Source organism: Collinsella tanakaei, from assembly GCF_016900375.1.
Lineage (GTDB): Bacteria > Actinomycetota > Coriobacteriia > Coriobacteriales > Coriobacteriaceae > Collinsella.
In genome coordinates this window covers 1-115,343 of record NZ_JACJKB010000006.1, presented here as the reverse complement: position 1 = coordinate 115,343, position 115,343 = coordinate 1, and the positions used below count along the sequence as shown (strand labels likewise).

98 protein-coding genes and 7 tRNA genes (1 of these 105 running past the window's edge) are annotated in these 115,343 nt (G+C 63.8%); 33 read left to right on the top strand and 72 right to left on the bottom strand.

All coding sequences use genetic code 11. The features are described from left to right. Positions 1-299, bottom strand: partial view of a Sau3AI family type II restriction endonuclease gene (locus tag H6A16_RS05565; protein WP_204616925.1) — the 5' portion only. The gene continues 2,368 nt to the left of window position 1, outside the view; 299 of the gene's 2,667 nt are visible here — the first part of the coding sequence; the start codon lies at positions 297-299; its stop codon lies beyond the left edge, outside the window. Between the two features lie 140 nt (positions 300-439). On the opposite strand from H6A16_RS05565, the gene H6A16_RS05560 reads away from it, so the two are divergent. From H6A16_RS05560 to H6A16_RS05550, 3 genes are all read left to right on the top strand, one after another. Further along, positions 440-850, top strand: coding sequence for a peptide deformylase (locus H6A16_RS05560; RefSeq protein WP_204616923.1), 411 nt, complete (start codon positions 440-442; stop codon positions 848-850). Between the two features lie 87 nt (positions 851-937). Beyond that, a complete protein-coding gene (locus H6A16_RS05555; protein ID WP_204616921.1) occupies positions 938-1,825 on the top strand; it encodes a DUF5131 family protein in 888 nt (295 codons plus the stop codon). A gap of 247 nt (positions 1,826-2,072) precedes the next feature. Then, complete coding sequence (locus H6A16_RS05550) at positions 2,073-2,630, top strand: ferritin family protein (RefSeq protein ID WP_239458225.1); 558 nt, start codon at positions 2,073-2,075, stop codon at positions 2,628-2,630. A 457-nt stretch (positions 2,631-3,087) separates the two neighbouring features. On the opposite strand, the gene H6A16_RS05545 is transcribed toward H6A16_RS05550, so the two are convergent. Continuing rightward, positions 3,088-3,333 (bottom strand): hypothetical protein, encoded by a 246-nt coding sequence (locus tag H6A16_RS05545; protein WP_204616919.1) that lies wholly within the window; start codon positions 3,331-3,333, stop codon positions 3,088-3,090. A 303-nt stretch (positions 3,334-3,636) separates the two neighbouring features. Here H6A16_RS05545 and H6A16_RS05540 point away from each other — a divergent pair, with 303 nt between their 5' ends. Both H6A16_RS05540 and H6A16_RS05535 read left to right on the top strand, forming a co-directional pair. Continuing rightward, positions 3,637-4,509, top strand: a complete 873-nt coding sequence (locus H6A16_RS05540) for a transporter substrate-binding domain-containing protein (RefSeq protein ID WP_204616917.1) — start codon at positions 3,637-3,639, stop codon at positions 4,507-4,509. A gap of 11 nt (positions 4,510-4,520) precedes the next feature. Beyond that, positions 4,521-7,622, top strand: coding sequence for a mechanosensitive ion channel domain-containing protein (locus H6A16_RS05535; protein ID WP_204616915.1), 3,102 nt, complete (start codon positions 4,521-4,523; stop codon positions 7,620-7,622). A 119-nt stretch (positions 7,623-7,741) separates the two neighbouring features. On the opposite strand, the gene H6A16_RS05530 is transcribed toward H6A16_RS05535, so the two are convergent. Further along, complete coding sequence (locus tag H6A16_RS05530) at positions 7,742-8,668, bottom strand: LysR family transcriptional regulator (RefSeq protein WP_204616913.1); 927 nt, start codon at positions 8,666-8,668, stop codon at positions 7,742-7,744. 245 nt (positions 8,669-8,913) lie between these two features. Then, positions 8,914-9,330 carry a hypothetical protein gene (locus H6A16_RS05525; RefSeq protein WP_204616910.1) on the bottom strand — a complete coding sequence of 139 codons (417 nt, stop codon included), beginning with the start codon at positions 9,328-9,330 and terminating at the stop codon, positions 8,914-8,916. A gap of 245 nt (positions 9,331-9,575) precedes the next feature. Between H6A16_RS05525 and H6A16_RS05520 the strand changes: the two genes are divergently transcribed. Further along, the gene (locus tag H6A16_RS05520) at positions 9,576-10,913 is read left to right on the top strand and encodes a putative ABC transporter permease (protein ID WP_204616908.1); all 1,338 of its coding nucleotides are present in this window, start codon (positions 9,576-9,578) and stop codon (positions 10,911-10,913) included. Between the two features lie 240 nt (positions 10,914-11,153). On the opposite strand, the gene H6A16_RS05515 is transcribed toward H6A16_RS05520, so the two are convergent. Beyond that, positions 11,154-12,005 carry a hypothetical protein gene (locus H6A16_RS05515; RefSeq protein WP_204616906.1) on the bottom strand — a complete coding sequence of 284 codons (852 nt, stop codon included), beginning with the start codon at positions 12,003-12,005 and terminating at the stop codon, positions 11,154-11,156. 195 nt (positions 12,006-12,200) lie between these two features. Then, a complete protein-coding gene (locus H6A16_RS05510) occupies positions 12,201-13,769 on the bottom strand; it encodes an aminotransferase class I/II-fold pyridoxal phosphate-dependent enzyme (protein ID WP_428830077.1) in 1,569 nt (522 codons plus the stop codon). A 283-nt stretch (positions 13,770-14,052) separates the two neighbouring features. Here H6A16_RS05510 and H6A16_RS05505 point away from each other — a divergent pair, with 283 nt between their 5' ends. Then, positions 14,053-14,583, top strand: a complete 531-nt coding sequence (locus H6A16_RS05505) for a cysteine hydrolase family protein (RefSeq protein WP_204616902.1) — start codon at positions 14,053-14,055, stop codon at positions 14,581-14,583. A gap of 284 nt (positions 14,584-14,867) precedes the next feature. Here H6A16_RS05505 and feoB read toward each other — a convergent pair whose 3' ends face one another. The 4 genes from feoB to H6A16_RS05485 form a co-directional block, all read right to left on the bottom strand. Then, entirely contained in the window at positions 14,868-17,225 is a 2,358-nt protein-coding gene (gene feoB / locus H6A16_RS05500) for a ferrous iron transport protein B (protein WP_204616899.1), read from the bottom strand. Between the two features lie 530 nt (positions 17,226-17,755). Further along, the gene (locus H6A16_RS05495) at positions 17,756-18,523 is read right to left on the bottom strand and encodes an amidohydrolase family protein (RefSeq protein WP_204616897.1); all 768 of its coding nucleotides are present in this window, start codon (positions 18,521-18,523) and stop codon (positions 17,756-17,758) included. A gap of 13 nt (positions 18,524-18,536) precedes the next feature. Then, entirely contained in the window at positions 18,537-19,841 is a 1,305-nt protein-coding gene (locus H6A16_RS05490; protein ID WP_204616895.1) for an SLC13 family permease, read from the bottom strand. A 186-nt stretch (positions 19,842-20,027) separates the two neighbouring features. After that, positions 20,028-22,310, bottom strand: a complete 2,283-nt coding sequence (locus tag H6A16_RS05485; RefSeq protein ID WP_204616893.1) for a hydratase — start codon at positions 22,308-22,310, stop codon at positions 20,028-20,030. Positions 22,311-22,519: 209 nt separating this feature from the next. Here H6A16_RS05485 and H6A16_RS05480 point away from each other — a divergent pair, with 209 nt between their 5' ends. Both H6A16_RS05480 and H6A16_RS05475 read left to right on the top strand, forming a co-directional pair. After that, positions 22,520-23,452 carry a LysR family transcriptional regulator gene (locus H6A16_RS05480; RefSeq protein WP_204616891.1) on the top strand — a complete coding sequence of 311 codons (933 nt, stop codon included), beginning with the start codon at positions 22,520-22,522 and terminating at the stop codon, positions 23,450-23,452. Positions 23,453-23,896: 444 nt separating this feature from the next. Then, positions 23,897-24,970, top strand: a complete 1,074-nt coding sequence (locus tag H6A16_RS05475; RefSeq protein WP_204616889.1) for a type IV toxin-antitoxin system AbiEi family antitoxin domain-containing protein — start codon at positions 23,897-23,899, stop codon at positions 24,968-24,970. 143 nt (positions 24,971-25,113) lie between these two features. On the opposite strand, the gene H6A16_RS05470 is transcribed toward H6A16_RS05475, so the two are convergent. The 3 genes from H6A16_RS05470 to H6A16_RS05460 are packed head-to-tail and all read right to left on the bottom strand — an operon-like array spanning position 25,114 to position 27,599. Then, positions 25,114-25,593 (bottom strand): YbaK/EbsC family protein, encoded by a 480-nt coding sequence (locus tag H6A16_RS05470; protein WP_204616887.1) that lies wholly within the window; start codon positions 25,591-25,593, stop codon positions 25,114-25,116. A 32-nt stretch (positions 25,594-25,625) separates the two neighbouring features. Then, the gene (locus H6A16_RS05465) at positions 25,626-26,633 is read right to left on the bottom strand and encodes a YdcF family protein (protein ID WP_204616885.1); all 1,008 of its coding nucleotides are present in this window, start codon (positions 26,631-26,633) and stop codon (positions 25,626-25,628) included. Positions 26,634-26,687: 54 nt separating this feature from the next. Further along, complete coding sequence (locus H6A16_RS05460) at positions 26,688-27,599, bottom strand: alpha/beta hydrolase (protein ID WP_204616883.1); 912 nt, start codon at positions 27,597-27,599, stop codon at positions 26,688-26,690. Positions 27,600-28,024: 425 nt separating this feature from the next. Between H6A16_RS05460 and H6A16_RS05455 the strand changes: the two genes are divergently transcribed. Continuing rightward, positions 28,025-28,585: a PTS sugar transporter subunit IIA gene (locus tag H6A16_RS05455; protein ID WP_204616881.1), complete on the top strand. Its 561-nt coding sequence runs from the start codon at positions 28,025-28,027 to the stop codon at positions 28,583-28,585. A 270-nt stretch (positions 28,586-28,855) separates the two neighbouring features. Then, entirely contained in the window at positions 28,856-29,986 is a 1,131-nt protein-coding gene (locus tag H6A16_RS05450; RefSeq protein WP_204616879.1) for an aldo/keto reductase, read from the top strand. Between the two features lie 168 nt (positions 29,987-30,154). Here H6A16_RS05450 and H6A16_RS05445 read toward each other — a convergent pair whose 3' ends face one another. Continuing rightward, the gene (locus H6A16_RS05445; protein ID WP_204616847.1) at positions 30,155-31,153 is read right to left on the bottom strand and encodes a VanZ family protein; all 999 of its coding nucleotides are present in this window, start codon (positions 31,151-31,153) and stop codon (positions 30,155-30,157) included. Positions 31,154-31,361: 208 nt separating this feature from the next. On the opposite strand from H6A16_RS05445, the gene H6A16_RS05440 reads away from it, so the two are divergent. Further along, entirely contained in the window at positions 31,362-31,760 is a 399-nt protein-coding gene (locus H6A16_RS05440) for a pyridoxamine 5'-phosphate oxidase family protein (RefSeq protein ID WP_204616845.1), read from the top strand. Between the two features lie 112 nt (positions 31,761-31,872). On the opposite strand, the gene H6A16_RS05435 is transcribed toward H6A16_RS05440, so the two are convergent. Then, the gene (locus tag H6A16_RS05435) at positions 31,873-33,642 is read right to left on the bottom strand and encodes an ABC-ATPase domain-containing protein (protein ID WP_204616843.1); all 1,770 of its coding nucleotides are present in this window, start codon (positions 33,640-33,642) and stop codon (positions 31,873-31,875) included. A gap of 159 nt (positions 33,643-33,801) precedes the next feature. Between H6A16_RS05435 and asnS the strand changes: the two genes are divergently transcribed. From asnS to H6A16_RS05395, 8 genes are all read left to right on the top strand, one after another. After that, a complete protein-coding gene (gene asnS / locus H6A16_RS05430; RefSeq protein WP_204616841.1) occupies positions 33,802-35,205 on the top strand; it encodes an asparagine--tRNA ligase in 1,404 nt (467 codons plus the stop codon). Positions 35,206-35,593: 388 nt separating this feature from the next. Beyond that, a complete protein-coding gene (locus H6A16_RS05425) occupies positions 35,594-35,917 on the top strand; it encodes a type II toxin-antitoxin system RelE/ParE family toxin (RefSeq protein WP_204616838.1) in 324 nt (107 codons plus the stop codon). Continuing rightward, complete coding sequence (locus H6A16_RS05420; RefSeq protein WP_204616835.1) at positions 35,898-36,284, top strand: addiction module antidote protein; 387 nt, start codon at positions 35,898-35,900, stop codon at positions 36,282-36,284. Before H6A16_RS05425 ends, H6A16_RS05420 begins: the two co-directional genes overlap by 20 nt. A gap of 220 nt (positions 36,285-36,504) precedes the next feature. Further along, positions 36,505-37,509 (top strand): ABC transporter substrate-binding protein, encoded by a 1,005-nt coding sequence (locus tag H6A16_RS05415; RefSeq protein ID WP_204616957.1) that lies wholly within the window; start codon positions 36,505-36,507, stop codon positions 37,507-37,509. Positions 37,510-37,575: 66 nt separating this feature from the next. Further along, entirely contained in the window at positions 37,576-38,613 is a 1,038-nt protein-coding gene (locus tag H6A16_RS05410) for an ABC transporter substrate-binding protein (RefSeq protein WP_204616833.1), read from the top strand. 260 nt (positions 38,614-38,873) lie between these two features. Continuing rightward, a complete protein-coding gene (locus H6A16_RS05405) occupies positions 38,874-39,800 on the top strand; it encodes an ABC transporter permease (protein ID WP_204616830.1) in 927 nt (308 codons plus the stop codon). Positions 39,801-39,803: 3 nt separating this feature from the next. Then, positions 39,804-40,598 carry an ABC transporter ATP-binding protein gene (locus H6A16_RS05400; protein ID WP_204616828.1) on the top strand — a complete coding sequence of 265 codons (795 nt, stop codon included), beginning with the start codon at positions 39,804-39,806 and terminating at the stop codon, positions 40,596-40,598. Positions 40,599-41,043: 445 nt separating this feature from the next. After that, positions 41,044-41,826 carry a mechanosensitive ion channel family protein gene (locus H6A16_RS05395; protein ID WP_204616826.1) on the top strand — a complete coding sequence of 261 codons (783 nt, stop codon included), beginning with the start codon at positions 41,044-41,046 and terminating at the stop codon, positions 41,824-41,826. An 86-nt stretch (positions 41,827-41,912) separates the two neighbouring features. On the opposite strand, the gene H6A16_RS05390 is transcribed toward H6A16_RS05395, so the two are convergent. From H6A16_RS05390 to hcp, 3 genes are all read right to left on the bottom strand, one after another. Then, positions 41,913-43,520, bottom strand: a complete 1,608-nt coding sequence (locus H6A16_RS05390; protein WP_239458224.1) for a helicase HerA-like domain-containing protein — start codon at positions 43,518-43,520, stop codon at positions 41,913-41,915. 431 nt (positions 43,521-43,951) lie between these two features. Beyond that, positions 43,952-44,938 carry a hypothetical protein gene (locus H6A16_RS05385; protein ID WP_204616824.1) on the bottom strand — a complete coding sequence of 329 codons (987 nt, stop codon included), beginning with the start codon at positions 44,936-44,938 and terminating at the stop codon, positions 43,952-43,954. A gap of 111 nt (positions 44,939-45,049) precedes the next feature. After that, a complete protein-coding gene (hcp, locus tag H6A16_RS05380; protein ID WP_204616822.1) occupies positions 45,050-46,648 on the bottom strand; it encodes a hydroxylamine reductase in 1,599 nt (532 codons plus the stop codon). Positions 46,649-46,759: 111 nt separating this feature from the next. Here hcp and H6A16_RS05375 point away from each other — a divergent pair, with 111 nt between their 5' ends. After that, positions 46,760-47,416 carry a Crp/Fnr family transcriptional regulator gene (locus H6A16_RS05375; RefSeq protein ID WP_204616820.1) on the top strand — a complete coding sequence of 219 codons (657 nt, stop codon included), beginning with the start codon at positions 46,760-46,762 and terminating at the stop codon, positions 47,414-47,416. Between the two features lie 114 nt (positions 47,417-47,530). Here the strand turns inward: H6A16_RS05375 and H6A16_RS05370 are convergent, their stop codons facing one another. After that, positions 47,531-48,427: a zinc ribbon domain-containing protein gene (locus H6A16_RS05370; RefSeq protein ID WP_204616818.1), complete on the bottom strand. Its 897-nt coding sequence runs from the start codon at positions 48,425-48,427 to the stop codon at positions 47,531-47,533. 28 nt (positions 48,428-48,455) lie between these two features. Next, complete coding sequence (locus tag H6A16_RS05365; RefSeq protein ID WP_204616815.1) at positions 48,456-49,121, bottom strand: DUF4230 domain-containing protein; 666 nt, start codon at positions 49,119-49,121, stop codon at positions 48,456-48,458. A gap of 80 nt (positions 49,122-49,201) precedes the next feature. On the opposite strand from H6A16_RS05365, the gene H6A16_RS05360 reads away from it, so the two are divergent. Next, positions 49,202-49,417, top strand: coding sequence for a helix-turn-helix domain-containing protein (locus H6A16_RS05360; RefSeq protein WP_204616813.1), 216 nt, complete (start codon positions 49,202-49,204; stop codon positions 49,415-49,417). A 54-nt stretch (positions 49,418-49,471) separates the two neighbouring features. Here H6A16_RS05360 and H6A16_RS05355 read toward each other — a convergent pair whose 3' ends face one another. The 5 genes from H6A16_RS05355 to H6A16_RS05335 all read right to left on the bottom strand — a co-directional run bounded on the left by H6A16_RS05355 (position 49,472) and on the right by H6A16_RS05335 (position 54,535). After that, entirely contained in the window at positions 49,472-50,545 is a 1,074-nt protein-coding gene (locus tag H6A16_RS05355) for a DUF6591 domain-containing protein (protein WP_204616811.1), read from the bottom strand. Positions 50,546-50,597: 52 nt separating this feature from the next. Further along, positions 50,598-51,152: a hypothetical protein gene (locus H6A16_RS05350; RefSeq protein WP_204616809.1), complete on the bottom strand. Its 555-nt coding sequence runs from the start codon at positions 51,150-51,152 to the stop codon at positions 50,598-50,600. Positions 51,153-51,164: 12 nt separating this feature from the next. After that, complete coding sequence (locus H6A16_RS05345) at positions 51,165-52,175, bottom strand: hypothetical protein (RefSeq protein WP_204616807.1); 1,011 nt, start codon at positions 52,173-52,175, stop codon at positions 51,165-51,167. 152 nt (positions 52,176-52,327) lie between these two features. Continuing rightward, positions 52,328-53,956 (bottom strand): serine/threonine protein kinase, encoded by a 1,629-nt coding sequence (locus H6A16_RS05340; protein WP_204616805.1) that lies wholly within the window; start codon positions 53,954-53,956, stop codon positions 52,328-52,330. A gap of 144 nt (positions 53,957-54,100) precedes the next feature. Continuing rightward, complete coding sequence (locus H6A16_RS05335; RefSeq protein WP_239458223.1) at positions 54,101-54,535, bottom strand: helix-turn-helix domain-containing protein; 435 nt, start codon at positions 54,533-54,535, stop codon at positions 54,101-54,103. A 65-nt stretch (positions 54,536-54,600) separates the two neighbouring features. On the opposite strand from H6A16_RS05335, the gene H6A16_RS05330 reads away from it, so the two are divergent. The 3 genes from H6A16_RS05330 (at position 54,601) to H6A16_RS05320 (ending at position 55,555) form a co-directional block, all read left to right on the top strand. Further along, complete coding sequence (locus tag H6A16_RS05330; protein WP_204616803.1) at positions 54,601-54,861, top strand: hypothetical protein; 261 nt, start codon at positions 54,601-54,603, stop codon at positions 54,859-54,861. Continuing rightward, positions 54,854-55,129, top strand: coding sequence for a DUF4160 domain-containing protein (locus H6A16_RS05325; protein WP_204616801.1), 276 nt, complete (start codon positions 54,854-54,856; stop codon positions 55,127-55,129). Before H6A16_RS05330 ends, H6A16_RS05325 begins: the two co-directional genes overlap by 8 nt. Before the next feature lie 156 nt (positions 55,130-55,285). Next, complete coding sequence (locus H6A16_RS05320; RefSeq protein WP_204616799.1) at positions 55,286-55,555, top strand: type II toxin-antitoxin system Phd/YefM family antitoxin; 270 nt, start codon at positions 55,286-55,288, stop codon at positions 55,553-55,555. A 79-nt stretch (positions 55,556-55,634) separates the two neighbouring features. Here the strand turns inward: H6A16_RS05320 and leuB are convergent, their stop codons facing one another. The 4 genes from leuB to H6A16_RS05300 all read right to left on the bottom strand — a co-directional run bounded on the left by leuB (position 55,635) and on the right by H6A16_RS05300 (position 60,218). Next, positions 55,635-56,741: a 3-isopropylmalate dehydrogenase gene (gene leuB, locus H6A16_RS05315; RefSeq protein WP_204616797.1), complete on the bottom strand. Its 1,107-nt coding sequence runs from the start codon at positions 56,739-56,741 to the stop codon at positions 55,635-55,637. Between the two features lie 69 nt (positions 56,742-56,810). Beyond that, positions 56,811-57,311, bottom strand: a complete 501-nt coding sequence (locus tag H6A16_RS05310) for a 3-isopropylmalate dehydratase small subunit (RefSeq protein WP_204616794.1) — start codon at positions 57,309-57,311, stop codon at positions 56,811-56,813. A gap of 12 nt (positions 57,312-57,323) precedes the next feature. Then, positions 57,324-58,592, bottom strand: a complete 1,269-nt coding sequence (gene leuC / locus H6A16_RS05305; protein WP_239458222.1) for a 3-isopropylmalate dehydratase large subunit — start codon at positions 58,590-58,592, stop codon at positions 57,324-57,326. A 90-nt stretch (positions 58,593-58,682) separates the two neighbouring features. Continuing rightward, the gene (locus H6A16_RS05300; protein WP_204616792.1) at positions 58,683-60,218 is read right to left on the bottom strand and encodes a 2-isopropylmalate synthase; all 1,536 of its coding nucleotides are present in this window, start codon (positions 60,216-60,218) and stop codon (positions 58,683-58,685) included. Positions 60,219-60,718: 500 nt separating this feature from the next. Between H6A16_RS05300 and H6A16_RS05295 the strand changes: the two genes are divergently transcribed. Beyond that, positions 60,719-61,777, top strand: a complete 1,059-nt coding sequence (locus tag H6A16_RS05295; protein WP_204616790.1) for a threonine aldolase family protein — start codon at positions 60,719-60,721, stop codon at positions 61,775-61,777. Between the two features lie 58 nt (positions 61,778-61,835). Here H6A16_RS05295 and H6A16_RS05290 read toward each other — a convergent pair whose 3' ends face one another. From H6A16_RS05290 to H6A16_RS05175, 24 genes are all read right to left on the bottom strand, one after another. Beyond that, a complete protein-coding gene (locus tag H6A16_RS05290) occupies positions 61,836-63,038 on the bottom strand; it encodes a hypothetical protein (RefSeq protein ID WP_204616788.1) in 1,203 nt (400 codons plus the stop codon). Further along, positions 63,038-63,385 carry a PadR family transcriptional regulator gene (locus H6A16_RS05285; RefSeq protein ID WP_204616786.1) on the bottom strand — a complete coding sequence of 116 codons (348 nt, stop codon included), beginning with the start codon at positions 63,383-63,385 and terminating at the stop codon, positions 63,038-63,040. The genes H6A16_RS05290 and H6A16_RS05285 overlap by 1 nt, the downstream gene beginning before the upstream one ends. Positions 63,386-63,905: 520 nt before the next feature. Then, entirely contained in the window at positions 63,906-65,729 is a 1,824-nt protein-coding gene (locus H6A16_RS05280) for an InlB B-repeat-containing protein (RefSeq protein ID WP_204616784.1), read from the bottom strand. Positions 65,730-65,780: 51 nt separating this feature from the next. Further along, the gene (locus H6A16_RS05275) at positions 65,781-68,459 is read right to left on the bottom strand and encodes an SHIRT domain-containing protein (protein ID WP_204616782.1); all 2,679 of its coding nucleotides are present in this window, start codon (positions 68,457-68,459) and stop codon (positions 65,781-65,783) included. 382 nt (positions 68,460-68,841) lie between these two features. Beyond that, positions 68,842-69,549 carry a 50S ribosomal protein L1 gene (gene rplA, locus H6A16_RS05270; RefSeq protein ID WP_204616779.1) on the bottom strand — a complete coding sequence of 236 codons (708 nt, stop codon included), beginning with the start codon at positions 69,547-69,549 and terminating at the stop codon, positions 68,842-68,844. Positions 69,550-69,657: 108 nt separating this feature from the next. Next, positions 69,658-70,089, bottom strand: coding sequence for a 50S ribosomal protein L11 (rplK, locus tag H6A16_RS05265; protein ID WP_204616777.1), 432 nt, complete (start codon positions 70,087-70,089; stop codon positions 69,658-69,660). Positions 70,090-70,212: 123 nt separating this feature from the next. Continuing rightward, positions 70,213-70,749, bottom strand: a complete 537-nt coding sequence (gene nusG, locus H6A16_RS05260; RefSeq protein WP_204616775.1) for a transcription termination/antitermination protein NusG — start codon at positions 70,747-70,749, stop codon at positions 70,213-70,215. A 2-nt stretch (positions 70,750-70,751) separates the two neighbouring features. After that, a complete protein-coding gene (gene secE, locus H6A16_RS05255) occupies positions 70,752-71,108 on the bottom strand; it encodes a preprotein translocase subunit SecE (RefSeq protein ID WP_204616773.1) in 357 nt (118 codons plus the stop codon). Between the two features lie 75 nt (positions 71,109-71,183). Next, a tRNA-Trp gene (locus H6A16_RS05250) sits at positions 71,184-71,259 on the bottom strand. 12 nt (positions 71,260-71,271) lie between these two features. After that, positions 71,272-71,421 carry a 50S ribosomal protein L33 gene (gene rpmG, locus H6A16_RS05245; protein WP_079989048.1) on the bottom strand — a complete coding sequence of 50 codons (150 nt, stop codon included), beginning with the start codon at positions 71,419-71,421 and terminating at the stop codon, positions 71,272-71,274. Positions 71,422-71,627: 206 nt separating this feature from the next. Beyond that, positions 71,628-72,818, bottom strand: coding sequence for an elongation factor Tu (tuf, locus tag H6A16_RS05240; protein ID WP_204616770.1), 1,191 nt, complete (start codon positions 72,816-72,818; stop codon positions 71,628-71,630). Between the two features lie 91 nt (positions 72,819-72,909). Then, positions 72,910-72,983 (bottom strand) — tRNA-Met (locus H6A16_RS05235). 4 nt (positions 72,984-72,987) lie between these two features. Next, a tRNA-Thr gene (locus H6A16_RS05230) sits at positions 72,988-73,063 on the bottom strand. Positions 73,064-73,072: 9 nt separating this feature from the next. Further along, positions 73,073-73,154 (bottom strand) — tRNA-Tyr (locus tag H6A16_RS05225). Between the two features lie 418 nt (positions 73,155-73,572). Continuing rightward, a tRNA-Thr gene (locus H6A16_RS05220) sits at positions 73,573-73,647 on the bottom strand. A 75-nt stretch (positions 73,648-73,722) separates the two neighbouring features. After that, entirely contained in the window at positions 73,723-74,409 is a 687-nt protein-coding gene (locus H6A16_RS05215; protein WP_204616768.1) for an NYN domain-containing protein, read from the bottom strand. A 3-nt stretch (positions 74,410-74,412) separates the two neighbouring features. Beyond that, positions 74,413-75,354: a 23S rRNA (guanosine(2251)-2'-O)-methyltransferase RlmB gene (gene rlmB / locus H6A16_RS05210; protein WP_204616766.1), complete on the bottom strand. Its 942-nt coding sequence runs from the start codon at positions 75,352-75,354 to the stop codon at positions 74,413-74,415. 195 nt (positions 75,355-75,549) lie between these two features. Then, the gene (gene cysS / locus H6A16_RS05205; RefSeq protein WP_204616763.1) at positions 75,550-77,022 is read right to left on the bottom strand and encodes a cysteine--tRNA ligase; all 1,473 of its coding nucleotides are present in this window, start codon (positions 77,020-77,022) and stop codon (positions 75,550-75,552) included. Between the two features lie 247 nt (positions 77,023-77,269). Then, a complete protein-coding gene (ispF, locus tag H6A16_RS05200) occupies positions 77,270-77,761 on the bottom strand; it encodes a 2-C-methyl-D-erythritol 2,4-cyclodiphosphate synthase (RefSeq protein WP_204616761.1) in 492 nt (163 codons plus the stop codon). Between the two features lie 640 nt (positions 77,762-78,401). Further along, positions 78,402-79,115 (bottom strand): 2-C-methyl-D-erythritol 4-phosphate cytidylyltransferase, encoded by a 714-nt coding sequence (ispD, locus tag H6A16_RS05195; RefSeq protein WP_204616759.1) that lies wholly within the window; start codon positions 79,113-79,115, stop codon positions 78,402-78,404. Between the two features lies 1 nt (position 79,116). Next, entirely contained in the window at positions 79,117-80,151 is a 1,035-nt protein-coding gene (gene disA, locus H6A16_RS05190) for a DNA integrity scanning diadenylate cyclase DisA (protein WP_239458221.1), read from the bottom strand. 215 nt (positions 80,152-80,366) lie between these two features. Next, complete coding sequence (locus tag H6A16_RS05185) at positions 80,367-82,997, bottom strand: ATP-dependent Clp protease ATP-binding subunit (RefSeq protein ID WP_204616755.1); 2,631 nt, start codon at positions 82,995-82,997, stop codon at positions 80,367-80,369. A gap of 197 nt (positions 82,998-83,194) precedes the next feature. Continuing rightward, entirely contained in the window at positions 83,195-84,106 is a 912-nt protein-coding gene (locus tag H6A16_RS05180) for a ribokinase (protein WP_204616753.1), read from the bottom strand. A 35-nt stretch (positions 84,107-84,141) separates the two neighbouring features. Beyond that, positions 84,142-85,083, bottom strand: coding sequence for a nucleoside hydrolase (locus tag H6A16_RS05175; protein ID WP_204616751.1), 942 nt, complete (start codon positions 85,081-85,083; stop codon positions 84,142-84,144). Positions 85,084-85,291: 208 nt separating this feature from the next. Here H6A16_RS05175 and H6A16_RS05170 point away from each other — a divergent pair, with 208 nt between their 5' ends. The 3 genes from H6A16_RS05170 (at position 85,292) to H6A16_RS05160 (ending at position 91,099) form a co-directional block, all read left to right on the top strand. Beyond that, entirely contained in the window at positions 85,292-89,704 is a 4,413-nt protein-coding gene (locus H6A16_RS05170) for an acyl-CoA dehydratase activase (protein ID WP_204616749.1), read from the top strand. Between the two features lie 293 nt (positions 89,705-89,997). Next, positions 89,998-90,342, top strand: coding sequence for a PadR family transcriptional regulator (locus H6A16_RS05165; protein WP_204616747.1), 345 nt, complete (start codon positions 89,998-90,000; stop codon positions 90,340-90,342). Continuing rightward, positions 90,332-91,099 (top strand): hypothetical protein, encoded by a 768-nt coding sequence (locus H6A16_RS05160; protein WP_204616745.1) that lies wholly within the window; start codon positions 90,332-90,334, stop codon positions 91,097-91,099. Before H6A16_RS05165 ends, H6A16_RS05160 begins: the two co-directional genes overlap by 11 nt. Before the next feature lie 77 nt (positions 91,100-91,176). On the opposite strand, the gene H6A16_RS05155 is transcribed toward H6A16_RS05160, so the two are convergent. Continuing rightward, positions 91,177-91,680, bottom strand: a complete 504-nt coding sequence (locus H6A16_RS05155; protein ID WP_204616742.1) for a DUF2798 domain-containing protein — start codon at positions 91,678-91,680, stop codon at positions 91,177-91,179. Between the two features lie 177 nt (positions 91,681-91,857). Continuing rightward, positions 91,858-92,538, bottom strand: a complete 681-nt coding sequence (locus tag H6A16_RS05150; RefSeq protein ID WP_204616740.1) for a TIGR00266 family protein — start codon at positions 92,536-92,538, stop codon at positions 91,858-91,860. 239 nt (positions 92,539-92,777) lie between these two features. Here H6A16_RS05150 and H6A16_RS05145 point away from each other — a divergent pair, with 239 nt between their 5' ends. Beyond that, positions 92,778-93,098 carry a hypothetical protein gene (locus H6A16_RS05145; RefSeq protein WP_204616738.1) on the top strand — a complete coding sequence of 107 codons (321 nt, stop codon included), beginning with the start codon at positions 92,778-92,780 and terminating at the stop codon, positions 93,096-93,098. 512 nt (positions 93,099-93,610) lie between these two features. Here H6A16_RS05145 and H6A16_RS05140 read toward each other — a convergent pair. The 4 genes from H6A16_RS05140 to H6A16_RS05125 all read right to left on the bottom strand — a co-directional run bounded on the left by H6A16_RS05140 (position 93,611) and on the right by H6A16_RS05125 (position 98,218). Next, complete coding sequence (locus H6A16_RS05140; protein WP_204616735.1) at positions 93,611-94,978, bottom strand: citrate:proton symporter; 1,368 nt, start codon at positions 94,976-94,978, stop codon at positions 93,611-93,613. Between the two features lie 180 nt (positions 94,979-95,158). After that, on the bottom strand, positions 95,159-95,779 hold the full coding sequence (gene ttdB / locus H6A16_RS05135; protein WP_204616733.1) for a L(+)-tartrate dehydratase subunit beta: 621 nt from the start codon (positions 95,777-95,779) through the stop codon (positions 95,159-95,161). After that, positions 95,776-96,675, bottom strand: a complete 900-nt coding sequence (gene ttdA / locus H6A16_RS05130; RefSeq protein WP_204616731.1) for a L(+)-tartrate dehydratase subunit alpha — start codon at positions 96,673-96,675, stop codon at positions 95,776-95,778. Before ttdA ends, ttdB begins: the two co-directional genes overlap by 4 nt. 460 nt (positions 96,676-97,135) lie before the next feature. Continuing rightward, positions 97,136-98,218: a helix-turn-helix domain-containing protein gene (locus tag H6A16_RS05125; RefSeq protein WP_204616728.1), complete on the bottom strand. Its 1,083-nt coding sequence runs from the start codon at positions 98,216-98,218 to the stop codon at positions 97,136-97,138. A 505-nt stretch (positions 98,219-98,723) separates the two neighbouring features. Here H6A16_RS05125 and H6A16_RS05120 point away from each other — a divergent pair. Continuing rightward, positions 98,724-99,704: a DMT family transporter gene (locus H6A16_RS05120; RefSeq protein ID WP_239458220.1), complete on the top strand. Its 981-nt coding sequence runs from the start codon at positions 98,724-98,726 to the stop codon at positions 99,702-99,704. 1 nt (position 99,705) lies between these two features. On the opposite strand, the gene H6A16_RS05115 is transcribed toward H6A16_RS05120, so the two are convergent. Next, a complete protein-coding gene (locus H6A16_RS05115) occupies positions 99,706-100,938 on the bottom strand; it encodes an MFS transporter (RefSeq protein ID WP_204616727.1) in 1,233 nt (410 codons plus the stop codon). Between the two features lie 219 nt (positions 100,939-101,157). Between H6A16_RS05115 and H6A16_RS05110 the strand changes: the two genes are divergently transcribed. Further along, on the top strand, positions 101,158-102,660 hold the full coding sequence (locus H6A16_RS05110) for an S-layer homology domain-containing protein (protein WP_204616726.1): 1,503 nt from the start codon (positions 101,158-101,160) through the stop codon (positions 102,658-102,660). 79 nt (positions 102,661-102,739) lie between these two features. Here the strand turns inward: H6A16_RS05110 and lysS are convergent, their stop codons facing one another. The 12 genes from lysS to H6A16_RS05050 form a co-directional block, all read right to left on the bottom strand. Beyond that, positions 102,740-104,710: a lysine--tRNA ligase gene (gene lysS / locus H6A16_RS05105; protein WP_204616725.1), complete on the bottom strand. Its 1,971-nt coding sequence runs from the start codon at positions 104,708-104,710 to the stop codon at positions 102,740-102,742. 85 nt (positions 104,711-104,795) lie between these two features. Further along, a complete protein-coding gene (gene greA / locus H6A16_RS05100) occupies positions 104,796-105,269 on the bottom strand; it encodes a transcription elongation factor GreA (protein ID WP_204616724.1) in 474 nt (157 codons plus the stop codon). A gap of 133 nt (positions 105,270-105,402) precedes the next feature. Next, entirely contained in the window at positions 105,403-105,651 is a 249-nt protein-coding gene (gene tatA / locus H6A16_RS05095; protein WP_204616723.1) for a twin-arginine translocase TatA/TatE family subunit, read from the bottom strand. A gap of 494 nt (positions 105,652-106,145) precedes the next feature. Then, positions 106,146-106,222 (bottom strand) — tRNA-Pro (locus H6A16_RS05090). A 102-nt stretch (positions 106,223-106,324) separates the two neighbouring features. Then, the gene (gene ispE / locus H6A16_RS05085; protein WP_204616721.1) at positions 106,325-107,221 is read right to left on the bottom strand and encodes a 4-(cytidine 5'-diphospho)-2-C-methyl-D-erythritol kinase; all 897 of its coding nucleotides are present in this window, start codon (positions 107,219-107,221) and stop codon (positions 106,325-106,327) included. Positions 107,222-107,223: 2 nt separating this feature from the next. Continuing rightward, complete coding sequence (locus H6A16_RS05080; RefSeq protein WP_204616719.1) at positions 107,224-107,520, bottom strand: Veg family protein; 297 nt, start codon at positions 107,518-107,520, stop codon at positions 107,224-107,226. Between the two features lie 245 nt (positions 107,521-107,765). Then, entirely contained in the window at positions 107,766-108,212 is a 447-nt protein-coding gene (gene dtd / locus H6A16_RS05075; RefSeq protein WP_204616717.1) for a D-aminoacyl-tRNA deacylase, read from the bottom strand. After that, positions 108,209-108,853 carry an RdgB/HAM1 family non-canonical purine NTP pyrophosphatase gene (gene rdgB / locus H6A16_RS05070; RefSeq protein WP_204616715.1) on the bottom strand — a complete coding sequence of 215 codons (645 nt, stop codon included), beginning with the start codon at positions 108,851-108,853 and terminating at the stop codon, positions 108,209-108,211. Before rdgB ends, dtd begins: the two co-directional genes overlap by 4 nt. A 39-nt stretch (positions 108,854-108,892) precedes the next feature. Then, positions 108,893-109,633: a ribonuclease PH gene (rph, locus tag H6A16_RS05065; protein ID WP_204616713.1), complete on the bottom strand. Its 741-nt coding sequence runs from the start codon at positions 109,631-109,633 to the stop codon at positions 108,893-108,895. A 51-nt stretch (positions 109,634-109,684) separates the two neighbouring features. Next, positions 109,685-110,584 (bottom strand): glutamate racemase, encoded by a 900-nt coding sequence (gene murI / locus H6A16_RS05060; protein WP_204616711.1) that lies wholly within the window; start codon positions 110,582-110,584, stop codon positions 109,685-109,687. A 14-nt stretch (positions 110,585-110,598) separates the two neighbouring features. Beyond that, complete coding sequence (locus H6A16_RS05055) at positions 110,599-111,504, bottom strand: HAD family hydrolase (protein ID WP_204616708.1); 906 nt, start codon at positions 111,502-111,504, stop codon at positions 110,599-110,601. Between the two features lie 91 nt (positions 111,505-111,595). Then, positions 111,596-114,970, bottom strand: coding sequence for a hypothetical protein (locus H6A16_RS05050; protein ID WP_204616706.1), 3,375 nt, complete (start codon positions 114,968-114,970; stop codon positions 111,596-111,598). A 179-nt stretch (positions 114,971-115,149) separates the two neighbouring features. Here H6A16_RS05050 and H6A16_RS05045 point away from each other — a divergent pair. Next, positions 115,150-115,225 (top strand) — tRNA-Val (locus tag H6A16_RS05045). The last annotated feature ends 118 nt before the right edge of the window (positions 115,226-115,343 follow it).

Sequence of the window (115,343 nt, the reverse complement as noted above, 5' to 3'; positions counted from 1 at the left end):
TTGATCATGCTGATGACAAGGCGCTCTTTTGCAGAGTACTCGCCGTTTTTCTTGAGTTTAAGAGGCGTTGTCTTGAGCTCGGTGTCTACTTCTTTGAAATCAGGCTCGGCATCACTGTTGATGTGGTAATGAAAGTAATACTCCTCAACGGCGTTTCCGAATGACCCTTTTCGTTTATGAGGATCCTCCACGCTTGGAAGCTCACAAACCTGCCGCAGCGTCGACCCTTCAAGACGTTTTGCATAGTGAACGATGGATTCAAGCGACTTTGCATCGTAGTAGGTGCGTTCGACATGCATTTCCATCTCCATAGAACATATGATCGATCGCACGATTGTATCGATCGATCATATGTTCTATGTGGATCGAATCAGCTCCGTTTTCCGGCTGCCTGCCATACAATTTCCCGTAACGTTTCCGGAAGTCTGCAAGGAGCCCCATGATCCGTCCCATCGTCACCTCCCCCATCATGCTGCGCATGCCGAGCGTCGATGCGTCTCCTGAGGATGCCGCGATCGGTGAGGACCTGCTCGACACTCTTGCGGCGCATGCGCATGAGTGCGTCGGCATGGCGGCGAACATGATCGGACAGCGTAAGCGCATCATCGTGGTTCAGGACGGCACGCACGCGCGGCTCATGTACAACCCGGTCATCGTCGAGCGCGCCAACGAGTACCAGACCGAAGAGGGCTGCCTCTCCCTTCCGGGCACGCGTCCGACCACGCGCTGGCGCCGCATCCGCGTGAGCTACCTCGACGAGGACTTCGCCCCGCGCATCGAGACGTTCTCCGGCTACACCGCGCAGATTATCCAGCACGAGGTCGACCACTGCGACGGCGTGCTTATCTAGCTGCGAGCGCGTGTCCGCCGCCGGGATGTCCACGCAAACGGCTACCATAAACGCCAACCCGTCCCCCGCGCGCGAAAGGAGCCTGCCATGCACGACATATGGAACCCGTGGCACGGCTGCACGCGCGTGAGCGAGGGATGCGACAACTGCTACATGTACTACAACGACGAGCGGCGCGGCATCGACGGCTCGCGCGTCGTGCGCACCAAGAACTTCGACTACCCCGTCCAGCGCACGCGCGACGGATCGTATCGCGTGCGTCCGGGCGAGCTCATCCGTGTGTGCATGACGTCCGATTTCCTCGTACCCGAAGCCGACCCGTGGCGGAACGACGCGTGGGACCTCATTCGAGAGCGATCCGACGTGCGGTTTTTCATCCTCACCAAGCGGCCCGAGCGCTTTGCGGCGTGCCTTCCTGACGACTGGGGCGACGGCTGGGACAACGTCATGCTGAACGTGACCTGCGAAAACCAGCGCCGCGCCGACGAGCGCATCCCCATCCTGCTTGCCACGCCCGCCAAACACCGCGGCATCATGTGCGCGCCGTTCATCGGGTCGGTCTCGGTCGAGCACGCCGCCGCCGGCTGCCTTGGACCCCATGGCATCGAGCAGGTTATCTGCGGAGGCGAGAACTACGGCGGCGCACGGCCATGCGATTTCGACTGGGTGCGCTCACTGCAGCGCGAGTGCGTAGCCGCACGGGTAACGTTCGTGTTCATCGAAACCGGCAGCGTGTTCGTGAAGGACGGTCGAACCTATCACCTGCGCGGCAAGAAGCTGCAAAGCCAGCAAGCCTGGAAATCGGGCATGGGCTACCAGGGTGCGCCCATCGCGTGGCACCTCACCGACCGCCTCGGGCTCGAAATTCCCGAACAGGACCTCTACCAGCCGATCTACCACGAGCAATGCGAGCAGTGCGGCAGCCGGCTGATCTGCAACGGCTGCGGCTCGTGCAGCTCCTGTTGGATGCGGTAGCCGCAACTCCGCTTGCAGCTCCCAACAAACCGCTTGCTGAATCACGATTAGATCCGTTTCCAAACGGATTATGAGTTTCACTAGTTAAACTTAGTGTGAAGGTCCTTTGAATATTTAAGAATCAATCTCAATAGCGAATTGGACAAGCCCGCTTTGGTCATAATCCTAACTGTACGGCGTGCCCGCCCAGAGGGGATTTATAGGTCCGGGAGAGCACGCAATCGCCTGTGATCGAAAGGGAAAGATCATGAAGTTCGTTTGCCCCGTTTGCGGTTACGTTGAGGAGTTCGACGGCGATCAGCTGCCCGAGGGCTTCAAGTGCCCCCAGTGCGGCGTCTCCGGCGACCGCTTCACCAAGATGGACAGCGATATGACCTGGGCCGCCGAGCACGTCGTGGGCGTCGGCAAGCTTCCTGAGGTTCCCGAGGACATCGTCGCCGACCTGCGCGCCAACTTCGAGGGCGAGTGCTCCGAGGTCGGTATGTACCTGGCCATGGCTCGCGTTGCCCATCGTGAGGGCTATCCCGAGATCGGCCTGTACTGGGAGAAGGCCGCTTACGAGGAGGCGGAGCACGCTGCCAAGTTCGCTGAGCTCCTCGGCGAGGTCGTGACCGACTCCACCAAGAAGAACCTCGAGATGCGCGTTGAGGCCGAGAACGGCGCCACCGCTGGCAAGACCGATCTTGCCAAGCGCGCCAAGGCCGCTAACCTCGACGCCATCCACGACACCGTGCACGAGATGGCCCGCGACGAGGCCCGTCACGGCAAGGCGTTCGCCGGTCTGCTGAAGCGTTATTTCGGCTAAGCCGCGAAACCGCATCACGCGACTCGCATGAAGGCGCCGCTCCCCGTGCTCGGGGAGCGGCGCCTTTCCTGTTTTGCACTGCTTGGAAGAGGGTAGATTCTGCTGAAAAGCTCGCCGCGAGAAGCGCGCGTCTCAAATTCGCGACTTTTGAGAGGGTTGCATCGAGCTCCGGCAGATTTCGAAATCGGCCATGTATGCGCGATCCGGCTGACCAGCAACTTTATGACCTTGACTGCATAGAATTCGGGCTTTCCGGTTACTCGAACTACCCACCGTTCTTGTGAGATATCTCAAAAGTCGCGAATTTGAGACGCGCGCTTCTCGCGGGGCGCCTTGCTTCGATACCGCCTGCATAAAACCGCCTTCAGGCCCAACTGAACTCGCATTCGCGGCCCGCGAAGCTCGCTAATCCAGCCACCAAGGCCCGCAAACGCGAGTCACAGCCGCCCGTTACAACCTAGCAAGCCCTGTCGGCACGCCCAAACAGCCCGCCAAGCGGGTATGCAACGAACGCGAATACGAAAACAACGGCAGACACGGCATACATGAACCCCGCAGCGTCCCCGCCCTTAGCGGCAAGCGCCTCGATGAACTGGCTGACGATCACCAGCGCGTAGGCCGTGCCCACATAGCGGAGCACCTGTCCCTTGAGACCGGTGAATTCGCTCTCGCGCTCGCGGATCGATTCGTTGAATGACCTCATGTGGCACCCCTTTCGCCTCGCGCCCGCGCGTGACGCGCGCTCCTTACCTAAATCCAACATAGGAGCCCTGCGCAAAGCCGCCGTGAACGCAGCGTCACATTCCCGTAAAGAACCTCCGAACGGTCCGCTTTGTCGGTAAGCGAAATAGACGACACCCCGAATGCGAACATAAGGCGTTCACAGGTCGCAAATATCCCTAAACCATTAATTGAACGCGTTGGTGAAGCACTGCTTTTTTGCCTACAGGCCCGCATAATTAATGAGTTTGGAATATGGATTGCAGCTACACATTTTGGAGGGAAGATGCATGCAGTAACGAGGAGGCAGTTTGGGGCCATTGCGCTCTCGGCTGCCGCCTGTGCATTCGGCGGGCTAGCAGGCTGCACCCCCGCCGCAACCAAGACGACGCAGCAGGGCTCGGGCAGCGCCGCTGCGGCCCCGGCGCCGGCTCCCGAGGGGACAATCGTCGTCGGCGTCCGCTCGGACATCGTGGGCTTCGGCCTGCAGAACGAGAAGACCGGCAAGTACTACGGCCTCGAGATCGACATCGCCAAGGAGATGGCCTCGCGTATGGGCTACAAGGAGGTCGAATACACGACCGTTACGCCCGACAACCGCAAGGAGACCCTGCTCGCCGGCGAGGTCGATGCGCTCGTCGCCTGCTACTCCATCGCCGACTCGCGCTTGGAGAACCTCGACTTCTCCCCCGCCTACTACACCGACAACGTCATCGCCGTCGTACAGAAGTCCTCGCTCATCGACAGCATCAGCGACCTCAAGGGCTGCACCTTCGGCACCATGGCGGGCTCCAACGCCGCGCCGCTGCTGAGCATCAAGCTCTACAACGTCGGCTTCACGAACGGCGAGGTCGTCAAGACCAACGACGACAACAGCGAGGTCGACTTCGACACCTGGCACCTCTCGCAGTTCCCGTCCTACCAGGCACTCTCCGACGCGCTCGAGGAGGGCATCGTCGACGCCATCGTGCTCGACGGCGCCATCGCCCACACCTACATCAACGACGACCGCTCGATCATCCAGGGCTTCAACGTGGCCGAGCAGTCCTACGGCGTCGCCACGCAGAAGAACTCCGAGCTCTCCGGCATGGTGCACGACGCCATCCAGGGCATGCTCGATGACGGCACCATCGCCAAGCTCGTCGACAAGTGGGACTAGGGGACGCGAACATGTCGAAGAAACTTTCCAAGAAGATCGTCGCGCTGCTGGTCGTCGTGGCCGCGAGCATGGTCGCCATGGCGTTTTTGCTCTACAACATGCAAAGCCAGCTGACGCGCAACAGCTACGTCGAGGAGATGCATCTCGAGGCCGAGGAGCTCGAAACCCTGCTCGCCGAGGCCGATGAGGACACCGAGCAGAACACCATCCAGTTCGACGCGAACTACCAGTCCAAGGCGGCCCAGGTCGCGTTCATGGCGCAAAACGACGCCGGCTTCGAGATCTCCGACACCAAGATGTCCGAGTACCAGAAGCTGCTCGACGTCGATAACGTGCTCGTCGTGAACGCGGCGGGCGACATCCTGGCGAGCGCCGGCCCCACCAAGGCGACGTTCTCGTACGCGCGCTACAACCGCCTGCGCGAGACCCTCAAGACCGGCAAGCCCTCCAAGGCCGTCGAGATCGACGTCCCCGAGCGCAACTGGTACATGCGCTACTACTCCGCCCGCATCGACGACAACACCATGGTCGTCATCGAGCAGAGCCCCGAGAGCCTGCACGAGCTCATCGAGGCCACCGGCTCCACCGCGAGCGTCCTGCGCAATATCGCGCTCGGCCAGCACGGCTACGTGTTCGCCGCCTCTGCACGCGACTACATCGTCGAGTACCACCCCGACGAGGGCGTGATCGGCTCCGACATCATCGACCTGGGCTTCGATCCCTCCATGCTCGAAGACGGCGCCTACGCGACCGTCACGGTCAACGGCGAGGAGCTCTTCTGCGGCGTGCGTCTGATCGACGACATGTACTACATCTGCGCCGTGCCCGAGTCCGACATGAACGCCTCCGGCACCCTCACCGTCGGCGTCATCCTGTTCGCGTTCTTCGTGGTCATCGCCACGGTGGCGCTCTACGGCGTCTTCGTGCTGCGCGACGACGAGCGCCGCGGCCACGAGGAGACCGACTTCGGCCACCTCGGCCCGTTCCGCTTCAACCGCAAGATCGCCGGCCGCGCCGCCGTCCTCTCGGTGGTCGGCTTCCTCGGCGTGCTCATCGTCTCCTATTACATGCAGACGCTCTTCGCGCTGTCGTCCCAGTCGCTCACCAACAACGAGCGCGTGTCGCAGATCGCCACGACCCTCGAGCGCAGCCAGCAGCGCGCCGACGACCTGACGCAGCAGTTCAGCGACGAGTACCTTGCGAAGGCCAAGGTCGCAGCGTACATCCTCGACCAGAACCCCTCGCTTGCCAACCACGAGAAGCTCGCCGAGCTCTCCGACCTGCTGAACTGCGAGTACCTGTTCGTGTTCAACGGCACGGGCAAGCTGATCGCCACCGACTCGAACTTCACCAACTTCACGCTGTCGCAGAATCCCGAGGACCAGTCCTACGAGTTCAACAAGATGCTGCAGGGCGTCGAGTACATCGTGCAGGACCCCATGCCCGACGAGGTCTCGGGCGACATGCGCCAGTACATCGCCGCCGTCACGCATGACGAGAAGGGCGACATCAACGGCTTCGTCCAGCTGAGCGTGCGCCCAACCCGCCTGGAGCAGCTCCTTGCCACGGTGACGATCGACCACGTGCTCGACGGCGTCCAGACCGGCGCGGGCGGCTTCGCCTTCGCCGTCGACAAGACCGACAAGACCATCGCCTACTACCCCGACGAGTACATGGTGGGCAAGGTCGCCACCGAGGTCGGCATGACCGACGCCCAGCTGAAGGACGGCTTCAGCGATTACATCACCATCAACGGCGAGACCTTCTACGCCTCGGCCAGCGAGACGGACGGCTACTACGTCTTCGTCGCCGGCGACGAGGGCCACCTCATGGCCGAGCGCGGCCCGCTGACCATCGCCACCGGCTGCATCGCCGTCGTCTGCCTCGCCATCATCTTCTTCCTGCTCACGCTCGAGCCCGGCGTCGAGACCGTGGAGGAACACGTTGAGGAAGGCGCCGAGGAGGATGGCGACACCCGCATGGTCAACGTCACCGTCGGCGGCCGTACGATGCGCACCGAGTCCGCCGCCAGCCGCTGGCTCAACCGCTCCTTCCACTGGAACGAGATGTCGCCCGAGCAGAAGCTCGGCACCGTGCTGCGCTGGTTCGCGAGCCTCGCGGTGATCGTCATCTGCGTCGCCGTCATCTTTAAGGATCAGTTCTTCCAGAAGGGCTCGATCTTCTCCTACATCCTGGGCGGCACCTGGGAGCGCGGCCTCAACATCTTCGCCATCACGGCGAGCCTGATGTTCGCCTGCGTGGCCATCACCATCGCCGAGGCCGTCCAGCGCCTCCTGCGGCTGATCTCCCGCATGGTCGAGGCCCGCGGCGTCACGCTCTGCCGCCTGTTGGCGAGCTTCATCAAGTACGGCACCGTCATCGGCATGCTGTACTGGTGCCTGGCCCTTGTGGGTGTCGACTCCGCCACGCTGCTCGCCTCGGCCGGCCTGCTCACGCTCGCCATCTCGCTGGGCGCGAAGGACCTCGTTGCCGATATCATCGCCGGCATGTTCATCATCTTCGAGGGCGAGTTCCGCGTCGGCGACATCATCCAGGTGGGCGGCCAGCGCGGCACCGTCGTGGAGATCGGCGTGCGCACCACCAAGATCAACGACGGCTCCGGCAACATCCTCGTGATGCGCAACTCCGGCATCTCCAACGTGGTCAACATGACCAAGGAGCACAGCTACGCCGCCGTCGAGGTCGGCATCGAATACGGCGAGAGCCTGGAGCGCGTGGAGAACGTTCTTGCCAAGGAGCTCCCCAACATCAAGAAGCGCCTGCCGGCCATCATCGACGGCCCGTTCTACAAGGGCGTCACGATGCTTGCCGACAACTCGGTCAACATCAAGATCGTGGCCGAGTGCGCCGAGAAGGACCGCGTGCCGCTGACCAACGACCTGAATCGCGAGATGAAGCTGATGTTCGACAAGTACGACATCTCCATCCCCTACCCGCAGGTTGTCATCAACCAACCGACCGTGTTCAAGAAGGCCACTGCCGCCGAGAAGCGCGCCGCCGACGCCTTCAACGCCGAGCAGAAGGAAGCCGTCAAGCACATCGGCGACGAGAACGAGGACTTCGACGAGTTCAACGACACCAACCGCCACTAGGCGACGTTCCCGCGCCACAGCGCTTGCGCAACGCAACGAGCCCGGAAGACGAACGGTCTTCCGGGCTCGTTCTCATATACGGAGGGTCCGATGCGGTATGTCCGATGGCGTGAGCGCGCCTAGCCTTCGGGGCCAGTGAATACCCGCTTCATGAGCGGGAACTCATTGCGTATAAAGCGGTCGAGCCGCTCAACCGATTCGTTCTGGCGGCCCTTGAGGGTGACCATGCAGACGGGGATCGGCGGGGCGTCCGCGGGGTCCACGCGATGCATGGCGGCCAGCGGCTTGATATCCAGCGCCTTCAGATGGACGCCCAGAACAAGGCCGTTCTGCTTTTCCAGGAAGTTCGCCACCCCATCATCGGTTTGGACCTCGACGAGCTTCGACGCGAGCCCGCGCTTGACGCACGATTTGAGAATCGTCTCGTTGAACGAGTCGACCTCGTCGTTGTAGAGCACGGGATACGGATCCAGATCGGCAAACGTGAGCAGGCGCTTGCGGCGCAGCGGATGGCGCTTGCCCATGAACACACCGACCGATACGGTGCCAAGCACTAGGCACGTGCAGCGCGGGTCGGAGAAGTTGCCGATCGTGATCATCGCGTCGATATTGCCCGCGCGCAAATCGGCAAGCGCCTGCGGACCGAGCGCGAGCGATAGATGGGTCTTGATGCCGAGCATATGCGATACGAGCTGAGAAAACGCATTGCACACCAGCTCGTGCTTGGCAAAGGGGGGCGATACGAGCACGAGACGCAGATCGGTTCTGGCGCCGCCCTCATCCTTTTCCGCATGAAGTTCCGCCGCGCGGCCGAATGCGTCGAAGCTGGCGATGGCCTCGCGCGCCGGGCCGACCATGGCCTTGCCGAACGGCGTAAGCGATATCGTGCGCCCACCGCGGACGAACAGCGGGCTACCGAGCTCTTCTTCGAGGTCGATCAGCGCCTTGGACACCGCTTGCACCGAAACGCCCTCGGCTCGGGCCGCTTCGGAAAAGCTGCCGCAACATGCTGCGAGATAGAAGTATTGAAGCTGTCGTATGTTCACAGCATAGCCCCACAGTTTCGCTCGTCTTCTTCGCGATCAGCCGGCACTGCCCCTGAGGCGGTTCCCTCCCTCATGCGCACCGAGCATATCTCAGGATACGTCCACACCCTCACATGGGCTCGTCACGAGCGGTAACTGTCAACAGGTAGTTGATAATTGCCTACCGGCGCACCGTGAAAAAGCGGTCCGCCCACGATGCAGGCAGACCGCTTTCAGACCGCTTGGGCGGATATGGGGCACGTAGCCTAGTTGGTTCCGTCCTCGTTCAGAGCACGCGAGGCGAAGACGATCGCGGTGAACGCCACGGCGATCGAAACGAGGTGCTGCCACACGTTGTTGTACACATGGTTGAGCAACGAGGTGCCCAACAGGGAGAGATTCACGAACACCATGACGGCAACGAGGTAGGTGTAGGGCTTGAGCAGCTTGTGGTGCTTGGCGGCACGCATGCCGATAAAGCCGCAGATGAACTCGAACAGGCCGATGACACCGGCGATGACGGCGTACATCTGGGCGATCTGGGCACCGTCCTCCATCTGCAGGTCGACCTCGGGAGCACCGAAGAACATGATGGCAGCGACCGCAACCGTGGCAAGGCCGAAGATTACGAAGAACAGGCTGATGCCCTTGACGACCAGACTGTTCGGGGAAAGCTTGGACATACCGGTTCCTTCCATAGCGTGTGGTTATTGCCGGGGCGGAAATAGCGACGGGCAGGGCCTTCCAGCAAAACCGCGAGATTATAGGCAGCATTTTTCAGGCGCGTCAACGATTGCCGGCAATCGTCAACCATGCCTTGAGAATTAGGGCGCAACCTTGCGAGTACGCAGGCGATACAGGGCGCCATGCGGTATGCTTTTGCAGTTCAATCAACCGCGCTATGCATCGCATAACCGAAGGAACGCTCATGACACAAGACGCTATCAAGCAGCAGAGCCCCTCCAAGGAAGCGGGCTCGCATTTTGCCGCTCCCCCGAAGGAGCCACAGGGCAACGAAGTCCCGCTGATCCTTAAGATCTACGGCTTCCTCTGCATGGCGGACGGCATCATCACCATCCCCATGTTCGGCATCTTCGGCGCCATGGTCATGTGGGCGCTGCAGGCACGCCCCGACCTCATCACCCTGAGCTCCGATCCGACCCTGCCCATTGTGCTGCTGGCGATCTCGCTCGTCGTCGCCTTCGGCAACGCCATCGGCCTGATCGTGTTCGGCCGCTCGCTGCTGAAGAACCACCGTCGCAACGCTGCGCGCTGGTCGCACGTGCTTATTGCCACGACGATCCTGCAGATGCTGTTGCGCATGATGCTCGAGGGCATCGGCACGCACCTCATCCCCGACGCCATCCAGCTCGTCATCCTTCTCACGCTGTCGGTGACGGTCGACCCGTCGCTTCTGCGTGAACGCCATCTTGAGCGCGTGGCCAACGACCTGCGCGACCGCGAGGCAGCGCACGTGGGCATGCTCGGCCGCGATCTCGAGGGCAAGGGCTATATCGAGCTGAACTTCTTCAACCTGTTCTGGGTCTTCGTGGTCTGCTGCATCCTCGGCCTCATCATCGAGACCATCTACCACATGGTTATCGTCGAGCCCGGTGTGTATCAGGACCGCGCCGGCATGCTCTTCGGCCCCTTCTCGCCCATCTACGGCTTCGGTGCCGTGCTCATGACGGTGGCGCTCAACCGCTTCTACAAGGCGAACCCCGTAATCATCTTCGTGGTGTCCGCCATCATCGGCGGCCTGTTCGAGGCTGCGGTCAGCTGGTTCATGCAGATGGGCTTCGGCGCTGTGGCGTGGGATTACACCGGATACACCATCTTCGGAATCCCCGACCCGGTGGCGGTGCTGTTCGGCGGCCGCACGAGCACGCTGTTCATGTGCATGTGGGGCGCCCTCGGCTTCGTGTGGATCAAGCTCTGCCTGCCGTGGCTGCTCAAGCTCATCAACCTGATTCCCTGGAAGCTGCGCTACTCCCTCACCGCCCTGTGCACCGTGCTCATGCTCGTGAACGGCGTCATGACGCTCGAGGCCCTCGACTGCTGGTTCGAGCGTTTGTCCGGCGTGGCCGGCACCACGCCCGTGGAGGAGTTCTTTGCCAAGAACTTCGACAACGAGTACATGGAGCACCGCTTCCAGAGCATGACGATCACGCCTGAGGACTCCAGCCGTATCGACGGCGAGGCCGTGGCCGAACAGTCCGCGGGCGATGCGGTCGCGGCCGGGTCTTCCGCGTCTGCTGCGGTGTAGCCCGGATCTGATGCGGGCTTCTTGCCCGCCGCGCTTTGCGATTGCTGCCCGCCTCCGGTTCCGTCCGGGGGCGGGCTTCTTTTATGGGCGGGTGCATCCGCGTGCTTGGCCGGACGGCCCGCATGCCCAGCTGCCTCAGCGCGACGCCCACCTTCCGGGCGCCGCATCGACAAGAAAAGACCCCGGCGGGCTCCAGCCTGCCGGGGTCTTCCCAGAATCGTTATGCGCTCGGCCTACGCCTTAGAAGCGGCCACCGCGGTGATTGCCGCTGAAGCCGCCACGGCCACCGCGGTCGTCGCGCGGGCCACGGCCGCCACGAGGACCGAAGTTGCCGCGCGGGCCACGGGGACCACGGTCGTCGCGGTCACGACCGAAGCCGCCACGCGGGCCGCGGTCGTCACGGCCGCCACGGGGACCACGCGGGCCACGATCGTCGCGACCACCGAAGCCGCCGCGGGGACCACGGTCGTCACGGCCGCCACGCGGGCCGCGATCGGCGTCGAGGCCCATAGCGACCATCGGGTCGATCACCTTGTCGAGCAGCGCGAGGATCTGCTCGCAGTCGTCGGAAGACAGCTGCGGAACGAGCTTCTTGCGCTTGCCGCCCATCTTGGCGGCGAGCTCGGCGGCATCCTCGCTGGCGAAGATGACGACCTTGCGCATGTCGTCCTCCTCGGGCTCAACGCGGGCCACGATGTCGTTCTTCTCGGCCTCGACCATGATGGCGTTGAGCTCACGCAGGCGCATGCCCAGCAGCTCGGCCATCTCCTTCTGCTCCATCTTGGGCTTGAGCTCCAGGAGCTTGAGCGCGCGCATGAGGTCGTTCAGGCGCTTGGCGTCCTCCTCGGCCTCGTCGCGCATCATGTCGCGGCGCCCGCGAAGCAGGCGCGCAGCGCGGTTGATCTTGTCGAACAGCTCGCCGTCCAGGTCGCGGGGCTCAGCCTCGTCATCAGCGGCGATCTCCTCAGCCTCGGCGGCCGGCTCGGCCACGGGCTCCTCAGCGACGGTCTCGGCAACCGTCTCCGCCACGGTCTCGGCGGCAGTCGTCTCGTTCTCGGTCATCTTCTCGTCCATTTCGCTGTACTCACTCATGAGTTCCTCCTGCGCCCTCGGCGCTCTACAGGCGGCCTTCCTCTGGCCGCAATCAACACATGGCCTTCCGGCCCGAATGTAGTGTAGACGGCTGTCCGAGCACCCGCGCGCATCAAACTCCCCCATCACAAAAGGAGCGCCAGAAGCGCTCCTTATCTGCACAGATGTTGGATGCGGCTTGCGCGCCGCGCTCGGTTATGCTTGGCGGTACGTGGACAGGAAGTCTGCCAGGTCCGTCATCGCCTCGCGCAGGACCTCCATGCGCGGCAGGTACACGATGCGGAAGTGGTCCGGCTTGTCCCAGTTGAAGCCGCCACCGCGCGTGATGAGGATGCGCTTCTCGTGCAGCAGGTCGAGCGCGAACTGCTCATCGTCGGTGATGTTGAACTTCTTGACGTCCAGCTTGGGGAAGATGTAGAACGCCGCCTTGGGCTTGACCGCCGTCACGCCGTCGATCGCGTTCAGGGCCTCGTACACGTAGCTGCGCTGCTCGAACACGCGGCCGCCGGGCTCCACGTAGCGCTCGACGCTCTGATAGCCGCCGAGCGCCGTCTGCACGATGGACTGCGCGGGCACGTTGGAGCACAGGCGCATGTTCGACAGCATGTTCACGCCGAAGATGAAATCGCGCATGCAGCGCTTGTTGCCCGAAAGGATCATCCAGCCGATGCGGTAGCCCGCGATCATGTGCGACTTCGACAGGCCGGAGAACGTCACGCACGGCAGGTCGGGCGCGAGCGAGGCGATCGACACGTGCTTGATGCCGTCCATGCACAGGCGGTCGTAGATCTCGTCGGAGAAAACCATGAGCTGGTGTTTGCGCGCGAGGTCGACGATGCTCTGCAGGACCTCGAGCGAATAGACCGCGCCCGTGGGGTTGTTGGGGTTGATGATGACGATGGCCTTCGTGCGCGAGGTAATCTTGGCCTCCATGTCGGCCAGGTCGGGGTTCCAATCGGCCTGCTCGTCGCAGATGTAGTGCACCGGCACGCCACCCGCCAGCGTGGCGCACGCGGTCCACAGCGGGTAGTCGGGGCTCGGGATGAGGATCTCGTCGCCGGTGTCGAGCAGCGCGTTCATGCACAGCTGGATGAGCTCCGAGACGCCGTTGCCCGTATAGATGCCGTCGACGTCCACGTTGGGGATGTGCTTGAGCTGCGCGTACTGCATGATGGCCTTGCGCGCCGAGAACAGACCCTTCGAGTTGGAGTAGCCCTCGCACTCGGTGAGCTGCTGGCGCATGTCGAAGATGACCTCGTCGGGCGTGCGAAAGCCGAACGGCGCGGGGTTGCCGATGTTCAGCTTGAGGATATGCTCGCCGCGGGCCTCCATGGCCTCGGCCTCGTCGTTGACGGGACCGCGGACGTCGTAGAGGACGTTATCGAGCTTGGAGGACTTCTTGAATTCGCGCATGGTGGTGCTCCTTTGGGCGGTTGCGGCTTCGGTGCCGGTGCTGGTGCTGGTGGTCACGGGGTTGGCGGCGGCCTCATGCCGCGCGCTAGCTCGCTCGTCCGCAGGCGGCGCGGCATCGTCATGCGCGCCGGCGAGCCATGCGGCGTCGACGTCGAGGACGCGCGCCAGCAGGGCGACGACATCGCGGCGCGGCACGGTCTTGCCGCTCACGTACTGGCTCATCTGGCTTTTGCCCAGCTTGGCGCCGAGCTGCGATGCCGCCTGGATGACGCCTGCCTGCTTGAGGCCCTGGCGCTCCATCGCCTCCCTCAAGCGGGTGGCGAACAGCTCTCGTTCTGCCATGCGGTCCATCTCGCCTCCGAAGGTTCAAGATGATCTTGGTCGAAATTGAACTTCGCGGTCTCTTTGGTTCAAAGTTCAATTATGGGCAGTCTAGCACAGATGGAAATTGAACTTCGGGAAAATCTGGGGCATCTTGAACCGCCTGGACGCCCATGTGCTCACGCGTGAGCCGCCCGGCTCCCATCGTTTCCAATGGAGAAACACCGCTGTCCTGCAGCTGCTGGCCTCGCCAGACGCTATCATCAGACGACAAGGTACAGCTAAACCGTCACCCGATACGGGAGGAAACCCCATGGCCAACGATTATCTGGTCGTCATCGACATGCAGAAGGACTTCGTTGATGGCGCTCTGGGCACGCCCGAGGCGCAGGCGATCGTCGAAGGCGTTGCCGCACGCGCTCGCGACTTCGAGGGCACCGTCGTCTTCACGCGCGACACGCATGAGCCGAACTACCTCGAAACGCAGGAGGGTCGCAACCTGCCTGTTACGCACTGCGTGCGCGACACCCCGGGCTGGCAGCTCGTCCCCGAGCTTGAGGAGGTCCGCCGCACGCGCGATGCCATGGTGTTCGACAAGCCCACGTTCGGCTCGGTTGCCCTCGTGTGGTGGCTCGCCCAGCAAAACGACGAGAAGCCCATCGACTCCATCGAGGTCATCGGCCTGTGCACCGACATCTGCGTGGTGAGCAACGCCCTGCTCATCAAGGCGCACTTCCCCGAGATTCCCGTGCGCTGCGAGGCGGCTCTCTGCGCCGGCGTGACGCCCGCCGCCCACGATGCGGCCCTCTCCACGATGCGCAGCTGCCAGGTCGAAGTGCTGTAGCGGACGGTTGGCAGCTATCTGAGCCGCAAGATCGCGTCAAAATACAGAGTTAGCCAATCTGAACAGCCGGTTTTCAGTATTTCTTTTGGCATCCGCTGAGTAGATGGCCTGTTTTCGCGCTTGCCAACTGGGAAAACGCCGCCAAAATCAGGCGACTACTCTCTGGTTCGCTCAAGAAACACTGAAAACCGGCGTTCATATTGGCTAACTCGATTGACGAGACGAAAAGAGGGCGCCCGTGGCGGCAAAAGCTGCCACGGGTGCCCTCCTCGATAGGCTTTGCGTTACCCGAGTCCGACCGCCATGCCGATCACATGGATCGCGAACGCCACGACCCACGCGACACCGCACTGCAGCGCAACCACCGCCCACATCATGCGGGTGCCGAGCTCGCTGCGCACGGTCGACACAGCGGCGACACAGGGCGTGTACAGCAGCGTGAACGCCAGGAAGCAAAACGCCGTCAGCGGCGTGAACAGCGTCGGGAGCGCCGAGACGTCGCCGCCGAGCAGGACGGTAAGCGTCGAGACCACGCTCTCCTTGGCGGCAAAGCCGGCCGCGAGCGCCGTGGACGCGCGCCAGTCGCCGAAGCCGAGCGGCGCGAAGATCGGGGCGATCAGCTGGCCCACACCCGCAAGCAGGCTCTGGGACTGGTCGGTCACCACGTTGAAGCGGATGTCGAACGTCTGCAGGAACCAGATGATGATCGTGGCCACGAACACGATGGTAAATGCCTTGCGCACGAAGCCCTTGCCCTTGTCCCACGCGAGCCGCGCCACGGTGGCGGCGCTGGGCAGGCGGTAATTGGGCAGCTCCATCACGAAGGGCACGGGGTCGCCTCGAAACGCGCTGTTCTTTAGCACGAGCGCCACGAGAATGCCCACCACGATGCCCAGCAGGTACATGCCCGTCATAACGAGGCCGCCGTACGCGGGGAAGAACGCCGCGGTGATCAAGCCGTATACGGGCAGCTTCGCCGAGCAGCTCATGAACGGCGTGAGCATGACCGTCATCTTGCGGTCGTGCTCGGACGGCAAGGTGCGGGTCGCCATGATGGCAGGCACGCTGCAGCCGAAGCCGATCAGCATAGGCACGATGCTGCGGCCCGACAGGCCGATGCGGCGCAGCAGCTTATCCATCACGAAGGCGACGCGCGCCATATAGCCAGAGTCCTCGAGGATGGACAGCAGCAGGAACAGCACGACGATGATCGGCAAAAACGAAAGCACGCCACCCACGCCGGCGAAGATGCCGTCGATCACAAGCGAGTGCACGACCGGGTTCACGCCGAAGTCGGCAAGCGCGGCGTCGACCACGCCGGTAAACGCCTCGATGCCCATCTCGAGCAGGTCGGCGAGGCGCTGGCCGATCACATCAAAGGTGAGCCAGAACACAAGCGCCATGATGCCGATGAACACGGGGATGGCCGTGTAGCGGCCGGTCAGGATGCGGTCGGCAGCCACCGAGCGCATGTGCTCGCGGCTCTCGTGCGGCTTCACGACGCTTGCAGAGCAGACGTCCTCGATGAAGCCGAAGCGCATGTCGGCAAGGGCCGCCATGCGGTCGCTGCCCGACTCGTCCTCCATCTGCACGATGATGTGCTCCAGCGTGTCGAGCTCGTTTTGGTCGAGCGCCAGCGCGCGCATGACGCGCTCGTCGCCCTCGATGAGCTTCGTCGCGGCAAAGCGCAGCGGCAGACCGGCGGTGGCCGCGTGGTCCTCGACCAGGTGGCACACGCCGTGGATGCAGCGGTGCAGCGCGCCGTGATCCGGGCCGGCGGCGGCGCAGAAGTCCAGGCGCCCGGGATGCTCGCGGAAGCGCGCGACGTGCAGCGCGTGCTCCACCAGCTCGCCGATGCCCTCGCCCTTGGCGGCCGAAATGGGCACCACCGGGATGCCGAGCAGCTCCTCGAGCTTGTTGACGTCGACGGTGCCGCCGTTGGCGGCGACCTCGTCCATCATGTTGAGCGCCAGCACCATGGGGCGGTCGAGCTCCATGAGCTGCAGCGTCAGGTAGAGGTTGCGCTCGATGTTCGTCGCATCCACGATGTTGATGATGGCGTCGGGCTGCTCGTGCAGGATGAACTCGCGCGAGACGATCTCCTCGCTCGTGTAGGGCGAAAGCGAGTAGATGCCCGGCAGGTCGGTGACCGTGGCCTCGGGATGGCCCTTGATCTGGCCGTCCTTACGGTCGACGGTGACGCCCGGGAAGTTGCCCACATGCTGGTTGGAGCCGGTGAGCTGGTTGAACAGCGTGGTCTTGCCGCAGTTCTGGTTGCCGGCGAGCGCGAAGCTCAAGGGACGGCCCTCGGGGATGGGCTTGCCGCCGGTACGCGGGCGCGCGGCGTCCTCGCCGAGCGCGGGGTGCGCCGTGGTGCCCACCTGGGCGTTGCGGCGCAGCAGGTTGTGCGCATCGTGAATGTCGCGCAGCTCGATGCGGGCCGCGTCGTCCTTACGCAGCGTGAGCTCGTAGCCGCGCAGGCGAATCTCGACCGGGTCGCCCATGGGGGCGTACTTCATCATGGTGACCTCGGTGCCCGGCGTGAGGCCCATGTCCAGAATATGCTGACGCAGCGCCGCGTCATCGGAATCGACCGACGCGATGATGGCGTCCTTGCCGATCTCGAGCGTATCAAGTCTCATGTATGCTGTGCTTCCCCTCTGGCGCAGGCTGCGCCTCGGTATGCATTCATGCCTTTGCCATGATAGCGTGACGGGCGGCAAGCAGCGGGAATAACATCGATTTCATCTCATGTAAACGCAGGGGCAGGTGCGCGGGGCGGGGGCAGTGCTGGCGGGCGCGAGGACTCGCCTTGGCACGCGGAAGCGCCTTGACGACAAGGCGGGCGCGAAGCCGCTCGCTCGAGATGGGGCGCCGAGCTCCTCCCCCGCCGGACGGCACCCCGACCACGCAGGCGACTTTTTAATTGACCCCAGGCGAGACCGCTGTTTCTCTCTCTAACTTGGCCAAACATGGCAAGTTAGAGAGAGAAACAGCGGTCTCGCCTGGGGTCAGTAATTTCCAAGGCGCCCATCCCAAGTAGATGCCGCCCGAAGAGTGCGCTGGACGGCCACCCCCTAAACACAAAGGAACCCCCGGCGCGTTTGAGCAGAACGCACCGGGGGCCTTGGAAAAGGGAAAGGAAAGACAAGCTAACGATGAATGGAAAGGTCTACGCCCCGAGATACCAGGCGGCACCGTTGTCGTAGAGGATCTCCTGCGCGTGGTCCGCACCGACGGCCTCGCAGATGAGCTCGATGTCGTCGACACCGAAACGCTTGCTCGCGCGAGTCGACGGCAGGTCGGACCCGAAAATCAGCGCCTGGGGATTCTCCGCATAGAGCTCGGCGATGAGCTTCGAGGCCTCCTCACGGGTGTGGTCGATGCGGCCGAAACCCGTCACGCGGACCGGTACGCCGGCGGACACGAACCGCTTGAGCAGGTCCGCCCCGCCCTTGCGCATGCCAAGATGGTCGATGGACACGCCGGGCATGCGCAGCACGAGCGCGACGAAGTCGTCGTCCATCTTTGAGGCGTCCAGGTAGAGCTCAGTCTTCCAGCCGCACAGCTCGCGCACGCGGCGGCCCTGCCCCTCGATCTCTTCCAGCGTAGCGGAAAGGCCGCGGAAGAGATTGAAGCGGATGGCCTTGATGCCCAGCTCGTCGAGCTTCAGGATCTCGTCATCGGACGTCTCGGGGTCAAGCTGCGTCACGCCGACGAAACCCTCGCCGAGCTTGCCGAGCGCACCGGCGAAATAGCTCTGATCGTAGCCCTGGAACGAACCGGACACCACGGCGCCTCCGACGGCCTCGATGCCCATGTCGGCGAGTTCGGCGCGGTACTGCTCGACCGTGTAGTAGTCGGGCGTGAAGCCCTGGTTCACCACGAGGGGATACGCAGGATCGATGATGTGGAAGTGGCTGTCGAATACCTTGTACACGACTCCCCCAATCCTAGAAGATGAACATCAGCAGAACCGAAGCGACGGCGGCGAAGGCCAGCCCGAGCGGCGTACCCTTGAATAGGAGCTCGTTGTAGAACTTGTCCTGCTCCTCGCCCTCGAGGCCGCTGGCGCCGAGCTGAAGCGAGCCGCCCGTAGAGAACGGCGCAATCGAGGTGGACTGAGCGCCGATGATGATGGCGACGGCGAACAGCGAGGGGCTCATGCCGGTGGCGGCCACGAAACCCGGGATCATCGGGAACATGAGCGGGGCCACGACGCCGAGCGTCGAGCTGAAGATAGACATGATACCAGCGATGACGCAGACGGCAATGGGCACGATCGGGGTCGGAATCATGTTGATGAGACCCGCGAGCATGTCGATGGTACCGGCTTGGACGGCCACCTCGACGAGCATGCCGACGCCACCGACCAACCAGATGGTGTCCCACGGCACGCGCTGGAACACGGGCTTGGGATCGTCCACGAGCTTGCACAGGTAGCCGACGATGGCCATGACCAGAGCGACCAGGGTAACATCCACGCGGTCGCACGCCTCGACGAACCAGGTGACATCGGAGAACAGGTTGCTCAGGATGGGCGCGCCCAGAACGATGAGCATCATGATGAAGATGAGCGCCAGGTTGAGCTTCTGCTTGCCGGTGAAGGGCTCGGGCTTCTCGATGTGAAGCTCGCTGTCCTTGCCGCGGTTGTTGCGCATGTCGATGAAGCACAGGACGCCGATGACGATGATGGGGTAGATGAACGACACGGCGAAGATGTTCGTCGTGATGGCGCTCGCCTGATCGGCGACGCCCTCGACCTGGCTGAGCAGCGAGTTGAACAGGACGCCATGGGCGCTGACCATGAAGTTCGCGCCGGACAGGGCACCGAGCGACACGGCCATGGCGGCGTACAGGCGGTTCATGTTGGAGTTGCGGCAAAGCACCATGCCGATGGCGCCCATGACGGCAACGGAGGTGAAGAACGCGGCGCCGAGACCGGAGACGAGCGCCGTCACCAAGTACAGAACGAGCGGCAGGAACTGCTCGAGCTTGCGGAAGCGGTACAGTAGCACGTTCGCAACCTTCTCCAGCGTACCGTTGACCACAGCGAAGTTGAAGAAGAGCGAAATCGAGAAGATGACCATGAACAGGTCGGTCGGCCACGCGCCGAGCAGGTCGTCAACCGACATTCCAAGCACAAAACAGCCAATAATATAGGCAAATGCGCCAGCAATCAGACCGGTGTTGATGTTAAATATCTCTCCGAGGCCGATTGCCAAAACGATGGCTAGGATAACCAGCACAGATTCCATTGTTTTCCTCCTCATAAACTAATGGAAAGCTGACCTACGTCAATTTCGAGCGCAATCACCTCCCTGCGTATGCGGGCGGAACGCTGTGCGGAAACTTCCGTTCCGCTCGCATACCCTCTTGTCGAGCGACAAGCGACGAATCAGCTGCGGCCGGGGCGGGGTATCGCCCCGGCCGCTTTGTGCTCGCTATCGCCTATTGCGGTTGAAGTTGATCAGGCAGCCATCGAGCACGATCTGGCGCTCGTTGTCGGTCATGGGCGCAACGTAGAGCGCCATGGTGCCGGCAACCTTGCCGTCGCGGATGACGTGACCGGTGAACTCGGTGGCGCCGGAGGCGATGGCCTCGCGGACACCGGGGACGTAGACGAAGTCGCCGACCTCGAAGGCGGGCTCGTCCTCGGACTGGAACGGGATCATGCCCCAGTTCATCACGTTGGAGCGGTAGCGCTTCGTTGCGTACTGCTTCGTGATGTTGGCAAGGCCGCCCAGGACGCGCTGACAGCTTGCTGCCTGCTCGCGTGCGGAGCCGTCGCCCGGCTTGATGGCGTAGACCATGGAGCCGATCTCGACGTTATCAGCGGCGGCCTCGGGCGTGACGGTGCGGATGGCCGCGAAGACGTCGGCGAGCTCAGCAGGCTCGGCACCCTCGAGACGCGCGGTCTCGTAGGCAGCCGTCTTCTTGGCGTTGCCCACGTAGGCCGGGTCGCGGCGCGACAGCGTGAACTCAGCGAGGCCGAGCGGATTGGAACGGAACGACGAGGTCTCGCCCGAGGGGATGAGCTCGTCGGTCGTGGTCACCGGGTCGAGGATCTTGGAGCAGACCTGCAGCAGGATGTTCTCGCCGAGCGGCTCCATCTCGGGCCAGTCCTTGATGTTCGGGCCGTAGACGAGCGGCTCCTCCTCCTTGGCGACCGCGAAGCCGTTGAACACGCGGTGCTCGTAGGACGAAGGATCGAAATCGTGCTCGGGCACGTCGCCCCAGCAGTCGAGCGTCTCGGCGGAGGTGAGCACGCCGCCGTTGGCCGCCGTGGCCGCGATGGAGCGGGCATCCATGAGGGCGACGGCGCTCATCTGACCGTTACCGGGCTTGGAGCCCTCGCGGTTCGGGAAGTTGCGCGTGGTGTGGCGGATGGCCAGCGTGTTGTTGGCCGGGGTGTCACCAGCGCCGAAGCAGGGGCCGCAGAATGCCGTGCGGATGATGGCGCCCGCCTGCATGAGATCGTAGATGGCGCCCTTCTTGACCAGGTCGGCGAAGACCGGCTGCGAAGAGGGGTACACGGACAGCGCGAACTCACCGGCGCCGCAGCTCTTGCCGCGCAGCGCGTGGGCGGCCTCGATGACGTTCGTGTAGTTGCCGCCCGCGCAGCCGGCGATAGTGCCCTGCTGCACGTGCAGACCGGCGGCGTCGACCTTGCCGAGCAGGTCGAGCGAGCCCACGCGGCCGGAAATCTCGTCGGCGTGCTTCTCGACGTCCGCCAGGATGTCGGCGAGGTTGGCGTTGAGCTCGTCGATGGTGTAGACGTTGGAGGGATGGAACGGCAGGGCGATCATCGGGCGGATCTTGGAGAGATCCACGCGCACGCAGCCATCGTAGTAGGCCACGTCTGCCGGATCGAGCTGCTTGAAGTCCTCGGCACGGCCGTGGTCGGCGAGGAACTTCTTCGTGTCCTCGTCGGTACGCCAGATGGAGGACAGGCAAGTGGTCTCGGTCGTCATGACGTCGACGCCGTTGCGGTAGTCGGTCGTCATGGTGGAGACGCCCGGGCCGACGAACTCCATGACCTTGTTCTTCACGTAGCCGCGCTCGAACACGGCGCCGATGATGGCCAGCGCGATGTCCTGCGGGCCGACGAACGGCGCGGGCGCGCCCTCGAGGTAGATGGCGATGACCTCGGGCGTGGCCACGTCGTAGGTCTGGCCGAGCAGCTGTTTGACGAGCTCGCCGCCGCCCTCGCCGATGGCCATGGTGCCGAGCGCGCCGTAGCGGGTGTGGGAGTCGGAGCCGAGGATCATCTTGCCGCCGCCGGCCATCATCTCGCGCATGTACTGGTGGATGACGGCGATGTGCGGGGGCACGTAGATGCCGCCGTAGTGCTTGGCCGCGGACAGACCGAAGAGGTGATCGTCCTCGTTGATGGTGCCGCCCACCGCGCACAGCGAGTTGTGGCAGGTGGTGAGCACGTAAGGGATCGGGAACTTCTCGAGACCCGAGGCCTTCGCGGTCTGGACGATGCCGACGTAGGTGATGTCGTGGCTCGTGAGCGCGTCGAACTTCACCTTGAGGTTCTTCTCGTCGCCCGACGTATTGTGCGCCTGCATGATGCCGTAGGCGATGGTGCCGCGGCGCGCCTGATCCGGCGTGACCTCGCGGCCCTTTGCGTTCTTGACGGCGTCGACCTCGGCCTCGGGAACGATCTGGTCCCCGTCGACGAGGTATACGCCGCCCTCGTACAGCTTCACTGCATCCATGTGTCCTCCCTATGCCGAAAAGATGGACGTTCCATGCCCTGAGTATGCGGGGATAGCCCCCATACGACAAATACTTTGATTGGATGGAGACTATAAGGTGTATCCTATAAAGCAAGGTCAGAATAGCTGATTGTGCTGGAAGAGCGACGTAATCTGTTGGCAGGAGGGCGCGCCCTTTCGCCTTGAGGACCGCGTCAGCGAGGAGCATCATGAACGACCGGGAGCTCATCTACATCAAGACCATCGCCGACGAGGGCAGCGTGTCCGCCGCGGCGCGCAAACTCTTCGTTGCCCAGCCGTCGCTCTCGCAATCGCTCCATCGCATCGAGGAAGGCCTCGAGGTCAAGCTCTTCGACCGCACGAAGCACGGCCTGCAGCCCACCGATGCCGGCAAGAAATACCTGCAGATGGCAAACCAGGTGCTGAAGCTCTACGAGGATTTCCGGACCGACCTGAGCGATACCGACGCGCTCAAGAAGGGAACGGTCACGTTCGGCATCACGCGGCTGCTCGGGCGCATCCTGCTGCCCGAGGTGCTGCCCGCGTTCTGCCGCGCCTACCCCAACATCAAGATCAATATCGTGGAGGGAAACTCGAAGGAGCTCGACCGCGCGCTCACCGCCTGCGAGATCGGCTTCGCCGTGATGCACCGCCTGCCCGAAAACGTTAACAACCACATCGATTACAACGTGCTGTGGACCGATCCCTTCGTCGTGACGGCGGGTTCCGACAGCCCCCTGCTGGATAAGGCCGTCAAGAGCATCCGCTACCCATACCCCTACATCGATATCCGCGACCTCATAGAGGAACCGCTCATCACCGTTCCCTATGGTCAGCGCATCCGTCAGGTGCTCGATCTTTCGTTTATGCGGGCGCGCGTCAGCCCCCATATCGCGCTCGAGATGCGCGACTACGCGACGGCGCAGTGCGTCGCGGCGCGCGGATTGGGCTACACGATCGGGCCGCAGAGCTACACGCAGATCGCCGACCTTCCCGAAGGGGCGCGCTTCCTTTCGATTGACGAGAACCTCAACGCCAAATGGTACCTGTGCCTGGCTACCTTCCGGAACGGTTCGCTCTCCCGCGCCGACGAGACGCTTGCCTCGTATTTTGAGAAGGCTATCGAGCGGACAATCGCCTAGTGGCAAATCCCGTACAACTACGTCGGGCCGTCGCCGAAGTCCGACACGACCGAGCGCCGCGTTATTGCCGGCGTTTATTTCTGACCCCAGGCGAGACCGCGATTTCTCTCTCTAACGCGCCCATTTTGGCGAATTAGAGAGAGAAACAGCGGTCTCGCCTGGGGTCAGAAATGAACCGGCCGTCTTTACTGGATGAACTCGCACGGCAACGTACTCCAAACGTGCGTTGCAGCCGTCTTTGCACGTGGCATTTCACCGCTCGCCGGCGGATTCGGCAGCGCTCACCGAGACGCATTCCAGCGCTCCTCAATGGCTCCACGATCTTTCGCCGCCAACCATAGGTGTTGGGTTCTGGAAGGCATTCGCGGGAACGCAGCGCTGAATCGCCTGAAATCTCTCCAATAAGATATCGCTATATGTTCTTTTAGCTATTGGAGTTATTGCATGAAACGCAAGACACAGTGCGACCGGCGCATCTGCGCGCTGCTCAACGAGGCGGAAGAGGAATCGCGATGCGCCTGGGCGCAAACACCCGAAGACACGCAGGCATTCAGCAGGCGGAAAGCCGACGGGAGCCTCGTGCGTCCCCATCGCGGCCTTTACGTGCGCTCGTCTGTCTGGTCGAAGCTCAAGCCGGACGAACGGGCGCGCTGGATCATACGCGCTCTGGCCAAGCTTCATCCCGACTGGACATTTTGCCTGTACAGCGCCGCGCTCATGCACGGGCTTCCCGTCTCTTATCGGCTGCTCACGTGCACACATATTTGCATTGACCCGTCGTGCTCGACAAAAAGCTCCGCGGACATCATCCGTCACGCCGACACCCGAACGGACAGGGTTGCCGTCATCGATGGCGTTCGTGTCACGTCGTTCGCGTCAACCGTCATCGACTGCCTCCGCGTCGCTCCTTTCGAAGACGGAATGGCCATAGCCGACGCCGCCTTGAGAACATGGGGAGTCGAGCATGAGCTTCTCGAGGGGATGGTCTACAAACTTGCCTATGGGCGGCGTGGCTACCTCAATGCCTTGCGCATCGCCCGACTTGCCGATGCGCGCGCGGAGAGCGGAGGGGAATCGATCGCAAGGGCCATCATGATCACAGCGGGTATTTCGCCCCACGACCTTCAACCGACGTTTTCGGACCCCTACGACAAGGGGCGAACCCTAAGGCCTGATTATCTGTTCAAGCTCAAAGATGGAACGACCGTGCTGGGCGAGCTGGATGGCAAGGAGAAATACACCAACGAGAGGATGCTCAAAGGCAAAACAACAGCCGATGCTCTCATCGAAGAACGCAAGCGGGAAGCACACCTGTCTGCCCTCGGTATGCCCATCGTGCGGTTTTCCATGGATGACGTCTGGAAGCCTGGCAAGCTTGCCCAGCTGTTTGCCGTCGTCGACGTGACACCCGAGGCGCTGGTGCCCGGCGATTATCGCGATACCGCCATTAAACCGCTCGACTATCGATCGGCACTCCCGTCGCTCAACGCCGGGCTCGATCCGAAGCCGGGCTATTAATTGACCCCAGGCGAGACCGCGATTTCTATCTCTAACGTCGCCAAAACGGGCACGTTAGAGAGAGAAACAGCGGTCTCGCCTGGGGTCAGTAATAAAAGCGGAGAATTCGAGACACGGAAGGCGCATCGGCGCGATCGGGGCGACTACTCCTCGGTGCGCCAGCCGCGGCAGACGTCAACCCAGCCGGCGGCGTTCGTGGCGCGCTCGAGCTCGGGGATCGTCAGGCGCACGCCGCTGTGGTCGTTGCCGCAGGCGGGGTACACCACGTCGAAGCGGCGCAGCGATTCATCCAGGTACACGCGGGCCTCGGGCTTGGCGCCAAAGGGGCACACGCCGCCGGGAGCGTGGCCCACGAGCCCCTCGACGACGTCACCGGGGATCATCTTGGCCTTGGTGTGGAAAAACTGCTTGAACATGCTGTTGTTTACGCGCGCATCGCCCGCGCACAGGACGAGCACCGGGGCGTCGTCCACCAGAAACGCCATGGTCTTGGCGATATGCTCGGGCTCGCAGCCGAGCGCCGCCGCGGCCTCCTCCACCGTCGAGCTCGGGGCCTCGGTGGCGATCACGCGGTCGCCCAAGCCGATGCTATCCAGATATGCCTTTGCAACGTCAAACGACATGCTGCTGTCCTCTCACCCGATACCGTGCTTTGTTAGCACACCATCGTAGCAGCAAGCCACAGCAGCGCAACGTATCCGAACTGGCGCGGATACTCGATCAGCACGCCGCCGAACTCCCGCACAAACGAGCGCATCCAGGTCGCGAGCCTTGTCGGCGCCGCCGCGACCTCCGCATCGAGCCCGAGCCGGCGCGCCATGGTCGCACAGCGAAACACATGGAACTCGCTCGTCGCCAGCGCCACGCGATACGGCGCGCCGCCGCCCAGCCGGTCCATGAGCGCCTTCGAGAACACCAGGTTCTCGAGCGTGGTGGTGGAGCGGTCCTCCTCGACGATCGCTGCGGCGGGAACGCCCTGCTCAAGCAGGTAATCGCGCATCACGGCAGCCTCGGATGCCACCTCGTCGGCGCCCTGGCCGCCCGACACCACGATGGCGCCGCATCGACCTTGGCGCTCCCAGAGCTCGCGCGCCGCATCGACACGGCTTGCGAGCAGCGGAGACGGCTTCGTTCCGAAGATCTTCGCCCCGTGCACCACGATATAGGCGAACGGCCGGGCGATGTCGACGCGCGCAGCCGGGTGGCAAACGCGGTAGGCGGCGTTGCCGATCACGAAGACGATAAGCGCGAAGGCGAGCCAGAGGGCCTCGAATGCAAGGAGGCTCACCACGCTGCGAAACGGGAGTGTCGCGATGGCTCCGGCGCGCGTCGCCACGTACAGCCCCGCCAGCACGGCGGCAACGCCCAGCGAGGCGACCGAGACGGCACGCGCCCCGCGATGCCGGACGATGTCCGCGCAGCCACTCAGGGCCAAAAGGGCAACGGCGACGCAGATAATGCCAAACGATACAGGAGAGCGGTACAGAACATCGAGCTCGCCGGGGCCACCGCAAACCCCCAGCACGAGGGCGGCAAACAGTGCGAGCAGCGCCGCGGGCCCCATCCGCACGAACGACGCCGAACCGCCGCGGAACGAGGCGACGAGCACAGCGAGCGCCCCGAGCGCAAGCGCGCCGGAGACCGCTATCGCCATATCACCCATGTCCTCGCCCCTATCGGTTTTCGCGTCTGCGAGCGCGCCGGCAAACGCCGCGCATTACGCCTCGACGATGCCCTGACGAACCAGGAAGTCGAACGCGAGGTCGACCCAGGCATCGACCGCCCGCTGCTCCGCCTCGTTGTCGCTGCGCGTGTTGACGTTCGCCACCGAAAGCCCGTGGCCGCCGCGATCGAACACGTGGACCTCGTGCGCCACGCCCTCGCGCGCCATGGCGGCGGCGAAGTCGTAGACCTGCACGATCGGACAGGTGCGGTCGTCGGCCGTACCCCACACGAACGTCGGCGGCATATCGCGCGAGACATGCGTCGTGGGACACACCTCGGCCATGCGCTCGTCGGTGGCGTCGCCGCCCATCACCAAGGCAAAGTAATCGTTCAGCAGGTCGCGGCCGGTTTTGCCGCCCGTCTTGGGAACGCGCAGGTCGATGCGCGGGTCGCGCGTCTGCTCATCGCGCACGACGCGGAAGTCGAGCACCGGGTAGGCAAGGATCGCCGCGTCGGGACGCGTGTACTCCAGGCGCTCCCCCGCGAGGGCCGCAAACGAGCTGCTCTTCCACTGGGCCGCAAGCGACGCGCACACGAAGCCGCCAGCCGAGAAGCCCACGACCACGACGCGCTCGGGATCGACGTGCCAGTCCTTAGCGTTCGCACGGACGGTGGCGACCATCTTGGCGAGGTCGACCTCGGGATTCGGGAAGGAGACGTCGCCCGTCGCGCTTGTCACGTAGTCGAGCGTAAACGCCTGAAAGCCGCGGTTCAGAAACGCGAAGGCCACCGGCTCCTGCTCGTGCGCGGCGATGCTCGTGAAGCTGCCGCCGCCGCAGATCACCACCGCGGGGCGCGGCTTGTTCGCGCGGGCGGGTACCGGCTCTGCCAGATAGGCCGTGTAGGTTGCCGGATGCTCTTCGGTCGGCTCGTCGCCCCACAGGGCATGCGTCTCGATAACCATAGGTGATGCACCATCCGTTTCTGCTGCGTTGTTGCTTCGTTTATCGGCGGGTTAACCCGCAGACAAGGGTATACCAGCGAGCGCCGCCTGCCGACAACTCCAGAGTCTTCACACGCATGAACATGACAGTCAGGACGGGGCCCACTGTCATGTTTTTTTGCGCACAGCGGCAGGCCGCCCCGCGCTCGCGGATTGCATGACAGTGGGCCCCGTCCTAACTGTCATGTTTATCCGAGGGCGTTTTGGCGCTCTTAAGCCAACAGGGGGTCAGAATCGCCCGACTGGTGCGCACCACCTGCAGGTTTTTATGTATACAAGGTCGTGATTATCCCCCACACGCATTACCAAGGATGCCGCTTGGGTATCATGGGCGCAGAGCGCGGAGGCACCTCCGCAACCAAACAAGATCCCAAGGAGGACCACCTATGAGCCTGTTGAATAAGATCCGCACCTCGCTCTTCACCCCCAGCGAGGACGCCGTTCCCGAACCCGCTTCGTTCGCCACCCGCGCCGACACCGTCTACGCGCCCATCTCCGGCGTGCTCGTCAGCGTTCAGGAGATCAACGACGAGGTCATCGCCTCCGGCATGCTCGGCGACGGCTACGGCATCATCCCGGTCGGAAACACCATCTACGCCCCGAACAACGGCCGCGTGAACACGGTCACCGTCACCAACCACGCCGTGGGCATCATGACCGACACCGGCGTCGAAGTGCTCATCCACGTCGGCATCGACACCGTCAAGATGGAGGGCAAGGGCTTCATGCGCCACGTCGAGGCGGGCGATATCGTGACCGCCGGCACGCCGCTGCTCACGTTCAACCCCGAGACCATCAAGGCTGCTGGTTACGACGACATGGTGACGGTCGTCATCTCCAACCCGGAGAGGTTCCGCAAGATCGACCACGTCGCCTCGTCGAACACCATGATCGGCGGTCGTCCGCTCGTCAAGCTCGGCGACCCTCTGCTGGTCACCCGCGCCTAACGCACGCACAGCACCGCTGAAATCGCTCACAAGCCGCCCGCTCACCCGGGCGGCTTTTTTCATGGCCGCGCCACCTCGGCTGGCGCCTTCCGGCTACGTCCCCAATGAGGCCAAGTGCCCGCACGCCGCCCGTGGCCTCATTGGGGACGTAGCCGGGAGGTGCCGCGGGCCGCTGCGTTCGCGGAATAGTGACACCCTTGCCGGGCTGAACGGCCACATCGGGGGTACAAATCCAATGATGTACCGCGATCAAGCACGGAGGGAACGGCTATGGCAGATTACACCCTGGAGGGCATCGGCAAGCTCGGCTTCGGCCTCATGCGCCTGCCCAAGAACGACGACGTCATCGACATCGAGCAGACCAAGCAGATGGTCGACATGTTCCTCGATGCCGGCTTCACCTACTTCGACACCGCCTGGGCCTACAAGGGCAGCGAGGACGCCATCCGCCGTGCCCTCGTCGAGCGCCACCCGCGCGAGAGCTACCAGCTCGCCACCAAGTGCGCCGCGTGGATCGACTGCAAGACGCGCGACGACGCCATCGCCCAGTTCGAGACCTCGCTCGAGCGCACCGGCGCCGGGTACTTCGATTTCTACCTACTGCACAACCTGGGCGAGCACCGCACCGAGAAATTCAACGAATTCGGCCTGTGGGACTGGATCTTGGAGCAGAAGGCCGCCGGAAAGATCAAGCACGCCGGCTTCAGCTTCCACTCCACGCCCGAAGAGCTCGACGAGCTGCTCACCGCGCACCCCGAGATGGAGTTCGTGCAGCTGCAGATCAACTACGCCGATTGGGAGAATCCATCGGTGCAGTCGCGCGGATGCTACGAGGTCGCTCGCGCGCACAACAAGCCCGTTGTGATCATGGAGCCCGTCAAGGGCGGCATGCTTGCCAACCCGCCCGAGAGCGTTGCGCGCGTGCTGAAGGAAGCCGAACCCGAGTCGTCGGCCGCGAGCTGGGCCATCCGCTTCGCCGCGAGCCTGCCGGGCGTGATCACGGTGCTCTCCGGCATGAGCAACGTCGAGCAGATGGCCGATAACCTGTCGTATATGAAGGACTTCACGGGCCTGACCGAGACCGAGCAGGCGACGCTCGACCGCGCGCGCGAGGAGCTCGCCAAGATCCCGCTCATCCCCTGCACCGCATGCAACTACTGCGCCAAGGTCTGCCCCATGGGCGTCGGCATCTCCGGCACCTTCATGGCGATGAACATGCTCACGCTCTACGGCGACCTCAAGAAGGCTCAAGACGAGGAGAAATGGCTCGTGACCGAGCACGGCCGCAAGCGCGCGACGTCGTGTATCAAGTGCAGCGCCTGCGAGCAGGCCTGCCCGCAGCACATCAAGATCCGCGATGAGCTCGTGCGCTGCGCCGAGGCACTCGGCATCGAGGAATAGCCCGAACGCATCCAACCCCCGCAACCGAAGGGCCCGGCAGGCAGCATTGTCCGCCGGGCCTACGTATGACAGTTAGGACGGGGCCCAGTGTCATGCTTTTCGCAAACGAGGGGCAGTCTGCCGTCCCGCCCGAAAAGCATGACAGCTGGCCCCATCCTAACTGTCACGTTAAAGGAGGTCGTAGGGCATTCGGCGGGCGATGAGGCAGAACAAGGCGAGCGCCGGCAGCGCGATGGGATAGTAGAACCACGCCGCACCCAGCACGACCAGTCGCACGAGGTAGAACACCGCACGGTGGATGCCTGTTCGGCGCTTGGTCTCGCAGCTCATGCGCACAAATCCGCCACCCGGCGTGGAGCCGTCGCGCAGCGCGGGGACCACGCACTCCACGAGCGCGAACACCACGAACGGAACGACGGTCGACCACGAGCCGTCGGCCAGGTGCTCCAGACCCTGGGTCTTGCGCAGCGCAAGGCTGATGGCACCGCAGACGACCATGGTGATGAGGCTCACGATCAGGGTGTCGAGCCAAAACGCCACGCCGCGCCGGATGACGCCGGGCGTGTAGGTGATGTCGTCCTCGTCGGCAAGGGCGCCGGGCGGAAACACCGCCGAAAGCAGCGCCGCGCAGCACCAGCCGAGCGCCGCACCCAACGTGTTGTAGATCACGTCATCGACATCGGCCGTGCGGTACGCGTACGCGTAGATGCCGAAGACGCCCGTGCCCTGCGCCAGCTCGATCAGGCACGACGTCAGCATGCCCACGAACACCGAGGGCAGAAACTTCCAGCGCAGCAGACGTCCCGCGATAAAACCGAGGGGCATGAAAAACACGACGTTGAAGGCGATCTGCGGCAACACCGCCACGCCCTCGCGGCGGAAGTCGTCAAGCGGCGCCAAGGGGTCGAGCTGCCAGGGCACGCCGTAGGTGAAGCCCAAGCCGGTGCTGCCATCGGGCAGCGGATACAGCGTGAAGCACGCGAGTCCCATGATGTAGAGAACCGCCAGGTAGGTCGAGACGATCGATACGAACTTAAGGCGACCGTCGCGATGATACAGGTAGGCCAAAATCGGCAGCGTGAGCACGAGCGAGGCAGCGGGCCATAGCGTCAGGGCCGCCACGAAGTTGTCGGTATAGCCGGCAAGAAACCGTTTGATGAGATGCATATCCACCTCTCTTTGAAGCATCGGTGCGCGCTGCCGCCGAGCGACGTCGCGCGCATCGCTATTGTGCACGCATCGTCGGGTGCGTTCCATAGGTTCGCCTTACATTCCCGTGACATCTCCGTAAGGTATGCCGTCCGGCGATTGCCTGCATCACGCTATCGGGCAGGTGGGTAAAATTACGGTGTCGGTTTTTTGAGAAAGGAGCAGTATGGACGAGGTATTGGAGTATCTGAAGAAGAACTCAACGTACTTTTTGGCAACCATGGGCTCCGAGGGCGACCCGCACGTCCGCCCCTTCGGCACCATCGCCAAATTCGAGGGCAAGCTCTACATTCAGACCGGTAAGGTCAAGCCGGTGTCCGATCAGATGCTCGCGCACCCGCGCGTAGCCATCTGCGCGACCGGCCAAGACGGCACGTGGATGCGCCTTGCGGCCGACGCGGTGCTCGATGACCGGCTCGAGGCGCGCCAGGCGGTGCTGGGCGAGTATCCCGACCTGCAGGGCATGTACGCCGCCGACGACGGCAACTGCGAGGTCTTCGCCCTCGAGAACGTCACCGCGACTTTCTACTCGTTCACCAGCGAGCCACACACGGTAACGTTCTAGCAGTGTTAATGGGCGCGGGTCCGTTCGGTCGACAGCGTGCCGACAAGAATGGACCTGGCCCCAACTTGTCGCGAGGCGCCCGAAAACATGACAGTGGACCCCGTCCTAACTGTCATGCCGGGCGCCAGCGGTTGAGGCAGGCGAATAGTTCTTGGGGACGCGGCAGCGCAAGTCCGCAGCCCGCCTCGCCGTGTTCGGCAAGCGCACTCCATCCGTGTTCGCGCAGGTAATCGTATACGGCGGCCACCGCTTCGACGAGCGTGCGGGACCCGTCGAGCAGCCCGCGCGCACCCGCTGCGCGGACAAGCTGCGCCAGGGCGGCCGTCTGCTCCGGATCGACGAGCTGCTCGACCAGGCGCATATCCGTCATGCCGCCACCGACCTGCAGCTCGTCCAGCCCGCGCACGCCCACCTTGATGCGCGGTTGCCGGCCCGCCGCGCGAGAGCGGCCCCTTCCGGCTCCTCTCCCCCGCTCGGCACGACCCCCTGCATCCGACACCGTCGCGGCGACCACACTCGGCACCGAACGCGGTGCATCCGGCATAGCCAGCGGCGTCGGTGCCGCGGCGGCCTCGACACCCCAAGACCGACACGCCTCGTGCGCACGGTCCGTGATATCGCGCGCCTCATATCGATCCATCTGAATCACCGTGTCTGCCACCGGGAAGAACGCACCCGAGCTCCCCGCCACGATCACGCAGCTCACGTCCGCCTGCTCCCACAGGTCGCGCAGGCGCTCCACGAACGGCGTGATGGGCTCGCAGTCGCGCGCCACCACCGCCTCCATCAGCGCGTCGCGCACCATGAAGTTCGTGGCCGAGGTGTCCTCATCCACCAGCAGCACGCGCGAGCCGGCCTCGTACGCCTCGACGAGCGCTGCCGCCTGCGAGGTGCTGCCGCTCGCGTCGGAGGTAGAAAAGGCCCCGGTATCGCGCCCATCGGGCAGCTCGCCGATAAACGGCGAGATGTCGACCGCATGGACGGGACGGCCGTCCTCGGCGCGCAGCTTCACCGCGCCCGCATCGCAGATGACAAACTCGCGGCCATCGCCGGCAACGTGGTCGTACACGCCGTCCTGCAGCGCCTTGAGCAGCGTCGACTTGCCGTGATAGCCGCCGCCCACGATGAGCGTGATGCCGCGCTTGATAGCCATGCCGGGCGTGGGGCCGCGATGCGGCAGGTCGAGCACGACGCGCAGAGACGCCGGCGAGGCAAAGGGCAGGGCGCCCTCCATCGGCCGCGACGAGGCGCCGCTCGCACGGGGCAGCACGGAGCCGTCTGCCACAAAGGCCACCAGCCCGCGGCGTTCGAGCTCACGGCGTATGGCAAGTTGGTCGTCGGCAAGCTCGACAGCCGCCGTCAGCTCCGCCAACGCCGCCGTATCGAACACGAGCGCCCGCCTCACGCATACGGGTACAAGCTCGCAGAGCATCCGCTCGAGACCTCGGGCGTCAACCGTTCGCCCATGCGCCGGAAAGCCCGCCTCGAAGCGCAAGATCAGCCCGCCGCTTGCCGCAACCTCGCACGCCGAGCGCGGCAGCACCTCCGGACCCGGGCGGCTCGTGGCGATCAGCCCGCTTTTGCCCGAGCCGCGCACGATGTGCGACACGCGCCCTACCTCGCGGGAAAAACGCCGAATGAGGCGATCCTCCACCACAACGCGCCGGTGCCCCGCATCGACCAGCTCCCCCGGAATCCCCGCCTGCGCAGCCGTCAACCGAACGCTCAGCTGCGAGGGCGCAGCAAAGGGATCGCCCTGCACGTGGTCGATGGACAGCGCGAAGCCGCCCATATCGTAGACACCGCGCAGGCTTTTGCACGCGGGATAGCCGCGCCGGTCGATCGCCGCAAGCTGACGGCGCAGGTCGTCCATCGTCTTCATAAGCCGCCTTTCAATCGTCCGCCCCATTATGGCGTGAAATGGGGGCGGAGGTTTTTCACACGGGCCGCACACGGCGCCATGTGAAAAAACCTCCGTCCTGATTTCACGCTATCATGGTGGACGGTCTGTATATTTCGTCACCTAGGAACAGGGGCATCCATGAACCGCACCAAGATCGCCCAGCTGTACGCCGACGCCGAGGCGCTCGGCGGCCAGCAGGTCACCGTCGCCGGATGGGTCAAGTCCGTCCGCGATATGAAGAACTTCGGCTTCGTCACGCTGAACGACGGCAGCTGCTTCAAGGACCTGCAGATCGTCATGAACCGCGACGACCTCGCCAACTACGACGAGATCGCGCACCAGAACGTCTCCGCCGCGCTCGTGGCCACCGGCACCGTCAAGCTCACGCCCGACGCGCCGCAGCCCTTCGAGCTCACCGCCGAGACCATCACGGTCGAGGGCCCCTCGGCGCCCGACTACCCGCTCCAGAAGAAGCGCGCCACCGTCGAGTTCCTGCGCACGCAGCAGCACCTGCGCCCGCGCACGAACCTGTTCCGCGCCGTGTTCCGCATCCGCTCCGTGGCGGCGGCAGCTATCCACCGCTTCTTCCAGGACCGCGGCTTCGTGTACGTGAACACGCCCATCATCACGACCTCCGACTGCGAGGGCGCCGGCGAGATGTTCCGCGTCACCACCTTCGACCCCGCGCACGCGCCAATGACCGACTCCGGTGAGGTCGACTGGAGCCAAGACTTCTTCGGCAAGGCCGCCTCGCTCACCGTGTCCGGCCAGCTCAACGCCGAGAACTTCGCCATGGCGTTCGGCGACGTGTACACCTTCGGCCCGACGTTCCGCGCCGAGAACTCCAACACCACGCGCCACGCCGCCGAGTTCTGGATGATCGAGCCCGAGATCGCCTTCGCCGACCTCGCCGACGACATGGACCTCGCTGAGGCCATGCTCAAGTACGTCATCAACGACGTCATGGAGACCTGCCCCGACGAGCTCGGCATGCTCAACAAGTTCGTGGACAAGGGCCTCATCGCGCGCCTGACGCACGTGGCGACCTCCGACTTCGCCCGCGTGACCTACACCGAGACCATCGAGATCCTCGAGGCCGCCGTCGCCGCTGGCCACAAGTTCGAATACCCCGTGAGCTGGGGCATCGACCTGCAGACCGAGCACGAGCGCTTCCTCACCGAGGAGCACTTCAAGTGCCCGACGTTCGTGACCGACTACCCCGCCGAGATCAAGGCCTTCTACATGCGCCTGAACGATGACGGCAAGACCGTCGCCGCTGCCGACTGCCTCGTTCCCGGCATCGGCGAGATCATCGGCGGCTCCCAGCGCGAGGAGCGCCTCGATGTGCTCGAACGCCGCATCGCCGAGCTCGGCATGGACGCCAGCCAGTACAAGTACTATCTTGACCTGCGCCGCTTCGGCACCTGCAAGCACGCCGGCTTCGGCCTGGGCTTCGAGCGCCTCGTGATGTACCTCACCGGCGTGGGCAACATCCGCGACGTCATCCCGCATCCGCGCACCGTCGGCAACGCCGAGTTCTAACTGCAAGTTTGGGGACAGGTTCCAAACTTTCACGGCCTCGCAGCTCGCTGCGGGGCCGTTTTTTCATGGCGGCGAATGTGCCGCTCGGCGTGCCCTCGGCGCCATCGGCCGATTGGACTGAACGCCCGTCAACTTCATTATCTGCTGTGTAAGTTATATTCCATTATCTGTACAAGATATGTTAGGCCGTCCTTGCTAGTCTTGCCCACGAGCAGCATCCCGCGCGCCCAGCAAGATAAGGAGGGACCCATGGCCATCTGTTTATCGCCCAGCATCACGCTGCCGCGTCATCGCCAAGCTCGACTTTATGCTCAGCAGCCGCTCAGGCCAAGAAACACCATCCGAAGGCTTGATACCTGTAGCCCACAGGCTACAATCGGAGGTAGCGATGTACGAGGTTGAGCGAACGGACGCATTCGACCGATGGGAAAAGAGCATCCGGGACAGAAGGACCCGCCTCGCGATCCACAAGCGCATCCGAGATATCGCGGCAACCGGCAGGCTTCTGGGAGATTGGAGATCCGTCGGAGACGGCGTGTTTGAGCTGCGTTTCCACACCGGCCCAGGGTATCGCGTCTACCTTGCGCGCAGGGGTTTCAAGCTCATCCTTCTGCTGATGGGCGGAACGAAGCGAAGCCAAGATCGCGACATTGCCTACGCCAAGCAATTATGGAGCTACTGGAAGGGTCAACATGGGAATAGAGTTTTCTAAATATGACACGGCGGACTACATCCACGATCAAGACGACGCTGCCATGTACCTGGACCTCACGGCGCACGACAACGACCCGGAATCGTTCCTCGAGGCCATCGGCGATGTCGCGCGTGCCTACAGCATGCACGCGATCGCGACGGAGGCCGGCGTCTCGCGCGAGAGCCTGTACCGCTCGCTCAGCCGCGAGGGAAACCCGCGGTTCTCGACGATCGTCAAGGTTCTGGACGCCATGGGCCTCGCCTTTCGCGTGACCACCAAGAAGCAGCTGCAGCAGGAGGCCGAAGAGGAAGAGGCGCGCTGGCAGGCCGAGCATCCCAATGCCTTCGGGGACGAGCCGGACGACAGGACAGAGCGTTTCTCGTAAGCACGGCACCCAGCCGACATGCCGTGAGCAATCGGTCGGCGGAGCGTATCGGCCGTCTGCCGGCGCAAACGTTAACTCTGTGTAACCTGCTGCATAGCGGTTTTGAGCGTTTTGCCGCCCCCTCCTATCATGATGAACTAACTCAAACGACGTGCCCGCCTCCGCGCGGCACCTGATACGCGGGTCATCCCGCACACCGTAAGGAAGGATGGTCGTGATTATGAAACGGCTCAAGACCCTGGCTTCCGCCGTTGTCGCCGGTACGCTTGCACTCGCGCTCGCCGCGTGCGGCGGCAACGATGGCGGCGCCTCCGCCGAGGGCAGCTCCACCGCCGGAGCAACCGGCGACACCTATAAGATCGGCGTGCTGCAGCTCACCGAGCATGCAGCGCTCGACGCCTCCAACGAGGGCTTCATCGCCGCGCTCGACGACGCCGGCATCTCCTACGAGGTCGATCAGCAGAACGCGCAGAACGACCAGTCCGCCTGCCAGACCATCGCGAGCAAGCTCGTCAACGATGGCGACGACCTGATCCTCACCATCGGCACGCCCGCCGCTCAGGCCGTGGCGAGCGCCACGAGCGACATCCCCATCATCGGCACCGCCATCACCGACTTTGCCGAATCCGGCCTCGTGGCCGACAACGAGGCGCCCGGCGGCAACGTCACCGGCTCCTCCGACCTCACGCCGGTCGCCGACCAGATCGAGCTACTCGAGCAGCTCGTGCCCGGCGCCAAGACCGTCGGCCTGCTGTACTGTACCGCCGAGTCCAACTCCGAGGTCCAGATCTCCATGGCCGAGGAGGCCCTCGATGCGGCCGGCATCGCGCATGAGCGCTACAGCGTGTCGAGCTCCAACGAGATCCAGCAGGTGATCGAGTCCATGGTCGGCAAGGTTGACGCCATCTACACCCCGACGGACAACACGATCGCCGCCGGCATGGCCACGGTCTCCATGGTCGCCAACGAGAACGACCTCCCCGTCATCGTGGGCTGCGACACCATGGTCGAGGACGGCGGCCTGGCCTCCTATTCCATCAACTACTACGACCTGGGCTATAAGGCCGGCGAGATGGCCGTCGAGATCCTGACCGAGGGTGCCGATCCGGCTGAGATGCCCATCGAGTACCTCGCCGCCGAGGATTGCCAGCTCATCGCCAACCAGGCAACCGCCGACGAGATCGGCATCGACATCTCCGGCCTCGAGAACGCCGAGATCGTCTAGCGCAACGCAGAACCAAGCCCGACGCGGACAGCTGCGCCGGGAACCGAACGAACTGAGGAGTACATCATGGAACGCAACATGCTCTCTCGCCGCGCCTTTGCCAAGGGCTTCACCGCCGTCGCCCTCACCGGAGCCCTGGGACTCGCCGGCTGCGGTAACTCCAGCGACGACGCCCCCGCTGCCGGCTCCACCGCCGCCTCCGGCGACGGCACGACGTACAAGATCGGCGTGCTGCAGCTCACCGAGCACACCGCGCTCGATGCCGCGAACGACGGCTTCGTGAAAGCGCTCGACGATTCGGGCATCTCCTACGAGATCGAGCAGCAGAACGCGCAGAACGACCAGTCCGCCTGCCAAACCATCGCGCAGACCCTCGTGAACGACGGCTGCGACCTCATTCTCGCCATCGCCACGCCGGCCGCCCAGGCCGTCGCCGGTGCGACGACCGAGATCCCCATCGTGGGCACCGCCATCACCGACTTCGCCGCCTCCGGCCTGGTCGACGATAACGACGCCCCCGGCGGCAACCTCACCGGCACCTCGGATATGAACCCGGTTGCCGACCAGATGGACCTGCTGCAGCGCCTGCTGCCCGACGCCAAGACCGTCGGCCTGCTGTACTGCACCGCCGAGAGCAACTCCGACATCCAGATCGCCATGGCCGAGGAGGAGCTCGACAAGCTGGGCATCGCACACGAGCGCTACACCGTGTCCTCCTCCAACGAGATTCAGCAGGTCGTTGAGTCCATGGTCGGCGCGGTCGACGCCATCTACACCCCGACGGACAACACGATCGCCGCGGGCATGACCACCGTCGCCATGGTCGCCAACGAGAACGGCGTGCCCACCATCTGCGGCGAGGTCGGCATGGTGGAGAACGGCGGCCTGGCCTCCGTGTCCATCAATTACGAGGAGCTCGGCTACCGCGCCGGCGAGATGGCCGTCGAGATCCTCACCGAGGGCGCCGATCCGGCCGAGATGGCCATCGGCACCATGACCGCCGACGAGTGCGACCTGGTGTACAACCAGCAGACCGCCGACGAGGTCGGCGTCGACGTCTCCGCGCTCGCCGATGAGGGCGGCAAGGACGTCAGCGCCGCATAACCGCGCATCCGATACGACAGCTTGCTTGGGCGGCTGGAGGCACACGCTTCCGGCCGCCCCATTTCTTCTTCTGCCCCTGCCGCGGCCCGCGGCGGCCCGCGGCGGCCCACGGCGCATTTCCACCACATTACATAACACCCCGGCGACCCTCCCCCGCGAGGTACGTGCTAGACTGTTCCGATGTATCTGCATCGTTCTCACGATGAACCCCGGCGCGCATTCCGCTGGGGTTCATTTGGCTGAATAAAGGAGGAGACGATATGGGGCTCGCCCTGCTAGGCGCCGTATCCCAGGGTATTCTCTGGGGCATCATGGTCCTCGGCGTGTTCATCACCTATAAGCTGCTCGACATCGCAGACCTGACGGTCGACGGTAGTTTCGCGCTCGGCGGCTGTGTCTGCGCCGTGCTGGTTGTCGGCGGCGTCAACCCGCTGCTTGCCATCCTCGCCGCGATGATCGCCGGCATGATCGCGGGAGCGGTGACGGGCTTCCTGCACACCGTGTTCGAGATTCCCGCCATCCTCGCCGGCATCCTGACGCAGATCGGCCTGTGGTCCATCAACCTGCGCATCATGGGCAAGTCCAACACGCCGCTGCTTAAGAACGACACCGTCTTCTCACAGGTCACGGACCTGACCGGCCTGTCCAGCAACATCGGCTCCATCATCGTCGGCCTCATCGTCGCCGTCGCGATCATTGCCGCGCTCTACTGGTTCTTCGGCACCGAGATCGGCTCGGCCTGCCGCGCCACCGGCAACAACGAGGCCATGGTCCGCGCCCTCGGCGTCAACACCAAGGTCACCAAGATGATCGCCCTCATGCTGTCCAACGGCCTCGTCGGCCTGTCCGGCGGCCTCATCTGCGAGAGCCAGAAGTACGCCGACATCGGCATGGGCACGGGCGCCATCGTCATCGGCCTTGCCGCCATCGTCATCGGCGAGGTGCTCGGCCGCCTCACCCCCGGCAAGCTGCGCGCGTTCGGCAGCCGCCTGACCGCCGCCGTCGTGGGCTCCGTGGTCTACTTCCTCATCCGCGCCGTCGTGCTCCAGCTGGGCATGGACGCCAACGACATGAAGCTCCTGTCCGCCATCATCGTGGCGCTCGCCCTGTGCATCCCCGTCGTGTGGGAGAAGTACCAGCTCAAGCGATCCTACACCCGCGCCGCGCGTCCCGAAGGGGGGCGATAGGCCATGCTGAAGGTACAAAACGTCTGCAAGACCTTCAACGCCGGCACCATCAACGAGAAGCGCGCTCTGGTCAACGTCGACCTGCATCTCGCGCCCGGCGACTTCGTGACCGTCATCGGCGGCAACGGCGCCGGCAAGTCCACGCTCATGAACATGATCGCGGGCGTCTACCCCATCGACTCCGGCGTCATCGAGCTCGACGGCAAGGATATCTCGCTGCTCTCCGAGCCCGCGCGCGCCAAGTATCTCGGCCGCGTGTTCCAGGACCCCATGATGGGCACCGCTGCCGACATGCAGATCATCGAGAACCTTGCCATGGCAAAGCGCCGCGGCAAGACCCGCACCCTTGCATGGGGCGTCACCAAGGCCGAGAAGGACGAGTACGCCGAGCGCCTGCGCGAGCTGGGACTTGGTCTCGAGAAGCGCCTGACCAGCAAGGTCGGCCTGCTCTCCGGTGGCCAGCGCCAGGCTCTGACCCTGCTTATGGCCACGCTCACCGAGCCCAAGCTCCTGCTGCTCGACGAGCACACCGCCGCGCTCGACCCCAAGACGGCCGCCAAGGTGCTCGAGCTCACCGAGAAGATCGTGGGCGAGCACCAGCTCACCACGCTGATGGTCACGCATAACATGAACGACGCCATCCGCCTGGGCAACCGCCTGATCATGATGCACGAAGGCCGCATCATCTACGACGTGAAGGGCGACGAGAAGCGCGCCCTCACCGTGTCTGACCTGCTGCAGAAGTTCGAAGAGGTCTCCGGCGGCGAGCTCGCCAACGACCGCATGCTACTGAGCTAGTGCAGTAGCGAATCTCGCTCGAATCGGTTTGTAAGCCCTGATCCAGTAAGGGATCGGGGCTTTTTCTCATCGGATCAGGTCCAGCTCCACTATTTTGGCAACCAAACTACAATTCTGTTTGGTTTTCGGGTGCCATTGGCCCATACGCGCCACACCCCTCGACAAAACCGCAGTTCGGTCCTGCGGTTTTGTCGAGGGGTATCCGGACGGTGAGCATATGGCACCGAAAAATCAAACACAATTTTCCCGAAGCGGCCTGCCACGCCCCAAACGAGCCTTTGAACCAACGAACGAGCAGCGCAAAGCAGACATATTGTTTGAACCCTTCGGGTCTTCCCGCCAAATAAGCCCAAAGAACCGGCGACCTTCCTGCCGCATCGCTGCCGGGAAGCGAATCCCGCTATGATGGACGTGGATGAACGCCTCCAACCGCACAAGGAGCTCCATGGACGAAATCGACAACGCTGTACTCGCTTTCCTGATGCATCCGCTTGTGCATCAGATCTTTTGGACCGTCGTCCTCGGTGCGGCGACCATCGTGATTTCACGCCTTGCCGCAAAGGCGCTGCGCCACCTGCTCAACATGGACAGCAATCCCCTGCCCACCACGAGCATCATCGTCAACATCGTGCGCGCAACCATCTGGGCGGTCGGTGCGAGCATCATCCTGGACAGCGTATGGGGCCAGAACTCGAACGCGATCATCACCGCCCTGGGCGTCGGAGGTATCGCGATCTCGCTGGGCTTCCAAGACACGCTCGCGAACCTGATCGGCGGCCTGCAGATGACGTTCATGGGCATCATCAAGCCGGGCGACAACATCGAGGTCGGGTCGGAAAAGGGCGTGGTGCAGGATATCACCTGGCGCCATACCACCATCAAGGACAACCTGGGGCAGATCATCGTGGTGCCGAACTCCGTGATCTCCACGACCTCGCTCGTGCACCTGCTGCCCGCCAACCGCGTGGCCGTGCCCTTCGCCGTGCCGCGCTACAAGAACGCCGCGGACGAGAAGCTCTCGATGGATGAGCTCGCCGATGCGCTCATCGGCATCGCCCGCGCGGCGGCTGAGGGCGTGTCCACGGTCATCGACGGACCCAAGGTCTTCTTCTCCGAGATCACCGAGCTGGGCATCAAGGGAACAATCGTGCTGCAGATCGAGGACGCCACCAAGACCTCGCTTGCAGCCGACGCCATCGTGCGCGCCATCGCCAACCGCATGGAGTAGACGCGGCGCTCGCAACTGACAGGGCCCCGCAGCTCGCCTGAGCTGCGGGGCCCTTTTCGTTCTTGAAGTGTGGAGCCTCCCGGCTTTTACCTGCGACGACCGCCGAACAGGTTGCGCGTGATCTGACGCGTGGCCTCGCGGCCGAACGTGCCCAGAATTGAGTTGGCCAGCCTACCGATACCCTTCATCATCTGCTCCTGCTGCTTCTCGCGAGCGCGCTCGGCACGCTCCGCCTCGCGCTCGGCCTCGCGTGCCGCCTTGGCAGCAGCCTTCTCGGCCTCACGCTCGGCCTTAGCAGCGACCTTCTCGGCCTCTTTGGCCTTCTTAGCTTCGAACTCGGCCTTCTCCTTCTCGAGCGCCTCACGCTCGGCGGCGAGCTTGTCGGCCTCGGCCTCCTCCTCGGCGGCCTCCTCGAGCTGCTCGAACGCGCTCTCGCGGTCGACGGCCTCGCCGTACTTGCCCATCAGCTCGGTCTGCCCGTCGAGCGCCGCCTTGAGCGCCTCGTCAGACGCGGCCGCCATCAGGCACTGCGGCGGCAGAATCTTCGCGCGCTCGACGATCTCGGGCTGGCCGTCCTCGTTCAGGAACGAGACGAGCGCCTCGCCCGTGCCGAGCTCCATGATGGCCTCTTCGCTGTCGAAGGCGGGATTCTCGCGGAAGGAGGTCGCCGCGGCGCGCACCGCCTTCTGCTCGGCAGGCGTGTAGGCGCGCAGGCCGTGCTGGATGCGGTTAGAAAGCTGGGCCAGCACCTCATCGGGAATGTCGGAGGGGCTCTGCGTGATGAAGTAGACGCCCACGCCCTTGGAGCGGATCAGCTTGACCACCTGGACGATCTTGTCAAGCAGCTCGCTCGGCATGTCGTTGAACAGCAGGTGCGCCTCGTCGAAGAAGAAGACGAACTTGGGCTTATCGAGGTCGCCTGCCTCGGGCATCGTGTCGAACAGCTCCGACAGCATCCACAGCAGGAACATGGCGTAGATCTTCGGGCTCTGAATGAGCTTAGCGGCGTTCAGGATGTTGATGTAGCCCTCGCCGTTCGGAGCGCAGGAGAACCAATCGGCCAGGTCGAGCGCAGGCTCGCCGAAGAAGACGTCCCCGCCCTCGTCCTCGATGGGAATGAGCGCGCGCAGGATGGCGCCGACGGACTGGGACGACACCTTGCCGTAGGTGGTCTCGTACTCCTTGGCGTGCTCGGCCACGTAGTTCAGCATTGCACGAAGGTCCTTGAGGTCGATGAGCAGCAGCTGCTTGTCGTCGGCGATGCGGAAGACGATGTCGAGCACGCCCTGCTGCACCTCAGTGAGCTCGAGCAGGCGCGCGAGCATCGTCGGGCCCATGTCGGACACGGTGATGCGCACGGGAATGCCCTGCCCGCCCAGCATGTCCCACATGCGGACCGGGCAACCGGTGTAGCTCCAGCCCTCGATGTCGAAGCGCTTGATGCGCTCCTGCATGTCCTCGGAGTCCTTGCCCGCCTCGCACATACCGGTGATATCGCCCTTGACGTCGGCCATGAACACCGGCACGCCGGCGCGGGCGAAGCCCTCAGCCATGACCTTGAGGGTAACCGTCTTGCCGGTACCGGAGGCACCTGCGATAAGGCCGTGGCGATTTGCCTGATTGAGCAGCAGGTTCACGTGCTTGCTATCGGGCTCGGCGCCGACACCCATCCAGATGGCGTTCTCTTGCAGCATGGTTTCTCCTTATCGCGATGGAGCGTACCGCCGTGGTGCCCCGCAACATAACCGCTGCTAACGATAGCAAATGACCGGCAATCTCAGAGTGACCGAATCCGATTCAAACAACCGTTTAGACTCGCTTGGAAAGCGTGCCGGAACCCATGTATACGAGTTGGGTACGGTTTTTGGGTCTCCCGTTCTCACATGCGCCATACCCCGAAACAAAAGCGCAGGTCGTTCCTGCGGAAATGTCAGCGGGTGTTCGCCGTGTGGGAACAGGGCACCCAAAAAACGTACCCAACTCACATCCGGGCACCTGTCTGTCCGCCAGGAAGCCCATTTGTATGCATATCGATTGACGTTACCTGCGATAACGACACCGCTCTATACATCGCCTCAGAACTCCCCGAGTGCAACACGCTGTCGCGAGCACGCAAAGTGCCCAATCAGCCCTTGCGCTTCTGGATGCCCTGCTTGACGGCGGCGATATCGCCCCGGGTGATCTTCATGCGGCGAGCGCGCGAGGCGAGCATCTGGCGCGGAGCCTCGATGTTGATCCCGAGCAGCAGGTTCGCCATCCACAAGAAGAAAAGCAGCACGAGCACGGGGATGACGCACGACGTCACGAGCATGACCGCTACGCCCTCGATGAGACGGTTGACCTGGTTGAGCAGCTCGCCGCTGATATTGCTCGCCGCGTCTGCGATGGTCTCCGGAATGCTCAAGATGAAGTCGAGCGGGTTGTCGGCGGATTCGGCTTCCTCCTCGGTGGCCTCCTCCTGCGCAGCCTCGGTGGAATAGGAGACCTCGTAGGTGCTATCGATCATATTCGTCACGAACACACCGGCGGGCACCGTGGCGACCAGCACCGTACCGAGAACGATCAGCTTGCGGGCAAGACGCGCGAAGGTTCCGCTTGCCATCGACCGGTCGTACAGCACGATCGCGAGAATGAACAGCAGCAACGCAAGCGGCACGATGATGGTAAAGACCGTGAACCCGAAGATGGTCAGCAGGTATTTCTCGAGGTAGATGACGGCCAAGATGAGCATCAGGTTCGAACTCAGGTCCATGAGCTTGTCGGCGATCGGCGTGCCAACGTCGTCGGGCACCGCCGTGATGGCGACCGATGCCGTCGTGGACGCTGCGACCATGGCAAGCACGTTGTTCTTCTTCTCGTCGAGCGTGGCGATGGTCGCGCCGTACGTCTCGGGGTTCGAGAACACCTCGCGCAGCGGCCACGCGGATACGATGCCGAGCACAACCAGCAGGCCGATCACGAAGAAACGGAATCGCATGATGGCGCCCATGGGACCCGACGGATACCCAGGCTCGGGTTCGGATTCGGGCGCCAAGGCGTTCGCACGCGTCATGATGACGGCATCCTCGGGAATCTCGATGATCTGGATGTCATCTGCTTCGATATTCGACATGGTGCTCCTCCCGTATGCGGTCTTCCCCCATCTTACCTGAGCGGCAAGGCGGCAAGCGGGAAATGGCGGGCGCCGACCGGAACCGTAATAACCCGACCGGCGCCCCTTCCGCTAGCCCTGCAGAATCGCCTGCAGATCTGCCTCCGGCGTGGTGATAGGTGCGATGTCGTAGCGCTCGACCAGGCAATCCAGGATACTCGGCGAGATGAACGCCGGCAGCGTCGGCCCCAGCCGGATACCGCGGACACCCAGATGCAGCAACGTGAGCAGGATGCAGACCGCCTTCTGCTCGTACCACGACAACACAAAGGAGAGCGGCAGCTCGTTGACGCTGCAGTCGAATGCGTCTGCCAGGGCGAGCGCGACCTGCACTGCGCTAAACGCGTCGTTGCACTGTCCCATATCCATCAAGCGCGGCAGCCCTGCCACCGTACCGAGATCGAGGTCGTTAAAGCGGAACTTACCGCAGGCGAGCGTAAGCACCAGGCTGTCGGGCGGCGTCTGCTTGACGAACTCGGTGTAGTAGTTGCGCCCGGGGCGTGCGCCGTCGCAGCCGCCCACGAGGAAGATGCGGCTGACCTGCCCGGAACGCACCGCCTCGACGAGACGGTCCGCCACCGACATGACCGCACCGTGCGCAAAGCCGGTGGTCACGCTGGAGCCGCCGTTGATGCCGGTGCGCGGCATGTTCTGCGGGTAGCCGCCGAGCTCGAGCGCCTGCTCGATAAGGGGCGAGAAATCGTGCTCGCCATCGATGTGCACAAGGCCCGGGTACGACACCACCTCGGTCGTGTACACGCGGTCCGCGTAGCTTGCACGCGGCGGCATCAGGCAGTTGGTCGTGAACAGCACCGGTGCGGGTATGCCGGCAAACTCCTTCTGCTGGTTTTGCCATGCGGTGCCGAAATGCCCCTTGAGGTGCGAATACTTCTTGAGCTTCGGATAGCCGTGCGCAGGGAGCATCTCGCCGTGGGTGTAGATGTTGATCCCCAAGCCGCTCGTCTGCTCCAGCAGCTGCTGCAGATCGTAGAGGTCATGGCCGGACACAACGATGAACGGCCCGTGCTCCACGGTAAGCGAGACCTCCGTGGGAACCGGAGTGCCGAAGGTCTCGGTATTCGCCTCGTCGAGCATCTCCATGACAGCGTAGTTCTTCTCGCCGAGCTCGAGCGCAATCGCAAGCAGCTCGCCCGCGCCAAGCCCCGACCCCACGGCACGCAGCGCGCGGATAAAGAAACGGTTCACGTCGTCCTTGGCGTATCCCAGCACGAACGCATGGTAGGCATAAGCCGCCATGCCGCGCAGGCCGAACAGGATGAGCGACTTCAGCGAGCGGATGTCCTCCGGGGCCTCCCACACCGCGCTCATATCGTAGTCGCCAACGACCCGAAAACCTTTGCCCCCGCTCTCGGACATTGCCCTTGCCTGCTGCGCATGCACGCGTTCGAGCAACTCGAAAATGGAGTCGGCATCGAAGTTGACGTTCGTGACGGTGGCGAAGAGCGCCTCGACCACAAGCCGCCAGACCTCATCGGATACATCGGCGTCGTCAACCAGATAGGCCAGCTCGACCAACGCGCCCGTCAGCTCATCTTGCAGCAGCGCCACGTCCGCCGTCTTTCCGCACACGCCCGCGCGGCCCATGCACCCAGCGCATCCAGATGTCTGCTCGCATTGGAAGCAGAACATCATGCGATCCCTCTCGATCATCAGAGCCTCCTTGCTCTCAGGGGACCCATCGATGCCGAGCCCCTCCCTTGTGTAGGTATAGGGCGGCGCATAAGATAAGTATGTTGGTATAACAACGAAATGAGGCCTTCGATGGATTACACGCGGCTGTCACATATCGCGCTGTTCGACGGCATCGACGCCCGCGAGATCGAGCAGCTGCTCACCTGCCTCGGCGCGCACGAGCGTGCGTTTTCCAAGGGCGAGACGATTCTGCGAACGGGCGATACAGCGCGCTACCTGGGCATCGTTATCGAAGGAAGCGTCAATATCGCCGTGAACTACTACTGGGGAGCGCACGACATCTTCGTGCATGTCGAGCCTGGCCAGATGTTCGGCGAGGCCTATGCCGTCACGCGAAGCAAGCTGCTCGTTGATGCCGTGGCGGCGGAGCCCTCGACCGTCCTTCTTATGGATGCCGACCGCCTGCTCAACGTATGCGAGCGCTCGTGCCGCAGCCACCACCGGATCATCCAGAACCTCGTGCGCATCGGCGCGCAGAAGAACATCGCGATATCGCGTCGCATCATGCATACCGCTCCGAAGACCATCCGCGAGCGCGTGCTTTCCTACCTGGCGGAGCAGGCGATGGAGCACGAAAGCCGCAGCTTTACCATCCCCTTCTCGCGCGAGCAGATGGCGAGCTACCTGAGCGTGGATCGCAGCGCGCTTTCCAACGAACTTTCCAAGATGCAGCGCGATGGACTGATTCGCTTCAAGAAGAACAGGTTCGAGCTGCTGGGACGGTAAGCGGCTGACTGCGGCACAGACGCTCGGATGCGAAAACGCAAAAGGCCGGGATCCGTGCTTCGGACCCCGGCCTCGGTAGCGCGATAGGACACGCAGCCATCCGCTCGCAAACCCCTAGCTCACAGCATCTTCGATCACGATCTCCGGGACCTCTTCTGGCACCAAACCGTTCTTGAGGTTATCCGCAAATACATCGGCAAGCCGCAGCCCCATCGGGCGGAACGTCACGAGCGTCAACGCACCGGATACAGCGCCTCCAATAACGGGCACCGCCTTGGTGATGGTCTTCTCGACAGTCTTCTTCGTGATGTTCTGCCCCACGAGGGCGCCAACCCTCTTCAGCACCGGATACCACACCGTTTTGGTAAGAGCCTTCGCCGCAACCTGCTTTCCGAGGTTCGCACCGACCTTGGCCGAGGTCCGCGCGATAAGCTGAGCCGCACCCGCGACTCCAAGCATTGCGCCAAGATATGCGATCGCACGGATCTTCGATTCCTCGGACATCGTGGTCGTGCCATCGGCAAAGAGACTATCCTCTCCAAAGAGGTACGCAAGCTGCTGAGCAAGATTGAAGGCGAAACAGAAATACTGAACGACATCGGCACCGCCGGCGGCGATCATCGTGACCGGATTTGAGGGCAAACCGGATGCAAACGACAACGCCGCCGTCTTCGTCGTACTTTGATTGATAATGCGATTGGCGATTCCGCGCAGCTCATCTGGTGAAAATACAGCCTGAGGACCCTGGGCGATAATAAGTTCGAGCTGCGGCGATGTACCGAACTGTTTTGCTAGGAACTCCCGGCGGTCGACGCGAATCACGGGAAGCTTAGATATGGTTGCAACCATATCCATAGCCACGGAATACAAGTCGCCGTTATCGCCCGCCGTCCAATCGGTTCCGACGGTTGCAGACTCTGCCGTTCGATTTACGTCTATCTTGGTGCCGCATTTTGGACAAAACACCATACCTTCGGAAATCTGCTCATTGCAGCTTGGACAACTTGCCATGCTGACCCCTCCTGTGCGCATCGGCCTTCTACTGTTCAACAGCTACCTGCGTCTCTTCCGCGGGAGTCTCGCGCCACTCAAACTCGACCTTGTAGTCCTCACCGAGGGCCACGAAGAACAAAGCCGTCAACCGCTCCTCCGCTTCGGCGCGCGCATCGTTCAGAAGGCCGTCCTCGACCGCTTCACTTTCACTGCGCTCGACGCACAGGCGCTGGAATTCATCAACATCCTCAACTTGAATGGGGTTCAGAAAGTTGTTGTTCTCCTCCAACACGCCGGACTCTTCCATATCCGGCTCGTTGGAGATGATGTATGCAGGATCGAGCTCGATCGTGATGGCCGTTCCATCCTGGACAATGTCCGCCGTCTCGAGATTCACACCTGCTTTGATGGTTCCGCAGTAGCGATACCAGAAGCTGTTCCCCGTGAACGGGATGTCGAACAGGTTGAAAAACGTGTTCGCGTCCGTGGCTTTATCGGTGATGCTGTAGCCCTGCGACACCGAGACGAGCTCGTTTTGCGACTTGATGCGCCCGAACACGATCGAGGCGTTCTCGAACGCCGGCTTCTCATCGGGCGGATTGTAGTTGGACACGAACAATGTCCCCACGATGCCGACCACAAGGCCGATAAAGGCGGCGGCAACGCCCACTTTGATGAGCCTTACCTTCCCTTTCGGAATTCTGATAACCATAGCGACCTTCCCGTTAAGCCTCCGTTGAAGTGCTCTCTATAGAGAGCACTTCGCTATCTTACCGCACGTATGCTTGCTGCATGGATAACGTGCGTGAAAAACGAGCCCTCGGCTCCCATATCCAAGCCGCACGATCTGAGCGCGGCATATCCCAGCGTCAGCTAGCGCTGATGACAGGGACGAGCCGCTCCTACCTCTGGAAGATCGAGATAGGAGCGGCTGATGTCGGTATCGATGTGCTCATCCGCATCGCGCGGGCGCTCGATATGCCTGTCCGGGAGCTCATTGACTTCTAAAGCAGCGGCCCGAGAAGACCATGAGCCACAAGGCGCCGCAGCGCTTCTTAAGCGCTATTGTCCGACGCTGGCAAGCTTGCCGGCGATACGTGCCGTGACCTCTGCGTAATAGGCGTAATCGGCACTGGAAAGACCGTCTTGATCAATCGAGTTCATCGCGCTCATGGTGTCGGCATACTGCGTCATCATGTCGGCAGACTTGGCAATGAGATCCGTTGACGTGGGATCGGCCTGATATGCGTTCATGAACTCGACGTACTCGTCAAAGAACGCCTCATAGGAATCCATGGTCGCCTTGAAATCCGGAGAGACCGATGCGGATGCATCTCCGGAATCGGCAGACCCATCCGCAGGGGCGGCAGCGTCTCCTTCCACCTGCTCGCCCGCTTCTCCAGACTGGGCGTTATCGACGATCTCGACGGGCGCAAACAGCGCCTGGACATCGAAATCGTTGTTATAGAACGCGCTGCGAACGTCCGTGTAGTCCGAGTAGATATCGGAACGTCCGTCAGAGATCGCATCGTAAACGTCGCTGCGCGCATCTGACAGAGCTTCGTATGCATCGCTGTGCACATCGAACCATTCGTCATACGGCGTCGTATCGTATGCATCCTGTAGCACGCCGTCGTAGAAGGTGTCGTACGAATTGTCGAAAGCATCCTCGTAAATCGCGTCGTAGTAATCTTCATATGCATCTTCGTAGATCGCGTCGTAGAAGTCCTCGGTCGCACGCTCCACATCGCGGTCGTCGGTCACGTCGACGTTATCGACGACAGCCTGATAGTATTCGCGCCCATACTCGACAGCACGAGCACCAAGCTGCTCCGTCTCATCCACCGCGAGGTCATACCACGCTTGCACCTTATCGATGTTCTGCAGATACCCTTCGTAGGTATCGCCAACCTCGCCGAACATCTTCTGCTGCTCGTCGAGCAGCTTCTGGGCAGTATCTGAAAAATCGGCTTGGGCTTTCGATATAACGCTTTCGAGCGGATTCGCGGCAGTCTGGCTCTCGGTTCCAGCCGCCCGCGTCTCCGACGCGCCGTTTGTCTGCGGAGCCTTTCCCCCGCAGGCCGCAAGAGACAGCGCGATTCCTGCAGACACCAGAATTGCCAAGGTCCTTTTCATATCCAACTCCTTTTGATTCGTTCTGGGTTCAAACCGTCCATAGCGGCACCCTTTAGGCACCGACCGTCGCCTGGGTCGCTTTTCCCTTTCGCTGCATCACGACCACCAAAACCGCGATGACTACAATCACCACGGTTGCTCCGAGGTATATGGTCGGAGCAATTCCCCAGTCATATGTCGCGTTGGGAAGGGCTCCCCGGTCTTCAAAATCCCAAACGAGGAGGCGCGATAGTGCACAAGCGAGCAGCGCGAACACACTTGTGGCGATCGACTTTCCTGCCGCGGCACACACGAGCGAAACTGCCGAGATACCCAGCAAGGCGTACATGAGATACATGTACAGGGTCCAGGTGCTTTCCATCGATCCGTATATTTGAGCGAACTCCAAAAGCGAAAGGTCAGCAGCCTGGGCGGCCGTGATGCCGGTATCCTCGTAGACAACGATCTCCGGTGCCTGCGCGGCGGCCTCTCGATACGCATCATTCGCCGAGGCCCATGGTAGGAAAAACGCCGCCACAAGCCCTATCGCCGCCACCGCGAGCGCGATTCTCGCGGCGATAAACTTGCCATCGCGTCCGCCACCCAAACGACCTTTTTTCTCATCCATCTTTCAACCTTCCTATCTACCTTGTCCCGCACCCGCCGCGCATACTCGAAACGCCTGCGCGAGAAAGGCGTAAGAGCCGTTTCCGAACAGCAGCTCGACGGGCACACCGCTCTCGACGTCGCCAAGAACGTGCGCAAGCGCCCGCATGATCAGCTCGGCATGCGCGCGAGCCTCGGCGGGCGTGCCCAAAGCGCACCTCCGCGCGAGCTTTCGAGACACCCTGCGCACGAAACCGCACGCCGCGGGGCCAGTCGGCACCATGCCGCGATGCAACAGACTGGCGATACCTGCCCTCGCCTCTCCAATGCACAGCCGCGTGCTGGTCGCATCGTCCGCCTCGTCAACACGATCTGCGCCATCGCGCAACTCGCTCATCATGCCGCGCGCCACGTCGAGCAGCAGCGCGTGCACGGAATCGACCTCCTCGCGCGTGGCGCCGAGCCTCCGTCCGGCATCCTCAACAGCCCGATCGACACTTTGCACGAGCACCGCCTCCATCACGGCATACAGGCGATCTGCTGGCTTTGACGACACCGCATCCTCGAGACATTCCAACGCCGAGAGCTGGTCAGCAAGTTCCGCGCGGCGCGCATGGAGCTCGTCGGCCTTCCCCTGAAGCGTGCGAACAAGTGAGTCGTCGTTCTCGAGGATGGCGAACACCGTCGGCTCCACCTCGCGCAACGTGAAGCCTGCACGTTTGAGCTGGCCGACAAGGTAGAACATCAGCAGGTCGCCCTCGTCGAACCGCGAGTATCCCGGCTTTGACACGGCAGGCTCCCAAAAGCCCAGTCCGCCGCCTTTCGTGTTGTGATAGCAAAGGTCTTGGATCATGTGCCGGCTCAAGCCGGTCAGCCGCTCAACTTGCGAACGTTCCCACATCGTCGCCTCCTCCCCACCACATGCTGTACCGTCCGGTTGAAGGACGGCAAGGACCATGCGCCGGGATTCGGCCCCATCGGTTGTGCTTTGGCTGTACGCACTCGACGCCCGTTGGGTTCGACCGTTCTGTTTGAGCTTGCTCATAGGCAGCCCCTTCCTGGATCGACTCGGCCCAAGATCCACTCGGGCCCTTCCGGAAGAGCGCTTGTAATATTCGCGAATCAAAACGCGCGGCTCCTCAGCTGGCAACTGAGGAACCGCGCGTCAACACGTGCTAGCTCGTAAAAGATGGTCGCTTACCAGGGGATTGCATGCGCTTCGATGCTGGCGTACTCCGGAACTTCGAGCGGCGTGGTCTCGAACGGCACGGTCTCGCCTTCGGCAGGCAGCTGACAAAAATCTGTGGTGCCGCCCACGATGGCGCCCGTCTCATCGCGAAGGACGATGGTCATCGCCGCGCTGCTGGCGATCTCTGCGTCGGAGCCCAGGTGCTCAGCGGTTAGCTCACCGATAAACGACGTGCCGAACAAGCTCGAAGAGGCATTCAGCCCCGTGATGGAAAACGCGCTCGGCGCATCCGCCTGCTCATGCGCGAAGCTGCCCATAACAAGCGCTGTCGAGAACTCGAGCTCAGACGGCAGCGTCCCGTTTCCCCTGATGCCGAACTTGTAGACGGTCTGACCGGGAGCGATCGCCATGACGCCGTCCTCTATCGTCGTCACGACCGCGCCCGCTGCGTCCCTGCCCGTAATGCGAACCATCGGGTAATCGACCGCGACGCTATCGCTTGTGTTCGTAAGCGCGAATAGGTACTCGAAGTAGCCGTTATCCCTGGGGCTCCACCACGATTCGCTGACCACCAGTGCCTCGCGCGCCTCCTGGGCGGCCGCAGAATCGTTGCCAGAGGAAGCATCGTCCATGTCCAGCGCCTCGAGCACGCCCGTTGAAGCCGAGCTGCCATCCGCCTCGTCTTCTATCGCATCGTCGGCGAATGTCGCATCTTGCCCGTGATTCGCATCGGCTTTACGTCCAAGCAGCCCGGACGCCACCAGCGCGACACCCACGACGCAGAGAATGGCGATTCCAGCAATCGCGAGCACAAAGGGCTTAGCAGCAGGAGCTTTACGGGTGCGCTCCCCTTTCTTAGCCACATCCGGCGCGGCATCCCCTGCGTGCTCTCCGCGCAATGCATCGGCAAGCGCATCGGCGTCGGCGTAACGGCAGCTCGGCTCAAAGGAGGTCGCGCGCTCGATGGCGACGCGCAAAGGGGACGGCACGATGGCCTCATCTGTAAGCAACGAGGCATAGCGTTCGTCATCGGGGTGCACGCCCGTGACCATCGCGCCAAGCACGCAACCGATTCCGTAGACATCGCTGCGCGCATCGGCAGCGGCAAAGCACTGCTCGGGAGATGCATAGCCCCTCGTGCCCATCCGGGAACCCTGAGGCGGCACGGGATCGGACATCATGCGCGCGATGCCCATGTCGATCAGATGCGCGCCATCTGCTGCAAGCACGATGTTCGACGGCGCGATGTCGCAGTGGATGATGCCGTGGGCATGCAGGCTCCCCGCGGCCTCGCACAGATCGAGGGCGATGCTCACGGCTTCCAGCTCAGCTAGACGCCCCCGCTGTTCCAGCCGCGTCGCCAACGTCTCGCCGGGCACGCAGGAACAGACGACCACGAATTTGTCCGGCAGCTCATAGCTGGCAACAACTTGGGGCAGCCTGAGGCATCCGCACGAGGCGAGAAGCGCCCACACCGAACGGTTCGCCTGGTCGAGCGGCATCTTCTTGCGGATAAACGGACCGGAGCCATCGAGCGTTACGAGCTCGGTGATAAAGCCACGACGCTTAGAGAGTACACGTTCGACCTGGTAGGCATCATCGATGCTCATACCATGCACGACCTGGTCGTCATTCATTTCCGTGCACCTCCCCACGCACGATCCGGCACCCTCTGCAATCCTACCGGAATGACAGCCGAAACGAGGGCTTGAATGGCGCCCGCAACACGGCAAATCCGACGAGCATGCGCCTGCCGTGCGAGAGCGCGGCCGCCCGGCCCCTTACGATTCCGGATCGACCAAGGTCTCCTCCCCGAGCCTCCAGAGCTCCTCATCGCATGCGGTAAGGTCGTCCCCCTGGTTGATGCACCAGATGATGATGGCGTCGCGCCGGTTTTTGGGCCAAAGCTCTGCCACGCCCACCAGACGCAGCAGGCGCTGGGTCTCCCTCAGGCTGCAGTGCAAACCAAAAGCCAGCATGATCGCGTTGTTGCGCCCCGGCTTGCTTTTGCCGTTGAAAATGTCGTACACGAAGGTGCTGTTCAGCGCCGATCCGCGGATCACGTCGGCCTTTTTCAGGCCGCGTTCCCGCCGAAGCTGCTCGAGATAGTCCACCAGCTCCTGATCGACCAGATAGTCGCAGTCGAGATACTCCTCCGGGCTATCCGCCGTCAGCAGACGCTCGAGCAGGTCTTCTGTCAGCCGTTCAACTGTCATAGACGCCTCAATCGCAAAGTCGGTCGTATCGCGGGTATACTCAATCGTAAATGAAAGGAGGAACCGTGTTCTATACCTATGTCGAACTAGAGGATGGCACTCAGCTCGCGTATTCAGATGTTTTGGACGATGGAACCGTAGAGCTGTCTATTGAAAGGCCCATCGAACTTGGATTCGACTCGGCACGCTGTCTTCTCCCCTCATTTGAATGGTCGGATGTCGAAGGATTCAGCGCCGACGATATGGCATATCTCGATTCCTTCGTTCACAACAACGCGCCCCTGATTCTGCGCCTCGCTCGGGAGGCGTCAAAATCATATGCCTAGGCTGTATCTGTTCCAGGGCTTTGCCATCTATTTTTGGACGGGTGAGAACGGGGAGCCCGTGCACGTTCACGTATCGAAGGGAAAGCCATCGGCAGGCGCCACGAAGATATGGCTTACTCGGAACGGAGGCTGCAAGCTTGCAAGCAACGGCAGCAGACTCACTAAACACGATCTGGCAAACGTTATGGACTTCGTGATGATGAACCATGAAGAGATATGCGACCGCTGGAAAGCTTATTTCCATGGCGATATGACGTTCTATCTGTAGAATCACGCTCGCGGGTATTCAAGGGAAAGGAGGAACCGTACTCCTCCGATCCCCCATATATCTTCGATGCTCACGCTACTAGTCACTTTCGATAAAGAAGTCTTGAGCAACTGCGTGCTATCTTTTTCGATAACCGTCTCGAAAAGAAGGACTGCCATGCAGAGCATTCGCACGATATCCGGTTTGCAAAACAAGTTCACAGAGATTTCCCACGACGTCCATGACGGCAGCGAGTCAGCCATTTCTGTTCGAGACGGCTCTGCAGATACGACATCCATGGGTATGAAGACATTCCGCTCGCTCGAGTTTGACAGCGAAGTCTACCGCAAGCTGAAAGAGGCGGAACGACAGGCCGTCGAAACCGACACGCGCTACACGCCAGAAGAAGCCCTCGCTTCTGTGAGGCAGATTATCGCGACAGCTTGAAACGCCCCGAAACGCGACCGGCCCGAAGGCGAACCTTCGGGCCGGTCGAATTCCTAGCGAAGCTTCTCTCCGAAAAAGCCTACAGCCGTGCTACAACGGCATCGCCCATGGCGGCGGTGCCCAGGATGTCCTCCGCAGGCGTCGACGCGTCGGCGATGTCGCGCGTGCGCAAGCCGTCATCGAGCACGGCGGTCACGGCGGCGCGGATGGCGTCGGCTGCCTCGCCCATGTCGAAGCTGTAGCGCAGCATCATCTCGACGGACAGGATCTGCGCGAGCGGGTTGGCAATGCCCTGGCCGGCGATGTCGGGCGCGGAACCGTGGCTCGGCTCGTAGAGCGCCACGCCGTCGCCCAGGCTCGCGGATGCGAGCATGCCGAGCGATCCGGTGATCTGGGCGGCCTCGTCGGACAGGATGTCGCCGAACATGTTCTCGGTCACTACGACGTCGAAGTCGGCGGGACGGTTGATGAGCTGCATGGCGGCGTTGTCCACGAGCACGTCCTCGAGCGCCACGTCGGGATACTCGGCCTCGCCGATGCGGTGGACGATCTCGCGCCACATGCGGCTCGTCTCGAGCACGTTGGCCTTGTCCACGCTCGCCACCTTGCCGCGGCGCTTACGGGCGGCCTCAAACGCCTGGCGGGCGATGCGCTCGATCTCGTACTCGCGGTACTCGAGCGTATCGTAGGCGCGCTGGCCGGGCTTGCCGCCCGTGCCCGCACCCTCCTCGTCGTAGAAGCGCTCGCGACGGCCGAAGTACAGGCCACCGGTGAGCTCGCGCACGATCATCATATCCACGCCGTCGATGACCTCGGGCTTGAGCGTCGAGGCGCCGGCGAGCGCCGAGAAGATCTGCACGGGGCGCAGATTGGTGTAGAGACCGAGCTCCTTACGGATCTTGAGCAGGCCCTGCTCCGGGCGCGGCGCGGCGGGGTCGGTCGTATCCCACTTGGGACCGCCGACCGCGGCGAGCAGCACGGCGTCGGACACCTTGGCAGCATCGAGGGTCGCGTCGGGTAGCGCGGTGCCGGTCGCATCGATGGCCGAGCCGCCGATAAGCGCATCCTCGCAGGCAAACAACACGCCGAACTTCCTGCCCACGGCCTCGAGCACCTTCTTGCCCTCGGCCATGATCTCGGGGCCGATGCCGTCGCCGGGCAGGCAGCAAATCTTATAGGTCTTCATGACGTTGCAACTCCAATTGATCGAGCTGGGTCCAGATGCAAACGGGTTATCGAGAGGCATGGCCGCGCCTTACTTCCCGGCCGCCAGCTTGGCGCGGGTGCGCTCGACCAGACCGCCCGCCTCGATGATCTCGGCGATGAAGGGCGGGAACGGCTCGGCGGTGAACGTCGCGCCCGTGTCCAGGTTGGTGATGGTACCCGTCTCGGTGTCGACAGCGACCTTCGCGCCGTCGGCGATGGCATCCACGGCCTCGGGGCACTCGAGGATCGCGAGGCCCACGTTGATGGCGTTGCGGTAGAAGATGCGCGCGAAGCTCTTGGCGATGACGCACGACACGCCCGCCGCCTTGATGGCCACCGGCGCGTGCTCGCGCGAGGAGCCGCAGCCGAAGTTCTCCTCGGCCACGACGATGTCGCCGGGCTTCACGCGCGTGGCGAACGTGGGGTCGAGATCCTCCATGGCATGCGCGGCGAGATGCGCGTGGTCGGAGCTGTTGAGGTAGCGGGCCGGAATGATGACGTCGGTGTCGACATCGCGCCCATAACGGAAAACGGTGCCTTCGAAGTGCATGGTTGAGTCTCCTTACTGGATGTCGGACGGGGCGGCGATGTGGCCGGCGACGGCGCTGGCGGCGGCAACAGCGGGGCTCGCCAGATAGACCTCGGAGGTTGGATCGCCCATGCGGCCGACGAAGTTGCGGTTGGTGGTGGACACGCAGCGCTCGCCCGCGGCGAGAATGCCCATGTATCCGCCCAGGCAGGGGCCGCAGGTCGGCGTGGAGAACACGCAACCGGCGTCGATGAACACGTCGGCCAGGCCCTCGGCCATGCACTGCTTGAAGACAGCCTGCGTGGCGGGGATGACGATGCAGCGGACGTTGGGGTTGACCGTACGGCCGCGCAGCACCTCGGCGGCGGCGCGCATGTCCTCGATGCGGCCGTTCGTGCAGCTGCCGATGACCGCCTGGTCGATGGTGATGTGCGTGGACTCGCTCACCGGATGCGTGTTGGACGGCAGATGCGGCCAGGACACGCAGGGCTTGATGTCGGCGGCGTCGATGTGGATGACCTGGGCGTACTCAGCATCCGGATCGGCATGGTACTCGACGTACTCGCGCTGGCAGCGGCCCTCGAGCCATGCGCGTGCGACGTCGTCGACCTCCATGATGCCCGCCTTGCCGCCGGCCTCGATGGCCATGTTGGAGATGGTCATGCGGCCTTCCATCGACATGTTGCGAATGGTGGAGCCGGTGAACTCCATGGCCTGGTACAGGGCGCCGTCGACGCCGATGAGGCCGATGATATGCAGGATGACGTCCTTGGCGGAGGCGCCGTCGACGAGGTCGCCCTCGATCTCGAACTTGATGGTGGGCGGCACCTTGAACCACGCGCGGCCGGTGGCAAGGCCCACGCCGGCGTCGGTGGAGCCCACGCCGGTCGAGAATGCGCCCAGAGCACCGTAGGTGCAGGTGTGCGAGTCGGCGCCGATGATGAGGTCGCCCGGCACGACGGTGCCGGTCTCGGGCAGCAGCGCGTGCTCGATGCCCGCGCAGCCCTGCTCCCAGTAATGCGTCACCTTCTGCTCGTGGGCGAAGTCGCGCATCTTCTTGGTCTGCTCGGCGCTCTTGATGTCCTTGTTGGGCGCGTAGTGGTCGGGCACGAGGCACACGCGGTCGCGGTCAAAGACCTCGGTGGCGCCCAGCTCATGGAACACGTCGATGGCGATCGGCGCGGTGATGTCGTTTGCCAGCACGATGTCCAGATCGCACTCGACGAGCTGGCCGGGGCGAACCTCTTCGAGGCCGGCATGCGCTGCAAGGATCTTCTCGGCCACGGTCATGGGTCTTGGCATGGGTAGTTCTCCTTCGATTGCTCGGGTATGTCGGGTTGCGACAAGTTCGGACCCGGCCCCAATCTGTCGGCCGGGTCCGAACGGTTCTTGCTACTTGGCGGCCGCCTCGCGCTGGTCGGAGATCAGGCGGTTCAGCGCGTTGATGTAGGCCTTCGTGGACGACACGATGATGTCGTTATCGCTGCCGCGGCCGATGTAGACCTCGCCGTTGCCGGCGGTCACGCGCACCGTGACCTCGCCCAGCGCGTCGATACCGCGGGTGATGGACTTGATCGAGAACTCGGAGAGATCGTTCTCGACGTTCACGATCTGGTCGACGGCCTTGTAGACGGCGTCCACCGGGCCGGTACCGTAGGCGGCGACGGTGTGCTCCTCGCCAGTCTCGTCCACGAGGGTGAGCGTGGCCGTCGGGGTGAGCGGGAAGCCGCAGGACACCTGGACCGCACCGAGGGTCCAGATGGCGGAGGTGACGCGCTCGCGCTCGTGCACGATGGACTCGAGGTCCTCGTCGTACACTTCCTTCTTCTTGTCGGCGACCTCGAGGAAGGTCTGGTAGATACCCTCGAACTCCTCGTCGGTAAACGTGTAGCCGAGCTCGGACATGCGGTGGCGCAGCGCGGCGTGGCCGGAGCGGGCGGACAGGATGATCTGCGAGCCGGCGGCGCCGACGTCGGCGGGGTCGATGATCTCGTAGGTATCACGCGCCTTCAGCACGCCGTCCTGGTGGATGCCCGAAGAGTGCGCGAAGGCGTTGGCACCGACGATGGCCTTGTTGGGCTGGACCATGATGCCGGTGATGGAGCTCACGAGCTTGCTCGCGTGGGTGAGCTCCTGCGTGACGATGTCGGTGTGGGCATCGAGCTCGCGGCCGTGCATCTTGATGGCCATGACGACCTCTTCGAGCGAGGTGTTGCCCGCGCGCTCACCCAGGCCGTTGATAGTGCACTCGATCTGCGTGGCGCCGTTGCGGACGCTCTCGAGCGCCAGAGCGGTGGCCATGCCGAGGTCGTTGTGCGTATGGACGGAGATGGTCACGTCCTCGATGCCATCGACGCGCTCGCGCAGGTCGCGGATGCGCGCGCCGAACTCCCACGGCATGTTGTAGCCGGTGGTGTCGGGGATGTTCACGACCGTGGCGCCCGCCTTGACGGCAGCCTCGATGATGCGAACGAGGAAGTCCTGATCGGCGCGGCCGGCGTCCTCTGCGTAGAACTCGACGTCGTCCACGAAGTTGCGGGCGAACTTGACCGCATGGATGGCGCGCTCGATGGCCTCGTCCTCGGTCAGGCGCAGCTTGTCGCGCAGGTGCGAGGGCGACACGCCCAGGCCGGTGTGGATACGCGGGCGCTTGGCGGTCTTCAGGGCCTCAGCCGCGACCTCGATGTCCTTGTCGACGGCGCGCGTCAGGCCGCAGACCGTGCACTTGTCGCCAGCGAGGCGGCCGATCTCGGCCACGCTCTTGAAGTCGCCCGGGCTCGAGATGGGGAAACCGGCCTCGATGACGTCGACATTCATGCGGATGAGCTGGCGCGCGATGATGAGCTTTTCCTCGGTGTTCATGCTCGCGCCGGGCGACTGCTCGCCGTCACGCAGCGTGGTATCGAAGATGGCGATCTTTCTGGTCATATGCGGTTCCTCCTGGTAATCGTGCCGGTCGACGGATTTCACTCGGGCCCGCAGGAGGTGGCGGCTCGCATCGCTGAAAAACGGAAAAGCACCCCGTCGCGCGTCACGCCCTGCAAGGCAGCGGTCAGATGCGCGGTGGGGTGCTTCAGACGAGTCGTGGCGTTACGCCATCAAGGTAAACGAAGGACCCTAGCGCGCATTGGCAGCTAGTAGGAGCGCTAGGTTTAGGGACAGCTCAGCGGCAGGCGCGAAGGCGCGCGCAACCATGCTGTGCTCCCTGATATCCATGCGTTCCGTCCTTTCGTATGCGAGCGGTCCGTCAGAACCGCCACTGCAATGTAATGCAGTGTAGCAAACTAAAGTGCCCCGTGGGTCGAGAATCTCATGCAAGTTTGGGGACAGGTCCCAAACTTTCACGGTTGCCCTTGGCACCTTTGGGGACGTAGCTGGAAGAGGCCATGGGACAATAGAAGCAGCCGAACGATTTGAGGAGGCCCGCCATGATCGACCTGCGCAGCGACACACTGAGCCAGCCTACGCCTGAGATGCTCGAGACCATCCTGACCGCCCAGCTGGGCGACGACGACCGCACGCACGAACTCGGCCGCGGAGAGGATCCCACGGTCAACGAGCTCGAGGACCTTGCGGCGCGCATCACCGGCAAGCAGGCGGCCGTGCTCTTCCCCTCGGGCACCATGGCCAACAGCGCAGCCGTGCTCGCGCAGGCGGCGCCGGGATCGACGCTGCTCGTCGACGAGCTGCAGCACTTCATGAAAAGCGAGCCGTATCTGTTCGACTCTGCATATGGACGCATGGCCGCACGTACCTATCGCCACGATGAAGCCGGCCTGCCGCTGCTCGAGGACATCGAGCGCGAGCTTGCCGAGCAACCCATCGACCTCGTATGCGTCGAGAACACCCTGAACTTCGCCGGTGGCGCCCCCATTCCCGCCGAGCGCCTCGCCGCCGTGTACAAGCTTGCGCAGGCGGCAGGCGTGCGCGTCCACATGGACGGTGCTCGAATCTTCAACGCCGCCATCGCTCTCGGTGCCGACGTCGCCGAGCTCTGCCGCCATGCCGACACCGTCATGTTCTGCTTGTCCAAGGGGCTCTCCGCGCCGGTCGGCTCGCTTGTCTGCGGCGACCAGGAGACCATCCTCAAGGTGCGCCGCGCACGCAAGGCTCTCGGCGGAGCCATGCGGCAGGCGGGTATCATCGCCGCCCCGGGCATCTACGCCCTCGAGCACATGGTCGACCGCCTTGCCGAGGACCACGAGAGCGCCCGCATCTGCGCCGAGGGCATCGCGGGCCTCGAGCACACCCCCATCGTGGGAACGGTTTCCACCAACATCGTGGTCATCGACCCGAAGCCGCTCGGGGTCGACGCCATCCGCTACTGCGAGCTTGCGGCCGAGCGCGGCCTTGCCATCAAGCCGGTCATGGGCACCCTCGTACGCCTCGTCTTCTACCGCGGCATCACCCGCGATGACGCCCGTGCAGCCGCCCGCATCATCCGCTCCCTCGATGAAAGTTTGGGGACAGGCCCCGAACTTTCATGAAAAGGGGCCGCCCTGGAGCAGCCCCCTTGCAGTAATCCGTAGCGCTATCGTTCGCTAGTTAGTTGCGCTCGGCGCGCTCCATCAGGGCGTCGGAGAAGCGCTCCGTCGCCACGTAGTTGCGCACCTGGTTCCACGAGTCCTCGGACTCGAGCAGCGAGTCGTTCACCTGCGTGATGGCGTTCGACGTGGCGCGGCCCAGCAGCTCCTCGACGACCGTGCGCTCGAAGACGTACACGTCGTACTCGAGGTCGTGATCGTCGTCCTCGTTCACCGTGAGCTGGATGCTCTGGAGCGACGGGCACACCGCCATGAGCGCAACCACGTCATAGGCGAGCGCGTTGTCGATGGCGTCGCCGTCGACGTTGCGGTCGATGCCCAGGTACTCGGCCTTGAGCTGCGTGAGCCCACTGTCGATCTCAACGTTGTTGGCGTAGCGGCCGAGCGGCATGGTTTCCATCATCGGAAGCATGGAGGCCTGGCCGTAAAAATCGCTCCCCACGTACGAACGCAGCGACTCGGCGGTGCTGGCCTGGATCTCGTCCATCACGGCCATCGTGGCCTCGTACTCGAGCTGATCCTCGGGGTCGGAGAACTGGGGCGTCGCGCCCTGGTTATCCGTGGTCGACTGGCCGGTCCCGCCGTTGTTCGACGCGCCCGTGCTGGAACCGGAACCCGTATTCGAGCTGTCGGCGTTGTTCTGCTTCTGGCTCTGCTGCTCACGCCATTGCTGCTCGGCCTGAGCCTCGGCGACATCCTCCTGGTGATCCTGCATGGGATCGAGGATGAACTCGTTCACGCCATAGCCGATTGCGAGCAGACCGAGGATGACAGCCGCCGCGATGATGATCGTCTTGATCCACTTGGGCTGCTCCTTGGGAGCGGCAACCGCAGGCTGGCCGGCCGCGGACAGGTTCTCGGGCGCCACCGGCGTGCCGGGAGCCTGGGCGGTCGCGTTCGCGGCGGCCTCCGTTGCGGAGACGGGCATCTTCACGGTCTCAGCCGCCGGCGGGATCACCGTGGTGGGCGCGGAGGACAGCGCATCGTCGGCTGCGCTCGCGGCGTCATCGGCCATCATGTCGTCGACATCGGTGATGCTCGCCTTGGTGCGTGCCAGGGCGTCTGCCTCGGAGAGCCCCTGGGCCACGTAGTCCTCGTAGCGGGCCATCAGGTTGCCGTAGATTTCTTCCTTAAGCTCGATGGTCTCGGGCGTGAGCACCTTGCCTTCGAACAGATGCTCGACGTACATACGCAGCTCGTTCATTATGCTCCCCCTTCCTGCTTGAGCAGGCGGTCGATGATGTGACGGACGTTGACCCAGCGCTCGGTTGCCTCGGTGAGCTCCCGGGCCCCTTCCTCGGTCATATGGTAGTACTTGCGGCGGGCCCCCTGGGTTTCGTTGCCCCAGTAGCTCTTGACGAAGCCCTGCCCCTCGAGGCGCTTCAGGCTCGTGTAGAGCGAGGGCTCCTTCATCTCGTACTCGCCTTGGCTCGTGGCGGCGATTTCCTTGAGGATCTCGTAGCCGTAGCTATCGCCGCCCGACAGCGTGCACAGGATGATGGCATCGATATTGCCCCGGATGAGGTCGCTTACCGCATCTCTCGTGGACATTGCGTCACCTCCTGGTACGTTGGCTTCTTGTCTTTCACCGTTAATGTAACACAGATTACTATGTGTACAATAGTACTCTTGAGTGCGAGGATAGACGGTAGAGATAGGAAGGTAAACGGTGGGGTAATGGTGGAGGGGCGTGGTGGAGGCGGATATGGCATAGGCACACTCCTCTGTTGCGTCGACGAGCGACCTGGCATGTGTTCACCAACGGGCCACGGTTCGGTTTGAATCCGTTCTTCCCTAGCCGGGTTGAGCAATTGCCTGAACGCACGCGACATGCAAAAGCGCCGGACTCCGGGTGGAAACTCGGAATCCGGCGCTTTTTGCGCGTGCTGCGCTGTAGCTGTCGATTGGACCGCGCCCCGCTGGTCGGTACGGAGCGCGGCCGCCCTCCCGTCCATAGCCCCGATGGTCGGGGTCGGGGCCAAACCGGGCCTCCCAAGAGATACCCAGCTGGACGGAAGGCTATAAGCTCACCCGGGGCATAACCTCGGGATGGCTTCGGAATGGGTGGTCGTTATTCGCGACGGCGCCTGGCAGCGACGCCCGCGCCGATCACGCCCGTGCCAGCAAGTGCACTGAGTGCCGCGGCGATGGTGAGCGCGTCACCGGTCTGGGGGATCGTCGCCTCGGGGTTGCTCGGCTTGGTGGGCTCGCTGGGTTCCGGCGTGCTCGGCTCGCTGGGCTCCGGGGTGTCCGGGGTATCCGGCTCGTCGGGCTCTTCCGGAGTGTCGGGCTCGTCCGGTTCCGGCGTATCGGGCTCGTCAGGGTTATCCGGCTCGTCCGGGGTGTCGGGCTCGTCAGGGATGTCCGGATCGTCCGGCTCATCGGGATCGGTCACCGGGGGATTCGGGATGTCGGGACCTTCGCCGCCCGAATCACCTACCCACATCAGCTCAATGGGACCGAACTGCCCGCTCGGGATGGTGAACGTGATGCCGCCGTCCGACTTGACCACGTCCAGCTCGAACGCGCTCGAGGCGCTCACGGCGGCGTCGACGTCATCGTCGGTTCCGCCCACCGTGTAGTCGCGCGTGAGGCCGGTGAACCTGACGCCGGAGATCGTCTTGTCGGCAGTCATGTCGCCGCGGTAGGGGATGAAGACGGTCGTGTCCGAGCCGTCGGCGGTGGCGACCCAGAGGTTGCCGTCGCTCTTGTCGACGAGGTCGAGGTACTTGAAGTCCTTCCCGTAGCCGCCGGAGGCGAACTCGCCGCCCACCGCCGCGCGCGCCTTCTCGTCGAGCGCGCCCATGCGGTCGGCACCGCCGAGCACGTTCGGGATCAGGTCGTCGTACAGGAGGGAGACCTGGGAGGGGTCGGCGACCGGGAGCCCGTCGATGCCGTTCTTCTCGAACCCGGTCCTCTCCGCCACGTGGGCGTGGGCGCCGCCCTCGGCGCACACAGCGCGCGCCGCGGCGGCGTGCCCGCCGCCGGCGACCACGGGCTTGAGGACTTCCGCGGAGAGCTCCTCCGCCTCCTTCCCGTTCACGACGTCGCGGACGGAAACGGTCACGGCCCTGTCTTCCTCGTCGACGACCTCCGTGTCGCCGCCGAGGTCGAGGATGTACCAAGAGCCATCGGAATCCTGCGCGACCACCTCTGGATCGCCCTCGAGGGGCCAGGCGTGCAGCTCGTAGACGCCCTTCTGGGCAGCGGAGATCTGCTCGGTCTCGGAGCCCGCGGCGAAGTAGCCCCACTGGAAGGCGGCGGCATCCGGATCCTGCTTCACGCCGTCCACGTACAGCGTCCAGCCCTCGGCCTCGAAGCGCCACACGGGCTCGGGCAGGGCGTCGTACGGGTTGGCGGACGACCCTGCGCCGCCCTCGTAGGCCACGAGGGATACGGCCTTCGGGGTCAGCGGGGTAGCGATGCGCTCCCATTGGGCGTAGAGGACATCATCGCCGTCGGTGAGGGCGTAGTTGGCGCCTTCATCGTAGCCGGTGCCTTCACCATCGGGCTGCGTGTTCCAGCCCGTGAACCTGAAGCCAGGGCGGGTGAAGCCGTTCTCGGCGACCTTTACCGTCCCGCCCTCATAGCCGACGGTGGGGCCCGTGGCGCCCGTCGCGGCGTCGGCGTTCTTGTCGTAGGTGAGCCGGTCCTGGCCCATCTCGTTGCGGGTCCAGGTGCCCTCGAGCTCGACGTCGGCTGCCGGCATGGTGAAGGTGCCGTCCTCCGAGATGCTGACGTCATCTGACGACCATCCCGAGAACGTGTACGACCCGTTCACGTTGCCGTCCTGGTCGTGCGTGTAGTAGACGGTCGAGCTCGTGTAATTCGTGTCGACGGTGACGACATCGTTGCGATGGTATCCGCCCGTCGCCTCGGGCAGCGCAGGCGTCACGACGCTGCCGTCAGCGTCGTAAAGGATGTCTTCGCCGAAAGGCTGCTCGCCCTAGGAGTAGGAGACCGTGAAAGCGCCCTCGGTCCACTCCCACGTCCCCTTGAACTTGACGTATCGGGCCGGATCGTCTGACGACGTCCCGGGCTTCAGCGTCTCTTCGGACACGACCTTGGAGTCCGCATCATACTGCACGAACGTCCACACGCCCATCGGGGAGTCCTCGTCGCTGTTCTTCGGCCCCGGTACGGACGTCTGGGTGGGCTGAATCGCCGTCACCGTGTCTCCCATGGCGTACGCGTTTCCGTCTGTCGGCAGAAGGTCGGTCACCGCGTCCGGAAGGCTCGCCCCTCGCGTGCCGCAGACGAACTCGTAGAGGACGTGATACTCCTCAACCTCGAGAACCTCGCCCTGGGCGATGCGCCAGGCGTGAGAGTACTTCGCGCCGTTCGCCGTGAGCGCCGCATCCTGCTGAGTGTACTCGACATAGAGGCCAGCGGCCACTCCCGGGGCGCTGTCGAGATCGAGCAGCTCGGCGTCGCTCTCGGCCTTAGCGGTCTCGTTGGTGTCCATGGACCGCACGTAGACCTCGCCTTCCTTGGGCGATGCCTCGGTTGTTGTCGAATACACGCGCGATGCGCCGCTGCTGGACCAATTGTAGGTGCTTGCCGTCGTAGTCTGGAGCTGGCCTCCACTCACACCGTCGTCGATAGCAGCCCGGCCGTCAACGTTGAGGGAGCTCGAGACTCCGGCCGACTCGGTGGTGGGCATGGTGAGCGTGCCCTTATCTGAGATGGTGAGGTCTCCGAGAATGGCAGCCTCTCCGGCCATCGCGAGCGTACCAGACTGGATGTCGATGCTCCCGCAAAGCTCGTCCTCGTCATCCAATGCGCCGAAGACTGGCCGCGTTGAGCCACCCCTCGTGTAGTACATGAGCGTGGCTGGTGCGGAGTTGTCCACGATGATGTCCGCGCCGCTCTCTCCCGTTGCCTCGGCATAAACCTCGTTGTTTCTCGCGTTAGCGCCCACAATCTGATAGAGGTAGACCGCGGAATCGTTCTCGAAGTAGATGCGCTGTCCACGGTAGACGCGGCTGAGGCTATACGCGTAAATCGAAGGCACGTTCGTGAACTGGCCACCCCTCACGTGGAGCTCGATGCCCTTGTCGCCGCGCACGTAGGCGAGTTCCTCGTGCCCGCTCGCCCAGCCGGTCGGGTCGGCCTCGCTCGGATTGCAGACGTAGACCTGTCCGACCTTCCCGCCGTTCACGTTCACGACGACGTTGCCGTAGACCTGCGGCGTGCCGTACTTTGCGCCCCGCCCGTCATACAGGTACTGCTCGAACCATGCGATGCTCCCGACGCTGCCGCCGTTGAGCGTAATGGTGACGGCGTCCTTGGGGTAGTAATTGCCTTCGTCGGGATCGTCGCCGCGGCCGACCTCGTGCGCGCCCTCGGAGGAATACCACGCCTCCCCGAGGCCCCAGACGGTATCCTCGACCTCGCCGCCGTTGACCGTAATGCCGACGGCGCCCTCGACGATGTCGTTGCGCCCCATGCCCTGAAGGTCCTGGAGCTTGGCGCCGTCGTTGACGGTCAGGCCCACGTCCCCCTGAATGACCGAGTACGTGGAGCCGCCGCTGTTGTTGACCGACGTCTCGAGCACGAGCGTCCTTGCGGCGTCGCCTTCTCGCCCCATCGTGACGCTCACGTTTCCGGCTACGGTCCCGGAGAACAGGTAATCATACCTCGCGTACTTATCATTCAGATTCTGGATGTCTTCGGGGGCGCTCCTATCCGAGCTCCCGCTTGACACGTAGCTGCCGCCCGACGCAAGCCCGGCGCACCGTCCGCTCTCGAGGTTGATCGTGACGTCGCCGCCCACCGTGCCGGCGTATCGTCCGGGGTAGTTTGCATTGTCGGGGGCGTCATCGGTCACGCTGCCGCCGCCCGTGATGTTCCCGACGTGGTGGTTTGGATCCGAGGCGTCCCCACGCAGCGTGATGGTGACGTCGCCGACGACGGGGGCGTCCTTGCCGCCGCCGTAGACCAATGGGACGCGCGAGTGCGCGCCCAGCTCGATGACGACATCGCCCTCGACCCTTCCGTCTGAGGAGCTGTTGCCGGAGCCGCTGTAGCAGCCGCCGCCGTAGACCTTCCAGTTCTGGGAGGCCCCTCCGGCGATGAGGTCACCGTTGATGATGAGGTGCGTGGAGTCGACGGACTCTCCGCTCGAGCCGCCGTACAGGCTCGCGATCGGCTGGCTAAAGTTCTCGGTGAACTCGACCGTGTGCCCGTTCGCGTAGAAGCTCGAGACGGTGCCCTGGTCCCGATCCTGGTGCTGGCCGACGGCGAGCCACACGTTGTCGAAGGTGACGTCCCCGATCGCGCCCTGCAGATAGTAGCTGCTGGCGCCGAGGGCGTAGGGCCCGCCCTCGGCGCTCCTATAGGTCACGTGATAGCCCTCTATGCCGAACTCGACGGGCGCTCGCTGATAACTCGACGATGTGAGCTCCAGGTCTTCGGTGAGCACCAGCGTCACGTCGGAGCCCGCATCGACGCTCCCCCTGATCTGCTCCACGACGCTTTCGTACGTGCCGCTCGAGACCTCGTACTCGTCCCCCTCCGCCAGCGCCGCCCTCGGCGCGAGCCCGGCGCCGAGCGCCGCGACTAGAACGACGGCGACCGCGAGAAAGCGCCTCAGGGAATGGGCGCCCAGCATCGTGGTCGCCATGCGCCGAGAAACCGCATGGCACGGTCTTGTTTGGTTGTCGAGAGTGCTGAATCGAATTCCGTCGGTTACGCTGCCGTCGGTCGCGCCGGTCGGTTGTGCTGCAGGGGCAGGCAGGTGACGCAACAAACGCGCAGCGACGGCAGCAGTCCCTTCGGCCGCCCGTCTCATGCTGGGCATCTGTATGAGGTCCCTTCCAACATTTCCGTGCAGTCCGACCATCCACTGCATGACTGTTATCCGTCGAAAGAATACACCCCTCCCCCCCCCCAACTCGAATCAAGGCATTTTCTAACCCCTCGCCTGCACTCCACTGCCGTTCAAAGCAAAAGCCCGGCCCCGCAAGCGCGGAACCGGGCTTTACAGCAAGCTATGTCGCGTTTGGCTACTCAGCCATGAAGTCACGCTGGACGGCGGGGTCAACCTTGACGCCCGGGCCCATGGTGGAGGACATGGAGATACTCTTCACGTACTTGCCCTTCGCGGAAGAAGGCTTAACGCGCAGGATCTCGGTGTACAGAGCGGCGTAGTTCTCCACGAGCTTCTCGTCGTCGAAGGAGACCTTGCCCACCGGCACGTGGCAGATGCCGTAGCGGTCAGCGCGGTACTCAACACGGCCGGCCTTGAGCTCGCCGACCATCTTAGCGACGTCCATGGTCACGGTGCCGAGCTTGGGGTTCGGCATGAGGCCACGGGGGCCGAGGATCTTACCGATGCGGCCAACCTTGGCCATCATGTTCGGGGTGGCGATAGCGGCGTCGAAGTTGATCTCGCCCTTCTGGATGTCGGCGATCAGCTCGTCGGAACCGACGATGTCGGCGCCAGCCTCGCGAGCCTCATCAGCCTTGGCGCCATCGGCGAAGACGGCGACACGCACGGACTTGCCGGTGCCATGGGGCAGAGAGATGGAGCCACGGATGTTCTGGTCGGCCTTACGGGTGTCGATGCCCAGACGGAAGTGAGCCTCAACGGTCTCGTCGAACTTGGCCGGGGCGATCTCCTTCACGAGCTTGACAGCCGCGAGCGGGGTGTAGAGCTCGGAGCGATCGACCTTCTCCGCGGCAGCGCGGAACGTCTTACCATGCTTAGCCATGATACATACCTCCTGTGGTGAACGGGCCTATGCCCTCCCACATCCGATTGCGCCGAATTGCGCAGACGGGCACGCCGTTTTGACGTGCCCGAGGTTACCAAAGAAAACTTATGCGTCGGCGATGGTCACGCCCATGGAGCGGGCGGTACCGGCGACGATCTTCTTAGCGGCCTCGATGTCGTTGGCATTGAGGTCCGGCATCTTGATCTCGGCGATCTTGGTGAGCTGCTCCTGGGTGAGCTGGCCGACCTTGTCGCGCTGGGGAACAGCAGAGCCGCCCTTCAGCTTGAGCTCCTTCTTGATAAGGTGAGCCGCCGGAGGGGTCTTGCAGATGAAGTTGAAGGAGCGATCCTCGTAGACGGTGATCTCAACGGGGATGATGTCGCCCTGCTTGTCCTGCGTAGCGGCGTTGAACGCCTGGCAGAACTGCATGATGTTGACCTGAGCGGCGCCCAGAGCGGGGCCGACGGGAGGAGCGGGGTTCGCAGCGCCAGCAGGAATCTGGAGCTTGATGACGGTGGCAACCTTCTTCTCAGCCATTGTCATTCCTTCCTGTAAAACACGAACGTGTCGAATAGTTCCTATATCGTCAGCGCGAACTCGTTAGAAGCACACCGTCCCGGTGAGCAGCCGGGCAGCGAAGCGCGAACGCGCGATAGACGCCTAACCGATAACAGAGATCTGATCGAACGAAAGCTCGACCGGGGTCTCGCGGCCGAAGATCATCAGCGTGACCTTGACCTTGCCCGCCTCGGCGTTGACCTCGGAGACCTTGCCGTCGAAGTCGGCAAGCGGACCGGAGATGACCTTGACGGGGGTACCGACCTCGATGCTGACGGAGGTGCGCTTGGGCGTGCCGCCCTTGGTCGACTTCCGCATCATCTTGTTATACTCCTCGCGCGAAAGCGGAGCGGGCTTGCCGTTGGCACCCAAAAAGCCGGTGACGCCGGGCGTGTTGCGCACGCAGGTCCAAGCGTCATCGTCCATCTCCATGCGGACGAGCACATAGCCGGGGAAGATCTTGGAATCCTTAGTCTCGCGCTTGCCGCCCTCTTTGATCTCGGTGACGCGCTCGACAGGAATCTCGATATTGAAGATGCGGTCCTGCATGCCCATAGTCTCGATACGATGCTCGAGATCGGACTTAACCCTATTCTCGTAACCGGAGTAGGTGTGGACCACGTACCAACGCTTGCTCATGCTTACCCCCTCAGCCCGGAGAAGACAACCAGGCCGCCGCTGATGAGGGCGTCGAGGCCGGCAATAACGACACCGACGACGATCAGCGAAACGATGACTGCGATCGAGTAGTTGACAAGCTCCTTCTTGGAAGGCCACACGACGCGCTTCATCTCGGAGCGAACAGAGCTGATGTACTTCTTGGAGCGGGCGATGATACCGGGCTTGGCGTCCTTGGCCTTGGCAGCCTTCTTATCGCTCTTCTTGGAGGCCTTCTTGGAATCGGCCTTCTTGAGGTCAGCCTTCTTGGGCTCAACCTTGGAAGCAGGGGCGGCCTGGGTGGCCTCAGCGCCCTTCTTCTTCGTCTTCTTGTTGGCCATAGCGCTTACCTCCGGGCTAAAGCACATCTTCATTAGAAACCGTAAGCCTCACAAGGAGGCTTACGGATTACAAACTGGCACGCCAGGAAGGACTCGAACCCTCAACAGACGGTTTTGGAGACCGTTGCTCTACCAATTGAACTACTGGCGTATGTAAGTGAGACTAGCGGGTCTCTTTGTGCACGGTGTGACGACGGCACCAGGGGCAATACTTCTTGATCTCCATGCGATCAGGCATGTTCGCCTTGTTCTTGGTCGTCGTATAGTTGCGACGCTTGCACTCGGTGCAGGCAAGTGTAACGAGAGTACGCATGTATCAAAAACCTCCATTTACCGTCCCCTACGGGCACGGTGGAACATTAAACCGCAGATACGATAGTGTGTCAATGCTCCTTTGATATCCGGTGGATTTCTGCAAATACGTTACACAACCTGCACAAAGGAACAGACATGGAAAACCCGGCTCCCCCGAAAGAGGAGCCGGGTTCTAACAAAGCGATCAGCTACGAGCGACTAAAGTTACTCGATGATGGTGCTGACGATGCCCGAGCCGACGGTGTGGCCACCCTCGCGGATAGCGAAGCGCAGGCCCTCCTCCATGGCGATCGGGTGAATGAGGTCGCCCTCGATGGTGATGTGGTCACCAGGCATGGCCATCTCGGTGCCCTCGGGGAGCTTGACGGAACCGGTCACGTCAGTGGTACGGAAGTAGAACTGCGGACGGTAGCCATCGAAGAACGGCGTGTGGCGGCCGCCCTCCTCCTTGGTGAGGACGTAGACCTCGCCGGTGAACTTGGTGTGCGGGTGAACCGAACCGGGCTTGCAGAGAACCTGGCCGCGCTCGATGTCCTCACGCTTGATACCACGGAGCAGGATGCCGACGTTGTCGCCAGCCTCGCAGAAGTCCATGGTCTTGCGGAACATCTCGATGCCGGTAGCAACGGAGGACTGGGTCTCCTTGATGCCGACGATCTCGACGGGGTCGTTGAGCTTGAGCTCGCCACGCTCGACACGACCGGTGGCGACGGTGCCACGACCAGAGATGGTCATGACGTCCTCGACAGCCATCAGGAACGGCTTCTCGTTGTCGCGCTCGGGGGTCGGGATGTAGGAGTCGACAGCATCCATGAGCTCACGGATGGAGGCGTACCACTTCTCCTCGCCGTTGAGGGCGCCGAGAGCGGAACCACGGATGACGGGGATGTCGTCGCCGGGGAAGTCGTACTCGGAGAGGAGCTCACGGGTCTCCATCTCGACGAGGTCGATGAGCTCGTCATCGTCGACCATGTCGCACTTGTTCAGGAAGACGACGATGTAGGGAACGCCGACCTGACGGGCGAGCAGGATGTGCTCGCGGGTCTGAGCCATGGGGCCGTCGGTGGCGGCGATGACCAGGATAGCGCCGTCCATCTGGGCAGCACCGGAGATCATGTTCTTGACGTAGTCGGCGTGGCCGGGGCAGTCAACGTGAGCATAGTGACGGGTAGCGGTCTCGTACTCGACGTGAGCAACGGAGATGGTGATGCCGCGCTCGCGCTCCTCGGGAGCCTTGTCGATGTTCTCGAACGCGGTGAAGTCAGCCTTGCAGCCGTCGGTCTCGGAGAGAACCTTGGTGATGGCAGCGGTCAGCGTGGTCTTACCGTGGTCGACGTGACCGATGGTGCCGATGTTAACATGCGGCTTAGTGCGCTCGAACTTTTCCTTGGCCATGAAGCCTCCTCCTTAAGGTGTCCCTCCGCGGGACGTACCAATAAACTTAGTGGCTCCCCTAGGATATAGGAAAGCCACCGTGTTACCTGGGTAGCGGTGACTGGATTCGAACCAGTGACGCCACGGGTATGAACCGTGTGCTCTAACCAGCTGAGCTACACCGCCGTACTGGAGCCTGCGACCGGACTTGAACCGGTGACCTCCTCGTTACCAACGAGGTGCTCTACCGACTGAGCTACACAGGCGTGAACGGGTGGGAGCTATAGGATTCGAACCTATGTAGGCATAGCCAACGGGTTTACAGCCCGTCCCCATTAACCACTCGGGCAAACTCCCATGTGTTCACGCGCTCGGAGCGGCTGGCCGCCCTTGCGCAGAAAGGATATTACGACGCTCGGGGTCCGCGTGTCAACGGAAAGTCTTCTAATACACGGCTCCGGGCGTATCCCTCCTTTGTCAAACATACGCTGACCTGCGGTTTTGATACTGCTTTATCGTGGTGAGCTTGTGAAGAAGCCTGTTATCGGTGATGTCTGGCGCCGTGGTTGTCCGCATCGTCCGAAAGGCGTCTGGCAGCTTCTGTTGTTGGCGATCGCGGGTCCGGGAGCGACGGCTGGAATCTTCGTTGGCTCCCCTTCGGCTTCGCGGCGGATGCTCGCGCATCCGCACCGCTTCGCGCCCGCAGCCGGGTTCGATTCCTGCACATACGCAAAACGGGCCCGGTTCCGCCGTGGAACCGGGCCCGTCAATCTCATGGAGCCAGCGACAGGAATCGAACCCGCAACCCAGTGATTACAAATCACTTGCTCTACCGTTGAGCCACGCTGGCACGCTTGGCGCTGAGCGCGAAGCCTTTACAGGATAGCGGATGGCGCCAAGGTCGGGCAAGCACAATCCGCCGATGTTACTGCTGTGCGCGGAATGCCTTGAGCTTGGCGAGGGTCTCAGGCGAAAGACGGCTGCCGAGCGTCATCTTTACCTGCGGGGCCTCCTCCGCCTCGCGCACGTCATCATCGACATGACGCAGCTCCTCCACGAACATGCGGGCCGAGATGCGCGCCACGCCCTTGCCCATCACGGTCGCCTGAATGGTGCCGTCGCTTGTGACCACCGTGCAGGCGCGCCCTGCCTCGCGGGCCTCCGTGCACAGCTGCTGCACAACCGTGTCCGCCGATACGCCCGTCGGCGAGTACTCGATCCGCACGCCCGCCTGCGGCAGGTTGGGCCGATCGAAACTCAGGTTGCCTGCGCCGTCGAACACGATGACCGGCTCGTAGCGCCGACCAGCGAACGCCGCGACATCCGCCACGAGCGCCGTGCGGGCGCGGTCGTACACGTCGTGCGAATACGGCTCGTCCCCCTTTTCGAAGATGAGGGACTCGTAGCGCGGCGAGCAATGGATAACGTTGTAGCCGTCAACCACCAAAAGCTCGCGTTTGCCGCTCACATTGGATCCGCGCGGGACGTCGGGCACGGAGAATGCCGAGGCGAACGCGTTGCCCACACCGTAGGTGCTTGCGTCCACATACTTCTGCGCCGAGCCCTCGCCAAAGCGCTTGGCCTTGGACTTTGCACGATTCTTCTTCGTCATGCCCTATTCGACCGCCCCTGCGAACAGGCCGGAGCGGTTCTGGCGCATCCACTCGAACATCATCGTCGTGGCAGCCTGGGCAACATTCAGGCTCTCGGTCTCGCCGCGTTGGGGCAGCTTGGTCAGAAAATCGCAGGTCTCCAGCACCAGGCGCGAGATGCCCTCGCCCTCCGAGCCCATAACCATCGCAACCTTGCCGGCAAGCGGGGCATCCCAGCACACCTGCTCGGCGTGCTCTGACGAACCGCAGACCCAAAAGCCCGCTTCCTTGAGGTCCTCCAGGGCGCGCGCGATGTTGGGAACGCGCGCGATCGGCAGGTGCATGACCGCTCCGGCGCTGGTCTTGTAGGTGGCGACCGTAACCTCCGCGGCACGCTTGCTGGCGATGACCACGCCCGCCGCGCCCACGACCTCGGCCGAGCGCACGATGGCGCCGAAGTTGCCGGCATCGGTCACGTGGTCGAGCACGACCACGAGCGCGGGGCCGTCGCCTGTACGGGCGATGATATCGGCCAGATCGGCATACGGATAGTCGCCGACCTCGAGCGCGATGCCCTGGTGCGCACCATGGCTCGAAATCACCTCGAGCTGCTCGCGCGCCACATACTGGACCGGTACGCTCGCCGAGCGAAGCGCGTCGACCAGCTGGCTGAGCGTCACATCCTTCGAAGCGTTCTCCGCCACCAGCGCGCGCTTGATGGGAAAGCCCGTGCGCAGGGCCTCGGCGGCAGCACGGCGGCCCTCCAGGAAGGAGCCTGCCGGCGCAGCGGGACCCTGGCCGCCACGCACAGGACGCGGCGACGGCTTGCCCGCACGGGACTTGCCGCGCGAAGGCGCGCTCCCCTGCCCCTTTGCGGAGCGCGGTGCCCCGGCGGCCTTGCGGCTATCGTTGCAGGTAGAGCGGCTATCGGTGCGCTGCCCCCTGTTGTTCTGCTGTCGTACCATAAGGCTCCTATCTGATTCGCATCTGTTCGGCTAGCAGTATATAAGGTGAAAGCGCCCCTGCCCCAATTCCACACGCTATATGCGTGCCCGGCAGGTGTAAAAACCCCTGGGGTATTTTCACATTGAAGGCCGCCTCCCGCCCAAAGGCGGAAGACGGCCCTGCCAGGTGCAAAAACCTCTAGGGTTTTTTCACGCCTACTTCTGAATCGTTTTGATACGGGAGCCGGCGGCGGTGTCCTCAATCATGAGACCCATGTCGCGCAGCTGGTCGCGGATGGCATCGGCGAGGTCCCAGTTCTTGGCGGCGCGCGCCTCGGCGCGGGCGGCGAGAATCTTCTCGGCGGCCTCGTTCACGTCGTCGCCCGTGTAGGCGACAAGCCCCGCCGCGACGCCGAGCAGACCTACGGGCAGCTCCTCCTCGGGCTCCGGCAGCTCGACACCGAGCACCTTGAACGCACCGGCGATGCTCGCCGCAGCGCCGGCAGCGACATCCTTGTCGGCAGCGGATCCTGCCTGATCCAGGTACGTGTTGGCCTCGGTTACCAGCTGGAAGTATGCCGCCACCGCACCAGCGGTGTTGAAGTCGTCGTTCATCTGGGCCTCGAACTCGGCCTTGGCCGCATCGACCGCAGCGCCAAGCTTGGCCGCGAGCTCGGCATCCGGCTCGCTCTCGCTGTGGCGCGCAGCCCACACGAGGTTGTTGACCGTGCCGGCAATACGCGCGAGCGAGTTCTCCGCGCCCTCGAGGCGCTCCCAGGAGAAGTCGAGCGGACTGCGATAGTGCGTCTGCAGCATGAGCAGGCGAAGCGCCGCGGCGGAGTGCTTCTCGAGCACCTCCTCGAGCGTAAAGAAGTTGCCGAGGCTCTTGCTCATCTTCTCGCCGTCCACCAGCAGCATACCCGTGTGCATCCAGGTGTTGGCAAAGCCCTGGTGCCAGGCGCAGGTAGCCTGGGCGCACTCGTTCTCGTGGTGCGGGAAGGCAAGGTCAGAACCGCCACCGTGGATGTCGATCGGCGTGCCCAAGTAGCGATGCACCATGGCGGCGCACTCGGTATGCCAGCCGGGACGGCCCTGGCCCCACGGGGAGTTCCACATGGGCTCGCCGGGCTTGGCCGCCTTCCACAGGGCGAAGTCGAGCGGGTCGTTCTTGTCCTCGTTCTCCTCGATACGCGCGCCGACCATAAGATCGTCGATCTTGCGACCGGACACCTCACCGTAGGTGGGGTCGCTGCGCACCGCGAAGTACACGTCACCGTTGTCGGCCGCGTAGGCATGGCCCTGCTCGATCAGCGTCTTGATCATGCCGATCATGGGACCGATCTCCTTGGTCGCGCGCGGGCGGACATCGGGATCCATCACATTGGCCTTGTGCATGACGGCGATGAACTTGTCGGAGAACTCGCTCGCGACCTCCTCGGCCGTGCGGCCCTGCTCGTTGGCGCGGTTGATGATCTTGTCGTCCACGTCGGTCAGGTTCTGCGCGAAGGTGACCTCGTAGCCGGAGGCGATCAGCCAGCGGCGGATGACGTCGAAGCTGATGAACGTGCGCGCGTTGCCGATATGGATGTTGTCGTAGACCGTGGGGCCGCACACGTACATGCGGACCTTGCCCTCCTCGATGGGCTGGAAGTCTTCCTTCTTGCGAGTCTTGCTGTTGTAGATCTTCATGGTAGATACCCTTCTGGGGAGGTTTGCTGGATTCGCCCGGCGCTCGGGCAGTCCTGCGCAAGACGGAGAGCCCACTGGGCTCTCCTTTGCGTGCGGAACTCGCAGCGGGCGAATCCAGCAAACCTCCCTGCATGTCAACTCAACTAGATGGTACCGCACCCAATAGGCGACGTTGCTGCGCCCATCGAGCGGGCAAGGGGTCCTTAGCGGGAAGGAAAGATGGCGAGTTCGGCTGCGCCGAACTCTTTTAGATACATCGTGTGAGAAGGCAGACGGCCCAGGCGCCGATGCCTTCGCCTTGGCCTTCCCAGCCGAGCTTTTCGGTGGTGGTGGCTTTCACGCCGATCTGATCCACGCGCACACCGAGGGCACGGGCGAGGTTCTCGCGCATCGCATCACGATGCGGGGTGATCTTGGGTGCCTGGGCCGCAATGGTGCAGTCGGCGTCAACAAGCTCATAGCCGCGCTCGCGGGCAAACGCCATCACGCGCGAGAGCAACACGAGGGAGTCGGCGCCCTCATAGGCCGGATCCGTGTCCGGAAAGAGCTTGCCGATATCGCCGCCGCGGCAGGCGCCGAGGATGGCGTCGGCCAACGCATGCGCCAGCACGTCGGCATCCGAGTGGCCAAGCAGGCCTTTCTCGTAGGGAATGTCCACGCCGCCGATGATGCAGCGACGCCCCTCCACCAGACGGTGGACGTCGTAGCCGTGTCCTATGGAGAGCGCGGGCAGCTGCATGGCAAAGCCTTCCTCATCTAGTGCGTACCCATGCATCATACCGCACGATGGCAAGCGCATGCGGCGCGAGCCGGGTCTCGTACGGGCACGTTCATCTTGCGGGGCGCGGCCTTCCGGAAGATTGCCGTGCGACAGTCGGGGCACACGCGGGGAATTCGGGCGGCGTGAGGCGCACCTGGCTATAATTGCAGCTTGAGCATTTTACAGACCCACTGCCTGAATGGGTCTGGATCTAAGGCCGTCAAAAAGCTTCACAGTTCGCGCGATTTCCGCCGTCAAACCGGTCACAATCGCTCATATCAGAAGCTATTTCAACCCGTCGACGGCGAAAAGCCCCTGACCAGCAGCCATCTAAAAATGCTTAAGTTACATTTCTTGCCACCCGCCACCGCCCTCCGCGGTACACCGTGGCTGAAATCGTGACTTATGTACCGGCACAGCATGCAAGAACGGGCATGCGCCGAGCACGCTGCCAAAAAACGAGTCCGAAAACAGTCCTTTATGACCGCCATGAGCGATTTGTCCGCTTTGCGCATTCAACGGGCATAGGCTTAACTTCCCCGCGCGGTACAAAACTAAGGATTTCATCCACCGCCGCCCAGATACGCCCGGAACGCGGGGCAAAACACAGCCCGCGACGCTACTGCCGCTGCCCCAGCAGGAACTCGACGAGCGGCAGGTCCTCCGGAAGCGTCACCTTGAGGTTGTCGCGCGGGCTCTCGACGCACAGCACGCGCCCGCCGGCGCGCTCCACCAACGAAGCGTCGTCGGTACCCACGAACCCCTCGGCACGTGCGGCCTCCTCGGCGCGACGCAGGGCCTCCACCGTGAAGATCTGCGGGGTCTGCACGGTCCAATAACTGCTGCGCGGGGGTGTTCCCTGGATGACGGCCTCCTCGTCGACGAGCTTCAGCGTATCGACAGCCGGCTGGCCGCACACCACGCCGTCCGCACCGTCCGTATCGCGCAGCACCGCCACGGCGCGCTCGATAAGCTCCGGGGTGATCAGGGGGCGCGCCCCATCATGGATGGCAACGAAAGCGCAGGTAAACGGCACTGCATCAAGGCCGGAACGGGTGGAATCCTGCCTGGTCTCCCCCGCCGCAGCAAAGCTCACCGGCGTGGAGAGCCCGAACGGCTCGACCGCCACGCGGCGTACCTCATCGGTGCGCTCGGCAGGGCACACCACCACGATATGGCCGACCGACGGCGCCCGGTCGAACGCCAGAAGCGACCACGACATGAGCGGCTTGCCCGCCGCATCGATAAGTTGCTTGCCACCGGGGTTTCCGAAGCGCTGGCCGCTGCCGCCGGCAACGACGACCGCGCAGACATCCCCGCGCGCGGCTTCCATCCTAGGCACCCGCCTTGCCCTGCATGCGCGCAAGCGTATCCGCAAGAATCGCGGGGTTGTTCACACCGAAATCGCCCAGGCGCTCGGGATCCTTCTGGATATCGCCCATCAAACCCTGGAGCGAGCCGTACTCGTCCACGATCTTCTCGGCAACGCCGTCGCGCACGACGGACACGCGCGAAAGCGTGCGCAGGCCGAGCGGGGTCATGACGGAGTCCTCGTCGAGGTCGTCGAAGCCGAGCGCCGCAGCGACGCGGCTAGGATTCGAAAGCTCCTCGGGCGTCATAGCGCTGAAGCACTCGCGGATGCGCAGCGCGTTCTCCTCGGACGAATCGGAGGCGTAATCGCGGATCATGAGGTCGTACTCGGTATCCATGCTCTCGCCCGCCAGTTGCTCCATCTGCATCTGGACGAGCTTGCCCTGGTTGCCGAGCTTGACGATGCAGCTTTTGAGCTCAGTTTTCGCCTGCTGCATGATCTCGAACAGCGAGAAGATGTCCGTGATGTCAGCGAGCGTGACGTAGTCGTCGAGCTCGAGGGCGGTCAGGCGCACGAGCGACTTGTCGAGCGAGGTCCGGGTGGTCTGCAATGTGGCGATGAGCTGGTTGACGGAGCTCATGATCATGGAGACCGGCTGGATCTCGTACGACTTGCCGTGCACGTAGACGTTCACCACCGAGCGGCGCGACGAAACCGAGATGACGATGGCGTCGGTGAGCACGCTCATGCGGGCGGCGGTGCGGTGGCGCATGCCCGTCTCGTTCGTGGAGATGGAGGCATCCGGGTTCAGGTGAAAGTTGGCGCGCAGGATGTGCGAGAGGTCCTCGTCGATAACGACGGCGCCGTCCATCTTCGAAAGCTCGAACAGACGGTTGGAGGTAAACGAGATGTTCAGGGGGAAGCCATCGTTGCCCGAGGCGAGCACGTGCTCGGTGTCGCCCACGCAGATCAACGCGCCAAGGTGGCCCGCGATGATCATATCGAGAGCGGTCCTGATAGGCTGGCCGGGAGCGGTCAGGCGAACGGCTTGGTCCATACGCTTCTGAATCTCGAGTTTATCCAATGTGCTGCTCCATCGAACGTTTCCGCCACAGTCATGCTTTTATTCTCGCATGAAAGATGATGCCCCGAGACTTCTTTTTCAAACTTGAAATGTCGGATTTTCCCACCCGCGGGGGCCTGGAAACATCTCCGTCCTGAAAATGGACAAAGGCGGCTCCTAGGAGGGAGCCGCCTTTGCGAAGCTGGAGATTATCGGGTGCCGGCGCCAGCCTGGGCAACACCGCCCGAGCCACCGCCCGTAAGCGCGGGCGCGCCGCCGCCGCTGCGGGGCGCGGGCTCAAACGAGCCGCCGAGTGCGCCGGTCCCGCGGGGCGCGGGGATCTCGCCCGTGCCGTGGCTGAACACGAACTCGCCATCGACGACGTCGGTCAGCACCGTGTCGCCCTCGCGCCACTCGCCCGCCAGCAGCTCCTCGGATAGCGGGTCCTCGATCAGGCGCTGGATGGCGCGGCGCAGCGGACGGGCGCCGTTGGTGAGGTCGGTGCCCTCGGCCACGATCTTGGCGATCGCGGCGTCGGTCAGCACGATGTTCATGCCGTTCGCGATCAGGCGCTGGCGCAGGTCGTCCACGAGCAGGTGCGCGATCTTGGTCAGCGAATCGCCCGTGAGCTTCTGGAACACGACGATGTCGTCGATACGGTTCAGGAACTCGGGGCGGAACAGGCGCTTGAGCTCTCCCATCGCACGGCTCTTGATCTCGCCGGCGGTCAGGCCGCTTTCGCCCGTCGTGCCGAAGCCCACGCTCGCGTCCTGGGCGATCTCGCGCGCGCCCACGTTGGACGTCATGATGATCACCGTGTTGCGGAAGTCGACCGTCTTGCCCTGGCCGTCGGTCAGGCGGCCCTCATCGAGCACCTGCAGCAGGATGTTGAAGATATCCGGGTGCGCCTTCTCGATCTCGTCGAACAGGACGACCGAATACGGATGGCGGCGCACGGCCTTGGTGAGCTGGCCGCCCTCCTCGTGGCCCACATAGCCCGGGGGGCTACCGATGAGCTTGGAGACCTCGTACTCGCTCGAGAACTCGGACATGTCGAAGCTGATGAGCGCGTCCTTGCTGCCGAACAGGTACTCGGCGAGCGTCTTGGCGAGCTCGGTCTTACCGGTGCCCGTCGGGCCCAGGAAGATGAACGAGCCGCCGGGACGGCGCGGGTCCTTGAGCGGCGAGCGGCTGCGGCGGATGGCCTTGGCCACGGCGTGGACCGCCTCATCCTGCCCGATGATGCGGGTCTTGAGCACGTCCTCGCAGGCCAGCAGGCGACGGCTCTCGTCCTCGGTCAGCGACGACACGGGCACGCCCGAGGTCGCGGACACGATGTCGGCGATCTGCGGCACGTCGATCACGAGCGGGCTCGCGTCCATCTCGGCGTTCCAGGCGGCGCGCGCCTCGGACAGGGCGATCTCGGCCGCATGCTGCTGCTCGGTGAGCTCGGCGGCCTGGTTCATGTCATCGTCGGCGGTCGCCTTGTCCACGGCATCCTTGAGCTCGTTCAGCTTCGTTTCCGCCGTGCGGACCGGCTCGGGGGCGCGGTTGCGCGCGATGCGGGCACGTGCACCGGCCTCGTCGATCAGGTCGATGGCCTTATCGGGCAGGAAGCGGTCCTGGATGTAGCGGGACGACAGGCTCGCCGCGGCATCGACCGCCGCCGGCGTGTACTGCACGTGGTGATGCTGCTCGTAGCGCGGCAGCAGGGCCTTCAGGATCTTGATGGTGTCCTCGACGCTCGGCTCCTCGACATCGATGGGCTGGAAGCGCCGCTCGAACGCCGGGTCCTTCGTCAGGTACTTGCGGAACTCCTCGGCGGTCGTGGCTCCGATGATCTGGAACGAACCGCGTGCGAGCACGGGCTTGAGCATGGAGCTCGCGTCGATGGAGCCCTCGGCCGAACCCGCGCCGATAAGGGTGTGCATCTCGTCGATGAACAGGATGATGTCGTCGGCCTCGGTGGCCTCGGCGATCACGTTCTTCAGGCGCTCCTCGAACTCGCCGCGATACTTGGCGCCGGCAACGAGACCGGGCAGGTCGAGCGTCCAGATGTTCATGTTGAGCAGGTTCTCGGGAACATCGCCCGCGGCGATCTGCTGCGCGAGGCCCTCGACGATGGCGGTCTTGCCGACGCCCGGGTCGCCCAGGATGAGCGGGTTGTTCTTCGTGCGGCGCGAGAGGATCTCCATCATGCGCGAGATCTCCTTCTCGCGGCCGATGACGGGATCGAGCTTGCCGTCGCGCGCCTGCTGCGTGAGGTTCGTGCCGAACTGCGCCAGCGTGCTGCCGTTTTCCTCCTCCGCGCGCGCCGTCTCGCCGGAGAAGAACGGCAGGCCCGCACCGGGACGGCCCGACGCCGATCCGGCCATGGGGCGCTTGCGGCCCTGGTCCTTCGAGGTGAGCTTGTCGACGGCCGCGCGCACCGAGGCGGCGGAGACGCCCAGGCGCATGAGGATGTCCATCGCCATGCCGTCACCCTCGTCGACGATGCCCACGAGCAGGTGCTCGGTCGACACGTAGGTCTGGTTGTTCTCGCGCGCGAGGCGGAAGGAGCGCTCCATGACCGAGATGACGCGCGGCGTGAAGGCCAGCTTGGCGGCCTCGGCCTTCTCGTCCTCGTCGGGCACGGTGGTGCGGGTCTCCTTGAGCTGCGCCATGATGTCGTCGTAGCTGATCTCGAGGGATCGCAGCGCCTCGGCGGCGATGCCCTCCTGCTCCTTGGCGAGCGCGAGCAGCAGGTGCTCGGTGCCCACCTTGGTGGAATTCTGCGCGAGCGCCTCCTCCTTGGCCAGCGACATGACGCGGCGCGCGCGGTCGGTGAATCGATCTAACATGCGAATACCTCTTACATGCTCATATGAAGTGCTGAGGGATACGTTCTGACATGCTGTACCCAAAGTCGAATAATCTTAACCGATTATCGCGTATCGCCTGGGGTATGGGGCGTTTCTCCATAGCGACGGACGCGCAGCGGCCGCCGCAAGCGGCCGCAACGGCCTCAAGGAGCGCCGCCGAACGGTATGCGCATCCCCTACGAGAAGGCGCGCGCCACCTCGTCCGCCGTCGGGATGGCCTGCTGCGCGCCGACCCGCGTGCACGCGAGCGCCGATGCGCGCGTCGCGCGCTCCACCGTCTCGACAAGCGAGGCGCCGGCAGCCGCCCCCTGCGCGAGCGCGCCGATGTAGGTGTCGCCGGCGCCGGTCGTGTCCTGCACGTCCACAGTGGGCGGCACCGAGGCGATGAGCTCGCCGGCATGCAGCACGAGTGACCCCTTCGACCCGAGCGTGAGCGCGACCGTCGTGGGACCCCAGCCCGCAAGCAGCTCCATGGCGCGAACCGCGGACTCCTCGTCGGCAGGGAACACACCCGTCACGATTTCGCACTCCGTCTCGTTCAGGCATACCAAGCCGACGTTTTCCCAGGTTTCGCGCGGCACATCGAGCGCCGGAGCCGGGTTGAAGATCGTATACAGTCCGCGCGCATGGGCGTCAGCCAGCGCCGACAAGGTGGTCGGGACGTCGCATTCGAGCTGCGTGAGGAACACGTCCCCGGGCTCCGCCAGGGCATCGAGCGCCCGAGAGACGTCGGATGCAGACAGCGCGTGGTTTGCCCCCGGGTCGAGCACGATGCGGTTATCCCCCGCCGCGCGGACGATAACGGCGACGCCCGTCGTGCGGTCGTCCAGACGGGCAACGCGCCCGCAATCCACACCGGCGCGCGCGAGCCCAGCCAGCAGCTGGTCGCCGAACGCGTCGGCGCCCACGGCACCCAGCATGTGCACCTGAGCGCCCAGGCGCGCAGCGCCGACCGCCTGGTTGGCGCCCTTGCCGCCCGCGTTCACCACGAAGCCCCCGCCCGTGAGCGTCTCCCCGGCCTGCGGCATGCGCTCGCACGCGATGCTCAGGTCCATGTTGAGGCTTCCGAATACGATCACCTTGTGCATGCGTCCTCCTCAGTTCCCCTCAGCGCCGCGGGTCGCTACCCCAGCGCGGCGATGGCCGCCACGACCATATCCCAAAACGCCTCGACATCGAGGCGCACCGCCACCTGCGTGGCGCACGCGTCCGCCTCGGGCTCGACCCCGCGCAGGTCGGCCACGGTCATGCCGGCCGTGCAGGTTCCCGTCAGCTCGACGTCGATCGGGCAGCGGCGGGTGGTCATCACGCCCGGGTCGATCACGTAGGCGACGGCGCACGGGTCGTGGACCGGCGGGTCCGCGAAGACGCGGTCGGCCCGGTACGCCGCGCGGAAGAAATCCATCATGTTGCACACGTGCCCCGCAAGGTCGGTCCCGAGCGCCGCGATGCGCGCCTGCACCTCCGGCGTGCACAGAGCCTGGTGCGTAAGGTCGAGTCCCACCATCGTGAGGGGCCATGCCTCGTGGAAGACGATGTGCGCCGCCTCAGGGTCGGTCTTGACGTTGAATTCCGCCACCGGGCTCCAGTTTCCGGTGCGAACGGCACCGCCCATGAGCACGACCTCGCGCACGCGCTCGACGATCCGCGGTTCCAGACGAACCGCCAAGGCGATGTTGGTGAGCGGGCCGGTGGGAACGAGCGTCACCGACTTGGGTTCGCGGGCCATGATGGTATCGATCAGCCACGTGACGGCATGGGCTTCGCCCAGCGGCCGTACAGGGCGGGGCAGGTCGACGCCGTCGAGCCCGCTTTCGCCGTGGATCGCCGCGGCGACCTCTCCTTCCCGCACGAGCGGACGGGCGCAGCCCGCGTGCACGGGCACATCGCGGGCACCCGCCGCCTCGAGCACCGCTCGGGCGTTGTACGTCACCTTGCCCAGGCTCTGGTTGCCGCCGACGGTGGTCACGCCGATGAGGTTGACCTCGGGATTTCCCAGCGCAAGCAGCAGTGCCACCGCGTCGTCGTGTCCCGGATCGCAGTCGATGATGATGTCTTTGGGCATGGCCTTCCCCTTCCGGACCGCGCGATGCGTTCGTACCCCGATTATCTCACGCATCCGGGCGACAAGTTTGTACCTGGCCCCATCTTGTCAGATTGTCATGTACCTTAGTATTTTTGCGGGAACCCTTTTATTTCCGTCCCGTTTGGGTATCGTTTGTCTGTCAGATTGACATTCAACCGTTGATAGAAAGCACGCAGGTCCCCATCGTATGCCCGACACCCAGCACGAAGCGCTATCCACCTCCCCTATGCCGCCTGAGCGGCTGCTCATCGGCCTCGACGTCGGATCGACGACCGTCAAGGTCGTAGTCGTCGAGCCCGGCACGCATAGGGTCCTCCACACGAGCTATGAGCGCCACCACGCGCATCAGGTCGCTTGCGCCGCTGCCGCCCTGCGCCGCGTGGCAGAAAAGCTCGACGGGCAGCCGGTCGCCCTCGCGGTGACCGGTTCGGGGGCGGCACCCATCGCCGAGACCTGCGGCGTCCCCTTCGTGCAGGAAGTCGTTGCGGGCGCTGCCGCCGTGCAGGCGCTCTACCCGCAGGCGCGCACGGTCATCGAGCTCGGCGGGCAGGACGCCAAGATGGTCTTCTTCAAGACCGACCCCTACGGCGGCGCCTCGCGCGTCGACGACATGCGTATGAACGGCACCTGCGCCGGCGGTACCGGCGCGTTCATCGACGAGATCGCCTCGGTGCTGGGAGTTCCCACCGAGAGCTTCGAGGCCCTGGCGGAGCGCGGCTCGACGGTGTACGAGATCTCGGGCCGCTGCGGAGTCTTCGCCAAAACCGACATCCAGCCGCTGCTCAACCAGGGCGCTGCCAAGGAGGACATCGCGCTCTCCACGTTCCACGCGCTCGTCAAGCAGACGGTCGGCGGCCTGGCCCAGGGTCTGGACATCGAGCCGCCCGTCGTGTTCCAGGGCGGCCCGCTCACGTTCAACCCCACGCTCGTGCGCGTGTTCGCCGAGCGCCTCGGCTTGGCGCCCGAGCAGGTCATCATCCCCGAGCATCCCGAGACGATCGTCGCGCGCGGCGCGGCGCTCTGGCTCGAGCGGCGCGGGAGCAACTCCGCGCAGACCCCCTGCAACCTCGCAGCTGCCGCCGACGCGCTCGACGCTCTCGCCCGCACGCCCCAGCCGCGCGCCACGCGCGTGGCGCCCTTCTTTTCCTCCGAGAAGGAGCGCCGCGCCTTCGAGCGGCGCCATGAGATCAAGGCCATCACGCCGCCCGAGCTCGCAGCGGGCACGACGCTGCCCGTCTACGTGGGCATCGATGCCGGCAGCACCACCACGAAGCTCGTGCTCTTAGGCCTGGACGGCACGCCCGTCGACTCGTTTTACTCCTCGAACCAGGGCGAACCCATCGACGTGGCGCGCGACGCCCTCGTGGGCCTCGCGGATGCCTATGCGGCGCGTGGCGTGACGCTGCAGGTGCGCGGCCTCGGCACGACAGGCTACGGCGAGCAGCTCTTCGCCCGCGCCTTCGGGGCCGACTACCACACCGTCGAGACCGTCGCCCACGCGCGCGCCGCGCTCGCCTACCGCCCCGACGCCACGTTCATCCTCGATATCGGCGGACAGGACATGAAGGCCATGTGGGTCGACGACGGCGTGATCACAGACGTCATCGTCAACGAGGCGTGCTCGTCGGGCTGCGGCTCGTTTTTGGAGAACTTCGCCCGCTCGCTCAGCATCCCGTTGGCGGACATCGCCGAGACCGCGTTCTCGTCCACCGATCCCGCGTCGCTCGGAAGCCGCTGCACCGTCTTCATGACCAGCAGCGTCATCTCCGAGCAGCGCGACGGCAAGACGCCCGCGGACATCATGGCGGGACTTTGCCGCTCAATCATCGAGAACGTGTTCACGAAGGTCGTGCGCGTGCCCAACATGGATGCGCTCGGCGAGCACATCGTGGTGCAGGGCGGCACCTTCACCAACGACGCCGTGCTGCGCGCCTTCGAGCAGTACGTGGGCCGCGAGGTCACGCGCAGCCCCTACCCCGGCCTCATGGGCGCCATCGGCGCCGCTCTGCTCGCCAAGGAGCAGGTGGAGAGGAACGGGGGCGACAGCGCTTCCGGCTCGTCCTTCATCGGCTTCGACGCCGTCCGCGCGCTCTCGTTCACCCGCGAGGGCAACGTCACCTGCCCGTTTTGCGGCAACCACTGCGCGCGCACCATCATCAGCTTCTCCACGGGCGAGCGCTATGTGACGGGCAACCGCTGCTCGCGCGGCGAGGTGATGGGCGACCCGCACGACGCCCAGGTACGCGAGCGCGCCAAGCAGGCGGCCGAGCAGGCAGCGCGCGTGCCGAACCTGTTCGAGGAGCGCACAAAGCTGCTGTTCCGCCGGCCCGAGCACGCCCAGATCCTGCCCGACAACGGCATCCGCATCGGCATTCCGCGCGTGCTCGCTATCTGGGACAGTGCGCCGTTTTGGACCGCATTGCTCGAGTCGCTCGGCTTCACCGTCGTGCTCTCGGCCATGAGCACGCACAAGATGTTTGAGAGCGGCCTTTCCGCCGTGAGCTCCGACACGGTCTGCTTTCCGGCGAAGCTCGTCCACGGCCACATCCGCGACCTCGCCACGCGGCAGGTCGACCGCATCTTCATGCCCATCATCACCACCGTCGCGCCCGAGGGGACGGCCAGCACGGCGGAGTCCATGTGCGCCGTGGTGAAGGGCTACCCCATGGTCATCCGCTCGTCGGACAACCCCGCCAAGCGCTTCGGGATCCCCTTCGACTCGCCGCTGTTCCATTGGTACACCGCCGACGACCGCGAGCGGCAGCTCGTGCAGTACCTAGCGACGACGTTCGGCATCCCGGTCGACGCCACGCGCGCCGCGCTCGCCGAGGCCGACCGCGCGCAGGCGGCCTTCACCGACGCGCTCGAGGCGCGCGGCCGCGAGGTTCTCGAGCAGACGCAGGCCGCCGGCGGCACCTGCGTCGTGCTGGCGTCGCGCCCCTACCAGACCGACCCGATCGTGAACCACAATCTGCCCGGCATGTTCATCGAGCAGGGTGTGCCCGTGCTCACCGCCGACGCCGTCCCGGGCATGCGCGAGGTGGACCTCACGCGCAGCCGTCTGGATATCGCCAACAACTACCACGCCCGCATCCTATCGTGCGCGCTCATCGCCGCGCGCACCGAGGGCCTCGAGTTCGCGCAGATCGCGAGCTTCGGCTGCGGACACGATGCGTACCTCGCCGACGAGGCGGCGCGCCTCATGCACGAGGTGTCGGCCAAGCGGCCGCTTCTGCTCAAGGTGGACGAGAGTGCCGCCGAGGGCGCCCTGCGCATCCGCGTGCGCTCGTTTTTGGAGACGACGCGCATCCGCCGTGCGCGCGGCGACGCCGACGACGAGGTCCGCGAGCTTTCCGATCCCTACCCGGTGAAGTTCACCAAAGACGAGCGCGACACCTACACGGTGCTCGTGCCCAACACGTCGCACGCCTTCTCGCGCCTCATGGCCGCCGCTTTCACCAAGCAGGGCGTGCGCGCCGTCTCGCTGCCGGTCGGGCGCGAGAACGCCATCCGCCTGGGCAAGCGTTATGTTCACAACGACATCTGCTTCCCCGCGCAGATCGTGATCGGCGAGGTGCTCGACGGCCTGATGAACGGCGGGTACGACCTCGACCACACCGCGGTCATGATGGCCAAGTACGTGGGCGATTGCCGCCTGACGCACTACTCGGCGCTGCTGCGCAAGGCACTCGACGATGCGGGCTTTTCGCAGGTGCCCATCCTCACGAACGACCTTGCCGACAACCACGACCTGCACCCTGGCTTCAAGATGAGCCTCATGACCGCCATGCGCATCGCCTATGGCCTGCCGATGATCGACGCCCTGGAGGAGCTGCTGCGCAAGATGCGCCCCTACGAGCTCGAGCCGGGCGCCGCCGACCGCGCCTTCGAGATCGCCCTGGACCACGTGATCGAGGGCACGAAGCGCCACGGCGTGCGCGGGGCGCTTTCCGGCTTCCGTCGCGCCATCCAGGTCATGGCCGACGTGAAGATCGACCGCTCGCATCCGCGGCCCACCGTGCTGATCGTCGGCGAGTATCTGCTGAACTTCCATCCCGGCGCCAACCGCGACATCGAGCGCTACCTGGAGCGCAACGGCTTCGAGGTCATCGAGGCGCGCATGACCGACGTCATCCGCAAGACGTATTTCTACAAGCACGCGCAGGTGCGCGAGTACGGCATCCACAAGCCGCTTTCGCAGAAGGCCGAGTGGGCCGTTTCGGACGATGCCTTCGAGTTCGCCCAGAGCGCGTGCGACCGGATCGCCTCGAAGCACCCGCTCTACGAGGCGCCCGAGCGCATGGGAGAGCTCGTGCGTGCGAGCGACGACATCGTGCACCACACGTTCGACGCCGGCGAAGGCGTGCTGATTCCCGCGGAGATCCTGCACCACGCGGCGCGCGGCTGCCGTGCGTTTTTGATTCTGCAGCCCTTCGGATGCCTGCCGAACCATATCGTGGGGCGCGGCATCGTGAAGAGCCTGAAGGAGCGGTATCCGGACGCCTCGATCCTGCCGCTCGACTACGACCCCGACACGAGCCAAGCCAACATCGAGAACCGCCTCCAAATGCTCATGATGGAGGCCCGCGAGCAGGGGTAGCCTCCATCCGGCTGGAAAGGGGAAAGGCCCCCCGGCTTCCCGTTCGAAACGTCCTCGCCCTGCGGGCTGCGGGATTGTTTCGAACGGGAAGCCGGGGGGCCTTTCCCCTTTCCAGCCTGCGGCGACCCTGTTCGAACGCGGGCGGCGGGGCTGGCGTGGTTGGAGCGGCCACGGGGGTGAGGGGTGTTGGGGGTTGAAGCGGGTACTGGTCGATTTGGTTCTTGCACTTTCGATACTTGGTGTTACTATGTAGTTGGTACTTTGTTTTGCTAGGTAGGGTTTGGGAGGTGGAGATGGGGTCTTCTCAGATGCTCAAGGGGGTGCTTGAGGGGTGCGTGCTGGCGCTGATCGGGCGGGGTGAGACGTATGGGTATGAGCTTGTTTCAGAGTTGGACCGGTATGGGTTTCATGATGTTGCCGAGGGAACGCTTTATCCGCTGCTTATGAGGCTCGAGAAGCGCGGTGCGATCCGTGCGACGTATCGCGCGTCGGAAAAGGGACCGCGACGCAAGTACTATGCCGCCACCGATGCTGGGCGCCAGGAAATCGCCCAGTTCGCGCAGGAATTCTCCGAACTCTCCCACGCGGTGGCGCGGGTGCTTGGCTCTTCAGATTGCGAGGTTCATCATGGCCGATAACCTGATTTCCGCACGGCTGCGCAACCGGAAGCTTGAGCGTGCTCTGCGCTCCCCCGCAGCGAGGAAAACCGTCCGCCGGCTTCGCGGGGCACTTGCCTGCCGCGGCGTCTCGTGTGCCGACCGCGAGGCGCTGCTGTACGATACGCTGCTCGCCATGGGCGAAAGCGAGAGCCGCGGGCTCGATGCCGTCGCCGCCCTTCTGGGCTCGCAGACCGTTGAGCAGTGCGCCGACGGCATGGCCGCCGCGTGTGGGACGCTCCCCCGATGGGCCGTCTCTGTGCGCCTGCTTGCGCTGCTTGCCCTGAGCTGGACGATCTTTGCGTCGATGCAGCTTGTCTACCGCTGCGCAACCTCGCTTGCCAGCGGATCGTGGCTTGAGTTTCCGCTCGTAGGGCTTCGAACGTCGGACGTCTTCTCCGTCAGCCGGGCCGTGGTGCCGCTCGCCTTGCTTCTCGCACTGGGACTTACCATCGCCCGCCGCGTGCGCGGTCTGCCCGGGCCCCATGCCCTTCCCACTATTGCAGCGCCTATCGTTCTTCAGCTGGTAACGGCATTCGGGGCGCCCGTCGGTCCTCTGGACCGCATGCGGCTCTACCTCGGGTCGCTCTTCGGCGATCCGGGAGCAGGGTACGCGATACTCCCGAGCGACCATCCCTACGATGTGATCAATGCCGCCGTTATCGCTGCCGCTCTTCTGGTTCTGCTGCTCGCGGCGCTCGGCATCTGTTATGTCGTCGAACGGCGGCATGCCGCGTAGCCGTCCGATTCAGCGATCCCCGCCGGGTTCCATCTACCGGCGGGGATCATCGTGATTGCAACTTGATGTCAGGCGCTCTACGCCTGAGCCGGAGCTGCCAGCACCGTACCCTCGGGGAAGGCACGGCGGAACAGCCAGCGCGAGACGGGGCCGGCGACGAGCAGGTTCCACGGCAGGGCCGCCACGAAGTTCCACGGGATATTGGAAATCCAAGTCGGCAGGATCATGGCAGCGTCGCCCACGTGGGTAAAGGCCTCGAGCGCGCCGTAGAGCGACATGAACAGCACCATCGGGAACACCATCATCGTGCTGATGGCGAGCGTCATGGCGCGCGGGCTGCTCACACCCGGCGTCACGAGGAAGCGGAAGGCGAACCACTTGGCAAAACGGCTGGCAACCAGCACGTCGAGCAGCATCGCCACGATGTAGGCGGGCGGAAATCCGAGCCAGGCCTCGGCAAGCGTGGTCAGGCTGAACTCCCAACCGTGGATGCGCGCCACGTTATAGACGGACATCCAGAGCACCATGCAGAAGCACATGATGACGGTGAAGATGAGGCTTTCGCGCTTGTTGGTCGGCATGTGTTTGGTAATCCTTTCTCGACGGATGCACGACGCAGGCAGCCCAAACGAAAAAAGCTGGCGTACCGATTCGCGCGGGCACGCCAGCTTCGATATGTTGGTTTGAGCAGCTGTGGGAACTACCCTATCAAGAATTCTCCTCGCTCGTAAGCGTTTTGTTTATGGAGCGCGGCGCCGCTATTGGCGTCCGCTCGGCTTGAGCACCGGCAGGATCGCGTTGACCAGGCTGTTCAACGGCATCGTTTGCAGCCACACCGTACCCGGACCGGTCAGGACCGTGTTGAAGACGCCCTCGCCGCCGAAGACCAGGTTCATCGCGCCCTTGACCATCTGGACATCGAGCGACACGCCCGCGGTGAACCCGAGCACGCTTCCCGTATCGACGACGAGCTGCTCGCCCGGTGCGAGCTCGTAGCTCACGAGGTCCCCGTCGACCTCGATAAACGCTGCACCGCATCCCGAGAGACGCTGCATGATGAACCCTTCGCCCCCGAACAGGCCGCCACCGACGCGATGGTTGGCGAACATCGAGAGCTCGACGCCCATCTCCGAGGCCAGAAAGCCCGCCTTCTGCACGATGAAATCGCGGCCAGGCGCAATGGCGATCGGCAGGATGCGCCCGGGGAAGCTCGAACCGAATGCGATCTTGCCAGGCTGCCGCGCCGTGAAGACATTCTGGAAGATATGCTCTCCGGTTAGCATGCGCCCGAAGACCCCCTCCAGGCCGCCGCCCTCGGTTGCCATGTCGATCCACGGATCCATCCATACCATCGATCCGCGCTCCGTCCGCATCTGCTCTCCGCCCTCCAGGTAGCACACGACCACCGGATACGCCTCGCTTACGATCTCGTATCGCATCTCTCCCCCTCACGTTTGCACGCTATGCGCTCCAGCTGTGGCTCAACTATACGGCTATTCATACGGTCTATAGTGTTCTATATTGTGTATTATATTTCTGTTGGTCTTTTGTTGGCATCATCGGGAATGTAAGCAGCATCCGGCACACTCTATGGACGGTTGACCTGCTAGGCGGATACCGCGCAACCGGGTATATTCTCTTTCGGGCAGAAGGCCCGTTATTTCGAGAAAGGACTGCCATGGATATCAAGGCGATTGCAGAGCAGGTCATGGGCGCGCTTGGTGACAGCCCCGAGGCCATCAAGAATTTCATCTCCGATCCCGGTGCCGCCATCGAGGGTATCACCGGCGACAAGCTCGAGGGCGCTGACCTCATGGGCGTTGTCGACCACATCAAGGAGACCGTCATGGGCGGCGGCATCGAGCTGCCCGAGGGCCTCGACCTCGGCGCCATCACGGAGAATCTCGGCGGCCTGACCGAGAACCTGGGCGACGTGCTCGAGAACTCCCCGCTCTCCGGTATCGCCGAGGGCCTGGGCGGTCTGTTCGGCAAGAAGTAAATCGCTTCCCGACATACACCTTCTTACTGTAAAACCGGCTGCCGCGCATCGCGGCAGCCGGTTTCCTTTTCCGCCTACCCAGAAAGCCTTCTTGGCCCTGACGGCATCCAAATATGCACTGAACCAAGAGCTCCCAATGGAGACGCACGACACCAAGGATCAAATCCGCGACTTTTGAGATACCTCACCGGTATTGTGGGTTTTTATCGCAACGATTTGAGTCGATTCTATGCACGTTGATTATCATATACGCAGGTCAGATGAATTTGTTATGCACGATGCTACGTGACGTTACGTCACTTACCATGCATACCTCTCAAAAGTCGCAGATTTGATCCTCGCCTATGCAACACGCCCCCGCATTACCCGAATCGCAGGCAAAACCCGCAGTGATTCGAGGAAGACAGGGCTCCGAAGCGTTCATTTTCGTCCAGCATACAGCGCAAAACGGCGGGTGCGTCCCAGAGGGGCGCACCCGCCAACGGAAAAGGGATGGCGAATGATATTTTGTGCTAGATCGGAAGCGCACCGATCACGCCGTAGACGACCAGGTACAAGACGAGCAGGATGAGGCCATAGTACTTGCCGTATTCCTTCATGAACTCCGGGAAGTTGAGCTTGCACTCGCCGCACAGCATGTAGAGCGCGGGAATAACGGGGCTCACGAGGCGGAAGGACTGGCCGACCATCGAGGCGACCGCGGCCTGCGTGGCCGTGATGCCGAACTGAGCCATAACGTCCTTCATAACCGAAGCGATACCGAAGTAGAAGGCGTCCTGCGGCAGGAAGCAGATGGCGGGCGTGGCGATAACCGCGTAGATGGGTGCCATGTGACTGGACAGCTGCGTCGGGATGATGTTGGCGATGAAGTTCGCCAGAGCGGTCGCCATGCCGGAGCCGGACAGCACACCGGAGAACACGCCGGCGCCAAGGGTGATGACGGCGGTCGGCAGGACGTCGGCGGCGAGGTCCTCAAGACGCTGGGAGCTCTCGTCGACGTTCGGGTAGTTGACCACAAGTGCGATGGCCGAGGCGAGCATGAAGATGATTGAGCCGTGAATCTCGCCCTGGATGAGAAGCACAACAGCCAGAAGCGTAAGAATCAGGTTGAACGCGAACAGCTTGGGGCGCTTGAGCTCGACATCCTTGTCGCGCACGGCGGCGATCATCTTATCGAGCTGCTCGGGCGAAACCGCCTTGGCATCCTCAAGCGACCAGCCGAGGCGCTTGCGCTCCTTGCGGCCCAGGAAGTACGTGATGACGATGACCATGATCTGCGCCGCGATAAGGCCGGGCAGAAGCGCCGCAAAGAGCTCGTTCACCTCGATGCCCTGCGCCGTCGCAGAGGCGATGGTGGGGCCGCCCCACGGCAGCTGGTTCCAGATGCCGATCGGCGCGACGATAACGATCGCGAGGTAGATGAGCTTCAGGCCCATCTGCTTGTAAAGGTTGATGAACGCGGACAGGCAGATGATGATCGTCGTGGTGGTATCGCCGTTGAACGAAACGACCGAGGCAACCATCACCGTGGACATGAGGACCTTCAACGGATCGCCCTTGGCCATCTTGATAAAGAAGGCGGCAACGGGATCGAACAGGCCGACGCCCAGCATGAGGTCGAAGTACAGAATCGAGAACAGGATCGTGAGGCCCGGCGAGATGACGCCCATCGACGTGCTCTGCGCCTCGTAGTCCACCGAGTAGAACACGCCCTCTTTGATCCAGGTGAACAGGTCGGAGAAGCTCGAACCGGTGACGAACATCGCCACGACGCCGAAGACGAGAGGCACCAGCGTGAGCGCATTGAAAACCGAGAGCTTCTTGATGGACAGAAGCACGATGAAGCTCACGATCATGGCAAGGGCCAAAGCGGTCAGCAAGGGGGAAGCACCTCCAAGTTGAAATCACTGTTTGGTTGGTAAAGACTATAAAGCGGACGATGTCCGATGTTGCGTGCATACGGGCATCCCCCACGTGCGGGCGCGGCGCCAACGGCGGGAATTCCAGCGACGCCGCGCCCGCTTCAAAAAGGAGAACAAGCGGTTGCAGGTGCGTCTGCGTTACTTGATGAAGTGCACCTTGTCGTACAGCTCCTCGAGCACCTCTTCCTTGCGCTCGTTGTAGGTGACCTTGTTCTGCTCGAACAGGTTGTTGCCCTCGGCGTCGATGGAGACGATCAGCGGACCGAGCTCGTTGACGCGGCAGGTCCACAGGGTCTCGGGCATGCCGAGTTCACGCCAGTTGGCGTCCTCGATCTCCTCGACCTCGGTGGCGGCGAGCACCGCGCAGCCCGCGGGGAACACACAGTGGATGGCGGGGCCGATCTTGCAGCCGGCCTCGGTGTTGGGGCCCATGCCGCCCTTGCCGACGATGACCTTGACGCCGGTCTGCTCGATGAACTCCTTCTCGAACTTCTCCATGCGCATCGAGGTGGTGGGCCCGAGCGAGATCATCTCGTGGGTCTCGGTGCCGTCCTCGTTCTTGGTGCTGCGGACGATGGGACCCGCGTGGAAGATGGCGCCGCCGTTGAGGTCGATGGGAAGCTCGCGGCCGAGTTCGATCAGGCGACGGTGCGCGACGTCACGGCAGGTGGTGATGTGGCCGGTCAGATAGATGACGTCGCCGACGTGGATATCCTTCAGATCTTCTGCGGAAACCGGCGTGTGGAGTACCTTTTTCACAGCTCAACCCCCTTGTGCGTAAGCAGCTCGTAGTTCAGGTCGGAATCGATGACGATGGTGCCGCGGCGATGCGACCAGCAGCCCACGTTGACCGCGCAGGACAGGACGGACGGATGGCGCGCGGAGTTCTCAATGTGCACGTCCATGACGGACTTGGAGCCGCCGAGACCCTGCGGGCCCAGGCCGACCTTATCGATACCCTCGATGAGCTCCTCCTCAAGCTGAGCGGCGAGCGGATTCTCGTTGCGGCTGCCCACCGGGCGCATGAGCGCGAGCTTGGACATGTAGGCCGCGGAGTCGATCGAGGTGCCGATGCCGATGCCGACCATGAGCGGCGGGCAGGCGTTCAGGCCGTAGGACGTCATGAGGTCGAGCACGAACTTCACAACCGCCTCGTAACCCTCGCCGGGCATGAAGGTCTTGCCGGAACCGGGGAGCGAGCAGCCGCCGCCGGCCATGTAGACGTGGATCTTGACCTTGTCGTCACCGGGGACGATATCCCAGTACAGCCACGGGGACTTCGTGCCGACGTTGGTGTAGGTGTTCTTCTCGTCGAAGGTCTCGACGGTGTTGTGACGCAGCGGGGCCTTCTGCGTGGCGCGGAAGACGGCCTCCTTGAGCACGTCGGCCAGCTCGTCGATGTAGGGGAACTTGCTACCCACGCTCACGAACATCTGGATAAGGCCCGTGTCCTGGCACGAGGGGCGGTTCAGCTCCCACGCCTTCTCCTGATTGGCCGCCATGGTCTTGTAGATCATCTGCGCCATGGGCGTGGTTTCGGTCTCGGCCAGCTCCTTGAGCTTTGCCGTGACGTCGTCGGGCAGGCGCTTGCCCACCAGGCTGGTGAAGTCGGCAACGATATTCGTCAGCCGCTCCAAGCTCTCGTTCTTCTCCACGTTGACTCAACCTCCCTTTTCGTAACTTTGTGCAGGTCACATGCGGTGTTCCTGCGCTTTCGACACTTGGAAGAATAGGGGGTCGCCAACGGGCATGCCTTCCGTTTCTCAAGGTGGGGCACAGGCGCGAAGAACAGCGGAAGAACAGTCGGAAGGGCGCCTTTCGCTCGAGAAAACATAAAGGGAGAAGCCGGCGGCATCGCGGCGTTATCCTGCGCGTCCAGCGTCTGCGAGCGCGGAGAGCGCATCCATGGAGCCGCGAAGCGGACCTAAAGATTTGCCCTAGGGCGTTGTTTTAGAAAACGAGTTTTTACATCGATTGCGCGCTGCGCCGCGAACGGTGGCCCACGGGCGGTGAGCGGCGCGACGTGGCTTCGGAGCCCACTGTGGCACGGCGGTGCAAAACCGCATGCGCACCGATCGGCAAGCAGCCGACAGCCGTCTTCAAGCGCGGGCGACGTCAGTTACCGGACGGCGACATCTCCCCCGCCGCGCCAAGCGCCTCGGCGAGCAGCGCCTGCGCACCGTGCACCGCCTCGATCATCTTGCGCATCGCCTCCGCACCATCCGGTACCGGGCGCTCCGCAACCTGGTAGACGTTTTGCCCTGCGCCCTCGACAACGTAGCGCGCGAGCTTCGCGCCCACGTACTCGTCATCCGACGACACGAACACCTGCTTGAAAGTCGTATCTCCCGCGCGGTTATCGTCTGAGATCAGCCTGCGGTACTCGGCAGGCGTCTTCCCGAACGTCTTGCGAAACGCCGTGTTGAACGACTTGAGATCGGCAAAGCCGTGCGCCGCGGCGATATCGCTCACGCGCGCGTCGCTCGAGCTCAGCTCTGCCGTCGCCGCGGACAGGCGCACGCGCAGCAGGTACTCCGAAAAGTTGATGCCGAGCTTGCCCTTGAACAGCTGCGAGATGTAACTCGCGTTGTAGCCGGTCCGCGCCGCGAGGTCTGCCAGCGTGATGCGGTCGCGGTAGTTGTCCTCGACGTAGGCTGCCAAGCGATTGACGGCATCCTTGCCGCGACGGTCGATTCGATACGCCGCCGTCTGCTGCCCGAGAACGCCGTCGGTGGGCACGATCGCCGAGACCAGCCGGTAGAACAGCGCGTCGTAGCGAAGGCGCGAGGCGGGGTCGCTGCGCGTGCCCAAGACCATCATCTGGGCCAAGCAGCGGCGGATCACGGCAAAACGTGGATCACGCCGCGTTTGCGCGGTAGACACAAGCTGCAGGCGAACGCCCTCGTCGTAGTACCCCTTGAAAAAGGCTGGATCGATGTGGAGCACCATGGCGATGTTCCCCTGCCCCAGGCCGAGGGTCGCATGGCCCTCGTTGGGATTGATGAGGACCATGTCGTCCTCTTCGAGGATATGGCGCTGCCCGCTGACGCACATCTCGACCGAGCCGCGCACCACCATGAGCAGCTCGAAATCGGCATGCCAGTTGTAGTGATACGACCCGATGCGGTACACGTAGTGCTCAAGCTTGAGATTGGCGAGCGGATTCTCGTACGTATAGCGCAGCTGGGCGGACTCCATGGGGCACATCTCCTTTCGGCTTGCGTGTCATGGTACCGTAACGCGCTCGAGACGGGCAGGTGCAACGGCGAAGCCCCATTTATGCATCGGCGCGGCGGCTACGAAGGGGATTTTGAGACGCCGGGGGACAAATTCGCGACTTTTGAGATATCTCATCGCTATTGTGGGTTTTTATCGTCACGATTTGGTCTGATTCTATGCATACGACGCATTAAAAGCGCTGGTCAGAGATATATGCTATGCACGAGTCTAAGTGACGTCACATCACTTAGACTGTATACCTCTCAAAAGTCGCGTTTTTGGTACCGAGCCGTGCGGCACATCCTTGCTTGGCGCGAAACGAGGGCTGAACCCGCCGCGCGAGGAGGCTGAATCCCGAAATCTCCTTGCGCGCGCCCACTCACCGGAGGCACCGAGGCCGTCGAGCACCATCTTGCTACACCGCATGCCACCACAACAGGTGGTACCATCCCTTGCGGCAATCACATATGAACCGAGGTCACCCATGACAACACCCGCATCTACCGCCGCATGCGCCGCGAACAGCGCAGCAACAACCCGTCCGCTGCTCACCCGCACATGGGTCGTCTGCCTGCTCGCCATGGTCAGCTGCGGCCTGTGGGGCAGCGCCATCCCCTGCATCAAGATCGGATACCAGCTGCTCGGCATCGAGTCGGCCGACGTGCCGTCGGAGTTCCTGTTCGCGGGGCTGCGCTTTATGCTCGCAGGCGTTATCGCCATCGCCGCCGCATCGATCGCTGAGCGTCGCCTCGTCCGCTTGAAGCGCAGCTCGTTTGGCATGGTGGCACGTCTTTCGCTTGCCCAGACCATTGTGCAGTACGCGTTCTTCTACGTCGGCGTGTCGCACGCGTCGGGCGTCAAGGGCACCATCGTCAACGCATCGAGCACGTTTTTGACGATCCTGGTCGCCACGCTTGTATTCCGCCAGGAGCGGCTCACGGGGCGAAAACTCGTCGGCTGCCTGATCGGCTTCGCGGGCGTGATCCTCGTCAACCTGACGGGCGACCTCGGTGGGGCCATGAGCCTCACCGGCGAGGGCTTCATCCTCATCGCGTCGCTCTCCTACGCCGTGTCGTCGTCGCTTATCCGCATGTACTCGCAGCACGAGAACCCGGTGGCGCTTTCGGGCTACCAGTTCATGCTCGGCGGAGCCGTGCTGGCTGCAGCAGGGCTCGCGCTGGGTGGCCATCTCTCCCAAGTGACGCCTGCGGGCATCGGCATGCTGCTCTACCTGGCCTGCGTGTCCGGCATCGCCTATTCGCTGTGGTCCATCCTGCTCAAGTACAACCCAACATCGCGCGTGGCCATCTTCGGCTTTATGAACCCGGTGTTCGGCGTCGTGCTCTCGAGCGTACTGCTCGGCGAGGCCGGCACGCTGCCCTGGCAGCAGACGCTCATCGCGCTCGTGCTGATCACGGTGGGCATCGTCATCGTCAACCGCGCGCCCGCCCGAAAAGGAGCGTAGCCTACGCCCGACGCCCCAGAACGCGCTTGCTCACAAGGAGCTGCACCGCAAGGCCGCACAGGGCCAAAGCCCACAGTGCCAGGTAACCGCCCATTCCGAGCACCGCGCTACCGATGCTCGATCCGATACCGCCGCCGGCAAAGACACCGAGCCCGATGAGGCCGGTGCACAGGCCGACCTGCGAGGGATCGGCATCCATCGAAAGCGTCACGAGCGAGGGCTGCACAAAGATGTAGCCCAACCCCAGACACGCCGCCGCCGCAAGCGCCGGAACCCAAGAGCCCGTGGCGGCGGATACCGCGAGCGCAAGGGCGGCCATAACTCCGGAGGCGCTACCCAAAGCTATGACGAATGGCACGCCGCGGCGGGCGCTGATCTTGCCGGAGATGGATCCTCCGATAAGGCAGAACACGCCATAGAACATCATGACGAGACCCGCCTGCGTGGAGGAAAGGCCGCACGCCTGGTTGAGGAAGGTCCCCATAAGGCCGTAGACACCGAGGAACAGCACGCCGGTTGAGCATGCGAGCAGATACACGGCGCGGCAGCGGCCGAAAAAAATGCGCACGGCCGACCGGAAGAACTGCGAAGCGAAGCCGCCGGATGCCGTGGTGGCACCGTCGCCGGAGGCGTGCGCGGGCTCGCGCAGCGTGAACAGCAGCAGCCAAGCGATCGCCGCTAGGACGCCGAACGCCGCAAACGCGGCGCGCCAGCCGAGCACGTCAGTCAGGATACCGCCCAGTCCGGCAGACAGCCCCTGACCCGTGAACGTGACGCCCATCAGGATGCCGACAGCTGCCGCTCTGTTCTCGCGCCCGACGACATCGCTCACAAACGCCTGCGACACCGAGATGATGCCGGCAGCAAAGCAGCCTGTGACGATGCGGGCAGCAACGAGCGCCGGCAAGCTGGGCACCACAGCGCACAGCACCGTGCCGGCGCATAGTCCGGCAACGATGATGCGCAGCATGCGCAGGCGACCGATCCGGTCTGCCAGCGATCCCGCGACCGGCTGCAGCACGCCGTAGGGAACCATATAGGCCGTGAGCACGATGGTCGCCGCGGTGGGCAGCACCGCGAGCGTGTTCGCGATGGCTGGAAGCGCCGGCGACACGAACCAGTTGTCCGCCGCCGACACGAGGCCGCAGAAACCAAGGGTCACGACGACGCGCAGCTGGGCGGGCGTCAAACCGCGGCCCGGCCGATCCTGTTTTCCAACCGATTCGAGCGCCATCGCTCCCCCTCCCCTCGCAGACGGCAAGGCGTTATGTCCGCAATGGGTTATCGTACGCGCAGCGGCCGGCGCATTCAACCGGGCGACGCCATTCGGCTCAACATGCGCGCTCGCCGACCCGCTCGCACCCCTTGTCCTCGTTGCGCAACAACGCGGCTCCAGCATTCCCCATTATGGAACCATCGGAAATAGGGTGTTGGTAATAGGAAGGAGCCTCATATGAAACGACATCGCATCCTAGCGCTTCTGCTTGCGGCGATGCTCACGCTTGCGCCGGCCATGGCGTTCGCGCAGGCAGATAACCCCACGAGCATCGGTGAGCCGATCGTACGCTCCACCGACGATCAGGCGATCGACCAGAGCATCGACCTGCAAGCGACCTACACGACCCTGAACATCCCGGGCGCCGAGCTGTACAGCGAGGCGTTCGACGTGCTGGATATCGTGAACCAGCACCGCACCGCCGAGGGCTTGCGCGCACTCTCCATGGACGCCTCGCTGCTCGAGGACGCCATGCAGCGCGCAGCCGAGACCGTTGTGTCCTACAGCCACACCCGCCCGAACGGCACCCTGTGCTTCACCATCTCCGGCAAGATGATGGCCGAAAACATCGCCGCGGGGCAAAGGAGCGCCGCCGAGGTGATGACCAGCTGGATGAACTCCCCGGGCCATCACGACAACATCATGAACCCGAGCTACACGAGCATCGGCATCGGCTGCTACCGTGCGCAGGACGGCGCCATCTACTGGGTCCAGTGCTTCAGCCCCAGCGGCGCCAGCGCCGCAGCCCAGCCCGCCGACACGGAAGCCGTGCGCTCCGTCGAGGTTTACACCGGCCACGTCAACCCCAATATCTCCGTCAACATCCCGGGCGCCGGTGCCGGCGCCTCGTCGGCCATCGTGCCGCTCGGCTTCCACAACTCCATCATCCTGCGGGGCATCAACGCCGGCGAGCAGGGTTGGACCCCCGGCTACGTCATCAGCTCCGACAGCTTCAAGTGGTCCTCGTCCAACGAGAGCATCATGTCCGTGACCGCCGACGGCACCATCGGTGCGCACAAGACCGGCACGGTGACCATCACGGGCATCTCCGGCGGCCTGCAGATCGACATCTACCTGACCGTCGCCGAGGGCAGCCCGTTCTCCGATGTCCTCCAAGACGCCTGGTACGCCGATGCCGTCGCCTTCGCGTCCTCCAACGGCCTGATCACCGGCTACAGCGATTCCGACCGCTTCGGCGTCGGCGACACCATGACCCGCGCGCAGATGGCCACGATCCTCTGGCGCATCGCCGAGCCCGGCGCCAGCGGTGACAACGTCGCCAATACCACCGGCCTGTCCGACGTGGAGAGCAACGTCTGGTACACCGCCGCGGCCAACTGGGCGGTCGAAAACGGGGTCATCACCGGCGTGACCTCGGACAACGGCCCGACGCGCTTCGCCCCGAACGATCCCATCACCCGCGAGCAGTTCGCGGTCATCCTGGCGCGCTTTGCCGATGCAGACCTGGCGGCGGTCGACGACAGCGCCTTCCAGGCCCTGGTCGACCACGATAGCGCCAGCTCCTGGTCGGCGGAGTCCCTTGCCTGGGCCGTCGAGCAGAAACTCATCAACGGCGTGGACGACAATGGCACGCTCTACCTCCAGCCGCATAATCCCGTCACGCGTGAGCAGGCGGCGACCATCCTCATGAACGCCTACGGTGCGGACATCCTGCCGTAGCGCAGCCTCGCTCAACAGCAAAGCGGACCGCCCGGAAAACCGGACGGTCCGCTTTTTCATGACTCTGAAGCGAGCGCGCTTAGTACAGCTTGGCGCCCGCCGGGATGGCGTCGTCGACGATGAGCACGTTCAGGCGCTCGTCGTCGCCCTCGTTGTGCACGGCGCTGATGATCATGCCGCAGGAGTCGATGCCCATCATCTTGCGCGGCGGCAGGTTGGTGATGGCGATCAGCGTACGGCCGACCAGATCCTCCGGCTCATAGTACATGTGGATGCCGGACAGGATGGTGCGGTCGGTGCCCGAGCCGTCGTCGAGCGTGAACTGCAGCAGCTTCTTGCTCTTGGGCACGGCCTCGCAGGCCTTGACCTTCACGGCGCGGAAGTCGGACTTGCTGAAGGTGTCGAAGTCCACCATGTCCTCGAACAGCGGCTCGATGGCCACCTTGTCGTAGTCGATGGTGGGAACCTTGTTCGGGGCGATGCTCACGCCGGCAGCGGCCTCAGCGGCCTCGGCCTCCTGGGCGGCACGCGCCGCGGCGGCACCGTTCGCGCTGCCGCGCTCCGGCTTCATGTGCGGGAAGAGCAGCACGTCGCGGATGGACGCCTGGTTGGTGAGCAGCATGACGACGCGGTCGATGCCGATGCCGATGCCGCCCGCGGGAGGCATGCCGTACTCGAGCGCGCGCACGTAGTCCTCGTCGTACTCCATGGCCTCGTCGTCGCCGCCGGCCTTCTCCTCCATCTGCTTGGCGAAGCGCTCGGCCTGATCGACCGGGTCGTTGAGCTCGCTGAAGGCGTTGGCGTACTCGTGGCCGGCGATGACGAGCTCGAAGCGGTGCGTCAGGCGCGGGTCGTCCTCACGGCGCTTGGCCAGCGGGCTGACCTCGACCGGGTAGTCCACGACGAAGGTCGGGTTGATGAGGGTCTCCTCGCCCTTCTCGTCGTAGATCTCGGCGATGAGCTTGCCGGCACCCCAGGCGGGGTTGACCTCGATGCCGCACTCGGCGGCAGCGGCGCGCAACTCGTCGATCGGCGTGTCGAGGTTGAGCTCGCGGCCCATGACCTCCGAGACGATCTCGGTCATGGGGCGGCTCGGCCACGTGCCGGAAAGATCGATGGTGACGCCCTGGTACTCGAGCTGCTCGGAGTCGTTCACAGCGGCGTTAGCGGCCTTGATGACGCCCTCGGCAAGCTCCTTCATGCCCTCGAGGTCGGAGAAGGCGCGGTAGGCCTCCATCGTGGTGAACTCGGGGTTATGCGTGAGGTCCATGCCCTCGTTGCGGAAGATGCGACCGAGCTCGAACACGCGCTCGTAGCCGCCCACGAGCAGACGCTTGAGGTGCAGCTCGGTGGCGATGCGCAGGTAGTTCTCCTGGTTGAGCGCGTTGAAGTGCGTGATGAACGGCTTCGCGGTGGCGCCGCCCTGAATGGTCTGAAGGATCGGGGTCTCGACCTCCATGTAACCGTTGTCCTCCATATAGCGGCGAAAGGCGGAGATGATGCGCGAGCGCTTGGCGAAGGTCTCGCGGACATCGGCGTTCACGATGAGGTCGACGTAGCGCTGGCGATAGCGGGTCTCCTTGTCGGAGAGGCCGTGGAACTTCTCGGGCAGCGGGCGCACGGCCTTCGAGAGCAGCGTCAGCTTGGTGGGGGCGACGGAAAGCTGGCCGCGCTTGGTGCGGACCACGACGCCCTCGGCGCCGATGATGTCGCCCAGGTCGAGCTCGGAGATGAGCTCCCAGGCTTCGGCCGGCATGTCGTTGATGCGGCAGAACAGCTGGATGTCGCCGGTGGGATCGCGCAGCACGATGAACACGATCTTGCCCTGGCCGCGCTTGGCGACCACGCGGCCGCCGATCTTCACGACGTCGGTAGTGTCCGCGCCGGCCTCAAGGTCGGCATAATCGGCCTCGATGTCGGCCACGTAGTTCTCGACATCGGAGTGCTCGGGGTAGGGATTCCTGCCGGCGGCGTACATCGCCGCACGGTCCGCCAGGCGACGGGCGCGCTCGTCGTTGAGCGTCGAGACATCGGTCTGGGTCTCTTCCATGGTTCTCCTCCTCAAAAAGGGAAACGCTCCCCGAGGACTCGCGGTCCCGGGGAGCGAGCTTGTCCGTTTCGCGCGGGACCCTCTGCTACCGCGTGATGTTCGTGATGGTGTACAGGCGGGTCTTGCCGGAGGGCGTCACGACCTCGACGGTCTCGCCGGCGGCGTGGCCGATGATGGCGCGGCCAACGGGGGACTCGTTGGAGATCTTGTGCTCCAGAGAGTTGGTCTCGGTGGTGCCGACAAGGGTGACCTCGGTGGCAACGCCGTCGCCGTCGACGAGCGAGACGGTGCAGCCGATGGAGACGATCAGGCCCTGGTCGGACGCAGCGACCTCACGGGCGTTGGCCAAGATGGCCTGGATCTCGGCGATACGGGCGGCGTTCTTGGCCTGCTCCTCCTTGGCGGCGTCGTACTCGGCGTTCTCCGAGAGGTCGCCGAAGGCACGGGCCTCCTTGATGTGCTCGATGATCTCGCGGTTCTTCTCGCCCTCGCGCCACTCGAGCTCCTCAATGAGCTTCTGGCGGCCGTCGGCTGTAAGTACGATCTCGCTTGCGTCCATGCAGGTAACTCCTTGCTTGCATCTGCCTTGTATCGACGGCGCTCGCGCCCCGCCGCTTGCTTACTGTAAGACGTAAAATGACCGGCTGCCCCGCGGGCGGCCGGTCATCGTGCAGCCCTTTGTCGGGACGGGGCTAGTCCTCCTCGACGGGAGACTCTTCCTTCTTGGCCTTGGCCTCGGCAAGCTTGGCCTCGAGCTCGCGGATCTCCTTGTCCTCCTCGCTCTCGGGCTCCTCAGCAGCCTCGTCTTCGCCGGACATGCCCTCGCGGATGTTCTTCACCGTCTTGCCCAGCGATGCACCGAGCTTCGGCAGGTTCTTGGGGCCGAAGATCAGCAGCGCGATGACCAGGATGATGATCCATTCCATACCTTTAGGGAACATATTCTTCCTCCCACATTACATGGCACGTTCAAAGCGGAAACGCGTGAAGAATATCAAGGCGTTCCAGCTCGAAAGAGTATACCGCGCACACGCGGTAGGGACAACACCGCCATATTTTACACGCGAGTGGGCAAAGACGCCGGTAATGGCCCTGCCGCAAACGCAAAGGGGCCGAACGGCGTTTCACCCCTTTTTCACCCCTGTCGTGCTCGCTTGCTGTACGGTCCGGACCAAATACGCGACTTTTGAGAGGGTTGTAGCGTAAGTGACATAGTGTCGCTTACGCTCGTGCATAACGTTAACCTTTGACCAGCGCTTTTAATACATCACATGCATAGAATCAGTGCAAATCGCGGTTTTATAAACCTATAAAGACGGTGAGGTATCTCAAAAGTCGCGGATTTGACACTCGACAGCTCAAAGCCGCGCTCACCGCCGCAAATCAAACGCAAACAGGCCAGAGTGGAAACCCACTCTGGCCTGCGTCGTTGCGATGGTCGGGTTGACTGGATTTGAACCAGCGACCCCCGCGTCCCGAACGCGGTGCTCTACCAAACTGAGCCACAACCCGAAAGCTCGATTATCCTAACACACTCTTCGCGGGAATGCTAGGCGAAATTGGGGCCGAGGATTCTTCACATCTCGAAAACGGCCCCGAAGCCGTGATGGGCCGCTAGCCGACAGCGATCACCGGGCCGGTCTTGCCCATCTTGGCCGCCTGTCCCCACCAACTGTGATCGTTCAGTGCCGAAAGGGCGATAGCCTCGGCAGCCATCTGCGTGTCGCACACGGCGAACACCACCGAACCGGAACCCGAGACCTCGCAGGCGCGCACGCCGGGCTGCTCGCGCATCCACGCGAGGATCTCGGCGATCTCGGGCATGACGGAGCACGCTGCGGGCGCGAGGTTGTTGGCAACGTGCCCGAAAATCCCCTGCTCGTCATGCTCGCGCATGGCGACGAGCAGCTCGTCGAGCTCGGGCATCGGCTGCGGGTCGGCATCGAAGCGCGCATAGGCCTCCGCCGTGGACACGCCACCCTCGGCAGGCTTGACGAGCGCGACCGGCGTACCCGTGAGCGGGCGGTAGACCTCCTGCATGGCGTCGCCCGCGCCCGTGAAGTACGCAGGAGGTCCGTACAGGAAGAACGGCACGTCGGCGCCGATGGAGCGCGCGACCGCGTCGATGCGGGGATCGGTGGGGTCGATACCCCAATAGCGGCAGATGCCCATAATGGTCGCGGCGGCATCGGTCGAGGGTCCGCCCAGACCGCTGCGCACGGGGATGTGCTTGTCGATCAGGATCGCGAAATTCGGCTCGCGGTCGAAGGCCTCCCCCATCGCCTTCGCGGCGCGGTAGGCGGTGTTCTGCTCCATGGGAAAGTCAGCCTCGGGCACGGTCCTCACCATGAGCTGGTCGGACGGCGCGATCGCCAGCGTATCGGTCAGGTCGAGCGTGGTCATCACCGTGTCGACGCGATGGTAGCCCCGCTCGTCCTTATCGGCATGAACGCCCAGGTACAGGTTGACCTTGGCAGGCGCCGTCACCAAGATGAACTTGGATGCGGGCATGATCAGTGCTCCTCGAGCTGGTTGCCGAGCGGCGTGAACAGGCGCTCGCCGGATTCGATGTCAAACAGCTCGACCGTGCCGGTCAGGACGTCGACATACTGGTAGGACTGGCGCGACTTGCGACCGCGGCGCTCGTCGACCTCGACGATGAAGACGGACGGGTGAACGGTCTTGATGCAGCCGTTGCGCTCGACCACGCGGGTGCGGCCCATGTTCGCGCGCACCTTCACGCGCTGGCCGACCATCTCGGACAGCTTGCCGTGGATGTCGTCGACGTGGTTGACCTCAAGCTCTTCCATAAATCGCCTCCCATATGACAGGGGCGAAGCGCATATGCGTTTATGCACAGAATGGCCCCAACATAATCAAACGTGCAGAGTATAGCAACCTGCGAACATTCATGCACGTCGGCAGCGCACAGCAAGGCATGTTTGCCGAGGATGACACAGGGTCACCATATACAAGCGGGGCGCGGACCGCATTGGACCGCGCCCCGAGCGCTTGCTCTTCGGTTAGGCCGCCAACCGACTGAGGTACCGCACCGTCACAGCGTGTCGGTATCGAGCACGATGGTGAAGGGCCCGTCGTTGACGAGCTCGACCTGCATGTAGGCGGCGAAGGTGCCGGTCGCCACGTGCTCGACGTCTTGGCGCACCAGGCTCACGAAGTACTCGTAGAGCTCCGTGGCGAGCGCCGGCGCCGCCGCTTCGGTAAACGAGGGGCGCCGTCCGCGCCGGCAGTTGGCGTAGAGCGTAAACTGCGACACCACGAGCACCTCGCCTCCCGTATCGGCAAGCGAGAGGTTGGTCTTGCCGTTCTCGTCCTCGTTGATGCGCAGAGTCCGCAGCTTATCCCACAGGCGATCGGCCTCGGCGCGCGTGTCGTTGGCGCCCACGCCGAGCAGCACGAGGTAACCGGCGCCGATGGAGCCGGTGACCTCGCCGTCGATCGTCACGCTGGCGCGCGTGACGCGCTGGACGACCGCCCTCATTCGTCCTCGCCCGCAAGCTTGGCGGCCAGCGCCTGCAGCGCGTGGAAGCGGTGGCTGATGGCGTTCTTCTCGTCGGACGTGAGCTCGGCCATGGTCTTGCCGGGCGTGTCGTCGGGCAGAAACAGCGGATCGTAGCCGAAGCCGAACTCGCCGCGCTCCTCGTAGCCGACCGTACCCTCGCAGGTGCCCTCGCCGTAGGTCACAAGGCCGTCGGCATCGATCAGCGCGACGACGCTCACGAAGCGCGCCGTGCGGTCGGCGTCGGCCACGCCCTCCATATTGGCGAGCAGCTTGGCGTTGTTGGCCGCGTCATCACCATGGACGCCGGCATAGCGGGCGGAGTAGACGCCCGGCTCGCCATCGAGCGCGTCGACCACGAGGCCCGAGTCGTCGGCGATCGCCGGGAAGCCCGTCTGCTCGACGGCCGCCTCGGCCTTGATGAGCGCGTTCTCCAAAAACGTGGTGCCGGTCTCCTCCGGGTCGTCAAAATCGCCGAGCTGGCCAAGCGCCACGAAACGCACGTCGGTGAGCACGCGCGAGAGGATCGCCTCGATCTCCACAAGCTTGTGCATATTGCCCGTCGCCACGACGATGGTGCGCGCCGGATCGAGTTCCTCGATGTTGATGGGTTCCAGTGCCATGGGATTCCCCTTTCTGCCCGGCACGGATGCGGGCGGCAGCTAGTCGTCGTCGCGGAATGCGGTGACCTGGTTCTGCAGGTCGATGAGCTTCTTGATACCGGCGTCGCCCAGGTCGAGCAGGCGGCCCAAGCGCTCGCGGGTAAACGGCGTGCGCTCGCCGGTGCCCTGGATCTCGACGATCTCGCCCGTATCGGTTGCCACGAGGTTCATGTCGACCTCCGCCTGGGAGTCCTCCGCGTAATCGAGGTCGAGCAGCTCGGCGCCGTCGACCACGCCCATGGACACGGCGGCAACCTGGCCGGTCAGCGGCAGGCGCGGGATCTTGCCCGCCTCGACCCAGGCCATGAGGGCGTCGTGCAGGGCGACCCAGGCGCCGGTGATGCTCGCCGTGCGCGTGCCGCCATCGGCCTGGATGACGTCGCAGTCAACCGTCACCGTGTACTCGCCGAGGGCGCGCAGGTTCGTGACCGTGCGCAGGCTGCGTCCGATCAGGCGCTCGATCTCCATGGAGCGGCCCTTGCGCGCACCCGTTTCGCGGCGGCTGCGGCGGTTCGTGGAGGCGGGCAGCATGGCGTACTCGGCCGTGACCCAACCGGCACGGCTGGCGCGGCGCCACGCGGGCAGGCCCTCCTCGATGGTGGCGGCGCACAGCACGCGCGTATCGCCGAACTCGACCATGCACGACCCGAGGGCGTGCTTCATGACCTCACGCGTGAGCTTGACGGGGCGCAGCGCATCCGCGGCGCGCCCGTTCGCACGGTTAATCTCGATTCGATCCATTCGAACTCCTCTATGCTGTGAAAGTTTGGGACCTGTCCCCAAACTTTCAGGTTAGTAGTTGTTGAGCTCGTCGAGGCTGATGTGCTCGATGCTCTTGAGCGGCTGGCCGAAGATGAAACTGCCCGCCGCGGCGAACTCCGCGATGTTGTCGGAGGTCGTGGCAAAGCGATGCTGCGGCTCGATATCCTCGTCGGCCAGCTGCTCGCGACGTTGCAGGATGTCGGTCAGCTCGCGCGTCGTCTCCTCGGCGGACGACACCACGCGCACGTTCGGGCCGAGTGCCTTGCGGATGGGTCCCGCCAGCAGCGGAAAGTGGGTGCAGCCGAGCACGACCGTATCGACCTCGGCACCCGATTCCACGATCGGCACGAGCGTGCGGGCGACCTCCTCGCAGGTCTCCGGCGTGTCGAACACGTCGCCGTTCTGCAGCCAGCGCTCCTGCAGATGCGCGCCGGTGGCCAGCTCGTTCTCGACGATCTCGACGAAGCTCGGGGCGGGGCATCCGTACACCGCGACACCCGCATCGAGCGCCTGGATCGCCCGCGTGTAGGCGCCGGTGCGCACCGTGAGTGGCGTGGCGAGCACGCCCACCTTGCGGGTGCGCGTGCTGTTGATGGCCGCCCGCGCGCCGGGAGCGATGACGCCGATGACCGGAACGGGCAGCATCTGCTGGGCGATGCGCAGACCCGCAGCCGTCGCCGTATTGCAGGCGATGATCATGATCTTGATATCGCGCGCCGCCAGCCAGCGCCCCGCCTGCAGCACGAAGGAGCGGACCTCGTCCTCGGTGCGGACGCCGTACGGGCAGCGCTTGGTGTCGCCCAGGTAGTAGATCGACTCATGCGGCAGAGCCGTCGCGATGGCGCGCGCCACGGTGAGACCACCCAGACCGGAATCGAACACGCCGATGGGGCGGTTGTTCACCGGCAGCAAATCGGATGCAAACTCCATCTCCCGCTTCCCTTCTACCCGCGCGCCGCGAGCACGCAGCGCATGGCCTGCACCCAGCCGTCCACGATGCGCCCACGCGTGACGAAGGCGTTGTCGTGGCTAGCCAGAAACTCCTCGGCGGTCGGATTCTTGAGGCCGTTTTCCACCAGGAAGAACGTGTCGACGTAATCGGCCATGAGGAAGTCCGAGGTCGCGTCGCCGATGGCGAGCGTCTCGCCGAGGTCGATGCCGCGCAGCTCGCAGAAGCGCTCGATGCCGCGGCCCTTGTTCAGGCCCTGGGGCATGATGTTGAACGCACGGCCCTTGACGCCCTCGGGAAGCTTGAGCGTCGTCGGGGCCGAGATGTAGTTGAGGTAGCCGTTATCGCCCCAGTCGAGCTCGGCACCGGAGCGACGGATGATGTCGCGCGCGTCCTCATCGGGGATCTCGCCGCGCAGGCCCACCGTGACCTCGCGGTGCTTGTAGCCCGTCGACATGTCGTTGTGGTACTCGAGCAGCCCCGGCCAGCGGTTGGAGAACTCCTCGAGGATGCCCGTCGCCTCGATGCACTCATGCGGCGAGAAGCCCCAGATGGGGTTGAACGGCATGTCCGCCGTGAAGTACTCCCAGCGGCTCTCGTTGCGGTCGAGCATGAGCAGGCCGCCCATCTCGCCGATATAGGAGTTAAGGCCGAACACGCGCGAATCCTCGTGCAGCATGGAGCGGTTGCGCCCCGAGCACGGGATGACCTCGATGCCCGCGCGCTTGAGATCCACGAGCGTCGAGACCAGATCGAGGCTCGGATTGCCGGCGGCATCGGTCAGCGCGCACGAGCCGGGCGCGAGCATGGTGCCATCGAGGTCGGTGAACACGTAGCGCACGCGCGAAAGGCGCTCTTTGAGCTCGCCGCTTGGGATGTCGGGCAGCACGGTATGGGGCATGGACACTCCTTTTGGGATGCGGATCCGTCGCGCACCATTGTAGCCCGTTTGCATGCGGCACGGCCCCACGTGCGGCGAGCCGACGGCCCCCTCACACCCGGCGGTTGCACCGCGCGCCCAAAACGAGGGCGAAAGCACCGCACATCGCAAGGGCTGCGGCGACGAGCGCGGCGGCATCGCCCGTTGAGGGGAGGGCGGGCCCGGCATCCGGCTCCGATGCGACGTCGTCCGCCGCCGGCGCGACGGGCTGGCCAGCTTCTGGCTGGTCGGGAGCATCGGGGGCATCTGGGGCCTCCGGTTCCGGCTTGGGCTCAGGCTCGGGTTCATCCGGCACACCGACCGGAGCCGTCACGTAATAGCGCAGGTAATCAGGCTCAACGGCATCCCCCACAGCATCCGCGCCTTCAGAATAACTTCCCACGGCCAGCTGCGCTTCCATGGGCCAGCCGATGGCGAGCCACGACCCATTCTCAATCCACGTGCCTCGCATCGATCCGTTCACGAACAGGTGCGCACCCTGGACCACCCCGTCCGCCGAAGATTCCGTCTCCGACGTAAACAAAACGATCTCGTGCTCGGTGTACGCGTCGTTCTCCCCCGTCGTGCGCGACACGGCAAATGCTCCGTCGGCGCCTATGCTCAACCGGGAGAACTCATATGAAGCGCCCCCATCTTCATTGTCCAACGCAGACACGACCCCATACGATGCCGTCCGTGTCCCGCGATCGTCGAAGGTCACAACATAGCCCCCGCGAGCAGCAGATTCACCGGCCGTGACGCCCCAGGAGGGCACAAGGAGCGCGAACACGCCGTCGCGCGCATCCGCATCGACCAGATAGCTATACCCCTCGGTATCGAACGTGATGACGTCATCATCGTCCAATGCCGCAATGACCGACTCCCCTTCAAACATCCCATCGGAGTCCTCCGTGCCGACCTGACGCAGCGCATCGGCAATGTCGCGCGCCGCTGCGGCATGCACGGACGAAGCGACACCACCCGACCCAGCATTGCCGTCCTGGGCAACCCACACGAGATGCTCCGAGCCCGCCGCAAACATTTCCGAGACGTGTAAGCAACCGTACCGGAGCTGAACCTGGCCGTCCGGCAACAGCTCGGCAAGCGCTGCCATCTGGCTGTTGAAGATCAGCAGGTCGCCATCGGCCTCCACGACCTCCGGCTTTGCATAGAGGTCCTGGGAGAAGATGACGCGACCGCTGCGGGTCGCGAAGTCGACGACCGCCACCTGATACGGACCCGAATAGGTGGTGAACACCAAGGCGGCGCGGTCGCCGGAAAGCGACGTTGCCGTCAGCGCCCGGGCATCCAGCGCGGGCTCCTCCAGCCCTTCAATGGGAACACGCGCGATTTCAATGCCGTCAGGCGATGTCACCACGGCCTCCATGCCACCGAGCGGCACATGGAAGATCGCACGGCGACCGTCTTCGAGCTCGACCACGTCGCTCACCAGGCGAGCCGTGCCGGCACCGCGCTCAATCGAATAGGTCCCCGCATCTGCAACATCCGCGACGGCGCCCGCCGGAAGCGGAATGCGAAGCTCTTCGGACGTAACCTCTTCGCCGCTTTCCGTCATCCCCACGGCAAACGTTCCCGCAGGCAGCAGCAGCTCGCAGACAGAATCAGGGCCGATGAGCGACGCGTCAAAACGATAATCGACCTCGATGTGCTCGCGGTCGATCCGCACGACAACCGGCACGCGCTCGCCGTCCACCAGCAGCGCAGGGTCGGTCCGATACGTGGCGAGCGTCGCGTAACTCGCCGTGAGGTGCAGCGAGCCGGTGTTGTAGAGCGCCTCCCCCTCATCGAGGCTAACGGTGAATTCGGGCAGATCGGGCATCGTTTTGCCCGTATGCGATATCGTGACCGTGCCGCCGGTCTGCTCGCACGCGTCGATGCGCACGCCAATGCCCGTGTAGCCAAGTGCCGGGCTCTCGTAGAAATTCGTCGACGGGAACGTATCGGATGTCACCTCGGTGCCCGCTGTGAGCAAGCAGCCGTACTCCCCCGACGAGGCGCGGCAGGTCACGGTTCCCGAGCCTTGCAGGTGCTCGACCTCCATATCGGGGTCCACGAGCTCGATAAGCTGACTGTTCACCTGCCCGGCAATATTGGTGAACTTAAAATCGGTACCTTCGGAATTCAGCTCGGCGCGTACGCGATACATGCGAAACCCGTTCGGCAGGCGGTTTTGATCTCCACCGTCTTCGCTCACGTACAGCGACTGATTGCCGCCGAACCCATCGTATTGCAGCACGTAGTAATCGGAGAAGATGCCCTCGTCCGCGTTGGAGACAACGATGATGCCGCCCGTGTCTTCAGGCGCATCGGTCACAAAGCGCTCTAGGTCGAGGGTGACCTCAGACGTTCCGTCCTCCGCCGGCTCGATATGGCCGACTGTCTCTTCGCCCCGCATGACGTCGATGCCGTCCGCCGACGCGGCAACGTGCGTGACCTGGTCTTCGTCCAGCCAACCGAGCAGCCATTTCGAGAACCCGTTGTGATCGCCCACGTTGTCCATCATCATGTCGGAGCCGATGATGCCCGTCGGCCATGTCCCGAACTGCGTCTGAGCCGTCGCGTTGTAATAGTCCGGCAGCCCAAGTGCGTGCCCGGTTTCGTGGATGATGGTGGCATGCCCGGCAGGCTCGTTCGAGGGGTTGTGGAGCAGCACGCAGTTGGACAGGCCGACGCCATCGAACGAAAGGTCATCGCGCTCGACTTTGAATTCCTGGCTCCACCACATTGACATCCAACCGGAATCAGGTCCGGCGAAGTGCAGGTAGACAGCATCGATGTAGCCATCTTTGTCGCCGTCGTAGTCGGTATAGTCGATGGCCCCATCGAGCGCGCGCAGCGCCTCGACAAACAAACCGTTGTCGGCGTCGTACGGATACCCCTCGTAGTAGCTGCGCGGATGCTGGGCCGTGTAGGCGTATGCGTCGCCGGTGATCTTAAGCGCGCCGTAGCTCGAGCGGTAATAGTAGCTCGCCAGGTCCTCATATGGGAAGGCACCGCTCCCACCATCGATAAGCGCGTCAAGCGCGTCCAGGGTGTCGCCTTCCTCGAAGGTGTAGGCGGGTTCATTTTCGCCTGCGGGAAAATCGACGTACAGGGCGATGACGTGCGCTTCACCCTCGGTCGGCATGCCGCCCGCCCAGTTGGACGGCACCGAATTCTCCTGCGTGGAAACGCCCGCCTCGCGCTGGCGTGCCCGGGCGATGAGCTCTTCGGAAGGTCGGTCGTGGCCGAGCTCCTCCGCGCGAGCAAGGCGCTGATCGAGCGTACCGTCGGCCTCGTACTCCCCCCGCAGGTCGTCCGTGAGCTGGCACGATGCGACCGTCTCGGCAAACGCCGGGATTACCGATGCGCATGACAGCCCGAACGCCAAGGCCGCCGACGACAGCAGCGCCGCGGCACGATAAAGGAACCGATGGGATGCAGACACGGGCGCCTCCTTGCGCGAAGCGTGCGCGGGTTACTCCTCGTACGATAAGGCTCATTATGCATGCTGGGAAAACGAGATTGATGTAAGGGGATCGTATAAGGCGCGAACGGCCGCTATTCGGCACGAGAATCAACGGAAGACGCCAGACATCCCCCGCAGCATGCTATACTGTCCCCCACGGGCGATTGGCGCAACGGTTAGCGCAGGTGCTTTACACGCACAAGGCTGGGGGTTCGAATCCCTCATCGCCCACCATAGAAAAGATTTCGGCACCAGCAATGGTGCCGTTTCTCATTAGGGCCCCGTGCATAGGGATTCGAACCCCGTTCGGGGTGCGGAGCGTGTGAACGGCGCAGCCGTTCGCCGCGGAGCA

Coding starts and splice junctions, on each gene's coding strand:
- H6A16_RS05340 (WP_204616805.1), bottom strand. CDS start 53,956: ATGAATGACGACCAGGTCGTGCATGGTATGAGCATCGATGATGCCTAC.
- H6A16_RS05460 (WP_204616883.1), bottom strand. CDS start 27,599: ATGGTTATCGAGACGCATGCCCTGTGGGGCGACGAGCCGACCGAAGAG.
- greA (WP_204616724.1), bottom strand. CDS start 105,269: ATGGACGCAAGCGAGATCGTACTTACAGCCGACGGCCGCCAGAAGCTC.
- murI (WP_204616711.1), bottom strand. CDS start 110,584: ATGGAGTTTGCATCCGATTTGCTGCCGGTGAACAACCGCCCCATCGGC.
- H6A16_RS05525 (WP_204616910.1), bottom strand. CDS start 9,330: ATGTCCAAGCTTTCCCCGAACAGTCTGGTCGTCAAGGGCATCAGCCTG.
- H6A16_RS05560 (WP_204616923.1), top strand. CDS start 440: ATGATCCGTCCCATCGTCACCTCCCCCATCATGCTGCGCATGCCGAGC.
- H6A16_RS05515 (WP_204616906.1), bottom strand. CDS start 12,005: ATGAGTGAGTACAGCGAAATGGACGAGAAGATGACCGAGAACGAGACG.
- H6A16_RS05125 (WP_204616728.1), bottom strand. CDS start 98,218: ATGGAGTCCGCCCAGCTGCGCTATACGTACGAGAATCCGCTCGCCAAT.
- H6A16_RS05450 (WP_204616879.1), top strand. CDS start 28,856: ATGGCAGATTACACCCTGGAGGGCATCGGCAAGCTCGGCTTCGGCCTC.
- H6A16_RS05355 (WP_204616811.1), bottom strand. CDS start 50,545: ATGAAAAGGACCTTGGCAATTCTGGTGTCTGCAGGAATCGCGCTGTCT.
- H6A16_RS05160 (WP_204616745.1), top strand. CDS start 90,332: ATGGCCGATAACCTGATTTCCGCACGGCTGCGCAACCGGAAGCTTGAG.
- H6A16_RS05375 (WP_204616820.1), top strand. CDS start 46,760: ATGGATTACACGCGGCTGTCACATATCGCGCTGTTCGACGGCATCGAC.
- H6A16_RS05470 (WP_204616887.1), bottom strand. CDS start 25,593: ATGTCGTTTGACGTTGCAAAGGCATATCTGGATAGCATCGGCTTGGGC.
- H6A16_RS05410 (WP_204616833.1), top strand. CDS start 37,576: ATGGAACGCAACATGCTCTCTCGCCGCGCCTTTGCCAAGGGCTTCACC.
- H6A16_RS05145 (WP_204616738.1), top strand. CDS start 92,778: ATGGATATCAAGGCGATTGCAGAGCAGGTCATGGGCGCGCTTGGTGAC.
- H6A16_RS05150 (WP_204616740.1), bottom strand. CDS start 92,538: ATGCGATACGAGATCGTAAGCGAGGCGTATCCGGTGGTCGTGTGCTAC.
- H6A16_RS05180 (WP_204616753.1), bottom strand. CDS start 84,106: ATGCACAAGGTGATCGTATTCGGAAGCCTCAACATGGACCTGAGCATC.
- rlmB (WP_204616766.1), bottom strand. CDS start 75,354: ATGGTACGACAGCAGAACAACAGGGGGCAGCGCACCGATAGCCGCTCT.
- H6A16_RS05310 (WP_204616794.1), bottom strand. CDS start 57,311: ATGCACTTCGAAGGCACCGTTTTCCGTTATGGGCGCGATGTCGACACC.
- hcp (WP_204616822.1), bottom strand. CDS start 46,648: ATGATCGAGAGGGATCGCATGATGTTCTGCTTCCAATGCGAGCAGACA.
- H6A16_RS05175 (WP_204616751.1), bottom strand. CDS start 85,083: ATGCCCAAAGACATCATCATCGACTGCGATCCGGGACACGACGACGCG.
- H6A16_RS05485 (WP_204616893.1), bottom strand. CDS start 22,310: ATGGATGCAGTGAAGCTGTACGAGGGCGGCGTATACCTCGTCGACGGG.
- tatA (WP_204616723.1), bottom strand. CDS start 105,651: ATGTTCCCTAAAGGTATGGAATGGATCATCATCCTGGTCATCGCGCTG.
- H6A16_RS05405 (WP_204616830.1), top strand. CDS start 38,874: ATGGGGCTCGCCCTGCTAGGCGCCGTATCCCAGGGTATTCTCTGGGGC.
- H6A16_RS05440 (WP_204616845.1), top strand. CDS start 31,362: ATGGACGAGGTATTGGAGTATCTGAAGAAGAACTCAACGTACTTTTTG.
- ispE (WP_204616721.1), bottom strand. CDS start 107,221: ATGCCCGCATCCAAGTTCATCTTGGTGACGGCGCCTGCCAAGGTCAAC.
- H6A16_RS05115 (WP_204616727.1), bottom strand. CDS start 100,938: ATGGCGCTCGAATCGGTTGGAAAACAGGATCGGCCGGGCCGCGGTTTG.
- H6A16_RS05285 (WP_204616786.1), bottom strand. CDS start 63,385: ATGTCCACGAGAGATGCGGTAAGCGACCTCATCCGGGGCAATATCGAT.
- rph (WP_204616713.1), bottom strand. CDS start 109,633: ATGGATCGAATCGAGATTAACCGTGCGAACGGGCGCGCCGCGGATGCG.
- H6A16_RS05390 (WP_239458224.1), bottom strand. CDS start 43,520: ATGCTGCAAGAGAACGCCATCTGGATGGGTGTCGGCGCCGAGCCCGAT.
- H6A16_RS05360 (WP_204616813.1), top strand. CDS start 49,202: ATGGATAACGTGCGTGAAAAACGAGCCCTCGGCTCCCATATCCAAGCC.
- rplK (WP_204616777.1), bottom strand. CDS start 70,089: ATGGCTGAGAAGAAGGTTGCCACCGTCATCAAGCTCCAGATTCCTGCT.
- ispD (WP_204616759.1), bottom strand. CDS start 79,115: ATGGAAGCCGCGCGCGGGGATGTCTGCGCGGTCGTCGTTGCCGGCGGC.
- H6A16_RS05550 (WP_239458225.1), top strand. CDS start 2,073: ATGAAGTTCGTTTGCCCCGTTTGCGGTTACGTTGAGGAGTTCGACGGC.
- H6A16_RS05365 (WP_204616815.1), bottom strand. CDS start 49,121: ATGGTTATCAGAATTCCGAAAGGGAAGGTAAGGCTCATCAAAGTGGGC.
- H6A16_RS05080 (WP_204616719.1), bottom strand. CDS start 107,520: ATGGAAGAGCTTGAGGTCAACCACGTCGACGACATCCACGGCAAGCTG.
- H6A16_RS05215 (WP_204616768.1), bottom strand. CDS start 74,409: ATGACGAAGAAGAATCGTGCAAAGTCCAAGGCCAAGCGCTTTGGCGAG.
- leuB (WP_204616797.1), bottom strand. CDS start 56,741: ATGAAGACCTATAAGATTTGCTGCCTGCCCGGCGACGGCATCGGCCCC.
- H6A16_RS05520 (WP_204616908.1), top strand. CDS start 9,576: ATGACACAAGACGCTATCAAGCAGCAGAGCCCCTCCAAGGAAGCGGGC.
- H6A16_RS05320 (WP_204616799.1), top strand. CDS start 55,286: ATGCAGAGCATTCGCACGATATCCGGTTTGCAAAACAAGTTCACAGAG.
- H6A16_RS05435 (WP_204616843.1), bottom strand. CDS start 33,642: ATGAAGACGATGGACGACCTGCGCCGTCAGCTTGCGGCGATCGACCGG.
- H6A16_RS05325 (WP_204616801.1), top strand. CDS start 54,854: ATGCCTAGGCTGTATCTGTTCCAGGGCTTTGCCATCTATTTTTGGACG.
- H6A16_RS05295 (WP_204616790.1), top strand. CDS start 60,719: ATGATCGACCTGCGCAGCGACACACTGAGCCAGCCTACGCCTGAGATG.
- rdgB (WP_204616715.1), bottom strand. CDS start 108,853: ATGGCACTGGAACCCATCAACATCGAGGAACTCGATCCGGCGCGCACC.
- H6A16_RS05540 (WP_204616917.1), top strand. CDS start 3,637: ATGCATGCAGTAACGAGGAGGCAGTTTGGGGCCATTGCGCTCTCGGCT.
- H6A16_RS05165 (WP_204616747.1), top strand. CDS start 89,998: ATGGGGTCTTCTCAGATGCTCAAGGGGGTGCTTGAGGGGTGCGTGCTG.
- H6A16_RS05545 (WP_204616919.1), bottom strand. CDS start 3,333: ATGAGGTCATTCAACGAATCGATCCGCGAGCGCGAGAGCGAATTCACC.
- H6A16_RS05480 (WP_204616891.1), top strand. CDS start 22,520: ATGAACGACCGGGAGCTCATCTACATCAAGACCATCGCCGACGAGGGC.
- cysS (WP_204616763.1), bottom strand. CDS start 77,022: ATGAAGATCTACAACAGCAAGACTCGCAAGAAGGAAGACTTCCAGCCC.
- H6A16_RS05350 (WP_204616809.1), bottom strand. CDS start 51,152: ATGGATGAGAAAAAAGGTCGTTTGGGTGGCGGACGCGATGGCAAGTTT.
- lysS (WP_204616725.1), bottom strand. CDS start 104,710: ATGGAAGAGACCCAGACCGATGTCTCGACGCTCAACGACGAGCGCGCC.
- leuC (WP_239458222.1), bottom strand. CDS start 58,592: ATGCCAAGACCCATGACCGTGGCCGAGAAGATCCTTGCAGCGCATGCC.
- H6A16_RS05385 (WP_204616824.1), bottom strand. CDS start 44,938: ATGTCGAATATCGAAGCAGATGACATCCAGATCATCGAGATTCCCGAG.
- H6A16_RS05490 (WP_204616895.1), bottom strand. CDS start 19,841: ATGGAATCTGTGCTGGTTATCCTAGCCATCGTTTTGGCAATCGGCCTC.
- H6A16_RS05370 (WP_204616818.1), bottom strand. CDS start 48,427: ATGGCAAGTTGTCCAAGCTGCAATGAGCAGATTTCCGAAGGTATGGTG.
- ispF (WP_204616761.1), bottom strand. CDS start 77,761: ATGCAGCTGCCCGCGCTCTCCATAGGACACGGCTACGACGTCCACCGT.
- H6A16_RS05455 (WP_204616881.1), top strand. CDS start 28,025: ATGAGCCTGTTGAATAAGATCCGCACCTCGCTCTTCACCCCCAGCGAG.
- H6A16_RS05170 (WP_204616749.1), top strand. CDS start 85,292: ATGCCCGACACCCAGCACGAAGCGCTATCCACCTCCCCTATGCCGCCT.
- H6A16_RS05110 (WP_204616726.1), top strand. CDS start 101,158: ATGAAACGACATCGCATCCTAGCGCTTCTGCTTGCGGCGATGCTCACG.
- H6A16_RS05475 (WP_204616889.1), top strand. CDS start 23,897: ATGAAACGCAAGACACAGTGCGACCGGCGCATCTGCGCGCTGCTCAAC.
- H6A16_RS05395 (WP_204616826.1), top strand. CDS start 41,044: ATGGACGAAATCGACAACGCTGTACTCGCTTTCCTGATGCATCCGCTT.
- tuf (WP_204616770.1), bottom strand. CDS start 72,818: ATGGCCAAGGAAAAGTTCGAGCGCACTAAGCCGCATGTTAACATCGGC.
- H6A16_RS05185 (WP_204616755.1), bottom strand. CDS start 82,997: ATGTTAGATCGATTCACCGACCGCGCGCGCCGCGTCATGTCGCTGGCC.
- H6A16_RS05120 (WP_239458220.1), top strand. CDS start 98,724: ATGACAACACCCGCATCTACCGCCGCATGCGCCGCGAACAGCGCAGCA.
- H6A16_RS05555 (WP_204616921.1), top strand. CDS start 938: ATGCACGACATATGGAACCCGTGGCACGGCTGCACGCGCGTGAGCGAG.
- disA (WP_239458221.1), bottom strand. CDS start 80,151: ATGGACCAAGCCGTTCGCCTGACCGCTCCCGGCCAGCCTATCAGGACC.
- H6A16_RS05420 (WP_204616835.1), top strand. CDS start 35,898: ATGGGAATAGAGTTTTCTAAATATGACACGGCGGACTACATCCACGAT.
- secE (WP_204616773.1), bottom strand. CDS start 71,108: ATGGCCAACAAGAAGACGAAGAAGAAGGGCGCTGAGGCCACCCAGGCC.
- H6A16_RS05155 (WP_204616742.1), bottom strand. CDS start 91,680: ATGCCGACCAACAAGCGCGAAAGCCTCATCTTCACCGTCATCATGTGC.
- H6A16_RS05415 (WP_204616957.1), top strand. CDS start 36,505: ATGAAACGGCTCAAGACCCTGGCTTCCGCCGTTGTCGCCGGTACGCTT.
- H6A16_RS05445 (WP_204616847.1), bottom strand. CDS start 31,153: ATGCATCTCATCAAACGGTTTCTTGCCGGCTATACCGACAACTTCGTG.
- H6A16_RS05275 (WP_204616782.1), bottom strand. CDS start 68,459: ATGGCGACCACGATGCTGGGCGCCCATTCCCTGAGGCGCTTTCTCGCG.
- nusG (WP_204616775.1), bottom strand. CDS start 70,749: ATGAGCAAGCGTTGGTACGTGGTCCACACCTACTCCGGTTACGAGAAT.
- rplA (WP_204616779.1), bottom strand. CDS start 69,549: ATGGCTAAGCATGGTAAGACGTTCCGCGCTGCCGCGGAGAAGGTCGAT.
- asnS (WP_204616841.1), top strand. CDS start 33,802: ATGAACCGCACCAAGATCGCCCAGCTGTACGCCGACGCCGAGGCGCTC.
- H6A16_RS05505 (WP_204616902.1), top strand. CDS start 14,053: ATGGCCAACGATTATCTGGTCGTCATCGACATGCAGAAGGACTTCGTT.
- dtd (WP_204616717.1), bottom strand. CDS start 108,212: ATGAGGGCGGTCGTCCAGCGCGTCACGCGCGCCAGCGTGACGATCGAC.
- H6A16_RS05290 (WP_204616788.1), bottom strand. CDS start 63,038: ATGAACGAGCTGCGTATGTACGTCGAGCATCTGTTCGAAGGCAAGGTG.
- H6A16_RS05425 (WP_204616838.1), top strand. CDS start 35,594: ATGTACGAGGTTGAGCGAACGGACGCATTCGACCGATGGGAAAAGAGC.
- H6A16_RS05055 (WP_204616708.1), bottom strand. CDS start 111,504: ATGCCCCATACCGTGCTGCCCGACATCCCAAGCGGCGAGCTCAAAGAG.
- H6A16_RS05400 (WP_204616828.1), top strand. CDS start 39,804: ATGCTGAAGGTACAAAACGTCTGCAAGACCTTCAACGCCGGCACCATC.
- H6A16_RS05300 (WP_204616792.1), bottom strand. CDS start 60,218: ATGACCAGAAAGATCGCCATCTTCGATACCACGCTGCGTGACGGCGAG.
- feoB (WP_204616899.1), bottom strand. CDS start 17,225: ATGAGACTTGATACGCTCGAGATCGGCAAGGACGCCATCATCGCGTCG.
- rpmG (WP_079989048.1), bottom strand. CDS start 71,421: ATGCGTACTCTCGTTACACTTGCCTGCACCGAGTGCAAGCGTCGCAAC.
- H6A16_RS05465 (WP_204616885.1), bottom strand. CDS start 26,633: ATGGGTGATATGGCGATAGCGGTCTCCGGCGCGCTTGCGCTCGGGGCG.
- H6A16_RS05335 (WP_239458223.1), bottom strand. CDS start 54,535: ATGACAGTTGAACGGCTGACAGAAGACCTGCTCGAGCGTCTGCTGACG.
- H6A16_RS05535 (WP_204616915.1), top strand. CDS start 4,521: ATGTCGAAGAAACTTTCCAAGAAGATCGTCGCGCTGCTGGTCGTCGTG.
- H6A16_RS05345 (WP_204616807.1), bottom strand. CDS start 52,175: ATGAGCAAGCTCAAACAGAACGGTCGAACCCAACGGGCGTCGAGTGCG.
- H6A16_RS05510 (WP_428830077.1), bottom strand. CDS start 13,769: ATGGACCGCATGGCAGAACGAGAGCTGTTCGCCACCCGCTTGAGGGAG.